The sequence below is a fragment of the uncultured Phyllobacterium sp. genome (assembly GCF_902479695.1).
Lineage (GTDB): Bacteria > Pseudomonadota > Alphaproteobacteria > Rhizobiales > Rhizobiaceae > Phyllobacterium > Phyllobacterium calauticae.
The window spans coordinates 1-105,714 of the sequence record NZ_CABSQF010000017.1 but is presented as its reverse complement, the minus strand read 5'-3'; the positions used below and the strand labels follow the sequence as shown (position 1 = coordinate 105,714).

The window sequence follows — 105,714 nt, the reverse complement described above, 5'->3', positions numbered from 1 at the left end:
TCAGATAAATAGATTTTACTTATCAAAGGGTGTTCCGCACTATCAACGTATGGACTGGGCGCGTTCTGGCAAGATGAGACATTTCTCGGTTGACGGCGGCGAACCTTTCCCAAGCAAAAAAGCGCATAAGCCGATCTTTAAAAAATGGGAACCAAGTCATGAACACGCACAAATCTGTGGCGCTTGCCGCCTTTGCCTTTACGCTTCTGTCATCGGCGGCCTATGCCGAGACTCAATTGACCGTTTACACCGCCTTCGAGGCGGTTGATCTGCAGCGTTATGCAGACACGTTCAATGCCGATCATCCGGATATCAAGATCAACTGGGTGCGCGATTCCACGGGTGTCATGACGGCCAAACTCCTTGCCGAAAAGAACAATCCGCAAGCTGACGTGGTCTGGGGTGTCGCGGCATCTTCGCTATTGATGCTGAAAAGCGAAGGCATGCTGGAGCCCTATGCCCCAGCCGGTGTCGAAAAGCTTGATCCGAAATTCGTCGATAATTCCACACCGCCGAGCTGGGTGGGGATGGATGCCTATGTGGCGGCGATTTGCTACAACACCGTTGAAGGTAAGAAGCTCGGCCTGACCCCGCCAAAAAGCTGGAAAGATCTGACCAAGCCCGAATACAAAGACCATGTCGTGATGCCAAATCCGGCCTCGTCCGGTACGGGTTTCCTTGATGTTTCGGCTTGGCTGCAGATGTTCGGCGAAAAGGATGCCTGGTCCTTTATGGACGGGCTGCACAAGAATATTTCGAGCTACACCCATTCCGGTTCGAAGCCTTGCAAGATGGCTGGCGCTGGAGAGACTGTCATTGGTGTCTCCTTTGAATTTCCCGGTGCCAAGGCAAAGTCTGCCGGAGCCCCCATCGATATCATTTTCCCGGAAGAAGGCTCAGGCTGGGAAGCAGAAGCTGGTGCTATCATGGCGGGCACATCGAAGCTTGAGGCGGCCAAGGTGCTGATGGATTGGTCGATCAGCAAGAAAGCCAATGAAATGTACAATGTTGGTTATGCCGTTCTGGCAATGCCGGGTATTGCCAAGCCGGTGGAGAATCTGCCGACGGATGTCGCCTCGAAGATGATCAAGAATGACTTTGAGTGGGCGGCTACGAACCGCAACGCGATCCTCAAGGAATGGAACACACGCTACGATTCCAAATCGGAACCGAAAAGCTGAGGGCATTCAGCATTTGAACCGGGTGCCGCTCAGGCGGCACCCTTTATCAATCCTTGCGAGGTGCCCCCATGAGACATGAAACTCTTGCTCGCTCTGCGGCAACGCCCACGGAGGTGCGCCCAATGACACCATCCAGTGACCCGGCGTATTTGCAGATCTCGAATTTGTGGAAAGCATTTGGCGAATTTCATGCGTTGAAAGACGTCTCGCTTGATATCAAGGAAGGTGAGTTCGTTTGTTTCCTTGGACCGTCCGGATGTGGGAAAACCACGCTTCTGCGGGCAATTGCCGGACTTGATTTGCAAAGCCGGGGAACTATTCAGCAGGGCGGCAAGGATATCTCCACGCTGCCTCCGTCAAAACGGGACTACGGCATTGTGTTTCAATCCTATGCCCTGTTTCCCAATCTGACCATTGCCAAGAATATTGCCTTCGGGCTTGAAAATGCCAGGCGGTCGCGGCGCGAAACCGAAGACCGGGTAAAAGAACTGCTCCTCTTGGTCGGCCTTCAGGATCAAGCCGGTAAATATCCGGCGCAGCTCTCCGGCGGTCAGCAGCAGCGCATCGCTCTCGCCCGGGCTATAGCCATTTCCCCCGGCCTATTGCTGCTTGACGAACCACTCTCGGCGCTGGACGCGAAGGTACGCGTGCATTTGCGCCACGAGATCAAGGAATTGCAGCGCAAGCTTGGCGTCACAACCATCATGGTCACTCACGACCAGGAAGAAGCGCTGTCGATGGCGGATCGCATCGTTGTCATGAATCATGGAATCCTCGAACAGGTTGGCACGCCAACCGAAGTTTATCGGCATCCTCGCACTTTGTTCGTTGCCGATTTTATTGGTGAGACCAACAAGTTGCGGGCACGCGCAACAGACAGGCATGAGGTGGCTTTCGGCAACGGTCACCTGAATTGTCGTCAGCATGCTTTCGGTGTGAATGAACCTGTCATTGTGGCGATACGCCCAGAAGATGTCATTCCATACGAGCCAGGATCCAAATCAGGCGACACGGCGAATCTCGTCGACGTCATCATTGGCAAGATGGAGTTTCTCGGTTCCTTCTGGCGCACCCGTTTGCGCGGTGAAAGGCTTGGTGACGAGGTTCTCATCGCGGACTTCTCGATCAATGCTGCCCGGCGTCTTGGCCTTGCTGAAGGTGGGGCTTTGACGGTGGAGCTGCCTGCCGACCGTCTTCTGGTGTTTCCGAGCGGAGGTCACCATGGCAGCAGTCACTGATTTGCTCATACCGCTTCCTCACAACACACCAAGACTGCAGTTGGACACAGATGATCTGGTCAAACGCGGCTTGATGATCGTTATTTCGCTCTATCTGATCGTTGCACTGGCTGCGCCGCTTTATGTAATGCTATCGAAATCGTTCTCCACTTATAGTTTTGACCTGACCCGGTACGAGTTTCAGGTGAGCGATGCGGCCGGTAATTTCAGTCAAGCCACCACCGCAGCTGTGCTGAACGACAGGCTTTCGGTTCTCCCGCCAGATAAACTTGCAACGAACGCCGATGGCAGGCTCGCCGCGACCAGCTTCTTTCCAGACTTCAGCTTCCGCAGCCCGGTAAAATACCGAATACGCGGCACCACGGATGATACGACCTATCTGATCGGCTCGGACCTGCATCGAGGCACTCAATGGCAGGAGATGGATTCCAACACCTTTCGCCGTGTTGCGCTGAGATCGTCACGGTCCACCGGTTTCGATAATTATGTCAGCTATTTTTCTACACCGACGCTGTTCCGGTCCATCCAGAATTCATTGTTCATAGCGGTTATCAGCACTGTTTTGACAGTTGGTATCGCCTTTGGCTTTGCCTATGCGATGAACCGCAGTTGCATGCGATACAAGGGTGTGTTCCGTATGATCGCAATGGCGCCAATCCTTGTGCCTTCGCTTTTGCCCGGCATTGCCTTGATCTATCTCTTCGGCAATCAGGGTATGATCCGGGATGTGCTGTTTGGCGCATCCATCTACGGACCGCTGGGCATCGTTGTCGGTTCCGTTTTCTTCACGTTTCCGCATGCGCTGATCATTATTTCGACGGCGCTCGCCATTTCCGACCAGCGCCATTACGAGGCTGCGGCGTCATTGCGTGCCAGCCGCTGGCGTACCTTCTGGACCGTCACCATACCGGGAGCACGTTATGGGCTCATCTCGGCAGCTTTCGTTGTGTTCACGCTGGCAATCACGGATTTTGGCCTGCCGAAGGTGATCGGTGGCCAGTACAATGTCCTGGCGGTCGATATCTACAAGCAGGTCATCGGCCAGCAGAATTTTGAAATGGGCGCCGTTGTCTCGGTGATCCTGCTTGTGCCTGCACTTGCCGCGTTTGTTGTCGATCGTCTGGTGCAGAAAAAGCAGGTGGCACTGCTTTCGGCACGATCCGTTCCCTATGAGCCGAAGCCGAACCGGCGGTTCGACCGCCTTTGCCTCGTCTGGTGTGCATTGGTGGCTGCCTTCATCATAGGAATATTGCTGGTCTGCCAACTGGCGGCACTGGTCAAGTTCTGGCCTTACGACCTCAGTCTCAGTCTGAAGAATTTTGCCTTTAACCATATGGATGGCGGCGGCTGGGGCTCCTATAAGAACTCCATCCAGCTGGCAGGGCTGACAGCGATATTCGGAACCATTATCGTTTTCACCGGCGCCTACATGGTGGAAAAGACCGAAGGGTTCTGGAAAGGCCGCGCCATTTTCCATTTCCTGGCAATGCTGCCCATGGCTGTGCCGGGTCTGGTGCTGGGACTTGCCTATATTTTCTTCTTCAACAATCCTGCCAACCCACTGCATTCGATCTATGGCACAATGACCATTCTGGTTGTCTGCACCATTACCCACTTCTACACGGTGGGGCATCTGACGGCTCTCACGGCCCTCAAGCAGATCGATCAGGAGTTTGAATCTGTTGCCGCTTCGTTGAAACAGCCTTTCTACAAGCTGTTCGCCCGGGTGACCGTTCCAGTTTGCCTGCCAGCTATTCTCGACATCTCGATCTATCTCTTCGTCAATGCGATGACCACCGTTTCAGCTGTGGTTTTCATCTATTCCGCGAATACGGCATTGGCCTCCGTTGCGGTGCTCAACATGGATGACGCCGGCGATATCGCACCAGCGGCAGCCATGGGCATGATGATCTTTTACACCAATGTGCTGGCACGTCTTGTTCACGCGGGATTGTCTCGTGCTGTGCTCGTCCGGACCCAGGCATGGCGCAGCCGAGGCTGAAAATGCCGAAGCGAGCGAGCTACAATTATAGTGCGGGCAGATTTGGTAATCGATTGGAGTTGGAACTCGGAAGAGGCTAGTCTGCCCCCTGCAAAGTGATCCTTTATGAAGTATGGCTTTTGAGCCGGTAAGGGATACTGAGAATGCCAAGCAAACGACACAAGCTGCCCCCGCATGCAACCCTCGGTCTCTCTTATCAGGGGCGGATCGCAGCCGACGTCCGTCAGCATGGCTTCAAGGCAGATTTCAACGTGAGGTTCTAACAGATGACGCATAAAGAGGCTGAATAAACGTCCAACAGCTCTTTTGAATCAATCAGGCACCATCGTTCAAATCGTCGATATGGGAACCGGTGCGAGCAACGCAACCGGCTATATGGCTTGAATGGCCCATCTCAGTCATTGGGCGCATTCGTCTTCCAAGCGATGTGCCAGCTTCCTGCCATGGCCCGCCATTGGGATGGCCGTCATTAGCCATTCTAGGTAGCAGTTTGAAACTGGGCGTCCGTGAATTCCGCCAACTAAGTCTATCATCCATCTACACGTGAAGAGCACGGATCGGTTGTACTGAATGCGCGTCCGGTTGGGCGTGTTGGGACGGATTGCGGCTCGGCATCTTGGGAGTCGCCGACTCTTATTATGTGATCGAGAATCTAGGTGAGGTTGCCCGCACATTCGGGCGGACGGGCAGGACATCGTGAAATAACCCCGTACTCGCCCAGTTGCGCTCGGTGTAAAACGAGGGGGAAATGACTGCCATGGCCCTGTATAAAGCGACATGTGCATCGACAGCGCTTACAATGGCACTGCTTGCTGGAACGGCCTACGCCGGCAATACGACGTATTCGGGCAACAATTCTGCCGGCAATACCGCAATAGTCAACAATTCTGGCGATCTCACAACGTTTCAGGACACAAGCCAAGGCGGCACGGCTACCATTGCAAACCTTACTGGCGGCGAAACGGACTTCACCAATGCCAGTACTGCCGAGAATGCAAATATTGCCAACCTTGGCGGGCTGACACTATTTTCCGGCGCTAGCAATGCGGGCAGCGCGACTATTACAAATGGCGATGGGGGACAGACCCTCTTCTTCGGTACGAGCACGGCAGCCAATGCCTCCATTATCAACAATGTCGATGGCCGCACTGATTTCTTCAGCAACAGCATCGCAGGGCATGCCATCATAACCAACAATGGCGGTGCATTGTTATTCGGTGACACCAGCACAGCAGACAATGCTGTCATAACGAACACCCTTGGTGGTACAACCGCTTTCATCAATTCAAGTACTGCAGGCACTGCCAATATTTCCAACAACGGAGGCAATACCGAATTCGATGACAGCAGCACCGCTGGTAGTGCGTCTCTGGTCAACGCCAACAATGGACGAGTGACATTCTTCGACGCCAGTACTGCCAGCAATGCCACGATCACCAATAACAATACCGGTCTGACACTTATTCGCGGAACCAGCTCAGCTGGAAGCGCTGTCATTACCAACAACAGCGGTGGTCGAACGCTCCTTGACGACAGTGGATCGGCTGGCAACGCAACAATTACTTCCAACGCTGGCGGCCAAACCGTTTTCTTTACGAACAGCACCGGTGGCAATGCGCGGTTGATTGCCAACGGTACCGGCCTCGTCGATTTTTCCAATGGTCCTGCCACAAACACAGCCGGTTCTCTTGAAGGTAGCGGCCGATTCTTCCTTGGCGGGACTACGTTAACAGTCGGCGCGAATAATCTATCGACGGACGTCTCCGGCACTATTCAGGATGGGGGTACCGGCGGCGGTACCGGAGCATCTCTGGTAAAGACGGGTACGGGCAAACTCACCCTGTCCGGAAACAATACTTATACCGGTGGGACAACCGTTCAGGCAGGTATTCTTTCTGTCGACGGGACTCTGATCGGAACAGTTCAGGTGCTGAATAGCGCTACGCTTTCAGGCACAGGAACAGTTGGGACCACAACAGTTGCCTCAGGTGGTGTGATTGCGCCCGGCAATTCGGTCGGCACGCTCAACATTGCTGGAGATGTAACCCTTGCCAACGGTTCGGTCTACAACGTGGAGATCACCTCAGCCGGCACTTCGGATCTCATCGCGGCAACGGGGATTGCAACGCTGCAGGGCGGAGCGGTTTCGGTTCGTGCGCTTGATCCCGCTACGAGCTATCACACAGGCCAGACCTATCGGATCCTCACCGCGCAAGGCGGCGTTGGCGGTACATTCGATCCAAATGTCTTGACGAATTCGGCCTTTCTAGACGCAACGCTCGCGAACACTGCAAAAGCTGTCGATCTCACAATAGCGGTCAAGCAATCCCCGACGGCGGGTGGTGGTCCGTTCCCCATAGCGGCCACCACTCCGCATCAAATAGCAACTGCTGGCGCTCTTAACACTCTACCGCAAAGCGGCAATGCACTTGCGCTGTACAATACACTGCTCGTCTTGGATGCAGCATCTGCGCGGAAAGCCTTTGATGCGCTGTCCGGCGAAGTTTATGCCTCTGCAACAACCGTTCTTTTGGAAGATAGCCGCTTCATCCGAGATGCGGCAATCAATAGAATCCGTGGTGCTTTTAGCGGTGTCGCAGCGGCAGCGGTCCCGATTATGGCCTATGGTGATGACGGACCCAAACTTGCACCCTCGGTGACGGATCAATTTAGCGTATGGGGCACAGGGTTCGGCAATTGGGGTTCAGGCGAAAGCAACGGACACGCCGCGAGTCTTGAGAGCACGACCGGTGGCTTTCTGATCGGAGCAGATACCCAAATCGCTGACAACTGGCGCCTTGGTCTGCTTGCTGGGTATAGTCACACCTCCTTTAAAGTGGATGATCGAAATTCCTCAGGTGACAGCGACAATTATCACCTCGGCGTATATGGCGGCTCGCAATGGGGTAATCTTGGTTTTAGGGCAGGTGCGAGCTATACGTGGCACGATATCAATATCCGCCGGTCGGTCGTTTTCCCCGGTTTCTCAGACGATACATCTGCCAAATACAATGCGCACACAGCACAGGTATTCGGCGAGCTCGGTTATCGAATTGATACCAATCGTGTTGCCTTTGAGCCTTTCGTCAATCTGGCCTATGTCAATTTCAAGCATGACGCCTTTGCTGAAACCGGCGGAGCAGCGGCTCTTATCGGCAGCAAGACGGATACGGATGACACATTCACGACGCTGGGCGTCAGGGTCTCTTCGGACTTCATGTTGGGCAATGTAACAACGGCTGCGCGTGGCATGCTGGGTTGGCGTCATGCGTTCGGTGACACCGTACCCCATTCGAATCTTGCGTTTACCGGTAGCGCTGCCTTTGATATTTCCGGCGTCGCCATTGCCAAAGACGCGCTGGTGCTTGAAGCGGGTCTCGATTTCAAGATTTCACCACAGGCAACGATTGGCATTTCTTATTCCGGTCAGTTTGCCAGCAAGGCGCAGGACAATGCGTTCAAGGCCGATATTTCGTTCAAGTTCTGACAGGGCGTTGTCCCGTTGTTTGAAGGGCTCGTGCTGACCGTTTCAGAAGGTCTGGCCACTGATTGCTGCCCGTTGTGCCATGGCATGCAGTCTGTGATTGCGCATTTAGCTGGCCGAATTGCCGCGTTGTTTGAAACGGGTGACAAAGGGTCGGCTCTTTTTAGGCGCTCATCCTAAGTTTCTATTATGTGGTCCCTTTCCAGCGATACAGAATTCCCATATAGTTGTATGGAGCAACTATATGGGGCGACGCGGTATGACTGCTTGCAACGATGAATCTCATATTGCCCGGATTCGCGATGCCTCTCGCCGACTTGTACGGGAGCTTGGCTTCCTGCGGCCAACACTGGCGGCAACTGATCTGCCGCCTTCTGCGGTGCATGCGTTGGTTGAAATCGGCGCACGCGGGTCCATGACGGCTTCCGATCTCAGTGCTGTCCTCATCCTGGAAAAATCCACGGTGAGCAGAATGGTGCGCAAGCTGGTCAAAGCCGGTGAACTAGCTGAGGAAATCAGCAATGACGATGCGCGTGTAAAGCCGTTGTCGCTCACCCCGCAAGGGGTATCGACGCTGCAGCGGGTCGATGCGTTTGCACGGCATCAGGTGATGGAGGCGCTGACGAGGATGGGCGTCGAAGCAGGTCGTAACTTGCCGGAAAGCTTGGATTCCTATGCCTGCGCCCTGCAGGCCAGCCGAACAGAAAATAAAACTGGAGACAAGGAGTATGGCGTTGGATGATGTCGATCCGGTAGTTCTGGCAGGACCCGTTCCACAATGGAGGCCGGGCGGCAAGCTGGCAGGCAAAGTATGCCTGGTCACGGGAGGTGCAACTGGCATCGGCCGCGCTACTGCGCTTCGAATGGCTCGCGAGGGTGCAACGGCAGTCGTCATAGCGGGTCGCAGGCAGGCTATCGGACAAAACGTTGCCGCCGAACTTGAGACCATCGGTGCTGAGGCACTCTTTGTTACGGCAGATGTTGCCTGTGAAGCGGAGGTCGAGCAACTGGTCGGAACACTCCTGCAACGCTTCGGGAGGCTGGACACGGTTTTCAACAATGCCGGGTTTCAGGAGAAGCGAGCTTCACTGGCTGATCAGACGGATGCTGTCTATAGTCAGGTATTTGACACCAATGTGCGGGCTATATTTCATTGTATGCGCCATCAAATACCCGCGCTTCTGGCCTCTGGTGGCGGGACGATTGTCAACAACACAAGCGTCAGCGGACTACGCAATCCCAATCCTGGACTGTCGCTATATTCTGCTTCGAAAGCAGCCGCCATTTCCATGACGCGTTCGGCGGCCATGGAATATGCACCGCAGGGTGTGCGGATCAATGGCGTCGCTCCGGGGCGCGTGGTGACAGATATGATGCTGGCGTCGGGTATTGCGGACATGCGTCAGGTCGCGGCCAGCCTGCCCCTGCGGCGCATGGGCCATCCCGAGGAAGTTGCGGCGGCGGTTTGCTGGCTGCTGTCAAGTGAGGCTGATTACGTTGTCGGCCATATCCTCTGCACGGATGGCGGTTTTCTCGCGGGTTAAGCCGGCGCCACAGACCCGCGATGCTGTCCGAAGGAGCGCCAGCCTCAACATAACCAAAGGTTCGGAGCACGATTTTGAAGACACAGGAATTGGTGCGTACCGGGTGTTATCCGAACTGCAACAGTTGCAGCTTGCCCATGTAATTCGTGAATTTGCAGATGCGGCGTGAGTGCCGCATCTGCAACCATTGCAACCTTGTTATGACTTGTGGTTGCTCTATCAACCACGCCCAGCAACAAAGATTAGCTGCGGGGCTGTAGCAGTGCCAGAACCACTGTCGATGCAGCAAGGATGGCCGTAAGGGTCAAGGGGCCTGTAGCGCCATAGGTGTCCACCACATAGCCGCCGACAACTGCACCAATCGTGATGGCGACCTGGAAAGAGGTGACCATCAGGCTTCCTGCTGCTTCCAGCGCGTCAGGCGCCGCGCGGGACAGATTTGTCGGCAGCACCACCGGCGCCATGCCGAAGGCGAAGCCCCACAGCGTAGCGAAGCCGAAGGCAATGCCAATATGCACGCCCCAAAGTACCAAAGCGAGCGCCGCAAATGCCATCAGTGCGGCGGTGGCAGCGAGGGCCATGCGGATGTTGGCGTCAGCCATGCGGCCGCCGGCGATATTACCGACTACTGCGGCGATGCCAAATCCGAGCAGCGCCAGGGCAATCGGCCCGGTTCCAAGGTGCGTAACCTGTTCGAGGAAAGGGCGTACATAGACCGAGCCGGCAAAATGCCCCGTCATGAGCAAAAGGATAGCCAGCATGCCGAGTTGAATGCCGCGCCGCCGTGTCAGCCGAAAGACGTCGGCAAGACTGTTGCTCGTGGTGGCAGGAAGGGTCGGCAGGCTGAGAAATTGCAACACCATGGCAACCGCGGCCAGTCCCGCTGTCATGGCCATGGCGCTGCGCCAGCCCAGCCAGTCGCTGATCAATGCACCCATCGACGGTGCGGCAATGGTGGCGAGCGAGACGCCAAGGGTGACGATCGCCATGCCCCGGCCCGTGGCGTTGGCGCCAACCAGCCGCGCTACGACGGCAACCGAAAGTGCCCAGAAAGCGCTGAGGGCGATGCCCAGCCCGGCCCGACCCAGTAATAATAGCCAGAAATCGGTCGCGACCGCCGCAAGAATATTGGAACCGATTGCCAAGGCGCTGAGACCAACCAGCACTGTCTTGCGGTTCAATCGGCCGATCAGGACATTGCTCAACATGGCCGTGACGGCGCCGACGGAAGCGGTCGCAGTGACGACCTGTCCGGCCGTTCCCTCGCTAATGCCGAGATCGCGCGCCATCGGCGTCAACAGGCCTGCCGGCAGAAATTCGGCTGACACCAGCGCAAAGCTGGCGGCCGCCATTGAAAGAACCGCGAACCAGGTGGCCGGGCTCCACGCGACTGGCGGAGCGGCATCAAGATCTATCGCGGTGCCTTCAAGATGTAATGTCGTGTCTGTCATTGAAGTATCTCCAAGGTTTGGAGATCTTCATAAACGAGTCCTTTCGGATGATATGTATCCTAAAATCCGAAATGCATGTCCGTTCGTCCGGAAATGGTGCGGCGCACAACGCCGGGCGAGACGCTGGTGATACGCTTGAATGCGCGTGCGAACGATGCCTCGGACTCATAACCCAAACGAGTCGCGACCTCGGCAACCGACATGCCGTTTTGCCCCAACAATTCGCGGGCAAGCTGCATACGAAGACGGGCGAGATAGCGTGCCGCGCCTTCCCCCAAAACAGCGCTGAAACGCTCGGCGAAAATCGAGCGCGATTGCCCTGCAAGGGCGGCGAGGCTTTCGAGGGTCCAGTTATGGCCGGGGTCCCGGTGCATGGCCGCCAGAACGCGGCCGATATGGGGGTCGCGGATGGCGGCGAGCCAGCCGGTGGTCGGGGCTCCGGTGCAATTGACCCAGCAGCGGATGAGCCGGGCGGTCAGCAGGTCCGCCATCCGCGACAGGATGGTGGCGCTGCCCATCTGCGGTTGCGCGGCCTCAACCGTCATTGCCGCCAGCAAGGGACCGACGATCGGGTCGTTGCCGGCCACGTCGCAGCCCTTGATGATCGGCGGCATCAAAGTGATCAAGGGGTTGAGCGCACAGGCGCCCAGGGCCATGGAGCCACAGAAAAGGGTGCTGGTCGCCCCCGTTCCCTCCCGCACCACTTCGCTGACGTTGCTTCCCAGCTTGGTCACGTGGCAACCCTTGAGCGAGTCGCCCACAACATCCGGCGCGCTGGCCAGCCGATGGGCGATGCCTTGCGGCAACAGCACCAGGTCACCATCGCGCAACTCCTGCCAGCCCTGCACTTCGGTATGGATCCAGCACGGGCCCTGGCTGACAAAGTGAAAACGAAGCAGCGGTTGTTGCGGAAAGGCGATGCTCCATGGATGCCGGAGCTCACAGCGGCCATAATTGACGCCACTCAAGCGAAAGTCCTGCAGGACTTCGCTTAGCGCATCCATCGGGATATGTGGCGGTGAAGATGGTCGGGACGAATTATCAGGCATTGGTCTAATATATATGCTGAACGTCCGGCAGGCAAGTGGGGTGGTTGTTCTAAACAACCGCCTTTCCAGTCACTATTCATAGGGCAAGGTTTACCCATAGCCTTTTCCCTATTTCCAGCGCGTAAACTTGTCATGCAGACAATTGGATGCTTGCAGCGTATGCGGCTGCAGCGGTAGTGAGCGCTTTCAAAACATGGGTAGCAGTGTACACTCTCAAAAGGTGACAAATGCCTGAAGTAACGAGTCTGCTTGCATTCGGATTAATTGCCTTTGGTATGGTTTGTACCCCTGGCCCCAATATGATTTACCTCATATCCCGATCAATCTGCCAGGGCCCGAAAGCGGGATTGATTTCCCTTGGGGGTGTAGCGCTGGGATTTGTTTTTTACATGCTTTCCGCTGCCCTTGGCATTACGGCACTCGTATTTGCGGTGCCGTTTGCTTACGAGCTTTTGAAATTTGGCGGAGCAATTTATCTCGGTTGGCTTGCTTGGAACGCCCTCAAGCCGGGTGGACGTTCGGCATTCGTTGTCCGAGAACTGCCAAAGGACACATCACAGAAACTGTTTGTCATGGGTTTTGTAACCAATCTCCTCAATCCCAAGGCGGCGGTTCTGTATCTCTCTCTCTTGCCGCAGTTCGTAAAGCCGGAGCTTGGAAGCGTGTTCTTGCAGTCAATCAGTTTCGGTTTTACGCAAATTGTCATAAGCTTGACTGTCAATGCCATGATTGCAGTTACTGCTGGTTCGATCGCAGCATTTCTTGCCAATCGTCCATTTTGGATGACGGTTCAGCGCTACCTTATGGGAACTGTTCTGGCTGGCTTGGCTATTCGAATGGCCACGGAAGCACAAAAATAGATCTGAAGGAACTGAACGCGCAGACCCAATGTTGCTTCAGATGTCTGCTGCAGAACACCTACTGGGTTGCGGACAGTGTCGGTGAGAGGCAACTCCAGTGGCCGTCAGCACCGAGCTTTGTGACAACCGCAAGCAGAATTTTTTGCACCTCGATGACGGCCCGCGTCGGCGGATGGTCGGCCGGCATGTCGAGAACGAGGCGGCGGGTGAGACCGGGGCGTGTGAGAGCGATGGCGGAGAGAGTTCCGTTTTCTTGCTCGGGATGGACCGCCCCGCGCCCGAGGATCGTCAGTCCGAGACCCGCGCGAATGGCCGCCTTCGTGCTCGCCACACCTTCGATTTCGCGCACGATATTAAGTTCCCGTCCGGACATCAGAGCCTGCCGTTCAAGCAATATGCGGATCCCGTGGCGACGCGTGGGCAGGATCAGCGGCAGGCCGAGGGCATATTCCACTGTCACTTCCGCATCGGGCGTGAACTGCCCTGACGGGCCAACGATGTAGAGCGTTTCTTCGAAGAGAGGTAAGGATGTCTGCTTGGCGACACTGTCGAGGGTCACCGCAAGATCGTGGACACGCGTATCCACCGCTGCCCGAAGCGTCTGGCTGTCACCTTCGCTGATCGTGAGGCGAATCTTCGGAAATCGCTGGGAGCATTCTTCGATCACGGGAATTGACAGCGTGGGGCATATCGAACTCAGAATGCCGAGTGAGACGTCGCCGGTTGGATATTCTGCCCGTTCTTTTGTCGCCGCTTCTGCCTGTTCCAAAGCACGGAGGATCGCTTGTGCATGGGACAGCAGCGTCTGTCCCGCCTCGGTGGCGACCACTCCGCGCGGCATCCGCTTCAAAAGCTGCACGTCCAACTGCTCTTCGAGCGCGCGCATATGCAAGCTGAGCGCAGGCTGCGCAACGCCGAGTTCGTTGGAGGCACGTGTAAAAGACCCCAGTTCGGCAATCTTGGCAAAGTAGCGCAATTTCAAAAGATCGAGCGTCATCCGGTGCTCCAAATTTCATATATCGTATCGATATACATTATATCTTCAATATATATTTGTTTGAATATCTTCTTCTGATTAAAACGGCCTGACAGCGAGAGGGTGCGCTGTGGAGGAGGAACAAAATGAACCTGAATCTATTTCTGGCTGCCGCGGTTTTTACCGGTGCTGCCATTCTTTCGACCATCGGCTCTGCTGAACAGCTCAATGATATCAAGACTGCCGGAATTCTGAACTGCGGCGTGCTGACGAACTCGCCGCCGCTCGGCTTTCAGGATGCCAAGACGCGCGAACCCGCTGGATATGAGATCGAGCTTTGCGGCATGTTTGCGAAGTACATCGGTGTCAAGCCCCGGCTCACCCCGGTCTCGCCACAGACCCGCATGGCCGAGCTGACGCAGGGTCGCGTGGACATTCTGGCTTCGCTTCTCAGCTACAGCAAGGAGCGCGCGGAACAGGTGGATTTCAGCGGTGCCTACATTGCGGAAGATTTCAGTTTCGTGGTGTTGGATGCTTCGCCGATCAAGGTGGTGGACGATTTGTCTGGCCAGCGCATCGGTCTTGTCAAAGGATCCGTACTCATTCCCTTGACTGAAAAGAGACTTCCCGACGCCCGCGTCCTTTCTTTCGAGACGAGCGCCGCGTCGTTCCTTGCGCTCCAGCAGGGCAAGGTCAAGGCGACGGTCTACCGCTATTCCGAGGGCAAGGCCGTTCAGCGGAATGCCGGTAACGAGATCAAGGCGCTGCGCTTCCTTGATGAGCCGCTGTTATCGATGCCGTCCGGTTTCGCCTTTCGCAAGGGCTCCACTGAGCTCGTGAAGACGGCCGACGAATTCCTGGCAAGCATCGAGAAAAGCGGTGAGGGGCAGAAATTGTACGACAAATGGCTTGGCAAGGACTCGGATCTGAAGGCGACGCGAAAGTTCGAGTTTGGCAAGCCACAGTCGACCTGGTTCGCGAACTGATCCTCAGACCAAAGTGAGCTTGCAGCATCATGGGATACCACCTCGATTTTGGTAAAGTCCTGCAGGGTGAGTATCTGGATCTCATCCTGCAGGGCATTCAGACAACGATGGTTCTATTCGTCCTGTCGTGGATTTTCGGGTTGGTGCTTGCAATCATCCTGACCGTCGTTCGGGCTGTCGAGTTCCGGCCGACACAATTGCTGGTTGCTGCTTTCGTGGAATATCACCGGAATGTTCCGATGCTGATCCAGTTGTTTGTCTGGTATTTCGGGTTTGCCGTCGTGCTGCCCGATGCCGTTAACGAGTATCTGAATGATATCGGGGCGGAGATCGGCTACGCGATCGTGGCGCTGGCGCTGAACAAGGCCGCCTATATGTCCGAAGATTTCCGCAGCGGTATGCGCTCGATCCATCCGGCGCAGATGGAGGCGGCCCGTTCGATCGGCTTGACCTATCTGGGCGCGATGCGCTGGGTCATTCTGCCCCAAGCCTGGCGCCTGGCGCTTCCAGCCCTTCTGGGGCAGACGCTCATCCTCTTCAAGGGCACCAGTCTTGCTGCAGGCATCGGCGTTGCGGAACTGAGCTATCAGGCGCGTTATATCGAAGAGCAATCGTTCCGGATTTTCGAGGCCTACGGGATAGCGACGGCAATCTATATGCTGATCTCCTTTGCCATCATGTGGCTCTCCGCTGTCTTGTCCGATCGGTTTCGGTTGAGGGTGAAGTAATGCTGGAAATCATTCGCGAATACGGTCTCATGCTGCTGATCGGCGAATATCCGCATGGGAAGCTGGGCGGTCTTGCCCTGACGCTATTCATTTCAATCGTGAGTCTTGCCGTCACTTTCCCCTGCGCCATTCTGATCGCGCTGGCAAGAACCGGCCAGTCGCGCCCGCTCAAGGCAATTGCAAGCGGCTTCGTGCACAGCGTGCGTGCTATTCCGCTGTTGATGTTGATCTTCTGGGCGTATTTCGCGCTGCCGATGGCTATCGGCTTTCCAATCGACGCGACCTATACGCTGATCATTGCGATCGTTGTCTATCAAGCCGCTTATCTCGGAGAGATCATCGCGGCCGGTATTCAAGGACTGCCCAATGGGCAGATGGAAGCAGCCAAAGCGCTCGGGCTGGGTTATGTCCCGACAACTTTCCGTGTGATCCTGCCGCAGGCGATTTTCAATGTCATTCCCGGCATCGTCAACCAGTTGACGACTATCATCAAGGAATCATCGCTTGGATCGATCATCGCCGTGTCCGAGCTTTCCTATGTGATGCTGCAGGTCAACTCGAACGAGGTGACCAAGCCGCTTCAGATCTTCGGGATTCTGGCTGCCACATATTTCATCCTCTGCTTTGCACTGAGCCAGGCAACGAACTTGCTGGAAAGGCGGATCGCGAACAGGCGAACGGGGCGTATGCTCGTGGAGGCGATGGTATGATCGAGTTTCAAGGTGTTTCCAGGTGGTTTGGATCCCTTAAGGTCATCAAGGAGATTTCCGCTACCGTCGACAAGGGAACGACCATCGTGTTGTGCGGGCCTTCGGGATCGGGAAAATCGACGCTGGTGCGGACAGTGAACAGGCTGGAGCCAATCCAGGAAGGGACGATCACCGTAGGCGGCATGGACATCAATGCCAAGTCGGTCAACGTGAATGCGCTGAGAACCGGCATCGGCTTCATCTTTCAGCAGTTCAACCTGTTCCCCCATCTGACCGTCGTCGACAACGTCATGCTGCCCTTGCGCCGAATCCACAAGCAATCGCGCAAGGAGGCGTTGCCTGCCGCACTCCTGATGCTCGAACGTGTGGGGCTGGCGGACAAGGCGAACTCACTTCCTGCCGACATTTCCGGTGGTCAGTCTCAACGTGTCGCGATCGCCCGGTCGCTGATCCTGAAGCCGGAGGTGCTCATCCTCGATGAGCCGACCAGTGCGCTCGATCCCGAGATGGTCAGCGAAGTGCTCAAACTGCTTCGCCAGCTATCCGGAGAAGGCATTACCATGATGTGCGTGACCCATGAAATGGGCTTTGCCCGTGAGGTCGCTGACCGCATCTGGTTCCTGAAGAACGGTGCGCTGACCTTCGATGCCAAACCGGAGCTGTTCTTCTCCTCGGGGACCCACCCGGATGTGCGGGGGTTCCTCTCCTCCATCCAGAAAAACCACTAGAACCAACACACCAAACAGAGGCTGTCATGATCCATATCAAACAGATACCCGAACGCCCGAGCCCGGATGCCATCGAGGCGATCGCTAAATTCTCGCCAGCGACATTGCATGAGGCGCAGGGGCGCAGGGGCGCACTTTCCTCGCGGTTGAAGCCTGTCGACTATCGGATGAAGTTGTGTGGCCCGGCCTTCACGGTGAAATGTGCGCCACGCGACAACATCATGCTCCAGCTTGCGATCAACTACGCCAAGCCGGGTGATATCATCGTGGTGTCCGCCGGCGACTATGAAGAGGCGGGATCTTTTGGCGATGTTCTTGCCAATGCCTGCCTTGCCAAGGGCATCGGTGGTCTGGTGACCGACACTGGCGTTCGCGACACTCTACAGCTTCGCGACCTCGGCTTTCCGGTGTTTTCCCTCAGTGTCTGCATCAAGGGGACGGTCAAGGAAACGCTTGCGGCCGTGAACGATCCGATCACGATTGGTGACGAACTGGTCTATCCCGGCGACATTATTGTTGGTGATGCTGACGGGCTTGTCGTTGTTCGACGGGATGAAGCCCTTGCCGTGGCCGAACTTGCCCAAGCGCGTGAGGATGCCGAAGCCGGATATATCGCTGCCTACAAGGCCGGCAAGTCCGTCATCGAGGTCAGCAACCTTGATCCTGTTCTTCAGGCAAAGGGCCTTGTGGTCGATCTTTAGTCTGCAGCCCCCGTTCGGGGATATCGTGAAGAAGAACCGTTGCAAAGTTCCGCCACGAAGAAAAGCGAACGCGTCGGTTCCGCATGTTGGCAGCGCGTTCCCGGCAAATAGCAAATCGCGTCTCAGCAGATCTCGTCACATATATGCGGCGTCGAGGTTCACCTGATCTGACATTTGCCTGTGTGGCTTGTATCAAGGGGGTGCAAATGTCAAAATCGGACCACGAGTGAGAGTGCGCCGGAATGAACCAGGTGGAATTGAGCGATAACGTCTCGGCCGATGCGAGTGACCCCTACGCCCGCAGGACACAAACTTTTCCGCAGCTCGACAAGGGCATGATGGAGCGCGTTTCCGCGTTCGGATCCGAGACCTCAGTCACCAAGGGCACGGTTCTGTTCAGTCGCGGCGAACGCCAGACGGATTTCTTTCTGATAAAGTCTGGCTCCATTGAGATACTTGATCTCGGCGGCGATGGCTCAAGCCGGGTCCTGGCGCTGCAGGGAGAGCGGGAATTCACCGGAGAACTCGACCTGTTCAATAGTCGGGAGAATTTGGTGACGGCGAGGGCGGCTGAGGATTCACATCTTATCCGCGTTGAGCGGGATTCGTTCCTGCGGATGATGTCGGCGGAGCCGGATATCGGTGAAATCATTACCCGCGCACTTATTTTGCGCCGCGTCGGCTTTATCAAGCACGGTCAGGCAGGTGTTGTGTTGATAGGGCCGAGCCACGCTGCTGACACGCTGAGATTGCAGCGCTTTCTGACGCGCAACGGTTATCCCCACCGGTTGGTCGATTCCGACGTCGATCCCGAGGCGAAGGAAATGGTCACTGCGTTGAAAATCTGTGCGTTGTCGCTGCCTGTTATCGTTCCGCCAGGGAAAGCGGTCCTGCAGAATCCGACAACGGGCCAACTGGCGGATGTGCTGGGGCTGACAGAAATCATTGATCCGGCCGAAGTCTACGACGTCATGGTTGTCGGTGCCGGACCGGCCGGCCTCGCCTCGGCAGTCTACGCCGCATCGGAAGGATTGAAAACGATCGTGATCGAAGGGGTAGCCCCAGGCGGGCAAGCAGGAACAAGCTCGAAGATCGAGAATTATCTCGGATTCCCGACTGGTATATCCGGGCAGGCTCTGGCAGGCCGTGCACAGGTTCAGGCCCAGAAGTTCGGGGCGCGCCTGGCCATTTCCCGCATGGCTGTCTCCGTCGATTGCGACAGGTCGCCTTACCGCGTCCTGCTCGATGACGGACAAACCGTCTCCGCGCGGGCAATGGTCGTTGCCACCGGAGCCCGTTACCGCAAGCCGGACCTGTTGAACCACGAGCGGTTTGAAGGGCAGGGCATTCACTACGCGGCCACGGCAATGGAAGCGCAGTTGTGCCGGGAACAGGAGGTCATTGTTGTCGGCGGCGGCAATTCGGCCGGTCAAGCGGCGATGTTCCTGTCGCAATGGGTCAAACATCTGCACATTCTGGTCCGGGGGCAGGGTTTGAAGGAGACAATGTCGGACTATCTGATTCAACGCATCGAAAAATCACAGCGCATCTCACTGCACGCGCACACTGAAATCACCGCTATCGACGGTGACAGATACCTGAACACGGTGACCTGGACCAATCGTATGACTGGACAGAGCGAAACCAAAAATATCTCGAATATCTTTATGATGATTGGAGCTGCACCAAACACGGAATGGCTCAATGGCTGTGTTAAGCTGGACAAGTCCGGGTTTATTGAGACTGGACTCATGGCCGGGGTTTTGACCAGCGGCTCTCCCTTTGAAACCTCGGCGCCTGGCGTATTCGCCGTTGGCGATGTTCGGGCGGGATCGGTAAAACGGGTGGCGTCAGGGGTAGGGGAAGGATCAGTCGTGGTGCAAGCCATTCACCAGTATCTCAAGCAGATTCCGGACGCCAAAAATCGGTAGGCAGAAATTTGCGATAAGCATATTGGCCTTGAACGGTTGGGTTCGCAGCAATTGATTGGCGCCTGTCGGCGTCAACCGCGCCGTGGAACTGCCGACGGGCCGGGCGCGCGTAACGGCGATCCGCTGCTCATGATCGTGGGTACCGAGGCGGTCACATCGCGGATAGTGAGTGAAGCGTTCTCTGAGTTTGCGTGACCTGAAAGAAATGATGGTTGCGCGTGGTATCTGGATGCCCTGTGTCAACGATGCCTGGCTGTGTCGGGTCATTGCAACTGGCGTTGCAAAACTCGGCAAGGCACGCTCCTTCGACATGATTTTCGAAAAATCTTCTGCGCCGCGATCCGTTTTAATCCTTCGGGTCGTCCTTGGTGTATCCGAAACAGAAGGAGATATGCCATGTCCGACGAATCCGTCATTTTGATCAATCTGCTGAAGGTCAAACCCGGGAAGCAGGAGGCGCTGATAGCGCTCTTGAAGCAGAACATCGATACGGTGGTCCGCATGCTCCCCGGATGGAAGACAACCCGGCTGATCGCGGCAAAGGACGGCGCCGGCGTCGTCATTTACTCCGAGTGGGAGAACCCGGCAGCCGTCGAGGCAATGCGCAGCGATCCGCACATGCAAGCCTATTTTCCGAAGATCATCGAGTTGGCGAGCTTGGACTCGATCATGGGCTCGGCGGTGTTGAGCGAAGTCCGGTGAGGGTGAACACACAGGTCAGTTTGTGCCACACAATTTACAAAGGAGAACCGCAATGGCCCGGATGGTCGTGATTTACCGGACACCGAAGGACGTAGAGGCATTTGATCGACATTACTTCGATATCCACGTGCCTCTCGCCAAGAAGATTCCGGGTCTCCGGAAATACGAGGTCAGCGACGGTCCCATCGCGACACCGCTGGGAACCCCTGATATCCATCGGATTGGAACCTTGTATTTCGACGACCTTGCGGCGATCGAAAGGGCGTTTGCAAGCGCGGAGGGACGGGCAGCCGGGGAGGATCGCCGGATTTTTGCGCCGGATGACTCGGGCGTTCAAATGTTCCTCTTTGACAACAGAGAGGTTTGAACCCAGCCGTGATATTGGTATCCAATCCCTGGCGGAACAGAGTGGAAGCACTATAGGTCTCGACACATGAATACGGACGAATTCGAGGATCGACTGAAAGCGCTGCGGCCGCGGCTTCACCGCTACTGCGCGCGTATGACCGGTTCGAGTGTGGACGGTGAGGATGTGCTGCAAGATACACTGATCAAGGCCCTGCGGGCGCGCGCGGAAGGCACGATTGTTGAAAATCTCGAAGCCTGGCTGTTCCGTATCGCCCACAATACGAGTTTGGATTTCCTGCGCCAACGCTCCCGCAGCAACGTTGTCTCGCTCACCGAAGATCTGGAAGATGCGACGATGCCCGAGGCGGATATCGTCGCGGTCGGCTTTCAAACGTTTCTGCGACTGCCCGAACTTCAGCGCTGCGCCGTGATTCTCAAGGACGTCCTTGGCCATTCGGTCGAAGAGATCGCGGCGATCGCCGGCAGCACGCCGGCCGCGGCCAAATCGGCGCTTCAGCGCGGGCGTGTAGCGCTGCGGCAACTCGCGCAGGCGCCTGAAGATACCCGGTTACCGCTGATGTCCGATCCGGACCGGCGGAAGATCACAGCGTATGTCCATCTGTTTCGAAGCGGTAATTTTGATGCAATCCGCGCCATGCTCGCCGATGACGTCAAGCTCGATCTCGTGAACCGGCTCGAATGGAAAGGGCGTGACAAGATTGGCCTTTATTTCACACGCTATGCGGAAGAGACGAAATGGCGGTTCGCCTTCGGTGCGGTTGAAGGGCAGCCAGCCATGCTCGTCTTCGACAGCACCGGCCCGATGGACAGACCTGCGCATTTTGTCCTGATCGGCTGGTCGGATAACCGGATTATCGAGATCCGCGACTTCCTGTTCGCGCCCTATGTACTCGAAGGCATAAATTGGGTGCAGTTGGGCTAAACGGTTATGGTCGAGTTCCAACCCCAACCGGCGAGGCTATCAGCGATCCGGCCATTTGCTGCACGATCTCGTGCCGGCGGGTTTACTTCAGGCTGCCCAGAAATAGCGAACGATGTGAAAGAAGACCGGTGCGGCGAAAATCAAGCTGTCCGCCCGGTCGAGCATGCCGCCGTGCCCCTCGATCATGTGGCCCCAATCCTTGACGCCGCGGTCGCGCTTGATCGCCGAAGCAACCAGCCCGCCGAAAAATCCCATAATGCAGGCAAGTCCCGCCATGAGCCCGGCTTGCAGGACGCTGAATGGTGTCAACCACGTCAGCGCTGCGCCGAGCAATGATGCGCTGACAATGCCGCCGATCAGACCCTCCCAGGTTTTGGAGGGGGAGATTTTCGGTGCAACCTTGTGTTTGCCGAAAAGCTTGCCGAACACATATTGCAGCACATCACTCCCCTGAACAGTCGCGATCAGGAATGCGATCAAAAGCAATCCCTTGCCCTGAAAACCGGGGATGGAAAGTGTGAGCAGGGCAGGGACATGGCTGATGCAATAGACCGACAGCATGATGCCCCATTGCTGTTCGCTGACGCGCTCGAGAAAGCGCTCCGTATCGCCAGAAATTGCCGTCAAGGCGGGCATGGCAAGGAAGCAGTAGACCGGGACAAAGATGGAATAGAGCCCATACCATTCAATCCAGAGAAGGTAATATTGGATAGGAATGACGACGAGGAACATGCCGATGAGAATACGATGATCGCCGCGCCGCGTATGGGTAAGGGTCACATATTCGCGCAGCGAAGCAAAGGAGACAAAAGCGAACAGGAAAATGACGCCATTTTTACCGAAAAGAAAAGCGACGGAAATGCCGCCGATCATGATCCACCACGCCTTTATGCGTGAATTGAGGTTCACGAGCGTTGATGGCAAGACCTCCGCCGTGCGCCGGCTTTTCCACGTAAGCATTGTTGCAATGGCACTGGCGAACGTGAGCACGCCGAGCAGGCCGAGAAAGAGCCAGACCGTTTCAGCCATGATTGAGTGCTTTCTGATGTTCCGGCGAAAGATCGAGCAGAGATTGGCGCGCCCTTTGAAGAAACTCTTTCCGGTCTTCATTTGGTTCAAGTGCGATTGGCGAGCCAAAGACAACGCGGCACAGGAGTGGGACTGGCAGGAAGGTGCCTTTCGGCAAGACGCGTGACATATTCTCGATCCAGCAGGGAATAAGCTCCACGTCCGGCCGGGCCAGGGCGAGATTGTAGAGACCGGAGCGGAAGCGCAGCAACGGTTCCTCGGTCATGTTGCGCGTGCCTTCGGGAAAGACAATGAGTGAGCTTCCTTCCTGCAATGCATCGAGCATGACGACCATCGGATCCTCCGAACGCTCGACCCAATTGCGGTCAACCAGCACGGTGTTCAGCAAGTCCTTGGCGAGAATGTTCCGCAATTTATTGCGCTTCCAATAATCGGCACCTGCAACGGCACGTGTGCGCTGCCGCTCGCGTGGCGGCAGGCTGGAGGAAAGCAGAATAAAATCGCCATGACTGCAATGGTTCGCAAAAAAAATGCGCTGCCGGTCCGAAGGCGCGCATCCCTGCCAGATCGGGCGCACGCCCGTAATGCCGCGAGCCAATCCGGCCAGCACCATGGCGGAAATTCGCCTTAACGTTTCTCTTGCATTCATATGCGCCCCCACAACCCATAGGTTGTAATTACAGCGAATAGAACAAGAAAAAATGTAAAAGCAAGATGCAGTTTCAACAAGAGGCGGTTTGTTGCAGCCATGACGTGATCGCTGCTACCTTGGCGTGCAATCGGTCGGCGAGTGCAGAGGCCTGTCCATTCATCTTTGTTTCGTCTCTTGAGCAAAAAGCAGCATGCCTTCCGTCAGATGAATACGCCTGCCCCCGGCTTCGATTTTTTCGATTGCTTCGGCTGCGGTTTTGACATCGCCATACTGCAAAAGCCAAACGGCGATTGCTGCCGCACTGCGCTGGAATCCCAGTGCACAGCAAACGAGAACGGGCCCCTTGCGCCGGGCAAGTTCGATGGCGTCGGCCGCGTTGCGCAATTCATCGTGTTGAGGCGAAACGAGATCAAGCGCCGGGAACGACAGCCATGCAATCTCCACGCCGGAAGGCTTTGCCAGTTCGGCGGTCAGGTCAATGACGGTCATGAATTTCGATAGTTCAGATACCCGCGGCAGCCGCCCCAAATGCACGTTCTTGCCAATGGCAACAGAGGGCGGGAGCTGGCGTGTCCAGATTCGGCTGTTGACAATGGCACCAAGGCGGCAAGGGGCCAACAGCCATGTGCTGGCGAGGGAAAGCGTGCCGTCAGTGCACTTCTGAAAGACGGCGGGGCCCGCACCGAAATAGCCGATTGATACAAGCAGGAGGGCCAGCGCCGGCCACAGGAAAAACAGGAATGCCGCCGATGTCGGCGTTCCGATAATTGTCGCAAGCAAGAAGATCAGACTGGCCATTGCATAATAGGCGCCAATGCGCCGTGCCTTGGGATCATCGGTCAAGCGGAATGCGGCCACGGGTGAGGGCATGTGTGCCGGGAAGAGCCAGAGAGCAAAAAGACCCAAAAGCAGACCGGTGGGGATGTCGATAAAATGATGCTGATAGGTCGTGAGAACGGAAATGCCGATTAATGCACACCAGAGATGCCAGATCCAAAGAACAATGCCTGACAGACGAACGCGCCAATGCGTCCAGATAATCGCCAGGAGAGCGATATGTAGGGAGGGCGCCTGGTTGAAGGGCTTGTCGAAGCCACCCAGCATATCGAACAGGAAGCCTGATGCGCCGCTGGTCGGCGGCTTGTGGAAGATGACGGTCAGGGGAAACGCGATGAAGCAGGTAACAGCGATGGTCTGTGCTGTCAGGTAACGCTTCGCCAGGCGATCGACCTCAGCAGTCGTATCGTTAAAGAACAAGGAAAGTCCGTAGAACAGGTTGATCGACCAATAGGGGAAAATGGTCCAGGCAATGAAGGGAATGGCTTGTTCCCAGGTAAAGGTAATATTTGGAACGTTCTCCCGCTGCGAGGCAAGCCAATTGGCTGTCCCATAGGTCGCGTAGAACAATGGTGCGAGGCAGATGAGCCAGATCAGTGCACGTTTTGCGACGGCCCGGTTCAAGCGCCATTGTTCAATCGGTGCGACGGTGTTTTCGGTCATGTGCGCTCAGCGATGGAAACAGTGAATATGCCCCATTCATCGACAAGCTGGTCGATCTTCCTGAAACCCGCTGCCGCAACCAGCTGATCCATTTCAGCCTGCGTCCGGCGGCGCATGACCCATGCTTCGCCGCCACGGTGCGAGGTGAGCGCACGTGCAATCATTTCCAGTTGCGGATGCCACGGCTGGTTGGTGTAGATCAGCAAGCTGCCGGATTGCATCGACGTTGCAAGACCGCCAAGCGAGCGCTTTATAAGCGCGTTGTCGGGAAAGAGTTCGTAAAGGCCGGATACAATCGCAAGATCGGGCGCGGGTTGGATTGCAGCCAGTTGTTCGGCATCGAAAGCATCCGCCTGATGAAAGCTCGCTATATCCTGGATGCCTCTCTCGGCGATGGATTTGCGCCCGGCATCGACATTGATCGGCGCATAGTCCTGCAGCCGGACGCTTGTCGGCTTGACTGCGGATTTGGCAATCGCATCGAGGACATAACGGCCATGACCGGCTGCGATATCGAGAATATGTGTCGTGCGGCCGGCATCCTGCAGTCTTGTCAGGGCGAAGCCGATAAGCTCTTGCAGATGCAGCTTGCGCTGACGAATGCCCCGCCAGCCGATCGCATTCAGGAATTGCTTGTCGATGAGCCTGCCGCCCGGTCCCATTCCCCTCGGTTCGTTCTCATAGACATAGTCGAGGGTTGAGCCGGAGTCGAAACCGGTCTCTACGCCTGTTTTCAGTCCCTTCGAGAACAATGCACTGAAGCGGATGGACGAGCGGTATATCGCCCAATAGAGACCTTTCAAGGAAAGCAGGTCGTGCGGGGATGACAGCCTGTCCTGTTCATCGCGGGTAAAGCCCGTTTGATGGGCGTTCGTTACATCCAGCGGCTCCGGTTCTGTGTCGAAGCATGCAAGAATGAACCGGCGCGCATGTGTCACGGCAATTGCGCGCTCCTTCTCGCCAAGAGTGTCGTGGTAAAATCCCCTGAGCACGTGGCGCTCTTTGAGGGGGTGGGCCAGATTTTCATAGAAGCGATGCTGGGGCCCGTGCCGGACGACCCAGTCACTGCCGGAGATAAGTAACTGCGTCGGTACGGTGATCGCGCGGGCATCCGCGACCACTCGTTCAGCGTTTGTATAAAGATCGAGCAGTATATTCGAGGCGATGGCCCGCGTGACCAACGGGTCATTGTCGAACGACGCGATGCGCGCGGGATCATGGGTAAGAAACTTGGCTTTGACGTAGGAATTGACGAAGAATTGTCCTTTCAATTTCTGCCAGAGCCAGATGCCTTCACGAGCGAATGGAACATAGAGTTTCACACTGAAAGCCGGAGAAGCCAGCACAAGCGCCCGGATACGCGGCGCATAGTCATGGACCCACGTTGCAGCGAGCACGGCACCTACCGACTGGGCGATAACAGCAATGTCCTCAATGGCAAAACCGCCGGTTCTGCATATGTGCTTTACGAAACTGTCGAGATCGCGCACCGATGCTGCAAACGATGGGGAGTAGCCGCGTTCGCCCGGTGAACGGCCATGGCCGCGGGCATCCCAGGCATAGAAAGTGAAATCGCCAAGGCCAAGTTCCTCAACCAGATGTGCAACGCGTCCACCATGTTCGTGGCCACGATGCAGAAGAATAATTGCACCCCTCGGCTTTCCCGATCTGGCCGGCCATTTCCGATAGAAAAGTTCGGTCCCGTCGTCGGTGGGAAAGGTACTTTCCTCTACTGCATCTGATGCCGCAGGATTGGAGGATGGATCTGTCGACATAGGCTTGCTCCGGAAGCAGAATTGATTTTCAGGAATTGGCGCGGCGTAGGCCCGCACGAACACGATTCACGGCGGTGACAACGGATAGCACGGCCATAAGGGGAAAAACCCAGCCGAACCATGAGGGCAGGATGACACCACTACCGATAAGCGCGGCTATGATGCCGAGAGCCAATGCGCGGTCGCTTTTTCCGAATGGTCCGGCATAACCACGCCCGCCGCCGGTCATGACCCCGAGCACGCCGGCATATTCGGCAATCATCGCTGTGACGGCAAAGGCAACCACCCCTGCAGTGGCAAACGGTGCAACAAGTGCGAATGGAAGGATCAAGGCCACATCCGAAACGATATCGCCAAGCTCATTCAGATACGCGCCGAGTTTGGATGCCTGTCCGAATTCACGAGCCATCATTCCATCAATGGCATTGAGTGCCATGCGGACAAAAAGCACCAACGGCAATAGCCAGAAAAGCAACGTATTCTGCGGGAAAAACGCAATCAACGCACCCGCTACAACCGAGATGATTGTTGCGGCGATGGTCACCTGATTTGCTGTGGCGCCAGCGGAAACAAGTCCAGCAGCCAGGGGACGGAGCAGGTTCTGAAAAGCTGGTTTGATGGAATAAAGCGTCGGCATGAAATCCCCCCATGGTTGTGCTTAATTTCACCACTCGACTGCTTGTAACAGAAAATCCACTTCGGACTGGTTTTCCTGCATGAGATATTTGTTTCGGAAATGAAATCACTTCCGAGTCTATCATAAAAGCCGCTGATTTAACTCCGAGAGCGGGCGCCTTTTCTGTCGCGATGATGTTACCGACTTCCTTTTTGGCACATCGAAGCTGCTGGTGAGGGTTTCAGCACATTGTTCCTCTCAGCCTTACGACCCAAAATCAGGCCCATTCTTCAATTTTTGTATTGATAATTGACATCCAAAACGTTTTGGAAAATTATACCGCACACTTCTGGGAGGGGGCATGTCCAATCTGAAACAACTTGCGCAATCGCTCGGCCTATCCATCACCACGGTATCGCGGGCGCTTGACGGTTATTCTGACGTCTCGGCCAAGACAAAGGCGCGCGTGCTCGAAGCTGTAGCCAAGACGGGATATCAGCCGAATGCTTCAGCGCGGCGTCTGCGGCGGCAACGCGCTGAACTTGTCGCAGTGACGCTTCCAACTGCCCCAGGTCATATCGGACCACCACATTTTCTCGATATCCTCTCCGCATGCGCGGAGCATCTGGCCATTTCAGGCCTCAACCTTGTCATTGCACCTGTCCCGCGCGGGCAGAGTGAACTCGAAATGTGTCGGCGCTTCGTCGACGGACAGCGGGTCGATGCCATGCTGCTTGTACGTACCAGGCGTCATGATGAGCGCGTGGAATTGCTTCAGTCACGGGGCGTCCCGTTTGTTACACATGGCCGGACGGAATCGGCGAAACCGCATGCATTTCTTGACGGTGACGGCTTCTCCGGCTTTCGGGATGCCACACTGCGTTTCATTGCCGATGGCCATACACATATCGGGCATGTGGCGGGGCCACAGGAATTTTCCTTTGCCCATCACCGGCGCTTGGGGTGGGAGGATGCCCTTCGCCGGGCCGGGCTTGCATCGGAACTCATGGCTGAAGGCGAACCCACTGAGCATGGCGGATATGCCGCTGCAAAGGCGCTGATGAGCGGTCCAGTCAAACCCACAGCCATTCTTTGCGCAACCGATGAAATGGCGGTCGGCGCATTGCGGGCATTGCGTGAAGTTGCTGGCGGCAACACCGTTTGTATTACCGGACATGACGACTTGCCTATGAGTGCTTTTACGGATCCGCCACTTTCGACCATGCGCGTGACTGGCGAAGACATTGGCGTTCGCATCGCTTCTCTGCTGTTGCGTGCCATCGATGGCGAGGCGCCGGAATCCCTCCAGGAAATACACCCCGTCGAATTCATACCGCGCGCCAGTCATTGCCGGTCGCAACGGCTGGCCGATAATGACGCAGGCATTCACGAATAATAATGGAGGAGAAGCAATGAAACGATCCCTGCTTATCGGGCTGCTCGCGGCCTCTGGCTTTTTGACTGCTACCGTCGCCAAGGCCGAAACAGTTTTTCTATCAACCCAGCTGCGTCCCATTGAAGAGGCAACGGCCGTGCGCAATGTGATCCTGAAGGGTCTGGCCGCCCCCGTGGAGTATGTCGTTGAAGAACCGCCACAATTTGCCGTACGCATGGAAGCCGAGCGCCAGGCGGGAAAACATACAATCAGTCTTGTCGGCGCACTTCATGGCGAGTTGTCCCCCATTGCATCGAAGGACGGCTTTGTGCCGCTTGACGACGTGGCTAAGCAACTTGCCGACAATGGCATGCCAAAGGCACTTCTTGATCTTGGAAAACTCGGTAAGGACAAACAGCAATATATCCCGTGGATGCAGGCCACCTATGTGATGGCGGCCAACAAACAGGCACTCCAGTATTTACCTGCGGGGGCTGACATCAACAAACTGACCTATGATCAGCTCATTGAATGGGGTCAGAAGATGCAAACCGAGACCGGACAACCGCGTATCGGCTTTCCCGCTGGACCCAAAGGTCTGATGGCGCGCTATTTCCAAGGATATTTCTATCCGTCCTTTACGGGCGGTGTCGTTCGCCCATTCAAATCCGCGGATGCGGCCAAGGGATGGGAAAGCTTCAAAAAGCTCTGGGCTGTCGTCAATCCCAATTCCACCAACTACAATTTTATGCAGGAGCCCTTGCTTGCCGATGAGGTATGGGTTGCCTGGGATCATATCGCCCGGCTGAAAGAAGCCGTCGCGTCACAGCCGGACCAGTACGTGATCTTCCCTGCTCCGGCTGGCCCGAAGGGGCGCGGCTACATGCCTGTCGTGGCTGGCTTGGCAATCCCGCAAGGGGCACCTGATGAAACGGGAGCCAAAGGCGTCATCGAACATTTGGTCAAACCGGAAACACAAATTCTTACGGCAAGGAATGTTGGCTTCTTTCCAACGGTCGACGCAAAACTTCCGGCGGATATTGAACCGGGCATTGCCATGCTGGCCGCCGGCGTGCAGGCAACGCAGCAGGCACCCGATGCTATCATTTCACTGTTGCCGGTGGGTCTTGGGGATCGCGGCGGCGAGTTCAACAAAGTCTATATGGATGCATTCCAGCGGATCGTCATTCGCGGGGAACCGGTAACCGATGTCTTGAGCCAGCAAGCCGCGAGCCTGAGCAAACTGATCGGTGATACGGGCGCCCCTTGCTGGGCACCGGATGCACCAAGCCAAGGTTCCTGTCCTGTCGAATAATATCATTGGACGTGCACACTCCCCGAGAAGTTGATCATGCAGAACGACAAGTCCTGGATTCCCTATGTACTGATCGCGCCCTGCGTGATCTTTCTCGCGTTGCTCTTTCTTTTGCCGCTGGTCCAGACAATCTGGCTCGCGATTTCCGAAGGCGGCATGCCCTCTCTTGCCAATCTGCAAACCATGGCGGGGGATTTGAACTTTCGCTCGGCCATCCGCAACACGTTCCTGCTGACACTTGCGGTTGTACCGATCCAGATCATGATTGCCCTGGCAATGGGTTCCATGGTCGCCAAAGTTGGTGCCGGCCGCGAAACCATTCTCTGGATATGGACAATTCCACTTGGCATTTCCGATCTGGCGGCGGGCCTCGTCTGGTTGTCGATCCTGCAGAACAGTGGCTACCTGAACAGCATGCTGTTCACTCTTGGTCTCATGGAGAGGCCGGCCAACTGGCTGTCCTATCAGACGCCGATAGCCTCGTTTTTTGCTATTGCTGTCGCCGAAATCTGGCGTGGCACCGCCATTGTCATGGTCATCATTGTGGCAGGTCTCAATCAGGTGCCAAAGGAATTTGGCGAAGCGGCGGAAGTCTTCGGCGCGGGCCGCTGGACGCGGTTTTTCCGCATCACACTGCCCTTGATCAAACCTGCTCTTCAATCCGCATTGATCCTCAGGACAGTTCTCGCCTTCGAGGTTTTCGCCGTGGTCTATGCATTGGGTGGAAGCAACATGCCTGTGCTTGTTGGCGAAGCCTACACCTGGCAAAACCAGAACCAGAATTATGGCGTAGCCGCAGCCTATGCGGTGCTGATCATGATCATCTCGCTGGCGGCCACGTTTGTATATCTCAAAGCCGTCAAGGTTGATCCGGAGCGCCTGCCATGAACACCAGCTCCCAACCGTCAAGCTTTGGTTCGGCCCGGTCTGTTCTTCTTTGGAGCGGCATCGCAGTGCTTTGTGCCTGGGTTCTCGTCCCGATCTACCTGGTAGCACTCGGCGCGTTTGGCGGGCGAGGCGGGGTCTATCAATGGCCGAAAACCGCTTTCCCGGCCGGTGTTTCTTTCGAGCCGTTTCTGCTCTTTTTGAAAACCGAAGGCGTGGCCGGCGCTTTCATGAACTCGCTTGGCGCAGCGGCGGTCACCGTTGTCCTGTCCGTTCTGATCGGAGCGCCTGCCGGTTATGCGCTCGCCCGCTACAATTTCAAGGGCAAGGACAGCTTTCGTCTGCTTGTGCTTCTGACCCGGGCTTTTCCACTCGCCATCCTAGCCCTGCCGTTGACCGTGTCCTTCATTCGGATCGGCCTTTACGACACCATCATCGGTGTCGGGCTGGTGCACACGGTTTTGGCCCTGCCCTTTGCCGCTCTCGTCACGCAGGGCATTTTCATGGGTGTACCACGAGAACTCGAAGAGGCTGCATGGGTGTTCGGTTGTTCGCGTCCCCAGGCCTTTTTCCGTATTGTTGCACCGCTGGCACTGCCGGGACTTGCCGCAACGGCGGTCTTTGCCTTTGTCATTTCCTGGAACGAGGTCTTTGCCGCCTCCGTTTTGACAGTCCGGCACCGTACACTGACGGCTTATCTTCTGACTGTTCTCGCTGAAAGCCCGCTGCACTACCGCTTTGCCGGTGGCCTGTTGCTTATCCTTCCCTCCGTCATCTTCATATTCGCGGTCCGGCGCTACCTGTTCGCAATATGGGGTATTTCCAGCAAATAAGGGAGCGACCATCGTGGCCAATATCGTCATCGATCGCATTAAAAAGACCTTTGGTACATTTGAGGCATTGAAGGAAATATCGCTCGAAATACGCGACGGCGAGTTTGTTTCTCTGTTGGGACCGTCGGGTTGCGGCAAAACCACATTGCTGAGGATCATTGCCGGGCTCGAAACCGAAACGTCAGGCAAGCTTTTGATTGGCGGCACTCCCATCAACGGGCTGGCACCGAAGGATCGTGGCCTGGCCATGGTTTTCCAGAACTATGCGGTCTTCCCCCACATGACAGTGTTCGAGAATGTAGCCTTCGGTCTGCGTATGCAAAGGGCCGATGAGCAGCGAGTGAAAAGACAGGTCGGCAAGGCTGCAGCGCTCCTGCATATCGAACCCTACCTTGATCGCTATCCGAACAAGCTCTCCGGCGGCCAGCGCCAGCGCGTAGCTGTTGCCCGCGCGCTGGCAGTCGAGCCGAAAGTGCTGCTGATGGACGAGCCGCTTTCAAACCTCGATGCTCTGCTTCGCCTTGAAATGCGCACGGAATTGAAAGCCGTTCTGCAGGCGTCGGGAACGACGACCATCTATGTGACCCACGACCAGACCGAGGCCATGGGCCTCTCCGATCGTATCGCCGTCATGTACAATGGCCGCATCGAGCAGGTCGGCGCGCCTGTCGATATTTACAGCCACCCGGCGAGCCGCTTCGTTGGTGGTTTCATGGGCAGTCCGCCGATGAATTTTATCCGGCTGCCAGTCACGAATGGCACTGTAAAGCTCGGCAATACCAGCCATGCTGTGCCTGCTCATTCGGGCAGCGACATTGTGCTTGGTCTTCGCGGAGAAAATGTTTCGATCACTCCGCTTGCTGAAGGTTTGCGCCTCGACGTGCGCGTGGCTGAACCAATGGGCTCGCATCTGCTCTTGACGGGTACCGTCGCGGAACAGCCCGTGCGCGTGATCCTGCCGCCGAGCGAAACGGTCAGGGCCGGTGACGCGATTGGCCTCAAGCTCGATGCAGACCGTTTGACATGGCTTTCGCCTGAAACTGGTCTTTCCCTCAATCACCCCATTGCATAACTCTACCTTCGAACGGGAAGCCATGACTGACTATCTTGAAGACGCGCGCCAAATTCTGGCCGCCAATGATCGTGGCGGTTACACAGTGCCGACCGATCGGCTCTATCCATTCCAGTGGAACTGGGATTCCGCATTCGTCGCAATGGGTTTTGCGACCTATGATGTTCCGCGCGCCTATCGTGAACTTGAGCGGTTGATCGAGGGCCAATGGGCCGATGGAATGATCCCGCATATAGTTTTCCACGCGCCAAGTGACACATATTTTCCGGGTCCGAATGTCTGGCGCACACACCACACCACTGCCACTTCAGGTATTACCCAACCTCCTGTCTTCGGAATGGCGCTGAAAAAAGTCCATGATGCTGCAAAACGTCAGGGACGAACGGGCACTGGGGAACGCAGCCGGTTCCTCTATGATGCGGCGTTGCGCTGGCACCGCTGGTGGTATGAAGCCCGCGATCCGGAGAGCACGGGACTGGTCGCGCTGCTGCATCCATGGGAAAGTGGCAGCGACAATTCACCAGCCTGGGATATTGCGCTGGCCCGCGTTCCCACAACGACGAAAACCGAAGTCATTCGCAAGGATACCGGCCATGTGGACGCTGCCATGCGGCCGCATGACGAGGATTATCGCCGCTTTATTCATCTGGTCGATACCTACGCCGCGTGCGGGTGGAATCCCGCGGAGCAATGGGCAGCCGCTCCCTTCAAAGTCGCAGAAATCCAGACGACGGCCATTCTTTTGGCATCCGGCGAAGCGCTGCTCGAACTCGCCCGCGAATTTGGCCAGGAGGCCGACGCGGAGGAGCTCGAGACAGTCAATGCTCGATCCCGCAAGGCGCTGCTGGCGCAATGGCGGCCCGAACTGCGGCGCTTCGTTTCGCGTGACCTGATTTCAGACACTGATATTGAAGCGCCGACGCAGGCCTGTTTCTGTCCGCTCCTGGCGCTTGATCTGGAACAGACCGCGCTGGAAGAAGTAATCGCTGAAATGAACGCTTGGTCTGATGGGCTGAAAGTACTGTTCCCATCGACACAACCATCTTACTCCGGTTTCGAGGCAAAGCGCTATTGGCGCGGTCCGGTCTGGGCGGTCATCAACTGGCTGCTGATTGATGGTCTGCAACGCAACGGCAAAGATACAATGGCCGAGAAATTGCGCCTTTCCACGGTAAGAGCCATCGAAGCAAATGGCTTTGCCGAGTATTTCGACCCTTTGACCGGTGAAGGTTGTGGCGGATTGGGTTTCTCCTGGACGGCAGCAGCCTATATCGAGCTTTTGCGTTTGAAGGTAGATGGCTCAATGAGGCGCGCGCGACCGGAGCTTACAAGCCCATCGTAGTAATGCGCTTGGCGAAGCGCCGTGCAGTGAAACTCGCCAACTTGGCTGTCCCCTTGCGTCAAGAACCGCCGAAATCCTGATTGTCGGGACAATTCTCACAGGCAGATGCAACGTGAATTTGCCCGAAAAAGACTACGGCCAAATAGCTATCCCTACGCCCAGATGGCTGTAGATGAATTGCAGGCTCTTCTTTTTGTTCATCTGACTGCACAATAGAGGTTGGTCGAACCATGCGTTCCGCAGAGCTTCGCGAGGCGGGTGGTTGCAACTGGGGTGGAGTAACGATGATGGCGGATAATCGTCCCATAGCGGAAGGGGTGCTCAACACGAGCACCAGCCAGAATGCGATTCCGGGTTCCGCTTCGGGGCATTTGGCGCTCGTCCCAACGTGGCTTCCCCTGGAGGTTGTGCCGAGCAGTTCAGCCGGAAGCGGCGGCGATGGCATCGCGATTGGCGTCATAAGCAGCACTCCCATGGCAATCTTCGCGCCTTCAAATGCCGCTATTGCTGGTCCTCACACTGTGGTTGAGGCACAGCAGGGCAACAATTCCTTGATGAATCAGCACTCCACCGAAATGGCTGGCATGGGCGGGAACGGGGGCAGTGGCAACGGTGTGCTCAGTGGCGGCGGTGGGGACACTCTCCATCATGCCGGCAGCGGCGGCAACGGGATTTTCTACGGCGGAATGGTAAGCTCGGATGTCGGGAGTTTCGTGCCGGTCAACGTTGCCGTAGCCGGAGGGCCGGGTTCACACGCGATTGCCGATCAATCGAATAATTCGGCCATGCTGCAGGGTACCACCCAGATTGGCGGGATCGGCGGCTCGGGCGGTGATCACAATACAACGATCCATGATTCCCCGAGTGGGTCCGGATCTGCGCTCACCTATAGCGGCGATCTGTATGCGGGTCATGGCGGCAACGGCTATTTCATCGGTAGCATGGTCGACCTGAACGTAGCCATTTTCTCGCCGATCAATATTGCGGTCGGTGCTGCAGGCGGCTCGGCTGAGGCCCATCAGACCAACAACGCAATCTTCGATCAGGGCGCCATTCAGATCGCGGGCATAGGAGGCAATGGCGGCGGTTTCAATCTGAGTTCCGATACGATTTTCACCGGCAACCATTCATCGGGAAGTGGCGGGTCGGGCTTTTCGAACGGCAGTATGGTGGATGTGAACATAGGATATTTCCATCCGATCAACATCGCGGTACCTGCGGGCGGCACGGCCGATGCGCAACAACTTGATCACGTCCTTTACGATCAGCATGCGTTGCAAATGGCAGGCATCGGCGGGCATGGCGGCGATATCTCGAATGCCCATTCAGCGCTGGTAGACGACATTCTTTCGTTCATTCATGTGTAAGCACATGATCCGCCGGATATGGCTGCGGATCTCCAGCCCCGCACGCTAACCTCCACCCATTTCCCTCTCAAATGCAATGAAATGCCTGAAGTGCAGGCATTACCTTGAGGGGTCGCGCACCAGCGCGCGGCTATAGCCAGTTGGATGTTTTGGCGATTGGCCCCTTATGCAGCCGCACCCTCCCCAAAAGAACGTCTCCGAATATCTAGCTAGCCCGCAATGCAAATGGCGAGCACTGTTCTAGGGCGATTATCTTGCTTGGCGATGACATCGCCGGGCACCAGGGCGTGGGAGAAACACTGACAAACCATGTAAAGGGAGTAAAGTTATGCCTATTCCACAATTATCTGACACGATCCAACTCAATCATTCCAACGCAGGCGACGCAAATGCCGGTAACGGCGGCGACGGCTACAGCTACGGAGATATCAACTACAATCCCAGTGCGTATGTCGCCAATTCACAGACGGTGTATGGCGCAGATACGGATTTGCACAATGGCGATCATGTTTGGCAAACTGCAGATTGGGGTGCGGGGCCTGGTGGCCACGGTGGCTCAGCTGAGGCTGAGAACGGAACCCTTTCCTCCATCACCAACAATGGTGCTGGCGGCGCTGGCGGCGCTTCCACCTCCAACGGGAGTGAGACGAACGGCAGTGGTGGTGATGTAGCAGCAGTTTCTGCAGCAACAACTGCTACCCAGAACACCCAATTCTTCGCAGATCAGCACGCCACTATTCTCGCCGGCGTCGGCGGTAATGGCGGTAACGGCAATATTGCACGCGGTGGCGATATCTCGGCTGCAGTGGTTCACACCGATCCCACAACGACGACTCAGTCCATATCAAATACTCTCGATCATTTCGACCATAGCCATGTCGATCTCGATCTGAGCCATTTGATCTGACGCTTCCGGCCCGTGAGGATCGTCGGGTCCAAACCGACGATCCTCATCGACGGCCAGGTGTTTGCCTTGTCAGTACCGCGAAAACCGAGATCTGATAATGACAACGAATATCATACAATCCGAGCGCCAACCGACGCATCTGGTAGTGGCCCTTCGCGCTTGCGCAGGAGCCTTTGGTTTGGTTTTCATTTACAGTTGCGGTTACAATATCTTTCTACTCGCACCGTCGATCTATCTCCTCCAGATTTATGACCGCGTCCTGTCGAGCCGGAGCACCGACACGCTGCTGATGTTGACCCTTGTCATCGCTGTCGCGGTTGTTGTTGGATCGGTGCTCGATATCGTGCGCCGTGCTGCGCTTACCCGTATCGGCAGTTGGCTCGATCATCGAATGCGGCCAGTTGTCCTTACCGCCGCATTCGAATATGCAGCCAGGGTCAATACGAATGTTGCCGCCGATTGCTATCGGGATCTTGCTTCGCTGCGCCAATTTCTCGATTCCCCGGCGAGCGCGCTGCTTTTCGACATCCCCTGGGCGCCCGTCTTCCTGCTTCTGCTTTTTCTCGTTCACCCCCTGCTTGGAGCAATTGGCCTCTTGAGCGCACTTGCGCTGCTGCTTCTGGCCCTTCTAACCGAGCTTGCCACACATGAACCGCTGACCCACGCAAGTGCGGCGCTGGCGCGGAGCTACTCCCGGTTCGGAATGGCGCTAAAATACATCCAGGTGGTCCGGGCAATGGGCATGCAGGACGGCGCCGCGCAGGTTGTTTACCGCGATGCGGAGTTTGCGAGAATAGCGCAGGACAACGCAATGCACCGGACAGAGATCATTCTTGGTTTCTCGAAATCCATCCGCACGCTGACGCAAATTCTGGTGATGGGTGCCGCCACGTGGCTGGTGCTGGCGGAGAGCAGCAGTCCTGGCATTATTTTCGTTGCCAGCCTGTTGCTGGGCCGTGGGCTTACACCGATCGAAGGTGCGATCGGCGCTTGGCGTTCCTTTGCGTATGCGCGCAACGCTTTCAACCGTCTCAATAGGATGTTGGTTGCTGTCGCATCGGATGCCGGCTCGCGCATGGTGCCGGTGCCCGAATCCAGCAGCCTCGTGCTTCAGAACGTGAGCTTCGCCGTGCCCTATGCCGACCGGCACATATTGAATGATGTTTCATTGCGCCTCGCACCCGGCGATTGCGTGGCGCTCATCGGCTCATCGGGATCTGGCAAATCGACGCTTGGGCGGATCATGGCCGGCGTGCTGCAGCCAACGAGCGGAAGCGCTCTGCTTGGTGGCGTGGATATATCAGCGCTGCGTCTTTGCGGCGGTACACGCCATATCGGATACCTGCCGCAGGACATCGAATTGTTCGGCGGCGCGATCAAGGAAGTAATCGGCCGTCTCGATGGCGCGGATTCCGCCAAGGCAATCGAAGCGGCCAAGCTCGTCGGCCTGCATGAAGCCATCATGCGCTTGCCGCAGGGCTACGAGACCGACATCGGCGAGGGCGGCAGCTTGCTCCTACGCGCACAACGACAGCAGCTCGGACTGGCAAGGGCGGCTTACGGCAATCCAGCCCTCGTTGTGCTTGACGATCCAAACTCAAGTCTGGACTATGATGGCGAGCGTGTCCTGTTCAATGCGATCCAACGCATGCGAGCCAAGCGGATGACGGTCGTCATTATCACGCACCGGTTGGGTGTTCTTCCGGTCACCAACAAAATTGCGATCATGCGAAACGGCACCATCGATGCCTTCGGAGATAGTGACGAAATTTACGACACGTACCTCCAACCGCCAGCGCGAACAGGGACATAGGAGGCAGCGAAATGGCCCTCGTTCAATTCGATATACCGCTCAAGTTTTCGGGTGTGCTCAACACATTGCGCCATGCCATCGTAAAGTCGGATCAAAACAAGAAGCACTTCGTCTATGTGCCAATCGCGGGACCAACCAGCGGGGCGCTGGCACCTGCTTCCCCGATGCCAAGGCTTCGAAATGTCGCCTTGTTAGGCAACCTGCTGATCGGTGTCTTCATTATTGGCCTTGGCACCTGGTCGATCTTTGCGCCACTCAAGAGCGCGGCCATTGCCGCAGGTGTTGTCGAGCCTGAAACGAGCCGCAAGGTTATCCAACATCTGGAAGGCGGTATCGTGCGGCAAATCCTTGTCAAGAACGGCGACGCTGTGAAAGCTGGCCAGGTTCTCTTCCAGCTTGACGACACGAAATCACGCTCGGAGCGCGACAGTCTCCAGGGACAGCTCTGGGATGCCAAGGCAAGTCACGCGCGCCTGAGTGCAGAACAGAAGGGCAGCGACCGCGTTATGTATGGCGCGGATCTCGAAATCCTCAGAGTCACCAATCCGGCAATCAACGGCATTCTCGACGGACAAGATCACATCTTCGAGACGCGCCGTCTGGTGATGAAATCCGAGATCGCCATCACGCAGAAGAAAATGGATCAGGTGCAGGAGGAAATCTCTGGTCTCATGGCGCAAAAAGCGGCGCTGACGCAGAGGGTGGAAATCGCGCGGCAGGAGCTCGATGCCGTCTCCCCGTTGGCCGCCAAGGGGCTTGAACGAAAGACCAGGCTCCTTGTCCTGGGACGGGAAATAGCGGATCTCGATGGCCAGCTCGGCGAAGTTGTCGCCCAGATATCACGCGCATACCAGGTCATCAGTGAAAGCCAGGCCTATCTTGTGAAAATCGAAAGTGACCGGCAAAACGAAGTCGCCCAAGGTATTCGCGACACGGAAAGCCAGACATTGCAACTGAGCGAAAGATTGCGGGCAATCGATGATCAACTCACGCGGACTGCAATCAGAGCGCCCGAGGATGGGGTGGTCATTGACCTGCGCATCCATACTGCAGGCGGTATCATTGGCGCGGGCGAGCCGCTCGTCGATCTCGTGCCGCGCAATGGCAGTCTTGTTGTGTCCGCGCATGTGCGGCCAGAAGATATCAACCGCGTGCATTCTGGACTCGAAGCGCAGATTCATCTGCTTCCCTACAATCAACGTCGCGTACCGTTGCTGAAAGGTGTGGTCGAATACGTCTCCGCCGATCGTCTCGTCGATAAGCAAAGCGGCCAAGCTTACTACGCCGCAACAATTCGCGTGACCGACGAACGGCTGGCGAAGATGCGCGATGTTAAGCTGATTCCGGGCATGCCTGCGCAGGCGTTGATCGAAACCGGGGAGAGCAGTGTGGCGTTTTACGCGGTCAGGCCGCTCCTTGACAGTTTCAACCGCGCGTTTCGCGAAGATTGACCGATAGCAAGTGGAGCGATCCGGATGGTGTTGCGCGGCGAGGGGTATCGTCGGGCATATTCTGGACTATTGAGTGCGCTTGAGGATGCTTGAGAAGACCTCACTCAAAATAGTCCAGGAGCTATTGTGCGGGAATGTCTGACGTTACCCTTTGACCGAGCCGTGCGACCACTTCGGTTCTGTTCTGCACCTGCAATTTTCGCATGATGTGCTGCAAATGCATTTTCACCGTATGATCCGAAAGATTTAGCTTGCACGCAATGACTTTGTTGGGATGTCCGCATTGCAGTTCTGCAAGAACATCCGCTTCGCGCGGGGTAAAATCTGCAATCGACATATAGTGTGCGTTGTTCTCGATTATCCTGCGCGGCTTGTCCTGGGGCTTGTTGCGCATCGCCGACGCGTTCGCGTGTGCGACAAACGGGTGCGGATAGAAAACACCACCGGCAAGGATGAGTCGCATACCCGCAAGGGCGACGTCGATCGGAACTGAGGTTGTGAAGTAGCCGCGAATGCCCATCTCAAGCGCCTGAGAGGCGACCAACGTATCATCCATGTTGGAGAGAAGGGCGATCGAAGCCTCAGGAAACATGTTTCTAATTACGTCAAGATCGTCGCAGAGACTTGCGCTGTCGAGAGTTCTTCCAGCCATGTCCAGTGCGATGAGATGCACATCCATCCCGAGAGCACTATCGAGAGTCTTGACGGAGACCATGTCGATGAAGTCCCAGCCCGCAAGTTCATCCTGGAGGAGCCGGATGATCGTTGTGCGCACGAGTGTATGTTGTTCTATAACGATTACCGTCGGCGTATTGTGTGCCTTGCGGCGTTTTGTATCTTGACCGATGGACACGTGTTGCTCCCTATTTGGATGTATTCCAATCCATTTTTGCAGAGCATACTATTCCCGTTCTTCATGCATGTCATGATTATAGTGGGATTAGATCCCGTTCTACATCGATATACATCAATTGGGCTATATACGCTTTCCATCCAACTCTCAGCGTTCGGAGAATTTCGCTGGACGCCGTCACCTCCATCCGAGCGCGGGCGCAACGTGCGTCAGGATTGCTTCGAGCACATGTACGTTGTAATCGACGCCCAGCTGGTTTGGCACCGTTAACAGCAAAGTATCCGCCTCCACGATGGCCTCATCCTGCGCAAGCTGTTTCACAAGCGCTTCGGGCTCAGCTGCATAACTGCGGCCGAAAATGGCTCTGGTGTTTTCATCAATGTAACCAAGCGAGTCTCCTTCCTTGCTGCCATTTCCGAAATAGGCGCGATCGCGGTCATTCATCAATGCAAAGATGCTTCGGCTGACGGAAACACGGGGTGTCCAATTGTGGCCTGCTTCCTTCCAGGCGTTGCGATAAGCACGTATTTGCGCCGCTTGCTGAATATGGAAGGGCTCACCGGACTCGTCATTCTTAAGGGTGGAGCTTTGGAGATTCATTCCTAGTTTGGCCGCCCAGACCGCCGTCGAATTCGAACCGGCGCCCCACCAGACACGCTTTCGCAGGCCTTCGGAATGCGGTTCGAGGCGCAGCAGACCGGGCGGATTCGGAAACATTGGTCGTGGGTTTGGCTCAGCAAAACCCTCGCCCCCGAGCAGGCTCAGAAAAACCTCGGCGTGTTGACGCCCCATGTCAGCATCGGTGGCGCCATCGTTTGGCTGATAACCGAAATAACGCCAGCCGTCGATGACCTGTTCCGGGGAGCCCCGGCTCAGCCCAAGCTGCAGCCGGCCGTTTGAGATCAGGTCCGCCGCACCGGCATCTTCGGCCATATAGAACGGGTTCTCGTAGCGCATATCGATGACAGCGGTGCCGATTTCGATATTTTTGGTTTTCGCTCCAATTGCCGCCAATAGCGGGAAGGGGGAGGCCAATTGCCGGGCAAAGTGATGCACACGGAAATAGGCGCCGTCCATGCCAAGCTCCTCAGCGGCGACAGATAAGTCGAGCGACTGAAGAAGAGCGTCTCCGGCTGAACGGGTTTGCGATTGGAGTGAAGGCGCCCAATGGCCGAACGAAAGAAAACCGATCTTCTTCATGATATCATCCCTGAAAAGGAGCAAACCCCGTCGCTCGGGGAGCGCTCAATATGGGGCCGGATACCAATGGTTGTAAGTGCGTTGAACACAGTGTTCGAAGAGTGGCACAAGAGGCGCGTGCGAAGGTACAGTTTTCGCCCGACAATGGATGGCAGACCACGCGGCAAGCAAGCTTGGTGTTCCGCTGTGTTACCCCATCGCTTTCGCGCGAACAGGCAATTTTGACATGATCACTTTCGCAGCGGGTTGCGGGACGTTTTTCTCCGCCAATTTTGACACGATCTCTTCCCGGATGACCTCGGCATTCATTGTGGGGCCAATAATGACCCGCGAGATCAGCTGAGGAAACTCCAATCCAGTGATGTTCTCCGTTGGCCGATTTTTGAGTGGCAGTTTATAGATCGTTCTGTTGCTGCCCTCGACAGCAGGGTTGTGTTTGATAAGCATGGGCGAAGGCCACAGAAGCGGGTTGGTCAAGACTCGCCATTCCCGCTCATCGCGAAGGCCAGGGTGTTTGGAACATACGGCCGCGAAAAGCAGCATCAAAAATATAACTTCGCGTAGTACGGGCCTGTTGGTCTGGGATATGAATTGCTGATTGTCCAATATGGACGCAGTGACAGTTTCGAACTCTCCAGCGAACTGCTGTCTTGTCCAGTACGCAACCGGGCTCGAATAAGCTTTCAGCGCCTGTGCCACTTGCATGAACGGGGAAGTGTCGACAACGACCGCAACACCGGTTGCATCCCCTTCAAAGGCTCGCCACAACGACAGGCGTCCGGTGTTGTTCTCGTTAGGATCGTGTTCGGCTACAGACAAGACATATGTCTCGTTTCTCAAACCCGGCAGCCAGTCCTGAAATTTCTTTATGCCTTCGTTCCAAACGCCCGGTACACATCGATCAAGCGCGTCAGCGAGTGCAGCACTGGCTGAATTGTTGATCCAATGCTGCAGTCTTTCCAAGCCGGTCTCGATGTCTTGGTGATCGTTCATATCCCGGGTGTTTCTGAACTCGATCTCTTCACTGTCAAGAATTTGGAGCAGATTTTTCGACGTGGTGTAATGGACGAACCGAGATTCCGGTTTGATTGCTGCACGGCTTTTAAAAGTGCTCGGCATGAAGATACTGAGCATTTTGATAACGGCCGGATCCCAATTTTCCATAAATATTTCCCTTGGATTCGGCGCGAAACCACCAACTCGCCTGCAACTCATCTGTACGTGTTTAGCGCGCATTCCCCTACGGGAGAAGGTATTTCAAAGCCGGGCTGGGCTTTAAATCGTGTATAGTCGAGCATCGCGAAACAGGAGCATTGGCGGCCATAACGCCGTGTCAAAAGCCCGATCTTGCAGTATGTATTCCCTCAACCTTGAGACAAGTGCGATTTTTTTCAATGCGGATGTCGATTTGGCAAGAGCTGGATCGTTGTCTTGATAAGTGAGCCAGTTCAGCGGCAATGGTGCCCGCAGCTCGCCGAAGGAGGAATTGTCAAATGCGATTCATGTCAATCGTCACATCCGCCCACTCCCAACCTCCCACGCCGGAACTCATCGAGGCGATGAACAAGCTCGCCGACCGGGAGATCAAGGCTGGCCGCATGCTCGACATGGGCGGACTCACGCCAGTCACCATGGGTGCGCAGGTGCGCATAGCAAACGGGCAGCTCAGTGTCATTGACGGCCCTTTTGTCGAAGCAAAGGAGGTCATCGGCGGCTATGCAATCATGGAGTTTGGCAACAAGGACGAGGCCGTAGCGTCGGCGGTCGAGTTCATGCAGCTGCACAAGGACTTCATGCCGGGATGGGAAGGCACGTGCGAGGTTCGTGCGTTCGCCGGCCCTTGAGACAAAAAAACCACTCATCCGGTCGGTGGCCATGACGGCCGCCGACGTTCATCGGGTGCTCTCGCCATTTGGCGGATTGGGCAACCCCGCCTGATTGCCAGCTTGGGGAGAATGCTGCGCGAACTGGCTTGCTCAAAGGAAAGCCGTCAGGCGCCACACGTCGTTTACGACCGTTGGCAACAGAGTTGCCTTTAATTGCTGTGACGGATCGAGGCAATATCAGCCGGCTTGACGTTGGTTTCCTGGCCACCCCATGTTGCCCGTGCCCAGTTGGCAAGATCCGCTACCTGCTGGTCCGTCAGCTGGTCCTTGAACGCTGGCATCGGCTGCATGCGTTCGAGACCCGGGAAACGTTGTGCGGGAATGCCATGCAGGACTGTGCGGACGAAATTGCGCGCATCATTGATGCGCAGCGACGTGTTGGTGGCCAGTGGAACCGCGACATGCGGAATACCTTCGCCCTGGGCGCCATGGCAGCCCGAGCAAAGGTTGAGATAAGTTCCCCGTGCCGACGCTGTAAGCTCGGGAGCCACATTGATCGGCTTGGGCGCTGGTGGCGGTGTGGATTGGTCCGGCACGGCATCGAGGTTGAACAGGTAGGCCGAGAGTGCCTTCATATCGTCGTCGGTCATGTACTGTGTCGAGAAATGGACAACCTCGAACATCTGGTTGGTCATCGCACCTCCGGCGAAAATGCCGGTCTTCATAAAGCTCGCCAGCAAGGGGACGTCAAATCCCATGCGTGTCAGCCCATCCTTCATGATGTCGGGCGCTGCGACGCCTTCAATGATCGTTCCCTGCAGATACCGCGTCTGCTCCATGCCTTGCATCAGGTTGCGCGGTGTGTGGCACTCGCCGCAATGGGCGAGGGCATCGGCCAGGTAACGGCCCCTGTTCCATAATGCGGATCGGGCCGGATCATTTGCCGGCACCGCGCCGGGCAGATTGACAAGATTCCAGAAGGTCAGCGTGCGGCGAATATTGAAGGGAAACGCCAGGTCGTTGCTTTTGTTTTTCACCGGCATGGGTTCGCGCGTCATCAGATAGCTATACACCGCATCGACGTCTTCCGCTGTCATCTGCCGGTAGGAGGCATAGGGCATTGCCGGATAGAGATGTTTCCCGTCCTTGCCGATGCCATCGCGAACAGCACGTTGGAACTCATACCGGGTCCAATTGCCGATACCATTCTCCTTGTCGGACGAAATATTGCTGGAATAGATCGTGCCGAACGGCGTTTGCATCGGCAGCCCGCCGGCCCAGGCAGCCCCGCCCTTTGCCGTGTGGCAGGCATAGCAATCCGCGGCAACCGCGATATAGGCGCCGCGTTGCGCCAATGCTTTCATCTGGTCCGCAGTCAGGGGCTGCTCGATGTCCTTGGCCACGGCGCTTTTCTCGAACAGACCGGCAAAAACGCTGCCCGCAACCAGACCGCCGCACACGATCAATATCGCCATGATCCAGAGTAGCCTACGCAACGTCATGGACTACTCCCTCAGGTTTTCAAGAGGCCGGGTGTCTTCAGCACCAGGTCGCGCACGGCTTGGTGATAGCGGACGTAACCGGTACAGCGGCAGATATGATTATCAAGCGCTTCAGTGATGGCCTGCTCCAGATCGGTCCTGGCAATCGGCTTTCGTTTCAACTGGTCGATGAAAACGGTTGCACCGGTGACAAAACCCGGCGTGCAGTAACCGCATTGGAACGAAAAATTCTCGATGAATGCCTGCTGAATTGGCGAGAGTTCGACAATGGCGCCAGAGGCATCGCGCCTGGCATGCCCCTCCACCGTGCGCACCTTTTTGTCCTTGAACCAATGCGCACCCGTAATGCAGGTGCGCACCTCATCGAGTGTACCATCATCCCTTTCCACGATCACCGTGCAGGCATGGCAGATGCCTTGCCCGCAGCCCATGCGCGAACCCGTGAGATTGAGATACTCGTAGAGAAAATCCTGCATCATCATGCCCTCGGGCACGTCGACGGGATCGATCGCCTTGTCGTTGACGGTCAGCGACAGCTTCTTTGTGACCAGGGTCATGCCAGCGCTCCCCGTATCTTTTCCGGTGTAATCGGCAAATCGTAAAAGCGCTTGCCAATGGCGTGCGATACGGCGTTGGCAAGCGCCGGCACCACCGCAATCATCACGACCTCGGCGATACCCTTGGGCGGGTCGGTCTCCGAAAGCGGCGCGAGGATTTCCACAGTCTGGGTCCAGACTGCCACGTCTTTGGAACGAGGCAGCTCGTAGCGGTTCCAGTTCCAGGTGCCGTCGCCGGGACCGTCCTCGTACAGCGGCAGATACTCCTTCAACGCATGGCCGATACCCATGGCGATGCCTCCCTGGATTTGCCCGGAGACCAGTTCCGGGACGACCTGGGTTCCGCACTCCATGATCGAGTGGTGCGCAAGCAGCGTCACTTCGCCTGTCGCCGTATCGACGCTGATTTCGGCCAGTGTCGCCATCGGCGCATAATAGGTGACGCCGGCATTGTTGCGCTGGGTGGGCGGATAGTGAACCGCTGCCCGGTTGACGAACTGCCAGCCGTCCAGCGTCATGAGCGTTCTGGTTTCGGCGGAGGCGCCATCGCCATATTTCACCGCAAGCGCATCGATTGGAAGCCGCACCCGTCCTGCATTCGGGATGTCGAATTCGGCTTCCGTCCATTGCCATCGGTTGAAGGTATGGACCGTCACGCCGGTGACGAAACCGAGCCGGTGCGCTTCGGCCGCAACCGCCTCGAAACTGAGCGGCGCCAGTCCGCCCGCGTTCACCTGGCCGTTTTCAAGCCGGATGTCCTCCCGCCGCACGGTGTAGGGGGTCATCGATCCGCCGCCAATGCCGCGCGACCACAGCGACTTCGCTGCCGGCCAAATAGCAAGGTCGACAAGCGCATGCGCCGCTTGCCGCGTGGCATGGCCGAGATAATAGACGCTGTTGGTCGCGCTCATCGGCGAGGTGAAACTTGGCGTCCAGCGCGGGCTTTGGCTGTGCTTGTCTTCGTCTTCCTGAGACATGGTGTATGGCTCTTCGGAGGTTTCAAGCGGCATCTGCGGCCAGCGCACCTTGCCGAACTCCGTCTCGTCGGGGACGCGGCCGAGAATGTCGCCAACCATGATCGCCTGCGACGTGGTCGTGCCTGTCCCGATCTCATGTGCCACATGCGCGAACCTGATCCGGCCCGATGCATCGAACTCAAGCGCGGCGAGTGCCGACTCCGCGCCAGTGCCATAGTCCTTCTGCACGTGACCGTAACCAACGCCGTAGCGCTTGCCGGGATTGGTGGCATCGAACGCGGCCTTCTTCTCGGCGCGCTTTGTCCACAGCGGATGGTCGCGCGCCTTGAGCAGGATTTCCTCGTTGCGCAGCGCGCCTGCGGGGATCGCTCCTTGTGTATTCTTCATTCCGGACTTGAAAACATTCTTCAACCGGAGGTCGATCGCATCCATTTTCAGGATTTCGGCGACCTCATCGACCATCATCTCGGTCGCCGACATCGACTGGAGGGTGCCATAGCCCCGCGTCGAACCCGCGTCGACAGCACGCGAGGCAATGGCTGCGGCCGAAAAATCGCTTTTCGGCAGATAGTAGATCGACTGCGCCGCCGTTGCCCCGACGAAGCCCACTGAAAACGAGAAGTTGGGGCGCCCGCCGCCGTCGTTCTTGAAATGGCCGGTCATGGCGCGGAACTGGCCGGTTTGACGGTCAACGACCAGCGTGTTGTCCATCCAGAACGCGTGCCGCTTCAGTCCCATCTGGAACTGTTCGTAGCGATCATTGGCAAGCCGTACCGGCCGGCCATCGCCATAGAGGCCCGCCAGAACGCAGAAAAACGGAAAGATGGAATGATCCTTGGTGCCGTAGCCGACGGTATAACCGACCTTGAGGTCGACTTCCTTGAGATGGAATTTCGATTTGGAGACGAGGCTGGCCGAGACCTCGGCCACTTCATAAGGCGACTGCGTCGCCATCATGATGTGAAGGACACCCGTCGATGCATCGTACCAGACATTGCCATTGTCCGCTTCCATGGCGGACGCGTCGACCGACTGCGAGAAGTATTTGTGTTTGAAGACCAGCAGGTCGTTGCCGGCTTCGCCGATTTCCTTCTCGATCTGCGCAGCGGCAGCCATGCCGCGCGCCATTGCATTGCCATCGCCCGCAGCCGGCCACGCCGGTTCATCACCGGCAAAACCGCCATAGATCACAGCATCCTTCAGCGACGAGTATCGGTCATCCGCATCAGGCGTGCCGCCGTCGATGCGCACATAACGCGCCGCGCCATAGTGGGCCGGATGGCTGTAAGGCGCCTTGCCGCCATAGCGAACCACCGTATCGTCAAAGCGAATCAGCCGCTTGGCCGCGTCGTAGCGGGCGAAGTCATGATAGACGAGGAGTGCGACCGGCTGCCCGAGCAGCCGGGCGGTTTGCCCTTTTGGCACGAAGAATACGTCACCATAAAAGCCGTCGCCCGGGATGGTGATGTTGTCGGCAACGAGATCTTCGTGAAGAACGAGGCGGTCAGGTTTCAAGTCGTCGCCGAGAAGGCTCAGGTCGATGCCTTCGAATATGCGATCCGCTTTGGTCGCATGCAGCATGAAGGCGTGCGCCTGCTCCTTCGGCCAGTTTTCAAGATCGCGGGCACGGTAATCGCGGGCAAAGGTCTTTTCGCCTGTGACCTTGGCGATGGCGTCGAGCCGGAATTTCGGCCGACCGTCGGCCTTAAGCCAGTCAGGCCCGGGTGAGGGGGGCGTTTGAATGAGTGCAGCCTGCGCCGGCGCTGAGAGAAAAGACACCTTGATGGCGATGCCTGCCGCGACGCTGCCTTTGATAAAGGTTCTACGCGAAACATTGGGCTTCATGTCTCCCCCTCCTCCAAACAATTGCAGGCAGTGTAGCGCGCAGCCTGATGTATAGATACAGCGGACGCAATTTCGGAGTCAAATAATACATGCAGTTGCTTCTGAAAGGAGGCCGCATGTGTTGCGAAGGATTAGCGGCTTTCCCCTATACCGGCGCCGAATAGGATTATCGCGCCGTGGGCAAACTTCAGATCATATTGGGATAACTTTCGAGGCAGCACTCACCCGATAAACGCGGTCGAGCGAGGCTCGGCTGCTTCCTTCGTGCATGGACCGGATTGCAGATTTTCACCTGTGTGAAATCGGGGGAAATTAACCATCTGTTAACCATTCGCCGCCTATACCGCCGGAACGAAAAATTAACTTAGATGAACAAAGTGCTAACAGATTCTCAACCAATACGCCTCAAAGGCCGGTCGTTTCTTGCCCTTGTGCTTTCGCCCGAAGCGCCGATCGATCGTTGGCTGCTCCAACTGGACGACCTTGCATCACGTTCTGCGGGGTTCTTCCTGGGTAAACCGATCGTTCTCGACGTTGAGAACCTGCAAACCGACCGCGTTGGGCTGACGCTGCTGATCGAAGAGCTTGCCAAGCGCGGGGTGTCGATCATGGGCATAGAAGGTGCCCGCCCGTCACTCCTTGCGCCCGGCATGCCACCGGCAATGCGGGGCGGGAAATCTGCGACGGATTTCCAGGCTCCCGCAGCAACGACGGCAATCGAACCACGCGGCGGAAATGCCAAGCCTCCTTTAACGTCGGCGAACGCTTCCGGTGGAGCTCAGGTCCGCGTGATGCCGTCGATTATCATCAAGGAGCCTGTGCGATCGGGGCAATCGGTGATTTTTCCGGAGGGCGATGTGACCATCATCGGGTCGGTCGCCTCGGGTGCTGAAGTCGTCGCGGGTGGCTCTATCCATGTCTATGGCACGCTGCGAGGCAGAGCTATGGCTGGCTCGGCCGGAAACGCATCGGCGCGCATTTTTTGCCGCAAACTTGAAGCAGAACTGTTGGCCATAGATGGCCTTTACAAGACAGCCGAGGATTTGGAACCTCGGCTTCGCGGGAAAGCCGTACAGTTGTGGCTCGAGGGAGACACCATACTGGCAGAGGCATTTGGTTGAATCAGGGCTCGAGGAAGGTAGGAAAAAATATGGGAAAAGTGGTGGTAGTTACCTCGGGCAAAGGAGGCGTTGGTAAAACAACGTCAACCGCCGCACTTGGCGCGGCACTTGCTCAGCGCAATGAGAGGACGGTTGTCATCGATTTCGACGTGGGATTGCGGAACCTCGATCTTGTCATGGGCGCGGAACGCCGTGTCGTCTTCGATCTGGTCAACGTCATCCAGGGCGACGCGAAATTGCCCCAGGCGCTCATTCGCGACAAGCGGCTTGATACGCTCTTCCTGCTGCCTGCATCTCAAACCCGCGACAAGGACAATCTCACGGCTGAGGGTGTGGAAAAGGTCATCGAAGATCTGAAGAAATCCTTTGACTGGATCATTTGCGACAGCCCGGCAGGCATTGAACGCGGGGCGACGCTGGCGATGCGCCACGCCGACATTGCAGTCGTCGTCACGAACCCGGAAGTCTCCTCGGTTCGGGATTCAGACCGGATTATTGGCCTTCTCGACTCAAAGACGCTCAAGGCCGAACGCGGTGAGAGAATGGAAAAACATCTCCTTTTAACTCGCTATGATGCGAACCGGGCGGAACGCGGCGATATGTTGAAGGTGGAAGACGTTCTCGAAATTCTATCCATTCCGCTGCTTGGCATCATTCCCGAAAGCCAGGACGTCCTGCGCGCATCCAACATCGGCTCGCCGGTAACTCTGGCTGACAAGGATAGCGCACCGGCTTTGGCCTATATGGATGCCGCACGGCGCCTCGCCGGCGAAACGATCCCTGTCACCATTCCCAGTGAAAAGCGTGGTCTGTTGGGCAAAATATTCCGGCGGAGGGCAGCATGAGCATTTTCCGTTTCTTCAATAAGCAGGCTTCGGCACCCAAGGCGCGCGAACGTCTGCAGATTCTGCTTGCCCATGAACGTGCATCGCAAGGGCATTCCGACCTGGTCATTCTGTTAAGGGAAGAAATCCTGGCAGTCGTCACACGGCACATACAAATCGATCGGGAAAAAGTTCGCGTGACAATGAACAGTGATGATCAGGTCTCGATGCTGGAGGTCGACATCGAGATTCCATTGAAAGCCGGAGTTCGGGCTGCTTGATGGATACATGAGAAGGGGGTCGGGGCAAACGCCAACCAGTGGATGAAGGAGACGAGTATGAACCGGTTTGCACTTCTTGAACGACTGAAGGAACTTCAGGGAATGCCAAAGTTCCAAAAGCGCGATATTTGCACGGTCAGTGCGTTCCTGCCAATCGATGCGCTGGCCAAACACGTGGCTCTTTGCGAACAGGCTGTTGGGATCGATCCCAAGCCCGGCAAAGCGCACGCTGCGTCTTGATGGCAGCTTCGAAGGTTCTGTACAGATAGGGTGAGGGATCAAACCCGGGCATGGGCCGGCTCCGGTTCCCTGTGTTCCTCAGCCGCGCCTCATCGCTCCGTTTGGGGCGATGATCCGATTGCTGGCCTGTGCCCTTTTTCCGCAAGCTGTGCGCATCATCTGAACAGCGCGGATTTCAAGCCGCAACATGACATTTTCATTTCTCATGATCTCATATTCAAATTGCAACAACTTTTGCGGGCGTTGCGCATAAAATGGCGGGCACAGTCTTGACTCCATAGGTCATTGACTATGAACTGCATTGTCTGACGTCTTACATAAGCATTGAAATGCAGGGGGCAGACGTCGCATTCAGGAGGATGGCATGGGTTATATATTCAAGAGTTTGGCGGCCGGGATATTGGCACTTTCGTTCGGACCGGCAGCGCAAGCGGGAACAACGCTTGAGCGGGTAATGCAGAAAAAGGCCATGGTGGTTGCAACCAACAGCAGTTGGCCGCCGCAAAGTTATCTCGATGACAACAACGAAATGGTCGGTTTCGATATCGACATGTCCAAGGAGATCGGCAAGCGACTTGGCGTCGAAGTCTCCTTCCAGACCCCGGACTGGGCTACGCTGACGGGCGGTCGCTGGCAAGGGCGGTATGACGTGGGCGTCGGTTCCGTAACGCCGACAAAAGCCCGTGCGCAAGTTATCGATTTCGCATCGGTGTATTACTACAGCCCTTATGTCTACGTCGTCCATAAGGCCAGCAAAGCCAAATCGAGCGCGGATTTGAACGGCAAGACCATCGGCGTCGAGACGGCAACGACGTCAGAAGATTTTATCCGTCGTCAGCTTGAGATCGATGCTCCGGGCCTGCCACCGGTCGAGTATAAAGTCGAACCAGGTGAAGTTCGTACCTTTGCCGATTCAATGCTGCCATTTGACGATCTTCGTCTTGGCGACGGGGTACGTCTGGATGCGGTCATCGCCCCGGAGCAGACAGCACAGAACGCAATCAAGAACGGATATCCCGTCCGAATTCTTGATGGCGGCTATGCCTTCCGTGAACCGCTTGTCGTTATCGCCGAAAAGGGTGATCCCGAGTGGACCGCCAAGATCGGTGAAATCATCGGGGCCATGCGATCGGACGGCACGCTCACGGCGTTGACCACCAAATGGTACGGCAAGGACTATAGCACCAACTGACAAAGAAGAGCGCTGGCGCCGACGATTGTGGCAATACCCGCGCTCTATCCTCCTGGTATTCGATCCTTCAAACGCATTCCCCCCGCGAGCAAGCAATGAGTTACATTGATACGTTCTATCGACGGACAATTGCCGAAGACAGACGATTTCCCCTTCTGTCGGGCACTGTCGAGTGCGACACCTGCGTTATTGGGGGTGGTCTCGCCGGAATTACCACTGCTCTTCAGTTGGCACGGGCCGGCCAGACGGTCGTTGTGCTGGAGGCCGAGCGTATCGGCTGGGGAGCGTCCGGGCGAAACGGCGGCTTCGTCGGTTCGGGTTTTGCCAATGACGGCGATGCCATAGCCCGCATGGTTGGGCCTGAAAGCGCGCACAAGCTTCATGCCCTGTCCATTGAAGGCATGCACTTTGTACGCGACACGATCAACGATCTGAACATTGCGTCGGCAGACCCTATCCACGGGATCATGTCTGTCTTGCGATATGACGATGGGGAGGCTCTGAAAGCCCGCGCTGCAGTCCTTCAACGGGATTTCGGCTATGGCGTGGACTATCTGAGCCGTGATGAAGTACAGGCGAAACTCCGGTCCAAGCGATATTTCCAGGCATTGCGCGATCCGCAGGCTTTTCACATGCATCCGTTGAATTATTTGCGCGGCGTTGCCGCGGAGATTGAACGGTTGGGTGGAAAGATCTTCGAAGCGAGCCCCGCGATTGCCAACGACTTTTCCCAACCTGAAAAGATTGTTCACACCGACGCGGGAAAGGTCAAGGCGCGTTGCATCGTTGTGACGACGGGCGGCTACACCACCGGTTTTCTGCCAAAACTGAAGCGAAGCTTTTTGCCGATCGCGACCTACGTCATGCTTTCAGAAGAAGCTCCCGAACTGATCCGGCAGGCCGTCGATACGACGCACGCCGTGGGTGACAACCGCAGGGCAGGGGACTATTACCGGGTCGTCGAGGGGGGCAAACGCCTGCTATGGGGCGGCCGGATTACCACAAGGGCAGCGTCACCGGCTGCGCTTGCCGCCGAGCTGCGGCGGGAAATGGTAAGCACATATCCTCAACTTGCCGATCTTAAGATCGAAACATCCTGGTCTGGATTGATGTCCTATGCCAGGCACCTCATGCCGCAGATCGGGCAACTGCAGTCGAATGTCTGGTATGGCACCGCATTTGGTGGACATGGTTTGAACACGACCGCCATTGGCGGCAAGCTCGTGGCCGAGGCCATCCTGGGACAATCCGACCGATACAATTTGTTCAAGCCGTTTGGCCTTGTCTGGGCTGGAGGCTTGGCCGGGCTGACGGTGGCGCAACTCACTTACTGGAAACTACAGGCTCAGGATTGGTGGCGAGAACGATCGTCCGTCTGACTATGGGGATCAAAATGATTGCAACTCTCGTTCTTTCCTACCCAAAGGCAACAAGACGCATCGGAGCCGTCATCGCTGTCGTGTTTGTTGCGGCCATGCTCTACTGGATGGGTGTGGGCGGAAACTGGATTACGACCCTGTTTCCTTCATTGGCTCCGGGAATTGCAGCCTCGCCCGAGATAACACGCGCTTTAGCGGCGATCTGCTTTGCCCTGCTGATTGCAGTTAACTGGAAACTTCTGGGGCTTTTACCCAGGACGTACCAGATCGGCGCCGTATGGGCGGAACTGTTCGGCCTGCTGTTGTTGTTCTTCTATTCATTCGATCTCAGTTTTACATTCATTGCAAAGAAGATTGGCTTCCTCATAACGCAAGGCGTCGTCACGACCCTTTATATATCGGTGATCTCAATTTTCATTGCCACGGTCATTGCCTTGATTGGCGCAATCGCCAAGCTCTCCAAGAACGGTGTCATCTACGGACTTGCGAGTTTCTACACATCGCTGTTCCGCGGTCTGCCGCTGCTCATGCAGATTTACATCATTTATCTGGGCTTGCCGCAGGTGGGCTATGTGATCGGTGCGATCCCGGCCGGCATTCTGGCGCTATCGCTTTGTTATGGCGCCTATATGACCGAGATTTTCCGGGCCGGCATTGAAAGCATACCGCGCGGCCAGAGTGAGGGCGCAACAGCGCTCGGTCTGCGGCCCAATCATACGATGTTTCTGGTTGTCCTCCCACAGGCCATGCGCGTCATCATTCCGCCGACCGGCAATCAATTCATCGCCATGCTCAAGGATTCCTCGCTGGTATCGGTCGTGGGGGTCTGGGAGATCATGTATCTGGCGCGCACCATGGGCCAGAAAGAATTCAGGCACATCGAAATGCTCATTACGGCATCAATGATCTACTGGCTCCTGTCCATCGGCCTCGAGATTGTGCAGGCCCGCATTGAAGAGCGGTTCGGCCGGTCGTTGAAACGCTAATGCTCGCTCCAAGGGAAATGCCATGACAAAATCCGCCGCTTCATCAGTCGAAATTGAACTGAACAGCGTCCATAAGTGGTTTGGGAGCTTCCATGCACTGGACGATATCAACCTTGTGATCGCTCCCAGGGAAAAGGTGGTGATCTGCGGACCGTCCGGTTCAGGTAAATCCACCCTTATACGGTGTATCAACCGGCTCGAGGCCCACCAGGAAGGCAAGATCGTCGTGGGCGGGATTGAGTTGACCGCTGATGAAGACCGGATCGATGAAGTGCGGCGGGAAGTCGGCATGGTGTTCCAGCATTTCAATCTGTTTCCTCACCTGACCATATTGCAGAACTGCATTTTGGCGCCCATGTGGGTGCGGAAAACGCCGAAGAAAAAAGCCGTCGAGATCGCCATGCATTATCTTGAGCGTGTGCGTATCCCCGAGCAGGCTAACAAATATCCGATCCAGCTTTCCGGCGGCCAGCAGCAACGTGTCGCCATTGCCCGCGCTCTTTGCATGAATCCAAAGATCATGCTGTTTGACGAGCCGACATCGGCGCTTGATCCGGAGATGGTCAAGGAAGTGCTCGACACAATGGTGTCTCTGGCCAAAGAGGGGATGACCATGATTTGCGTCACCCATGAGATGGGCTTTGCAAAACAGGTTGCCGATCGCGTCATTTTCATGGATCGCGGCAAGATCGTCGAGGAAGGCAAGCCGAATGACTTTTTCGACAATCCGCAGAACGAGCGCAGCCGGCATTTCTTGAGCCAAATACTGCATTGACCGGTATAGGCAAACGCGTCGGCGACCGGACGCTGCTATTGCACCGTTACCTGCGCGCCAGACTGAATGAAAAATGACTGCCCTTGTGGTAGTCCAGGGCATAGACCACCGGCGTTCCCGTTGCATTGAAACAGGTTTCAGTGATCAGCAGCGCGGGGCCAAAATTGCGCAAATCATTTCGATCCACGACATCCTGCGGTAGCATCACGGCGGAAACGGACGCGGCCGACATACGGGGCCTTTGCTTATACTGGTCCAGCAGGGCCAACAGCGATCCGCTCCAGTCGATGTCATAAAGGCGGGCGGTTATGATGCTGCGCGGCACATAATCCACGCAATACATTATCGGATCGTCATGCTCCAACCGCAATCGTTCGAGCCGGATCACGCGCGCGCCTTCGTCGAGGTGCAGTTGCTTTGCCAGGGCCGCATCCGGCGCTTCTTCGGAGATGGACAAGACCTTGTTGACGGTGTTGTAGCCGTAGTGTCCGGTCATTTCCGTCACACTTTCGAAGACCGTTATAGGACGGTCGATCTGGATGGCGGAAATTGCCGAGACAAAACGGCCGCGCCCGTGTTCGACGTAGATCAATCCGTCCTGTTCCAGCAGTTTCAACGCTTCCCTCAATGCCGGCCGGGAGATTTTGAAGCGCGCCGTCAGTTGCGCTTCCGTCGGGAGTTTATCGCCAGGCCGGAGGGCCTGCTCGCGAATGAGGTCAGCAATTCTTTCGCGAAGTTGAATGACCAATGTTCGCATGTCGCGAAGGGGCTCGTCCACGGATCACCTCGTCAGCAAGTGGTTTTGATCCTCCTTGTCTGACAAATATGATCCGGTCAAGAAGGCTTTTGCTGAACTTATCATTTAAATCGCTCTCTTTCATATGGGCATTATTGACAATGATGTCAGTTGTCTTACAACTATGAATGTATCTCCGATTAAGAACAATCCACACTTCTCTGCCAGAAAGACCAACATGCTGAATTTTGATGAACAGCGATATCTTCGCATCCAAACCGGCGCGCTCGCGCTGGAAAACCGCCTTGATCAGGTCATAGGAAGCTGTTTGGCTCGCGGAGCTGAAAACATATTTTTCCTCGGCACCGGCGGCGCGGCAATCCTCATGCAGCCCGCCGTGCAATTGCTGCAGCGGCAGTCGCGTTTTCCCGCCTTTATCGAATCGACGGCAGAGCTGCTGGTGACCGGTTCGCGCAATCTCACCGCGAAATCGATCGTCGTGATGCCCTCGCTATCCGGCACGACCAAAGAGAGCGTGGCACTGCTTGAGAAAATAAAAACGCTAGGGGCAACGGTTATCACCCTTGTCGGACATGAGCAGACACCTCTTGGAAAGGGTGGCGATCACGTGTTCGTTAATTTCGCAGAAGACGATACGTCCTGCGAATCTTTCTATCTGCAATCGCTGATTATTGCTCTGTCCGTTATGAAACATCGCGGTGAGATTGCCAATTATGACCAGCTGATTGGTGAACTCACACAGTTGCCGGGTCTTCTTCTCGACGTGAAGCGTTCCTTCGAAGATCAGGCAAATGGGCTGGCCATGCGGTTGGCGAATTCCAATTATCACATCATAACCGGGGCCGGGAATGTGTGGCCGGCGGCCTTTTACTACGGCATGTGTATTCTGGAGGAAATGCAATGGATACGGGCGCGTCCCGTGCATGCGTCGGATTTCTTTCATGGAACGCTGGAACTCGTCGAAAAGAATGTCAGCCTGTTCCTGCTAAAGGGGGAAGATGCTTGCCGTCCCTTGGCCGACCGTGTGGAGAGCTTCGCACAAAACTATACCGATCAGGTGTCGGTCATCGATACGGCGGCATTTGATCTACCAGGTGTTTCTGCCGAACTGCGCGGGCTTGTCTCGCCCATTCTGCTGGCAGCTGTTTTGGAGCGGATCAGCGCCCATTTGGAAGTGATACGGAACCATCCGCTGACCACCCGCCGTTACTATAAGCGGGTCGCATACTAGAGACGATCATGGTCCAAGCCATCCTTCGATTTGAAGAAAGGTTCAAGCACGTTGAAGACACCACTGCGCATTGCTGCCGTTGGCGATAATTGCATCGATTACTTTCAGGCGCCTCCGGCCTATTCGGTCGTTGGTGGAAATGCAGTCAATGTTGCGGTTCAACTCGCGCGGCTGGGATGCCAGTCGTTCTACTTCGGTGCCGTTGGTGAGGATGCTGCCGGGAAGCGCACGGTCGCGCTCCTGGCAGAAAATGGCGTGAACGTTCAATACATCCAGAGCAAAGCCGGCAAAACGGCGTCGACACAAATTTCGATAGCTTCATCAGGCGATCGGATAATAGTCGACGAAGATTTTGGCACCTGCTCTGGATATGCCCCATCGGCTCGCGATCTGGCAGTTCTCGAAACAATGGATCACGTGCATATCGGTTGGCTCGACGACGGGGGAACGCTGCGTCGTCACCTCACGGAGCGGGGTGTCAGCGTATCGCAGGATCTCGGCGTGAACAATGATCCAGCACACCTTGAACCCCATGGGCTGACAATCGCCTTCGGGTCGGCGGGGGAGAACGCCGCACGTGCAACACAATTGCTGACAGCCTATCTCGCCGCAGGTGCTCTCAACGCTGTTGTCACATGCGGCAGTGCCGGTGCAATCGCTCACGGTGGTGACGGTGAAATTCGAGTAGGCAGCAGGAAGACAGAGGTGGTGGATACGACCGGAGCGGGCGACAGCTTCATTGCCGGCTTTCTGGTGGCTTTCCTGCATCAAAAAGATTTCGACAGCTGTCTGGTTGCGGGGCGTGATTGTGCTGCCGTCACCTGCTCGCATTTGGGCGGATTTCTGCAGCCACTGGTAGCAACGGACCCATAAAGAGCGAAAGAATCTGGAAAGCGAGACTATGTTCCCAAAATGGAGGCCGTGGGAAAAGCGGTCTCGTCTGTAACCTCCACGACGGTTTTCAATCGCACCTTCAACGGACAGCCACCTTGCTGTTGCGTATATTGGACCCCGCCGTAGACAGGGGTCTCAGGCATTCTGGCGACAAATATAACACTGCGGGGCGGCGCCCTTATTGGACGGTCAACCCTTCCACCAAGCCTCGAGCTGCAAACGGCAGCGGTAAAGAGATTTCGGCATCCAGCTTCGGCGCAGCAGCTTGCGCGAACATGCTCAATGCAAAAAAAATGCCACGGCGTGGAATAAACCGGCGTTTGGCGTGTCTCACCATCAGAACACACACAATCCGATCGGAGTATGAAAGACATGTCCCATCGATATCTCAATGGTCAACGAGCACTTCTTCTCGCCGGAACACTTGCTGTCGCTTGGTCCGCCATTGCTGCGGCGCGCGATCCTTCCAGCGACGTGATATGCATGAGCGACGCGACGAAATCTGCAGTGCAGAACGAAACGCCATTTCTGACGCAAAATGATGCGGCCATGACAAAAATGATGGCGGACATGGAGGTCAAGCCAACCGGTGATGTTGATCGCGATTTTGTTGCGATGATGGTGCCGCATCATCAGGGCGCGATTGATATGGCACTGGCGGTTCTGCGCTATGGCAACAACGAGAACATAAAGCGTCTCGCCCAGGAAATCATCGTCACGCAGCAACAGGAAATTGCAGCGATGCGCCTGGCGATCGGCGATCCCCTGCCTCCATCCAAGCCATCTCCGACCCAAACCTCGTTCATACCTGATTTGGATACCCACTCGCCGTCAATGCAAGCAATGTCCATGTCACCAGCCATGAACATGAAATAGGGAGTTTGAAATGAGATTGAAGCTTTTTACAATAACATTGCTGATTGGCTCCGCGGTCGCAGGGTTGGTTCCTGCTTTGGCCGGGCAGGTACCCGGATTGGCCTCGGCACCCGACGTTCCGGTCAGTCATCGTGATCGCGTCTACGCTGCCGAACAGTTCTCCAATACAGTATCGGTTACCGATCCCTTCGATAACAAGCTGTTGGGCGTGATCCGGCTCGGAGATCCACAACCTGGCAATCTCAGTCCGCTCTATCGCGGCCAGGTGCTTGTGCACGGCATGGGTTTCTCCCCCGATCACAAAACGCTTGCGGTTGTCTCGATCGGCACCAATTCTGTTACGTTTATCGACACGGCCACCAACGCAATCAAACACGTCACCTACCTCGGGCGGGCCCCACATGAGGCATTTTTCACACTCGATGGCAAGGAAGTCTGGGTCACGGTTCGGGGTGAAGATTACATCGCTGTTCTGGATGGACATACATTTGCAGAAAAGACGCGGATCAAGGTTCCCGCTGGACCGGGCATGCAAATCTTCTCGCCCGACAACAAATACGGCTATGTCTGTTCGTCGTTCAATCCGGAAACCGTTGTCATCTCCATTGCCGATCACAAGATCGTCGGCCATGTGAAGCAGGAAAGTCCATTCTGCCCTGATCTTGCAGCAACGCCCGATGGCAAGCAGGTCTGGTTCACGCTGAAAGACGTGGGCAGGACACAGGTGTTTGACGCCAAGCCCCCTTTCAAACTCCTCAAAACGCTGGATACGGGGCCGATCACCAATCACGTGAATATCGTCCGCAATGCCAACGGCATGTTTGCCTATGTGACTGTTGGTGGATTGAACCAGATCAAGGTTTTCCGCACCGACACGTTTGAGCAAGTGGCTACGATCCCGGTCGGTAAGCTCCCGCATGGCCTGTGGCCCTCTGGCGATGGCACACGCATTTACGTTGGTCTGGAAAATGCCGATGCATTGGCGGCCATCGACACGCTGACCAATACGGTGATTGCAACCATTCCCATCGGACAGGCACCGCAAGCCTTGGCCTATGTTCCCAATGCCGTCCCGGAAGGTGACGGGATGCAGAACTTGCAACCTCTCGGTGTTGCTGGCCAAGCGGCCCACTTGACCCTCGGTTCGGTGACACCTGCTGCGTCTGCGGACGCGAAGCCGACCAGTGTGACCCTCTTCGATCAGGGGCTTACACAGGTCCTGCAAGCTGCGGTGACGGGCCTGGAGCCAAAGCAGCCTTATGTGCTGGCGTTGGCTTCTCAGGCGGATGGCGGTGGTATGCTCGAGCCGCTGGCAGCGTTCATGACCAACCCCGCAGGTTCGGCAATCGTCAATGCGGTTGGCCCCATTCGTCAATTGGCGCAGAGTGGACAGGATGCCCCGAGCCGTTATCTGGTGGTTGCGTCCGGCACGACCACCAAAATCGGTACGCCCGTGCAGGTGCAGACCAAATGATAACGCGCTGCCCGCATTCGGTTTGCCGCCGGACAGCGGAATGCGGGCAGCGGTTGCAGATCAGGACAGTGCGTCAAAATTTCATTGGCACACCGGCTACCGCCAAAGACGCAAGACAATGTCTTGAACCAGAAGGGGTGCGGTCATGACAGATATGGTCGTTTTGATTGAGCCCCTCATTCCGGCCTTGCGGCGATATGCGCGCAGCTTGATGGGGGATCGATCGGCTGCCGATGACCTGCTGCAGGATTGCCTGGAGCGGGCCGTCAGTCATTGGCATCAGCGGCGTGAGGATGGCAACGCCAGAACATGGATGTTTACGATCCTGCACAATCTGGCGATTAACAGCTTGAGGAAAACCGCACGGCGCGGGGTGCATCTGGACATTGATGACGTATCTGACCCGGCTCTCTCCGGACGGCCCGCGCAAGAGGACGTCTTACACCAGCAGGACGTTTTGCGTGCCTTGAAGACTTTGCCCGAGGAACAGAGAAGCGTCATTCTTCTCGTTTCGGTTGAAGATCTGTCCTACGCGGAGACCGCAAAGATTCTCGGGGTTCCCGTTGGCACGGTTATGTCGCGACTGGCACGCGGCCGTGAACGGTTGCGGCAGATTCTCGAGGGCGATGTGAGCAACAAAATTGAAAACGGTCCTCATTTGAGGAGGGTAAAATGAACAAGCGCCCGATTACGGAAGACGATCTGCATGCCTATGTCGACCAAGCTCTCAGCACGACCAGGCGGGATGAGGTAGCCGGATATCTCGAGCAGCACCCTGACGAAGCAAAAAGGATCGCAAGTTACCGAAGGCAGCGGGATGAACTGCGGTCCGCGCTCGCACCAATCAGCGAAGAACCGGTACCTCCGGAGCTCAATCTGGTGCGCATGCTTGATGGTGCGCGCCGTCCCAGATTCCCGGTTTGGCGCTCGGCGGCGGCCGCTGTTGTATTGCTTGCTGTTGGCATAACGGGCGGCTGGTCGCTTCATGATATGGGTCAACCGGCCGCCGGTGGGATCATCGCGCTGGCTGACGAGGCGACATACAGCTATCAGGTGTATGCTGGCGATAAAGGGCGACCAGTCGAAATCAAGGCATCCGATCAGGTTAGCCTGGTCAAATGGGTTTCGGACAGTTTGGGCCACAATATATCCGTGCCTGACCTGACGGGCTCCGGCTACCGGTTCATGGGGGGGCGGGTTGTCGCCACAGCGCACGGCCCCGCGGGCATGCTCATGTACGACGATGACCGTGGCACCCGGCTGGTGATGCTGACACGGGCGATGACAGCCGATAAAAACGCGCCCATGTCGTCGCAATCGACCGGTTCCGTGCAAAGAGTCAGTTGGTCCAAGGAGGGTATCGGCTACAGCCTGGTCGGGCCTCTTTCCACCCAGGCACTCAATCCGATTGCCCATGAAATGCGCCGGCAAATCGAAAAAAATGTGTAGATAGAGTGTGAGCAAAAGCATGCTGCTGCGACAGGGACTGTTCGCTCCAGCGCGGCACATTTTCATCACGGGCCGTGCGAATCCACGCCATACCCCTCGACAGTTCACCCGAGTGGCTTTGCGATGCTCGTAAAGGCCATACATTGCAGTGCCAAAGCGATTGCAATTGCCGAGTAAATAATTTCTACTTATCCGGGAAATATTGGGAGTTTGTTCTACGAACTTACTGCCGCGGATTGCTAGCATGCGAAATGAACAACGAAACCAGTAGGATATTCAAAGTCCTACGTCAGCTCGCAGGGTAAATCATGACTTTCAGAAACGTGGCCTCCATAGGGCTGGGGGTAATATTGGCATTGGCTGCTGCAACGCCGGGGTTTGCCCAGGTTGTGAAGATCGGCAGCAAGAACTTTACCGAACAGTTCGTGGTGGCCGAAATCTATGCGCAGGCTCTGGAGAAGGCTGGCGTGAAGGTTGAGCGGCGCACCAATCTTGGCGCGACGTTGATTGCTCATTCGGCGCTGCTGAACGGCGAAATCGATCTCTACCCCGAGTATACGGGTACGGCCCTTGCCGCCGTGGTAAAGGGAGATCTCTCGGGTTCGGCCGAAAAGATCTATGGGGAAGTCAAGGATTACTACGAGAAGAACCTACAGCTGACCCTGCTCCAGCCGACCAATATCAACAACGGCTATGCCATCATCACGCTTCCGGAAACTGCTGACAAATACAAGCTCAAGACGCTGACGGATCTTGGTCCCGTGTCGAAGGATCTGAGTTTCGGCGCGGAAGGTGGATTTGGTGAACGCAAGGACGGATTGCCCGGTCTCAAGCAGACCTACGGGATCGTTTTCAAGGACTTCCGTATTTTTGCCAAGCTCGGTATCCGCTACAGCGCTTTGACCAGCAAGAACATCGACGTTTCCTATGGCTTTGCCACCGACTGGCAGATCGCGGACAACAAGCTTGTTGTTCTGGCCGACGACAAGAACCTGTTTCCGCCCTATTACCTCGTGCCCGTCGTGCGCCAGGATACCCTGGCCAAAAATCCAAAGATCGCTGAAGTCCTGAACAAGGTCAGCCCTCTCTTGAACAACGAGAATATGCGCGAACTGAATGCCGCTGTCGAGCGTGACAAGAAGGAACCGAAGGAAGTGGCGGAAGCCTTTCTGAAGGAAAAAGGCATCTGAGACCTTTCTGGCGGCTGACGACTGACCGCCACGTGGACATCCCGGAAACAGCGGAGATAGGATTGTCTCCGCTGTTTCAATTCTGAGCGATATGGAACGACGCATTTGAACTGGGCTCCCAAAAACATTCCGGAAATCCTGGCGGCGACCTGGCAGCACCTTGTGCTGTCGGTTTCATCGGTTCTGATCGGGCTGGTCATCGCACTGATCCTCGGGATCATCTGCGCCCGGCGCCCCCGATTCTATGCCGTCGTCCTGACGATCACCGGCATCATCTTCGTCATCCCCAGCCTTGCTCTGTTCGCGCTGCTCATCCCGTGGCTGGGCCTTGGCACCAAACCGGCGCTGGTTGGCCTGTCCTCCTATTGCCTGCTCATCCTTCTGCGCAATGTGGTGACCGGCCTGCGCGGCGTCCCCGCCGATGTGCTCGATGCGGCCGATGGCATGGGCTACAGCGCCTGGCAGCGGCTCTTGCGCATCGAACTGCCATTGGCCTTGCCGCTTATCGTTTCCGGTATCCGCATCGCGCTGGTGACGGTCATCGGCATCGCCACCGTTGCAGCCTTTATCGACGGCGGCGGGCTCGGAACCATCATCCTCATGGGCATCGACCAGAGCTATACGGAGAAAATCCTCGTTGGCGGTATCCTGACGGCGCTGATGGCGACGTTCTTTGACCTCATTCTGAGCCAGGCTGAAAAAGCCCTGGTTCGCTGGCGTTGAGGGGTGGGCATGCTGATCACCGCCTTCAACTGGATCGTCAACAACCAGCCTGAATTCCTGCGGGCGCTCGGCCAGCATCTGGTCATGTCAGGCGTCTCGCTGGTGTTTGCGTTAGCCATCGGCTTGCCGCTTGCCGTTCTCATCATCAATCGCGGCGGGTTGGCCTTTGCGGTCATCAATTCCATCAATGCGCTGCGCACGATCCCGAGCCTTGCCATTCTTGCCATCATGATGCCGCTGCTCGGTATCGGCCTTTGGCCATCCATCGTCGCGCTGACCGTGCTCGCGCTGCCGCCCATCCTGCTCAATGCCTTTATCGGTCTGCGCGACGTCGATCCCGATGCGGTGGAAGCTGCAATCGGCATGGGCATGAGCCGCGGACAGGTGCTGCGCAAGATTCGCATTCCGCTGGCTGCGCCCGCCATGTTCGCCGGCGCACGCACCGCCGCCGTGCAGGTGCTCGCCGGTGCAACGCTCGCCCCGTTTATCGGCGGCGGCGGCCTTGGCGATTTCATCGCTGTCGGCATCAGCATGATGGACATGTCGCGCCTTCTGGTTGGTGCGGTTCCCATCGCCATCTTGGCGCTGGCAACGGAATTCATTCTCGGCCGGGCCGAAAAAATCTTCTTCGCAGAAAGAACATCCGCATGATCAATATGGAACACGTCACCAAACGCTATGGGGAAGGCAGCGTTGCTTCGGTGGACGATCTCAGCCTGATCGTTCCCGAGGGTTCGACAGTTGCGCTGATCGGACCATCGGGCTGCGGCAAGACCACGACCATGCGGATGATCAACCGGCTGATCGATCCGACCGAAGGCAAGATTATTGTCAACGGCGAAGACGTTACCAAGGTTGATCCGGTGATCCTGCGTCGCCATATCGGGTATGTGATCCAGCAGGTAGGTCTGTTTCCGCATATGACCATCGCCCAGAATATTGCCGCCGTACCTAAGCTGCTTGGCTGGGATGAAGCGCGGATCCGGAGCCGGACCGACGAGCTTCTGCATCTCGTCGGTCTTGATCCGGCCGAAATGCTCAAGCGCTATCCCCGGCAGCTCTCCGGCGGCCAGCGGCAGCGCATCGGCGTGGCGCGGGCGCTTGCGGCCGATCCGCCCGTGCTGCTGATGGATGAACCATTCGGCGCCATCGATCCGATTGCCCGAACCCGTCTGCAGGATGAGTTCCGCCAGATCTTGCAGCGGGTGCGCAAGACGGTGGTACTGGTGACCCATGATCTCGACGAAGCCATCCGTCTGGGTGACCGCATCGCCATCATGAAGAGCGGCCGGATTGTCCAGTATGATACGCCCGATGCGATCCTTTCCCACCCCGTTGACGCATTTGTCGAAAACTTCGTCGGCATAGACCGGGCGATCAAGCGCCTGAGCCTGTTTACTGTCAGCGATGCCATGACGGCGGACAAGCCGCGGGATGGAGCGCACCCCGTCGCTTCCACCAGCAACCTGCGCGATGCGCTGGCACTGATGGTCGCTGCAAACAGCGATGTCCTTGCTGTCATGGATGCTGCCGGTGCCCTCACCGGCCGGTTGACCCGCGATGCGATTTTTTCGGTCTGATCGCATCCCGTCTGATCAGGCCTGCCGATAGAAACTCACCTTTGGAGAGTGCTTATGTCCATCAGCTATCGTTCCCGGGAAGTGCCCGCTGTTTTGATTGAACCGACCTATCGCCGCATCCGCCTGAAGCTGGGTGAAGAGGTGATCGCCGACAGCACGCAGGCCATCGTCGTCTATGAAAATGGTGGTCACCCCGTTTATTACCTGCCGAAATCGGACTTCCGCGCTGATCTTCTCCAGCCGTCGGAAAAGACGGGGGCATCGCCGGTGCTCGGGGCAAGACGCTACTGGTCGCTCAAGGGCGCTGAGGGTAGCGGTTGGAGCTATGAAAACGTGCCGCAGGGCGTGCCTGAACTCGCCGGTTATGCAACGGTGGCGTGGAGCGCCGTGCGCTGGTTTGAGGAAGACGAGGAAATCTTCGGTCATCCACGCAATGTTCACTGGCGGGTCGATACGATCGACAGCAAGCGCCGTGTGGAGGTCTTTGTCGATGGCACGCTGGTTGCCCGCACGAACCGCGCGGTTTTCCTGTTCGAGACCAGTCTGATCCCGCGCTATTATTTTCCCGTGGAAGACCTGATTGCCGGCACGGTGGCGAATAGCGCGCTGCACACCTATTGCCCCTATAAGGGCAGGGCGTCCTACTATCATTTCGATCTCGACGGAAAGCGCCACGAGAACATCATCTGGTATTATCCGGAGCCGCTTCACGAAAGCGGACGGATCAAGGGATTGATCTCGTTCTACAATGAAAAGGTCGATGAAATCCGCGTCAGCGCCGGGGATGCGGAATGATGCATATCGGCCTGTCACTGACGCCATTCGGCCACTATCCGACCGCCTGGCGCGCAAAAGGCGGCCAGCTGGACGCGCTCGATTTCAGTCACATGGCGGCGCAGGTGAAGCAGGCGGAAGCAGGCGGACTGGATTTCGTCCTGCTGGCGGATAGCTTTGGCCAGCGGCCTCATGATGATCTGTCGCCGCTCGCCGTGCCGTTCGAGCCAACCATGCTGGTCTCGGCGCTGGCGACGGCTACGCGCAGGATCGGGTTGATTGCCACCGCAGCTACACACCAGCATGAACCCTATAATCTCGCCCGGCGTTTCGCGTCCCTCGATATGATCGGCGGCGGCCGTGCAGGCTGGAACGTGATCGGTTCCGGTGATCCCGAGCGTGATCGGGAATATCTTGCGGTGGTGTCGGGGCTTTGGGATAGCTGGGAGGATGACGCCTTTGTCTATGACAAGGCGCGGGGACGGTTTTTCGAACCGGACAAAATGCACGTTCTCAACCACAAGGGCGCGCATTTCGCCGTGCGCGGCCCGCTCAATGTCAATCCGTCACCGCAGGGCAGGCCGGTCATCAGCCATGTCCTGACCCCAGGCACGCTCGACATTGCCGCGCGGGCGGATGTGGTTTTCCTGCCGGAGACAACACCGGATACATGGAAAGCACTTGCCGCCAGTCTGGTTGAACACCTTGCGGCGCTTGGACGCCAACGGCAGGATGTCAGGCTTCTCGCGAACATCGTTCCGTCCATCAGCACGGCTGCCGACATTGCCGACCAGATGCAGGAGCAGGCGAAAGCAGCCGGCCTCGATGGATTTGTCCTTCTGCTGCCCAGTGCGCCCGAAGGTGTTGCCAGCTTTGTCGATGAGGTTGTTCCGGAACTTCGGCGGCGCGGCGTGTTCCGCCATGCTTATGACGCCACGACCCTGCGCGGCCATCTCGATCTTCCCCGTCCGGCCCGTCTGGAGCGTGCATCATGAGTGCGGATCAGATGAAACTCGGTGCCTTTCTCATGGCGGGCGGGCATCATATTGCCGCCTGGCGCCATCCCGATGCCCATGCCGATGCCGGGGTCGATATCAGCCATTTCATTCAGCTGGCGCAGACGGCCGAACGGGCAAAATTCGACATGATCTTCATCGAAGACGCTGCGGCCATTCGCGAGCGCAACCCGGAGATTGCCAGTCAGGCGGCGCGCTCGACCAGTTTCGAGCCGCTCAGTCTGCTGGCGTCGCTGGCGGTCAATACCTCCCATATCGGTCTCGTTGCCACGGCTTCCACCACCTATAACGAGCCGTACGGCCTGGCGCGGACATTCGCCGCGCTCGATCAGCTCAGCGGCGGCCGGGCCGGATGGAATCTGGTGACATCCGCCAGCGATCTTGAAGCGGAGAACTTTGTCTCGAGCGGCTTGCGGCCGCATGGCCAGCGTTACGAGCGGGCAGAGGAATTTACCGAAGCTGCCGCCGCCGTCTGGGACAGTGTGGACGATGGCGCCTATATTCTCGACGCGGAGCGGGGCATCTATGCCGATCCGGCTAAATTTCATCCGGTCGATCATCGTGGCACGCATTTCACCGTCACGGGCGTGCTGGACAGCCGGAGATCGCCGCAGGGCAGGCCGCTGATGGTGCAGGCCGGGGCGTCGGATGTCGGCAAGGACCTTGCCGCCCGCACCGCCGACGTGGTGTTTTCCGCAGCCCAGACCATGGGCGAGGCGCAGGCCTTCTATGCCGACGTCAAAGCCCGGCTGGCGAGATTTGGCCGGCAGGCAGACGATCTCAAGATCATGCCCGGTGTTTCGCCCATCGTCGGCGAAACCGCAAGCGAAGCACGGGCGAAATACGATGCGCTGCAGGAACTGATCCCCGATCAGGTCGGTGTGGCGCTGCTGGCGAGCTATCTCAGTCTCAAGGACCTGTCGGCCCATCCGCTCGACGGACCTCTGCCGGACATGCCGCAGACCGATGGCATCCAGAGCCGGCAGCAACTCATCATCGATCTCGGTCGGCGCGAAAATCTGTCCATCCGGCAATTGGCTCGGCATTTCGCCGGTGCGCGCGGCCATTGGCAATTGATCGGTACGCCCGTCCAGATTGCCGACGCGCTGGAAGAGCGGTTTCGCTGCAAGGCGGCGGACGGGTTCAATGTCATGCCGCCGCTCTTTCCCACGGGGCTTGATGATTTTGTGAGACTGGTCGTGCCGGAACTGCAGCGCCGGGGCCTCTTTCGTACGGAATATGAAGGGCGCACCCTGCGGGAAAATCTGGGCGTCAGAACACCGGCCCGTTCGTCATGAGCAGAGAGAACAGCATGAAACCGATCTATATCGACTATCTGAATGCACTCGACATCGAGGCGCTTGCGCTGACCGATGCGGAAATTCTGGCGGCCATCGAGACCTCGCTCGCCGCGCAGGGCAACGGCCAGACCGTGATCGAGCCGCGGGTGCATCTGGAGCCGGATGAATCGTTTCATGGTCATTTCAATGTGTTGCGCGGCTATGTGGCGCCGCTCAATCTGGCAGGCGTCAAGATCGTCGGCGACTTTGTTGATAATTATAAGCTGAACTATCCCTCGGAATTCGGCGTGCTCAATCTGTTCGATCCGCGCACTGGTGCGCCAAAAGCCATTCTGGATGCCACTGTCATTACGGATATGCGGACCGGTGCGATCACCGCTCTCGGTGCAAAACATCTGGCGCGCAGGAATTCCAAGGTGCTCGGCCATATCGGCGCGCGCGGCACCGCCTACTGGAACGTGCGGTTGCTTGATCACCTCTATGACTTCGATGAGATCCGCGTGCATTCGCGCCGCCGGGAAAGCCGCGACGCTTTCGCGAAAAAACTCGCCGATGATCTCGGCAAGCCGATAACCGTTACCGACAACTGGCAGGCATGCGTGGAGGGTGCCGATATCGTGGTCGAGGCATCGCGCCTACCTGAGCCGCAACCGATGCTCAAGACCGAATGGATCAAGCCCGGTGCCTTCGTGGTGCCCTATGGCACGATGAGCGCGGTGGAACTGTCGCTTACCGATATCATGGACAAGCTGGTGGTGGATGACTGGGGCCAGTGCAAAGGCGGCAAATTCGGCTCGCTGCGTGCCCATGTCGAGGCGGGCAAGCTGTCCGAACAGACATTGCATGCGGAACTTGGCCAGATTGTCGCCGGTCACAGGACGGGACGCGAGAACGACGGTGAAACCATCCTGTTCTGGCACAGGGGGCTCTCGCTCAGCGATATCGCGCTTGGCTATGCCATGCTTGAAAAAGCCAAGGCGAACAATATCGGCCAGAGGCTGCGGTTCGCATGAACACGCTCGTTCTCACGGGTTCAGGCGTCACCATCGCTGATATTGCTGCCGTTGCGCGCAAGGATGTTACCGTCAGTGCGACGTCCGATGTATTGACCCGGTTGGTCCGGGCCAGAGCCGTACTCGATGCGGCTGCTGCTTCCGGGCAGCATATCTATGGCCTGAACACGGGGCTTGGCGCCAATCTCCAGACAGCGGTTGTCGATGAAACGGGCCAGTTCCAGCAGCAGCTGGTGCGCGGACGGGGTGCGGGTGTCGGTCCAGTGCTGCCGCGCGACGAAACCCGTGCTGTCATGGCGGCGCGCCTGTCCATGCTGGCGGTCGGCGGTTCCGGCCTATCGCCTGAAGTCTTTGCCGATCTGCTGGCACTCATCAATCACAAGGTGCACCCGCTTGTTCCATCCATCGGGTCGATCGGTGCGGGTGATCTTGTCCTGCTGTCTCCCATTGCCCAGACCCTGATCGGCGAGGGGCAGGCCGAATATGAAGGCGCGGTATTCACCTCCGCCGAAGCCCTGTCAAAGGCCGGTCTGCGACCCTCCACACTTGGTCCGAAGGACGGGCTGTCGCTTCTCAACGCTTCGGCAGTCTCGGTGGGGAAGGGCGCGCTGGCCGTAGCCGATACCGATGTTTTGCTCGACTATCAGCGACAGGCTGCTGCGCTCAGTTTCGAGGGGCTTGGCGGCAACCCGTTGATTCTCCACCCGGCCATCCAGCAGGCACGCCCTGCGGCCGGACAAGTGCTGGAAGCGGAAAGGCTCCTTGCCCGTCTCGAAGGCTCGTCGCTGCATGAAGCGCGTGCGGCCATTCAGGACCCGCTCAGCCTGCGCTGTGCCGCATCGATCCACGGTGCACTGGCGTATGCGCTGGATGCAGCCAGGGAGGCTGTGGAGATTGAGCTGAACGCGGCAGCTGACAATCCGCTGGTGCTTGTCCATGAGAACAGGGTGCTCTCGACGGGCAATTTCCACACGCCGTCCCTGGCACTGGCGTTTGAAACCCTTGGACTTGCTATCGCCCAGACTGCGCTGGCCAGCGCGGCCCGGTTCATTCAATTGACCGGATCGGACCGCAATGGCCTGCCGCGTTACCTTTCATCAGTCGGCGGAGCATCCGCCGGTTTTGTCCCGCTGCAGAAGACGGTTGCGGCGCTTGTCGGCGCGATCCGCCATAAGGCAAATCCGGTGTTGCTGGATTTCCTGCCCGTATCCGAAGGGGTAGAAGATCACGCCACCCAGACACTTCTGGCGGTGGCCAAGTGCGCCGATATGCTCGATCTCTGGCGGCATCTTGTTGCCTGCGAGATGCTGGCCGGGGCGCAGGCAGTTGATCTGCGTGCAGGCCATCGCTGCGGCCGGGGTACGCAAGAGACCCATGATCTCGTACGATCCATTGCCGCGCTGCTCGTGGAAGATCGTCCGCTCGGACCTGACGTGTCCCGCCTTGCGGAGCGTCTGCGGGATATCGGCGCGTGAGGCAGCTGAAGCTGTTGGCCGCCGAGTTACCGCTGAACCTTGGAAGCCAACAGCATTGGCGCGTTTACACAACGCAGGCATTCATCAATGAACCATGATTTGAAAGCCGCAACAACGGAACGTTGTGCACTTCTGCGCGGGGTGGTGATGCAATAGGGGCTGGCTAGTTCGAGCACGTGATTGCAGGCAACGACCAGTTCGCCCGCTTCTACCTGGCGGGCACAGAACAACCCCTGCGCCAGCGTTATGCCCAGCCCGCCACGCGCCAGGTCAAGCGCCGCCATGGACGAGTTGGCTGTCATTCCATGCTGGATATGGCGGCCCGGCGTCACGCCGGCGGATGCGAACCAGTTCCGCCATGACGGAAAGGAAGCCCCGGCAGGACCCCAATCGGTGTGGATCAAGGGGACGGACAGCAAATTTTCCGGAGAGGCCATCGGGCCATGTCCGGTCAGGAAGCGCGGCGAGCACACCGGATAGACTGCATCGGTGCCGATCGCTTCGGTGACATGTTCCGGGTAATGAAAGGCGCCATAGGACAAGCGCATGTCGATAAGGTCGCGGTCGAATGGCGCCGGATCATCTTCACCCCTGAGGGAGATATCGACCGGACCATGGATATTGACGAATCCCGGCAGACGCGAGGAAAGCCAGCCCATGGCAACGGATGGTGCCACCGACACCACCAGAGAGGATCGCTGATTGCCGCTGCCGAGCTCACGCGCCACGCTCCGGAGTTCATTGAAGGCATTGGCAAGCCGCGGAAAAATCTCCACACCCGCCTCGGTCAGCACGACACGCCGATTAATACGATGAAACAACTGGCGCCCGACCTGATCCTCGAGCGTGCGAATGAGCTGACTGACTGCCGCGGCCGAAATCGCCAGTTCTTCGGACGCAGCGACAAAGCTTCCACAACGGGCGGCGGCTTCGACCGCCTGCAAGCCGCGCAAAGAGGGGATACCTGTCATCCTGACGCTCCAAAAAAGATAAGGTGAGCTTATCTTTTTTGCAGAAATCATCTCTTTTGGAAAGGGAAAGCCTCGCTTACTTTAACCGGCAGCGTAGGAGACAGCCATTCCGGGGCAAGCGCGATCAACGAAACACCTGCCAAAGGAAGGCCCGCCATGCCGCGCCGACAGATGATTTTAGCTGCCTTCTTCTTCAATCCCCAGGGAGATCATCGCTTGTCATGGCGGCATCCGCGTGCACCCGGCCGCGAGTTTCTCGATCTGGATTATTACCGCCGATTGGTCGAAGCAGCGGAGCGGGCCAAGCTTGATACGATCTTCATCGCCGACCATCTCGGCGTCTGGGATACCTATGGCAGCGGGCTGGCGCATTATGCCAATCCCAGACTGGAACCTTTATCGCTGGTATCGGCTCTATCTGCTGTCACCAAGGACATCGGCTTCATGGTGACAGCGTCGAGTTCCTATAACGAGCCATTCAACACCGCCCGCATGTTTGCTTCGATGGACCATATCAGCAGGGGCCGGGTCGCATGGAACGTGGTGACATCGGCGCTGGAAGAAGAGGCCGCCAACTTTGGCCTCGATGCCAATATCGAACATGCGGTTCGCTATGAGCGTGCCGCCGAGTTCCTTGATGTGGCCAAAGCCTTGTGGGACAGCTGGGAAGACGACGCGCTTGTCATCGACAAGGCAACCGGCCTCTTTGCCCATCGCGAATACGTCCATTATCTCGACCATCGGGGAAAGCATTTCAAGGTAAAAGGGCCGCTCAACGTGCCGCGACCGCCGCAGGGCCATCCGGTGATCGTCCAGGCCGGGTCGTCCGATGCGGGCAGGAACCTGGCCGCGGCGCATGCGGACGTGCATTTTGCCATCATTCGCAGCGAGGCGGAAGGACTAAGCTATCGCGCGGACATCAACAACCGCCTGGCGAAACACGGGCGCTCGCCGGAAAGCCTGAAGCTTCTGCCGGGTATCCTGCCAATCGTCGGCGCCTCAGCATCCGAGGCGCAGGAAAAACAGGACTATCTCGAGACATTGATGCTCGATGAAGTCGCCGTCGATCTCCTTTCCAGTTGGGCAGGGGTGGATTTGTCCCTCTATCCGCTCGATGGGCCAATACCGGATCTGCCTGACGAGGGCACGTTCAATGGCTGGCGCACCTGGCTCGCGCTCGTCAAGGACGACGCGAACAAGGGCCTTTCCATACGCCAGCTCGCCCGCAAGATCGCCAATACCGGCTCGGTTCCGCTCGTTGCGGGGACCCATTCGCAAGTCGCCGATCAGCTGGAGGCCTGGTTCGTCTCGGGAGCGGCCGACGGGTATAACCTGATGTTTCCGCTGCTGCCGGAGGATTGGCTGAATTTCATGCAGACCGTGGTGCCGGAATTGCAAAGGCGCGGCTTATTCAGAACCGAGTACGAGCCCGGCACCTTGCGCGACCGTCTGGGGCTCGCGCGTCCGCAGAATGCATTTGCTGCTCGTCGCGAAGCAATCGCAGGCGAGCCAGATCCCATTCGGGCCGCAAAAGGCGGAGTTCGACCATGAGCAGCCGGAAAGTTCTGGCGATATCCGCAAGCCTTTCCGCCACGTCCAAGACTGCAAGGGTCGTCGAGGCGGTCCTGGACGAATTGCGCGGACAGAAAATCGAGACGGAACACGTCGTTCTGCGGCATCTCGATCCCGGCGCTTTGCTGTCAGCCGACGTCCAGGCTCCGTCGGTGGCGTCTTTCCTGGAAAAGGTTGCCGCTGCGCATGGTCTGATCATCGCTACGCCAATCTACAAGGCATCGTTTTCGGGTCTGTTGAAAGCGGGCCTGGACGTGCTCCCGCAGTTTGCACTGGCTGGAAAGGTTATCCTGCCGCTTGGCACCGGCGGCAGCCTCGCCCATGTCCTGGCGCTTGATTACGGTCTGCGCCCGGTGTTTCAGTCGATGGGCGCGCGCCATGTCGTCCAGTCGCATTACGTGTGTGAGAGCGATTTTCCCAAAGCCGGTGAAATGATATCGCTGCTCGACCCGCTTTGGGCCGCACTTCGTCACGCCTGCGATAACTTCATTTATTCCCTGACAGATGATGAAAGGGCTGCAATGCTTGGACATCCGCGCGGCCGTACCGTTGCGTAACTGGCAAAGAATTCAGACCACGCTGTCGCGGGAAGATATCGAAACTGACTATCAACGTGTCGGCCAGCCGCTTTGCGGCTATGTGTTGCCGCGCGAACAGAAAGGTGTGCCGATCATCGGCTCGACCGATCTGGCATGCCAAGCGTTTTGGTCCGGTTATCTGGCTATGAAGCGAACCTTGTGATCGTCCCCAACCGTGAGGAATTCCGTGGGGGGCGGTGACTGATAGACGTCATGTGTGCCGATTTCCTCGGGGTAATAGGAAAAGCCTGACAGGGGCGGCGGCTGCATGTCCTTGCGGGTCATGTCCTCCTGGCGGATGATCGTGAACGGATCCGGAATGGCTGCGAGCAGGCGGCGCGTATAGGGATGGACCGGATTGGCGAAAATGCTTTGCCACGGACCTTCCTCAACGATCTGGCCAAAATACATCACGGCGACCCGGTCACTCATATGTTCAACAACACTCAGGTCATGACTGATCATGATGTAAGACAGGTCCAGCCGTTCTTTAAGGTCCAAAAGCAGATTGATAATCTGCGCCCTGATGGACACGTCAAGCGCGGAAACCGGCTCATCCAGAACAATGACTTTCGGGTCGAGGATCAATGCGCGGGCAATCCCGATGCGCTGACGTTGACCGCCCGAAAATTCATGCGGATAGCGCTTCGCCTGCTCCGGTTTCAATCCCACCATTTTCAGGGTCGTCGCAATACGGTCTTCGACTTCACCTTTGTTGCGCAACCCATGCAGCCTCAGCGGCCCAGCAAGGGCTGCGTGAATTGTCTGGCGTGGATTGAGCGACGCATAGGGGTCTTGAAACACCATTTGAGCCATGCGTGCGCGTTGCATGCGTCCCGGCTGGGCAGCGCCGGTGATAGGCTTTCCATCAAAGGAAATGCTGCCATGCGTGGGGTGCTGCAAACCCAGTATTGTCAGTGCCAGGGTAGATTTGCCGCAGCCCGATTCACCGACAATGGACAGGCATTGGTTCTTGTGAAGGCTGAGGCTGAGATTATTGATTGCCCGCACAGCTTGATGCGAATGACGGAACAATCCCGCTGAAACCGGGAAGCACACGCTCAGATTTTCAATTTGCAACAGAGGTTGGGTTTGATCAGCCATGATGGTAACACCTCACAAAGCTATCGTCCCCGAGAACGGATGGGCCCGGCACTGCGTCGCGGCAGATTGGCGAGGCGCGCGTACAGCGTGGTTCAAAACGGCAACCGGTTGGAAAAGCGGCAATCGATGGCACGATTCCTTCGATTTCCTGCAAAGGTTTGCGCTCGTTCAGTTTGCGCTGCCCCAACACCGGTAGTGAAGCGAGCAGGCCATGCGTGTAAGGGTGAGCCGGATGGCGGAAGAGATCGGCGACTGCCCGTTCTTCAACGAGATGGCCCGCATACATGATGCCAACACGCTGGCACATTTTCGCGATAACGCCCAGGTCGTGACTGATCATCAGAACTGATGTACCGCGTTGATCGCAGAGTTCCTGCATCAGTTTGAGAATTTCCGCCTGAACGGTGACGTCGAGCGCGGTCGTGGGTTCGTCGGCAATCAGCAGGTCGGGATGGCAGGCCAATGCAATTGCAATCATCACGCGCTGGCGCATGCCGCCTGACATCTGGTGCGGATAGTTCTTGATGCGCTTGTCAGGAGCTGGCACTTGAACCTGTGCCAGTGCGGCGATCGCCTTGCGTTCTGCCTCGTGCCAGGTCGAACCCTGATGCAAGACGAACATTTCGGCAATCTGCCGTCCGACGGTCGCCAGTGGATTGAGCGCGGTCATCGGCTCCTGAAAAATCATGGAGATTCGATTGCCGCGCAGTCTGCGCAGCTCGCTGCCGTTCATCTTCAGAAGGTTCTGGCCCTTGAACAGGATTTCACCCTGTCCAACTGCAAGCGGCCTGTTGAGAAGACCTATCAGCGACAAAGCGGTTATACTCTTGCCACATCCGCTTTCGCCGACAAGTCCGAATGTCTCGCCGGCACCGATCGAAAAAGAAACGTTTTCAACGACATTCAGTCGTTCTTGTCCAGAACGCATATCAATATGCAGATTCCTGACCTCAAGCAAAGGGGGAGCGCTCATGCCTTGCGTGTCCTCATATGCGGATCGAGGTAGTCGCGCAGACCATCTCCAAACAGATTGAGGCCGAGCACGGTCAAAAATATAGCGATCCCCGGGAATATGGCTGCCCAGGGTGCGACGGCGATCAATTCGCGTGCATCCGTCAGCATGCTGCCCCAACTGGGGAAGGGCGGTCTGATGCCGAGTCCCAGATAGGAAAGCGCTGCTTCGGCAAGAATGGCATCACCCATGCCAAGCGTCCCGATCACGAGGATGGGGCCGATCATATTGGGCAGGATCTGTGTGATCATGATGCGGATATCACTATAGCCAAGCGTTTTGGCAGCTTGCACATAGCCCTGGCTCTTCAGCGACAGCGCTGACGAGCGTGCAATCCGGCAGGTCCATGACCAGTTGGTCAGTCCAAGTGCGATCAGCAAACTGCCGAGGCCAGGACCGAGAATGGCCATAATCGCCAGCGCAAAAATCAGTGAGGGGATCGACAGCATCACATTGGTAAGCCCGCTGACGAATTCATCCCATCTGCCGCCGATATAGCCAGCGGATATGCCAAACAGCAGGCCTATGCAGCTGTTGATCAGCTGCGAAACGACACCGACCGTCAGCGATACACGGGACCCATAAAGAACCCTGCTGAACACATCGCGGCCTTGCGAGTCGGTTCCGAACCAGAAATCGGCATTCGGGGGCAATTCCGCATTCATCAAATTGGCATCAAGGATCGGATCGTGATGCACGAACAAAGGTGCAAACACGCCCAGCGTCAGGATAATCAGGCAGATGGCGCCACCGAAGAGGAGGTTGAAACGCAGTCGCATATCCGTCACCCGTGGCTGATACGCGGGTCGATGACCGCGTAAAGAACATCGACAACCGTATTGATGATCAAAAACCACAATACAATCATGAGGATGGCACCCTGCACCACGGGTATATCCCGCATGGAAACACTGTCGACGAGAAGGGAACCAAGGCCAGGCCATGAGAAAAGTTTCTCGATCACCACGGCCTGTCCCATCAAAGAGCCGAATTGCAGTCCAACCGTGGTGATGATCAACACGAGCGCATTGCGCATCAGATGCCATGTGACGAGACGATAGGCATTCATGCCCTTCGAGCGGGCGGTGCGAATGAAGTCCGCGCTCATCACGTCGAGAACCGCCGCCCGCGTGGTCCGGGCAAGCAGCGCCAGGGGCGCCACGCTGAGCGTCACGGCCGGCAGGATCAGATTGCGTATTCCACCATCGCCATAACCGAAACTCGGCAGCCAGCCCAATGTGAGTGCAAAGACATACATAGCCAGCAGCCCCAACCAGAACTGCGGTAGCGACAGGCCCGAAACGGCTGCAATCATCGTGGCCGTGTCCAGAAGGCTCCCGGGTTTGAGCGCCGCGACGAACCCAAGCGGCACGCCAATGAGGATGGCGATCGCCATTGCAGCGATGGCCAGTTTCATGGTTGGCCATGCCCGTTCCAGCAACATATGCGTGACGGGTTGGCGCGTTCGGAAAGACTGTCCGAGATCGAGTTGCACGAGATTGACGACGTAGCTACCGAACCGCTGATAGACGGGCTTGTCCAGTCCGAATTCCTTGTTCATCTGTTCGACGACTTTCGGATCATTGCGCCCCTTGCCATCAGCGATCAGGCTTGATGTGAAGCTGCCCGGTATCACGCTGAAAATCACAAAGATCAGCAAAGATACCGCCAGAATGGTCGGTATCATCTGCAGAACTCGCCGAATGATAAATCGAAGCAACGGATACATGTCCTTTCGTTCGGATGGCGGTCGCGTCTGCCTTGGCCGGTATAGTGGCCCCGATACGCCCCTCACGCCGCTTGATGTTGGGAGATGAGGATGCGTGCACAGCGCTTCACGCGAGATGAAAAGGCTGACCCGCCGTCATGTCGTTGACGGCGGGCAGGTACCGTTGCTTCAGCGGCCCGATGGGGCGCCGTCGTCTACCCAGAGTTGTTCATAAGACTGGATGGCAAGCTCCGCCGAGTTTGGCTGCAAACCATGCAGCCAGGGCTGATAGGCCATTACCGCCTTGTTGTAATTGAAGAACCAGCCGGGGGCCTCATCCTGCAGCAGATTATTCGCCTGGCGCAAAAGATCATTCTTCTGCTCTTCCGTCGGCGCGCTCAATGCTGCCTCATACAGTTTGTCAAAGTCCTTGTTGTTGAACTTGTAATAATTGCAGGCTGACTGTGAGGTCTTTGAATAGAAGCACTGCATTGCCGTCATTGGATCAGGACCGCTTTCCAGGGACCACATGAAGGACTGGAAATCACCGGCTGGGACCACCTCGGACAAAACAGCTGCTTCAACCGGTTTGGCTTTGACTTTGATGCCGACTTTGTCGAGCATCGGAATAATCGCTTCGACGATGGTCAAACCCCAGCTTTCATTCTGGGTGGCTGTCAGTTCAAACTCAAATCCATCGGGATAGCCGGCTTCCTTCAAAAGCGCCTTGGCTTTCTCGGGATCATAAGGATAGGGTTTGGCGGCTTTATCGAAGGCGGGTGAGGAAAGCGGCAACCAGCTCACTGCGCGATAGGCCTTATCCTTACCCAGACGCTTGATGATCAGATCGGAATCGATCGCATAGTTGATCGCCTGGCGGACCCGCTTATCCTGAAACGGCTTGAAATCCACGTTGAAGCCGACGAGGCGCGTATAGACCTCGGCCACTTCCAAGATATTCTTCGACAGTTCCGGATCATTCTTATAGGCAACATACTGCGCCGGTCCGAGCACGGAGACATCGACCTCCTTGTTGCGGAAAGCGACGTCGCGCGCCGAGGCTTCGCCCATGATCATGATGTTGATCCTATCGGCATGAGGCTTGTCAGTTCCGTAGAACTTGTCCCATTTTTCAACGGTCAGACGTGAGCCCGGAATATATTCGGCGAACTTATAAGGTCCAAGGCCGATCGGATGGCTCTTGAAACTGTCCTTGTCGGCTTCACCTGACGGATAGATCACCGTGCTTGGCTGCATGAGCTGGAACGCCGGATTGACGGGTTCATTGAAGGTGATTTCCAGCGTGAAATCGTCGATCTTCTTCAAGCCGGCAATATCCTTTGCCTTGCCGTCGGAATAGTCACTTGCACCCTTGATTGCGCCGATGTACCGCGCGCCCGTATAGGCCTTGCCGGGCGTCATGATGCGCTTGTAGCTGTCGATGATATCATCGGCAGTCATCTTCTTGTCATTGTGGAAAAATGCGTCCTGACGCAGCTTGAACGTGTAAGTCAGACGATCAGCCGAAGCACTGACATCGGTTGCCAGATCCAGCACCGGCTTGTTGGCATTGCCGTCCCATGCATAAAGTCGTCTGTGAATGGCCTTGGTGACAAACTCATCCTGTGTTGCCGGGCTCGCCTGGTTATCAAGCGTGCCAAAGCTTGAACCATAGGGAGCAACGAAATTAATCGTGCCGCCTTTGCGTGGTTCTTCCGCGGATGCTGACATCGCCACACCGGCAAGCAGCACGGCAGCCAGAGTTGATTGGAGCACGAACCGTTTGTACATTGAGTGTTTCCCCCTGTTATGATTATGCACGGCATTGGTAGGTTCTAATCTCGCGTGAAAACGATTTCCCCGCCTCTCAAGGTCATATTGCACTGGGTTTCGTGCAGGATTTCTTCCGGTGTCGCGGTCAACAGATTGCGTGAGAAGATCGCGATATCAGCAACCTGCCCGGGTACCAAACGACCCTTGATGTGTTCCTGTTTTTGGGAGAAAGCCCCATATTCGGTATAAACGCGCAGCGCATCTTCGATGGAAACGGATTGTGCTGCATCCATCACCGTCCCTTTCCAGGTTTTGCGCGTCAGCATCGTGTACAAATTCGGAAACGGGTCGGGATGACAGACCGGGCTGTCGCTGCCTGTGGCAGGCTTGAAACCGAGATTGGCCCACGTCTTCAACGGATAGCTGGAGTGGCTGCGTTCAACACCCAGAACCGAAATATAGGCATCACCGAAATCATAGATGAAAACCTGCTGGGGGCAGGGATAGATGCCTGCGTTCTGCATGCGATCATGCTGTGAGGAGGTTGAAAATCCGCAATGTTCGATCCGATGTCGACGGTTTGGATCAGGTGTGGCAGCAAGCGCCTTTTCATAAGCTGTAATCAGCTGTTCTATGGCCTGATCGCCGATGGCATGGCAGGCAAGTTGGTAACCCTTGTTGTGGGTATCCATGACAAGATCCTGTAGTTCAGCATCTGGCAGCATCTGAATGCCGATATTGTTATCGTCCCCGAGATAGGGTTTGGACATCCAGGCCGTACGCCCGCCCGCGGAACCGTCCAGGAAAATCTTGACGGCGCCAATGGTCAGCATGTCATCGCCAACCCCCGAGACAAGCCCGGCGCGATAACAGTCGGGCACGATCGATTTGCCGGGGTCGCCAAGCAAAACCAGCCAGCTGCGAACCGGTAGCCGATCATCGCGCCGCGCAATCTGATAGGCGCGAATTTCGTTGAAGCCGGCAACGTGCCCCACCGCAGCATCCATGACCGATGTGATGCCATAGGAGAGCAGCATTTTCCCGGCTGTTTCGATCGCTTCGATCAATTGGTTTTCATCGGGATCTGGAATGGCAGCACGCAGAACGTCCTGGGCATTTTCAGCGACCATACCGGTCAAGGCACCATTTTTCTGTTCGATCATGCCTCCCGACGGAGCGGCATAGGCTTCGTCGACACCCGCCTTGGCGAAAGCTACGGAATTGAAGATTGAAACATGACCACAGGCCCGCGTCAGCATGACCGGATGGTCGGGCGCCACCTGATCCAGCTCCGATTTCAAGGGGTGGCGGCCCGTATCCAGCTTGGTCTGGTCATAGCCGCGCGCCAGAATCCATTCGCCCTTGGGAAGGCTGGCAGCTTTGGCTCCGATTGCGCCAAGCAGAGCGTCAAGTGTCGGAAGCTTAGCCGGCGTTGCATCGATCCATTGGAGTGTCAAGCCGGTAGAAATCAAATGCAGATGCGCATCGTTAAGGCCGGGCGTTGCGAATGCTCCGTGGAGATCGACGAGCTTCGTGTGCGTGCCTTGCAGTTCCAGCATTTCAGCGGATGAGCCTGTTGCAAGGATCTTGCCTTGCCATATGGCCAGCGCTTCAACGGCGCCTTCTTCGTATCCGCACCAGATGTTACCATTGTGCAAAATGCTGTCTGCAGCGACCAGTTTTGGTGGAGTCATGAAGCACGGTTCCCGTCATGCTTGTGTTTTTTTAAAGACTTCCATCATCTCAAATGGATTGCAAGCTACGGAAACCACATTATTTTTCATCGAATTGATATGCTGGCTGTTGATTGATAAACAGATCGACGACATGGGCGTCGATCTGCCGAAACAGTTGTATCAAGGCCAAAGTCTAACTCACGCAACGTCATTGGGTTTGGGAATGTTGCTCGTTAGGATTACTCTTCCAATCAACGGGGTATTTTGCTCATGACACCTGACGAACTGAAGATAGTACGGCGCGCCTATGCGATGCAGATCGCAGCTGCTGCAGGGATCGCGGACGAACCCGTAGAGGACGCATTTGCGACCGTGCCGCGAGAGGATTATCTGGGGCCGGGACCGTGGCCCGTCCTACGTTGGCAGGAAGCCTATACTCCAACGCCCACCGCCGATCCGGTTTATCTCTACACCGACAGTCTTGTTGGAATTCTGCCTGAACGGCATATCAACAACGGGCAACCCTCGCTGCATGCTTTCCTTCTTTCACAGAGCGCGTCGCGGGAAGGCGAACACATCGTGCATGTGGGCGCGGGCGTTGGCTATTATTCTGCGATTATGGCGCAACTCGTTGGTCCATCCGGCAAGGTGACCGCGATTGAATATGACCCGGAACTTGCTGAAAGGGCCCGCGCAAACCTTGCCGGGTATTCGAACGTTTGCGTGATACAGGGCGATGGAGGCAAAGTTGACTTCGAATCCGCCGACCTGATCTATGTCAACGCGGGCGCTACCAAACCCGCAGATATCTGGCTCGACCGCCTCAAGGAAGGCGGAAGGCTGATCCTTCCGCTCACGACCGAAAAGGGTTTCAGTAGCGATTGGAGCAAAATACAACTCCACGGTGCCGTCTTTCTGATAACGCGCGAAGCAGAGACGTTTTGGGCCAGGTGGATATCACCGGTGGCGATCTTCCCATGCGAGGGGATGCGCGATGCAGCATCAGAAAAAGCGCTCGCGAGAGCCTTTGAGAGCGGCGACTATAAGCGGGTCGCTCGCCTCTATCGCACCGACGACATACCAACTGAACTCTGCTGGCTGCGGGCTCCAGGCTGGTCGCTTACCTACGGTTGAGAGCCGGTTTCGAGCAAGAATGCATTTTCCAATAGCCCATTGCGCCGGACAAGTCAGAGGATCGTTGCTCCCAGCAACCACAACCCAGTCAGGCACAACCCGACGCCGGATAGGCGGGAAAACCATCGTCCCCTTGCCACAAGCTTTTCGGCAAGGACAAAGATTGCGACGGCCGCAATCCACAGGACATTCATCACCCCGCCGATGAAGAGCAAGCCCATCAGCGCCCAGCAGCATCCAATGCAATAGATGCCGTGGCGAAATCCAAGGGCAATGGAGCCCAACGGATCACGCCGGAACCCGCCGTGCAGATGAATGAACATGACGGGTGCCTGGCACTGTCGGAGGCAAACATCCTTCAGGGGCGTCCATTGAAACAGCCCGACTGCGATGAGCGTAACTCCGCTGAAAATTCCGCTCGCGCTCGTCATCATGGGGGTGAGCAGCAAAGTGCTCTCCAGTGCCCATTGACCAAGGGTCGCCGCACAGGCGAAAGCCGTCCAAGCCAGAAAATAGCCGGCAACGAAAAATCCCGTTGCAGCCAATGGCTTGCCCTGCACCTCGCCGTGACGGCCAACCCGCGCATAGAGCAAAATCATCGGTGCGGCGGAGGGGGTCATCATGCCGATCATCATGACCACCCACATCAACATCGTGACGGCAAATTCGGTCGTAGTCCACGACCGAAACCCGGACATCATCATCACATCGAAGGAAGCGTCGTCCATGCCCTGCATTGCCATGCCATCACTGTTCATGCTGCGCGCGAGCCAGAGAATATAGGCCCAGGCGATCATCGTGAGCACGGCAAGGGATGCGGCGACGATCAATCGATCGCGTCGAAGTACCGCTTCGAGCGCTGTGGCGCCCGTGGCATTCAATGTACGACACCACTCTGGGTCAGGTGCAGTCTGGCGAACTGCGCATGAGAGTTGGGAATGGACAGCTTCAGGGGACCTTGCGTCTCTGCCCATCCGCGCCCGACTTCGCATGTGTCATACTCAAAACCGTTTGGCAGATTGATGCGCGCCCGATGGGTCTGGCCCGTGACAGGGTTGAGGATCGGCTCGCCGCGAGCCTCGATCCATCCCGGAACGTTCAAGTGCGCCGCACGGCCATTCACATCCACTTCAAAATCTATTTTTGCAAAAACCGGGTCGTGGACTTTCTCGAACGTCGTCGAAAACACCTGGAAGAAAGTCGCGCCGGGATCGGTATCCAATCCGCTCATGATGCGCAACAGCGCTTCCCGTTGCTCCGCCGAAGCGCGCTCGTCGACGATCGGCACGGCTTGGCCCTTACCCTCATGGATCGCTCCTGGCCAGGCCACGATCATGGCGCATTTCAACCCGTCCAGTTTGGTGGTTCCGTGATGGCCTTCTTCGATCGCAAGGGCTGCAACCGCGCAGCAATCTCCCTGGGTAGGCAAAGCGTTGAACTGACAGGGGCAACCATAGGCGCAGTTGCAGTGTACGAATTCACGGCCCACGAGAGTCCATTTAACGTCCGTCATTTTCTCCTCCTGTTTATTGTCTTATTTTGTTCTTTGTTCTCCAACGGATATTTGACAGTTCATCCGGCGCTGGGCCTGCCTTGCAGGCAGAACTGCGTCGCTCTACCCAGCGATCTGCGAAGCGGCGGACATGAGTTCCTGCGGTGCCGGCACCCCAAACATGTAACGGCCACCTTCGGGTACTTCGGTAAAGCTCCAGCGCACGATACCGTCACGATCGAGCAGAAATTCTCCCACGAGCTGACCCTCACCGGTAGCGATCATCTGGCGGTCGGCTTCGGAAAATTCGTATCCATCCAATTTGTCGAGAAACTCGACCGCTGCCATCGCATTCATCGGTTCGGGTAATTCGCCGGGCATCTCAATGCGCATATTCGTGACGGCCTCTGTGCTGATCTTGTGTGGCCAATCGCTTTCAGCCTCGGTGAATTCAACATTGGGCAGGCCGAATGCCCGGTGCGAGATCCGTTCCGGGTCGGATGCGGCCAGCAGGTTGGGCAATGGGTGGTATCTGAAATAGAGCCGGGCGCGGTCGATTGGCGTATTCACCACAGTCAGACTGTCAATGCCTTTCTCACGCAGGGCGCCTTCAAGTTGCGACATGGCTGTGATTTGGCGCCGGCAGAACGGGCAATGCAAACCGCGAAACAGGCCCACCAATACCGGTTTGCGGCCACGAAAATCATCGATTGCGACTTTGCCCTGACGGGTAATCGCGTCAAGCACAACATTGGGTGCCCGGTCGCCCGGCTGTAACGGTCCTTTGATATGAGGCTCCGACATAGGCGTCATCCCCTTCCACTCGGCTAATCGAGAAATGGCAATACGACAAGCGCTTCGGGGTCGAGCCCATGCTGTGCGCAGACCTCTTGCGCCATGGCGAAATATCGCTCCGCCTCGGCCAAATCATCGAGGTCGAGATTGAGCGTCGCCAACCCATCATAACACGGAAACAGCAATTGTGGTTCACCGATTTCGCGTGCCACGTCGAGGGCCTCATTGTAACACTCACGCGCCAGTTCCGGTTGATCGTGGCACTGATGAATTTGTCCGAGCACGATGAGGGGAACCGAGAGATGGTCGCGCTGATCCAGCGCCCGATCGATCTCGATCGCTTTTTCGGCCGCGGGCACGCCCTCGCTGATACACCGGTCGGTAAAGGTGCAGTAGGCCACGGCAAGATTGGCAAGGAGACGCGCCTGAAAGCCCAGATCGCCGATGCGGCGCGCCACCCCGAGCCCGCGTCGGCACACCCGGATCGCGCGTTCCGGATTGACCATGGTATAGAGCACCGACAGATTGGTGTAGCCGCGACAGGCGGCACTTAGAAGGCCTGCATCTTCAGCGACCTTGACACTGCGCTCCACCTCGCTCACCGCTTCCTGGCTCCGGCCAAGTCGTGCAAGCGCCACCCCTTTGGTGTTCAGCGCTTCGGCCGTGACCCGAGCAGTTTCGATGTCACTTTCGGCGCCGGCTTCGGGCGCCATGGTTTGAACAAAACGCAGTGCTTCGTCCGCCCACCGCACGGCGGCCGTGTGGTCGCCAGTGCGAAATGCAAGGCGGCCGCGTTCCTGCGAGAGATGCGCATGCTCGATCAGCGGATCTATCCCTTCAAGCAGCGCTGCTGCTTCGGCATAGCGTGTCTCTGCTTGATCGCGTTTGCCGGAGTCCCAAAGCAATCGCCCAAGCTTGCGCAATATTCTTGCGGTAGCGGCGAGGTCACCCTTGGCGCGATGAATGTTAAGGACGGTCTGGTATTGTTCATCGGCGACATCGCGCCGACCTGCGGGTCCGCAGAGATCGGCAATGCGTTCGCGCAAGAGCAGCGATTCCGGCCCATGGTCGCCAGTATTCGACAGGGCATCCAGCGCCTGCCGATAGAGACGGACCGCGTCATCGTTGGCGTATGTCTTGCGTGCCCGATCGCCCGCTGCCATCAGGTAGTGCGCACCTTTCGTCGTGGCTGCGGTTTGGCTGAAATGGTGACCCAACATTGCCAGATCTTCGAGACGTTCTGGATCGTCTCCATACAATCGTTCCAATGTATCACCGATGAGCTCATGCATCTCAATGCGCCGTTGCAACAGGAGATTGTGGTAAATCACATCGTGAAGCAGCGTCTGGATGAAGCGGTAGCCTGGCGCCGATACCGGGTTTGCACCCGGGATTTCCTCAATGATTTCAGCATCACAAAGGAGATCGAGCCCCGCTTCGACGTTTGTCGGGGCCGCCGAAATGGTCTTCAATAATTCTGCATCGAAACGCGGCCCGATAACTGCGGCCTCCTGGGCCAATCTGCGCACTTCCGGCGGCAGCCTGTCCATTCGGGCGAGCAACATTGCCTGTATGCCGACGGGAATGTCGGCAGCTGCCTCCCTGTTTGCCACCCGCCAATGCCGGTTGTCCCTTTGCACGGCCCCAACCTCAATGAAATGACGCACAATTTCCTCGATGAACAGAGGATTGCCGTTGGCGCGATCGACAATGCCGTTGCACAGATCGGCTGGCAATCCGCCGGGGCCATGACCGAAGAATGCACTGAGCATTTTTCGACCGTCATTGGCGTGCAAAGGGGGGAGGCGCAGCGCCGTCAAGCTGATACGGCTAGAATCCAGCATATCCGTATCAAATGCAGGCCGATGGGTTGTCAGCAGCATGAAGCGGCTGCGCTCCAGACGATCCATCAAAAAGCGCAATGCCTCGAGCGATGCGGTATCAGCCCAATGGAGATCTTCGACGACAAGCAGCAGGGGTGAACGCGCCAGGCGCTGCTCGAAAATAGTGCGGATTGCATAGAATATCTGTCGGCGCAATTGCTCGGGTTCAACCTGATGCAGCACATCATCGGATTCGCCAAGACCGATAACGTAAAGCAGGAGCGGCATCAATTGCTTCACTTCGCCGGCAGCAAGGCCAAGTTCGCTCAGCCCGGCGGCGAGCAAATCCTTTGTTTTCTCCGGTGAATCATTGGCGTTGATTTCATAGGCACTGCGCAACACAGCAGCGAGCGTGCCATATGACGGCTCACCGAGCGGTGAACAGATGGCTCGCCGGACGACGACATTGGTGAAACGAGGATCATCACGCGTGTTTGCCAGGAATTCCTCGGTCAGGCGTGATTTCCCAATGCCTGCCTCGCCGATCAGCCGTACCAATTGGGCTCGACCAGCGGCTGCCAGATCAAGACAGCCAAGCATACGGGCAAGTTCCTTTTCACGCCCGACCAGTGGCGCACTCAGGCCAAGTGTTTCAAGGCCCCGTGCGGTGCGGGGCTCCTCGAGTGCTCCCACCAGCCGATGTACGAGAACGCTGCCAACCTTGCCACGCAGGGCCTGGTCACCAAGCGAATCATAAGAGAATGCATGTCGCGTGAGGCGATAGGTCAGCGGCCCAACGAGGATCTCGCCCGGTTTCGCCATCGATTGCAGCCGTTGCGCGCTGTTCACCGTATCGCCCGTCACTGAATAGGATTTGGCGGTGCCCGCACCAAAGCCGCCGGCAACGACCGGACCTGTATTGATACCAACATGCAGAATCAGAGGCGAATGCGAGCGTGTTTGCCAGCGTTTTCCCACCATTGCGGCCCGGCTGACCATGTCCAGCGCCGCGTGGAGCGCTCGCTCAGGGTCGTCTTCATGTGCGACCGGTGCCCCGAACAATGCGAGCAGCGCATCGCCGATGAATTTGTCGACAAAGCCCCCGAAGCCCTGTACCGCCGCCGTCAGCTCTTCAAAAAGTTCGTTTTGGAGCGTTTGCATGACTTCCGGATCGAGTTGTTCGCTCAATGTGGTGAAACCGCAGAGATCGGCAAACAACACGGTAACGGTACGGCGATCCGCACCGGTTTCGGATTTTACCAGCGTGGGCCGGAGGGCTTGTCGGGACGATTCTTGCGGCCTTTGCAGGCCGCTGATTGTCGGCGGATCGGCGATCTGGGCTCCGCATTTTGGGCAGAACACGAAGTCTGGTGGGCACAGATATTCGCAGTTGGGGCACGCGCTGGCTTGTTTCGCGCCACATTTTGGGCAAAACGCAAAACCGCTTTGAACGTCAAAACCGCAACCCGTGCAGTTCATCGATATGACCTCACAGGAACCCGGATGTACGATCCTGCCGCGCTTTATCCCACGGGCTGGATTCCCCATTAAATAATGAACCTGCGGCGAGGGACTGGCAAGCGGCCCATAATGTGAGAATGCTGGAGACAATCGGGTTGCAAGTGCTTCAGCAGGGCATTACTGAAGACATGTCGGCACCACTCCTCTTGGGTGCTGACATCCCCCACCCCAGGGAGAAGGTCTTGGGCCTTCACAACTTGGCCGGACCCAATGGTCCGGCCCTTTTCAAGAGACGTCCGAGCTGGGCCGCACGCCCGCGCTATTTGCCAGCGCTCAGGAGATCGTTTCTCCACCATCCACCACGAGCGCTTGCCCGGTAATGTAGGACGAACGATCTGAAACCAGAAATAGGATCGATTCGGCTATCTCCTCGACATCTGCCCAACGCCCCAATGGAACCTGCTCTTGGACATAGGCTTCTATTGCACTGCGTCCGCCCATTTGGCCGATGAAAGGTTCGTTGAAGGGGGTGTCAACCCAACCGGGGCAAAGCGCGTTTACGCGGATTCCAAATCGCGCGTAATCGCCGGCCATTTGGCGGGTCATCGCGATGACAGCGTGTTTGGTGGTCGTGTATGCAATCATCTCGCGATCATAGAGGACGCCGGACGATGATGATGTGTTGAGTATGACGCCTTTGCCCGCGGCTTTCATCACCGGCATGACAAGACGGGAGGCCATGAAATGCGCCCGAACATTCAGGCTCCAGGACCGGTCGAACCCTTCAACCGGCACCTGCTCGAGGTTGCCGGCAATCTGTGCTCCGGCATGATTGTGCAAAATATCGATGCGCCCGTGCCTGGCGGCCACTGAAGATATACTTGCCGCAAGCGCCTGATCATCGGTCACGTCGACAACAGCAATTTCCGCGTGTCCGCCCGCCTTGCAAATGCGGTCCACAACGATTTCCGCATTATCTGCATTGATATCAATGACGACCACATGAGCGCCTTCGCGCGCCAGAATGGCGGCACCGGCCTCACCGATTCCGGAGCCGGCTCCGGTGACTATAGCAACGCGATCTCTGAGGATCATGGGGTTTCCTGTGTGTCAGTTTGTTGTTTTTTTCTCACGCATCAGAATGCGGGCTATCAGGATCATCATCAGTGAGGCGACCAGAACCAGCGTGGCAATGGCATTTATCTCCGGGGTAACACCCCGCCGAATGGACGCGAAGACATAGATGGGCAAAGTCGTTTTGGAACCGGCGACGAAAAAGGCGATGATGAAATCGTCGAAGGAAAATGTGAACGAGAGCAGAAAGCCCGCCAGCACCGACGGCAGGATTTGCGGCAGCACCACCAATCGAAAAGTGGTCAGCGGCGTTGCGTAGAGATCGCTTGAGGCCTCAACGATGTCGCGGCCAAGACTGGCGATACGCGCCTTCACGATCATGGTCACCAATGCCATCGAAAAGAGCCCGTGCGCGGCGACAATCGATCCGTAGCCAAGGCCAAGCTGCGGCGGATTGGCACCAGGCCAAATGGCGTTGAGCAGCGGATTGAGAAAGGAGAAAACTTCCACCAATGCGACGAGTGTCGCAATGCCGATCACCACGCCCGGCACGACGATAGCTGCTGCAAACAGACCATCAAGTACAGCCCGCGCGCGGGTGCCCAACCGCTCCATCCCGATGGCTGCCATTGTGCCGAATATGGCGGCCAGTGTCGCGCTTGTCAGGGCAATGATGAGGCTGTTCTGCAGTGCGGCAACGAGAAACGTGTTGCCCAGAGCCTTGCCATACCACATCGTTGAGAAGCCGGTGAATTCACTGGCATTGCGACCGGCATTGAAGGAAAACAGCACCACAAGCGCGATCGGTGCGTAGAGGAACACATAGACTGCCGAAATAAATGCACGCATCAAACGAGGTCCACTTGTCTGGTTCCCGCGATCTTCCAGGCAATGCGCATGGCAATGAGCAGCACGAAAACCACTGAAATCACCAGTGTGACGGCGATTGCCGATCCGAATGGCCAGTTGCGCGACTGCAGGAAGAGATCGACGAGGGCATTGCCGATGAAAAACACCTTGCCGCCGCCAAGAAGCTGCGGGATCAAATACTCGCCAAGCAGCAGGATCGTGACGAGCGACAATCCTGTCATCACCCCGGGCAGGGAGAGTGGCAGTGTGATGCTGAAAAAAGTGGAGACCGGTTTGGCACCCAGATCAGCGGACGCTTCGAGAAGGCGACGATCAAGCTTTTCCAGACTGACATAGATGGGCATGATCATCAGCGGGAGATAGCCGTAAACGATACCAAGAAGGACGGCGCCATGGGTGTTGAGGATGCGCACGTCGTCGAAACCGACCATGCTCAGAAGATTGGGAATGCCGCGGGAGCCGAGGAGATACATCCAGGCGTAGGTGCGCACCAAAAGGCTGGTCCAGAATGGGACAATGACCAGTGAAACAAGCAGGAGCCGATACCGGGGATTGGCCTTGACTGCGAGATAGTAGGCAACCGGATAAGCGACAATCAGGCAGATGAAGGCGCCGACAGGCGCGAGAAAGAGCGTATTCCAGAAAGCGGCGGCGCGCGATGGCAGATTGGCAAATTGTGCGAATGTGAAGGCCGGTTGATATCCGCCTTCAGGTGCGCGCTCTCCCACGGAAAAAACCAGCATGGCAATGAAGGGCAGCACGAGGAAAATGAAAAGCCAAGCCACAGCTGGTGCGACAAGCGATGCGGTCACCATCCTTCGTTTCGTGTTTGTAGCCAGTGCCATCGGATATCTCTTGTATGGATGATGTGCCTGTCCTTCTCTCGACTACGGAGTGCCGAGAGAAGGGCAAGATGTGTTGTCAGGCTGACTTGAAGCGCGCCATGACCTCGGCACGGGCGGGATCGGTGAGCGTGACCGCCGCGCCGAACTCCAGTGGGGTCAGTTGTCCATCCGGGGGATAGACAATGGTGTTGGAGGTAATTTCCTTCGGAAGAAGCGAAAGCACGCGGCTGTCAGTTGTCGGAGCGCCATTGGCGATATGCTCCTTGACGGCGTTGGCTGGATCCATGAGGTAGTTCAACAGAGCGTAACCCGCCGGTTTGTTCGCGGCGCTTTTGGGGATGGCATAGAAGTCCGACCAGATCTCGCCGCCATCTTTGCCAAGAACAAACTTGATTTCCGGTACATCGCGGTTGAGCTGCGCCCCATCATTGGTCCAGCACATGGTCATCCATGCATCTCCTGCGCGCATGGCCGGCTGATAATCGCTGTTGATGGCATAGAGGTGCGGTTTGACCTTCACCAGAAGTGCTTCTGCCTTGGCGAGTTCGTCAGGTTTGACGGAGTTGAAGGAGTAACCGAGCGAAACCAGAGCACTGCCGATTGTCGTGAGCTGATAGTCATGCACGATGGTGCGCGTGTCGGCCTCATTTTGTGCAACCTCGAAGAAATCCTTCCAGCTCGCTACGGGTGTTTTGATTTTCTTTGAGTTGAGGGCAATTCCGGTCGTGCCCCAGTTCTTTGGCACCGCATAGGTCGTGCCGCTGATGGTCCCCTCGGCGGTGAAGCGCGCAGTTTCTGTGGCAGGGCTGTAATTGGTCAGCTTCGACATATCGAGAGGATCGATCAGGCCAAGCTTTACATAGGTGGAGATGGTGTAGTTGGTTGGCACAAACAGGTCCCAGCCGGTGCCTCCGGCCTGCAATTTCGCCAGCATTTCCTCATTCGAACCAAAAACATTGACTTCGACCGCAACGCCGGTTTTCGCCGTGAAAGCTTCAAAGGTTGCAGGATCATGATAGTTCGGCCAGGTGGCGATCGACATCTGCTTGCCAAGGTCCTCGGCGAAGGCCGGAGACGAGAGCAAGCCGGTCTGGCCTGCCAGCACTGCGGAGGCCAGACCAAGTCCGGTAACGCCCAGGAAGTGCCGGCGGGAGACGGACCCGCGTTTGAGTCGCATCAACTCATCCATGAACTGTGCAGCTGTTATTGGGGCATTCTCTCTATAGTGTTTAGGCATGAAGATGTTCCCTTTTTTGATATTGTTCAGGCCGGAAAGATATGCGCAGCGTCGGGGTTGAAGCTCAGCACAACCCTTTCATTGGGCTCCACCAGGCTGCTCTCCGAGAGAACATGCCGATCGGCAGTGATCAGGAAATTGCCAAGCCCGTTGACGGAAACCGAGTATTCAACCGATGATCCAAGGAAGATGCGATGGGTTACAACGCCCGAAAGCCTGCCCGAGATCGATTGGTTTTGTCGATGCAAGGTGATGGCCTCAGGGCGCAGCGCCAGGGTCACCGCGCCGGGGGGCAGGGCGCTCCTTTCCCCTATCGATAGGGCACTCCCATCTGCAAGGCGCAGCGTGGCACCATCTGCTTCGACTGTTGCAGCTATTCGATTGGTCTTGCCGACAAAGTCGGCAACAAAGAGATCCCGCGGTTTGTCATAGACTTCCTGCGGGGCTGCAAGCTGTACGATGCGTCCCGCATTCATCACACAGACAAGGTCGCTCATGGAGAGGGCCTCTTCCTGGTCATGGGTTACCAGAACGAAGGTGATGCCCAGTTCGCGCTGCAATGTTTGCAGTTCGATCTGCATGGCCGTGCGCAATTTCTTGTCGAGTGCCGCAAGCGGTTCGTCCAGAAGCAGCACGGACGGCTTATTGACCAATGCGCGCGCCAAGGCCACGCGCTGTTGCTGCCCACCGGACATTTCGTGGATACGGCGCTTGCCGAACCCGCCAAGCCGCACCATTTCCAGCGCCTCGCCGACGCGGCGGGATATCTCGGGCGCACTGATCTTCGGGCGGGCCTGCCTTAGCCCGTAGGAGACATTCTGTTCGACATTGAAGTGCGGAAAGAGTGCGTATTGCTGAAACACCATGTTCACGGGCCGCTGGTGGGCCGGGACACCGTTCATGGGTTTGCCGTTGATCAGGACGTCGCCCGTCGTGGGCTGTTCGAAACCGCCAATCATACGCAGGCACGTCGTCTTGCCGCAACCGGAAGGGCCGAGCAAAGCGACAAATGCGCCCTTTGGGACCTGGAGATTAATATCGGAGACAGCGGTCACGGCGCCATAGGATTTGCTGACCGACCGAAACTCGATGTCGTTCACTGAATGAGATGTCACATTAGTCCCCTGCGGCTTTAAGTTACATTGGTCAGTCTGCGCTGCCTTTGCCACCGTCATGACCAGCAAGGTAGCCAATCCGTGACTGTGCGGTATATACCCCAAAAGAGGTATTTCATCAGGCGAATGCCAATGTAAGGTGTATATGCAATTGCAGTTATGAAAAGATGAGGAGCCGGCACGATGAGCGTCGATATTGAAACGCTATTCGATGTGTTTCGCCGGTTGATAGGCAGATCGACAATGCCATCGCATGAGTTTGGCGATCTTTTTCGCCAGATGATGCGTTCGCTGGTCAAGTTCGATCACGTGGTGATGTTTGCTTATCGCGGGAATGAACGCCCCATTGATCTCTACAGCACTTTTGATCCGGCGGAGCAGGTCATTTTCGTCAATCTGTATCAAATGGGGCCCTATCTCCTCGATCCCTTCTATCACAACACCCGCGAGGCGAGGTCCGGAGTCTGGCGCATGCGCGAGCTTGCGCCAGACCGCTTTTTTTCCAGCGAGTACTATCGCACCTATTATGTTCAGACAGGACTTGCCGAGGAAATTGGCTTCTTCGTTCCCATCGCACAGGACCTTACAATTGTGCTCTCGCTGATGCGGCGCGAAGAAACAGGTCCCTTTGCAACGCAAGATCTTTCGCTATTGCGCAAGGCTGAGCCACTGATCGCAAGACTGGTGAAACACTATTATCAGGATATCGGCCTTCTCTTTGACGCCGCCGTTGCAAAGCAAAGGAAAGGGCGTCGCAAGGACAAGTTAAATGCCGCTGACACAGTGTGGCGTGATCTCAACCTGACGGATCGCGAGGCGGCGATCATCGAACTTGTGCTGCAAGGGCACTCGTCAGAATCTATCGGATTACGGCTTTCGATCACCATGGGCACTGTAAAGGTTCACCGGCGCAATGTTTACCGCAAGCTCGGCATATCGTCCCAGACCCAACTTCTTTCCATCTACTTGAAAAAGTTGGGCGAGCATTAGATTTGGGGGCGTCGGGGCATTGGCCGATGCTCGGTGCCTCGCGGGGCGCGGACGGGTTTTATGCCAGAATGTTTATCCGCAAGTGTGTTGCCTGCCCGGAATCCCTGTCGGTCATCTTGTGATGGTGATACGGTTCGCCGGGATATCATTCCGACACTCATGACCGGAGGCCACCGTTGAACAGCGAACAGGGCATTCTTCGCATATCCATAGCTGTTACAATCTGCGTCGCGGGCTTTGGCGTGATATTCGGCTTGCTGGCAGGGTCTTTCTCCATCGTATTTGACGGTGTCTACATGCTGGCCGATGCCGCGATGAGCGGGCTGGCTCTGGGGGTTGCGCGGCTGATCGCACTATCCGCTGTTCCGACCGGAAAACTCCGGGAACGGTTCACAATGGGTTTTTGGCATCTTGAACCCATGGTGCTTGGCCTCAACGGCATTATGCTATCGGGCGTTGCGATTTACGCATTGATCAATGCGATCGGCAGCCTGATGAGCGGCGGCCGCGATCTCGAGTTCAGCTTCGCGATTTTCTATGCCGCCGTTGCTCTCATTGCCTGCACGGTCATGGCAGTCGTTGAAATGAAAATGAATAAACGTCTGCATTCCGACTTTGTTGCTTTGGACGCCAAGGCCTGGATTATGTCCGGGGGCATTACCGCTGCACTATTGGTGGCATTTTCCGTTGGCTATGCAATAGAGGGAACGCGGCTCGACTGGATCACCCCCTATATTGATCCTGCAGTCCTTGCCCTTGTCTGCGTCGTTATCATTCCACTTCCCATCGGCACGATCAGGCAGGCACTGGCCGATATCTTTCTGATCACGCCCCCGGCGCTGAAATTGCACGTCGACACCGTCGCGCAACATTTTGTTGAGCGATATGGCTTCGTTTCCTACCGCGCTTATGTGGCAAAGGTCGGACGCGGAAAGCAGATTGAGCTGTACTTCATTGTCCCTATGGGGTGGCCGTCAAGGCGCCTTGAGGAATGGGATGCTATCCGGGACGAGATCGGCGAAGCCATAGGCGACGAAAGTACAGACCGGTGGCTGACAATTGCATTCACCACTGATCTGGAATGGGCGGTCTGACCGCAGGCTGGGACATCATGCCCAATCCGGTGTCAAGACGTGTGTTCCCTATTGACTATAACGAGTATGTTATATAACAAGCATGTTATGAGTATTTCAACTGACGCGACAAATCTCGATGCTGCATTTTTAGCGCTGGCCGACCCCACACGCCGGGCAATTCTTGCGCGCCTGGCGCATGGCGAGGAGACGGTGATGCAGTTGGCGGAGCCCTTCGCGATGACCCAGCCAGCAATTTCTCGGCACTTGAAGGTGCTCGAAAATGCCGGGCTGATTGTCCGGCGTATCCAGGGCGCGAAGCGGCCCTGCCGGTTATCGAGCGCCGGGATCGAAACCGTCGATCGATGGCTTGCAATGCTGAGGGATGCGCTGGCTCAGGACTACGACAGGCTCGATGGAGTCCTGGCGGACGTGGTTGAGAATGGAGAGGAATTGAAATGAGTAAACTAACGATCAAGACCGAGGGCGATCTGCATGTTGTGGTGACGAGGCATTTCAATGCGCCGCCTCAAGCCGTTTACCGTGCACACATAGAGCCAACGCTGATTCAAAGATGGATGCTTGGGCCGGACGGATGGACGATGCCCGTCTGTACCAACGAGGCGCGCCCTGGCGGGAAGATCCGATTTGAATGGAAAGGCCCTGACGGCAGTGGCTTTTATCTGACAGGCGAATATCTGGAACTGGAGCCCTACAGCCGCATTGTTCATATTGAGCGGATGCATCTTCCAGACACGACGCCGGACAACCATGTGGAAACGCGGTTCGATCCGGACGGATCCGGTACGCTGATGACCATGCGTATGACGTTGCCTGACGCTGAAACGCGGTCCATGATGCTGGCAAGCGGCATGGAGCACGGCATGGAAGCGAGTTATGTCCGGCTGGAGGGATTGATCTAGGCTGTTTCTACAGGGCGCTGGCAGAAGCGCCGCTCACCCTCCCGCAAATCCAGGGCACGCGGTGCCATCCGCTCTGCGGTGGTTGGTGCCGGATCAGGATGGCGTCGCCTTCAAGCGGCGCCTATCTGATTTACAGGGCAAAGCTTGAGGTCTAGGATCAAAGCAGCAGAGAAAATGTTACCTAGTATCGGAGTGTGATCCATGACCGAGGTTTCATCTGTCAAAGAATCTCCCTCAGACCAACCCGTTCTCGATACCACGCCTTACGGCGCAGGGCCTGATGATTCCATCGCAAACGCGGCGGAGAATGCAGCCATTACCCGCCATGTGGCAATGATTGGCGGCAAGACAATTCCCTATACAGCGCGTGCCGGCCATCTGGTTACCGTTAATCCATCCAGTGCGCAGCCGGCAGCGGCGTTCTTCTACGTCAGTTTTGCCGCTGATGGCGTCGATCCGTCGACGCGCCCGGTCACTTTTTTCTACAATGGCGGGCCGGGGTCCTCGTCGGTGTTCCTGCTGCTCGGGTCGTTTGCGCCGCGCCGTATCAAGACCAATATGCCCGATTTTACGCCGCCCGCTCCCTACACCATCGAAGACAATCCGGACAGTCTGCTGGATCGCAGCGATCTGGTGTTCATCAATCCCGTTGGCACCGGCTACTCAAGCGCAATTGCGCCGAACCGGAACCGGGATTTTTGGGGCGTCGATCAGGATGCGCGCTCGATTGCCCAATTCATCAAGCGTTATTTGACCGCCTTTGATCGATGGAATTCACCCAAATTCCTCTTTGGTGAATCCTATGGCACGCCCCGCACCTGTGTATTGGCATGGATGCTGCATGAAGACGGTGTCGATATCAACGGTCTGACGCTGCAGTCGTCGATCCTCGATTATACGCAAACCGGCAATCCGGTTGGACTGTTGCCGACATTGGCGGCAGACGCCTGGTATCATAATAAAGCCAATGTGGGGGTGCGCCCGCCGCTGCCTGCCTTCATGGATACGGTGAAGGCCTTCGCACAGGGTCCTTATGCAAAGGCTTTGACGGATTTTCCCAAGTTTGACGCGGCGACATTGCAGACTCTGAGTGATTATCTCGGCATTTCGCCCGTCGTCCTCACGTCCTGGAGCTTGAATGTCGAGGCGAACAATGGTGCCAATCTCCTCTTCCTGACGACCCTCCTGCAGGATCGGGGGCTGGCGCTTGGGGCCTATGATGGAAGGGTGACCGCCATCGATACGGGAATTGCCGGTCAGATTGACCCTAATTCCGGTGGCAATGATCCGACGATGACCGCCGTGAGCGGCGTCTATACCGCCATGTGGAATACCTATCTGAACGATGAGTTGAAATTCACGGCTCTGTCACCCTTCGCCGATCTCAACGATCAGGCATTTCAAAATTGGGATTTCGGCCACATCGATCCAACGGGCGCGCAGAGAGGTGGCAAGGATGCCAATGGCAACCCGGTTCTCTATACGGCCGGCGATCTGGCGGCGGTGATGGCGCTCAATCCCAGCCTCAAGGTGTTTTCAGCCAATGGCTATTATGATTCCGTTACGCCATTCTTCCAGACCGCGCTGACGTTGGCGGATATGCCGCTCACCAATCCGTCGGTGCGCGCTAATCTGACTATTCGCAACTATCCGTCGGGGCACATGATTTATCTTGATGGCGAGTCCCGGACCGCGTTGAAAGCTGATCTCAGTGTTTTCTACGACAGCACAAGGGCCCGGTTCATTGCGCAGGCGCTGCGCAGCGAACAGTCTGCCATTTGCAGGCCTTATTTCAAGCTTCGAAATCCTGTCGAGGCGCAGAGGACCGGCCGTGGCCAGGCGGTACCGGCAAGTTGGAGCGTTCCTGATCTTTGCAAGGCCTATGACTGGCCGCAAAACCTTCTCGGTGGCGGTGTGATTGCCATTGTTGAGCTCGGTGGCGGCTGGGTTGCGAGCGACATGGACGCGTATTTTGCAGCGCTGGGGCAGCCTGTGCCTCAGATCGTTGATGTGCCGGTTGCCGGTGCCGGGAACAATCCCAATAGGAACAATGGCCGGTCTGGTGATGCCGATGTCGAGGTTGCACTCGACATTCAAATCGCGGCCGCATCCTATTATGCGGCAACCGGCCGGCCCGCCTCGATCCGGGTTTACTGGGCGTCGCCTCAGCCCAGTGGAATTGCAGCGGCGGTGCGGGCGGCGGCAGCGGATGGCTGCGATGTCTGCTCGCTTTCCTGGGGTGCCGATGAGGCACTTTGGGTCAAGGCCGGACAGGGCACCGGCCAGGATCTGGTTGCCCAGATGCAAAGCGCAGCTCAGGCGGCGACAACAGCGGGCATGGTGGTTTTCGCCGCGGCTGGCGACAATAATTCAAGTGATGGTGGCAGCAGTCCCGCCAATGTCGACATGCCTGCGTCCTGCCCGAATGTGATTGGCTGCGGTGGAACCTCCAAATCGGCTGCAGGTGAAGTGGTCTGGAATGAAGATCCGGGCAATCCGGACGGCAATGGGACGGGCGGCGGCTTCTCGACATTGTTTGCGCCGCAACCGTGGGAGGCCGGTGCGCCGCACGGGCCGGGCCGGATGGTGCCTGATGTTGCGGCGCATGCCGATCCGCGCGCCGGTTATGAGATTTGCGTGCACGGGCAGACGATGGTCGTCGGCGGCACCAGCGCGGTGGCACCTCTCTATGCAGGCCTGTTTGCCGCTTTTGGCCGCAAACTTGGTTTTATCACACCCAAACTCTGGCTGAACCATATGTGCTTCAACGATATCACTGTGGGTGACAATGGCTATTACCGGGCACGCATTGGTCCCGACCCATGTACGGGCATCGGTTCGCCTATCGGCTCGAAACTCGCCGCCTTGTTCGATGCCCCGGCTGCCGGGATGCTCCATCTGGAACTGTCGGCACTGCCGAGGATCGTTCCTGACGGTTGGAGCGGCTCCGTTTATCTCACCTTTGTCGAGGGGAAGCTCACCGGCAAGCCGCGCATGGAACCGTCACCGGACAAACGTGTTCCGCAGGCTCGAACTGTCCGCAAACGGGCGCCCGCGAAATAGGTATTGCCGGCACTGCCATCTGCGGTGAATTCACTACGTGCCGGAATCCTTGGCCTGGCCCCATTCGGGCTCGACGGCCGGAATATCGTCGAAGGATGAATAGTTGAGATTGTAGAGCTGCGCGTAGAGTTTGCCATTCTCCATAAGGGCATCATGGTCTCCCATCTCGATCATCTGTCCATTTTGCAGGACGATGATGCGATCAGCTTCGCGAATGGTGGCGAGGCGGTGGGCGATCACAAGCCCGGTGCGGTTCTCCAGCAGCTTTACGAGGGCTTTCTGGATGAGCATCTCGGTGTAGCTGTCGATATTTGCCGTGGCCTCGTCAAGAACGAGGATTTTGGCATCGGCCACCAGTGCGCGGGCAAAGCTGATCAACTGGCGCTGGCCAAGCGAAAGATTTCCACCACGCTCGCCCAGTTCAGTCTGGTATCCCTCGGCAAGATTCATGATGAACTCGTGCGCGCCGACGGCCTTTGCCGCCTTGATGACATCGTCGAGTGATGCGCTGTCCTTGTGGTAGCAGATGTTTTCGAAAACCGTTCCGGTGAACAGAAACGGCTCCTGCAGCACCATCGCAATCTGCTGACCGAGGGAATCCTGGGTCAGATTCCGTACGTCATGGCCACCCACGAGGACCTGTCCCTGCTGGACATCATAGAAGCGGTGAATGAGCGCCATCGCGCTCGACTTGCCGGAACCGGTGGGGCCAACGAGCGCCACGGTCTCGCCCGGGTTGACCTTGAAGCTGACATTTTTCAGAACGGGATGCTTCGGATTATAGCCGAAAACGACATTACGGAACTCGACCGATCCATCGGTGTCCCGCGTCAGAACGCGCGCATCCGGAGCATCGGTGATGCTGATCGGCACATCCAGAACTTCGGTTAGCCGCTGTCCAGACGCCATAGCGCGCTGCATCACCGAATATTGCAGGGTCAGTGAACGGATCGGATCGAAGAAGCGCTGGATATAAAACAGGAACGCGACCATGACACCCACGTCAAGCGCCTGATTGAGCACGCGCGCGCCGCCGACGACGATGACGAGTGCCATGGCAACGCCGGTGAGTGAATCCACGATTGGCACCATGACCTGAGCGTACTTTGCTGCTCTGAGATGCGTCATCAGATTGGCATGGGCTTTGTCATTGTAGAGCATGAAATTGACCCTCTGGCGTCCCATGCTTTGAACGGCGCGCACGCCGTGGATGGTTTCAGCCAGAGCACCGTTGGTGACTGAATTGGTTTCATGTGCCGCCATGAAAGCGATCCGGGCGCGGGGCAGCCAGAAAATGCGCACGACGAACAAAATGGGAAGCACGGCAAGGGTCAAAAGACCAAGGCGAAAATCCAGATACAGCATGACGAAGACAATGCCGAAGAGCAGGGTGATATCGCCAACCGACAGAACAGAGGTTTCGAGAAACTCCTGCATTGAGTTCACGTCGCCCTGCAGCCGCGACATCAGCCGTCCAACCTCCGTCTTGTCCATGAAGGAAAGGGAAACGCGCTGGAGATGCGAGAACATCGCCCGGCGAATGTCAAACAGGACGTCTTCCGCGACACGTCCGACTACGGTTTCCTGGATATAGCTGGCAACGAAATTGACAAGTATCGCCAGAGCAAATGCAACGATCGCATAGACAAGTGCGGCGTGATTGCCGCCTGGCGCAATACCATGGTCGATTGCGTAGCGAATGATGAGCGGGATCATCAATTGCGTGGCTGTAAAGGTCAGCACTGCACCAACGGCAATGAGCATCTGCATCTTGTAAGGTGCCACGAACGTCCAGATCCGCCTGGCTATGTTGCCATCGAAAACCTTGCCGAACATTTCCTCTTCGATCCGGTGCGATCCCACAACGGCGCGGGGCGGTCGGCGTCCATCGTCGCGAACGTCGTTGCGCTCCGTCTCATTCTCGTCGCTCACGATCCCATCTCCGTTTTTTCCATCGCGGCGAGACCGTCACCGGGGCGAACCTGCAAATCGTAAAGTGCCTTGTAGCGGCCGCCTGCCGCGAGCAGGCTTTCATGGGTCCCGCGTTCGACGATCTGGCCATCCTCGATGAACAGAATCTGATCGGCATGCATCAATGAACTCAGGCGGTGCGCCACAACGATTGTCACCCGGTCCTTGGCGTAGCGGCGCATGGCGATGCGGATGCGCTGTTCCGTACCGGCATCGATCGCGGCCGTTGAATCGTCGAACACCATGACCGCCGGCTTGAGCATGAGGGTGCGCGCGATCGAAAGGCGCTGCCGCTGTCCGCCTGACAATGAAACGCCGCGTTCACCGACGATTGTGCCATAGCCCATGGGCAGGCCGAGGACGTAATTATGCAGCTGCGCGGACTCGCTCGCCCGTTCGATTCTCGGCTCTTCCGCCCATGGATCGCCATAGGCGATGTTGTTTTCGATTGTCGTCGTAAACAGAAATGCATCCTGCTGAATGACCGCGACCGCGCGGCGCAGCGATTCCAGCGTCACGCTCCTAATATCCTGCCCGTCGATAGTGATCCTGCCGCTGGTCGCATCATAAAAGCGTGGAATGAGGTGCGCCAACGTGCTCTTTCCGCTGCCTGGCTTGCCGACAATGCCAACGGTTTCACCGCGCCGGGCTTCGAAACTCAGATGCTGCAACACCGGCCGGTTGCTGAGCTGTGGATAGGAGAAGCCAACATCTTCAAAACGCAACAGCCCATCCGATATGGCAAGCTCCCTGGCATTTACGGGGTCCTTGATCGCGACATCAAGGTCGAGAAGGGCAAAGATGCGTGTTCCGCATGTGGAGGCACGGGCATAGGAGTTGACCATCAGGCCAAGCTGGCGCACGGGCATTTGCAGGATCGTCATGAATGTCAGGAACGATGTCAGTGTTCCCACGGTGATTTCACCTACAACGACCTTGTTGCCACCAACCCACAGCACGAGGCCCATGGCCGCAAAGAAGGAAAGCGTCATGGCGCTGGTGTTTCTGACGCGGATGCCGACACGTTCGTGGGCAAGATCGAGTGCGGTTTGCGAAGCCTTGTCAAACTTTGCCAGCTCATGATCCTTTGCTGCAAATGCGCGCACCACGCGAATGCCGCCGAGATTTTCCTCCATGACCCTTGTGAGCACCGACAAACGCTCTTGCAGATCGAGCCATGTCGCCCGCAAGCGCAACTGTGTAACCGACGAGCGCCATGCGACGAAGGGTACAAAGCTCAACGCAACAAGCCCCAAAGTGAAATCCGTCGACAAGAGCATATAGGCGCCGATGCCGATCAGAATGGACAGGAGAACTGTGCGTATCAGCGCCGTGGAGAAATACATGCGCACCCCCTCGAGATCGAGCATGCCGACCGTGATGAGATCGCCTGAGTGAACGCTGTCATGAAAACTGAAGCTGAGCCGCTGGATTTTCTCATAGCAGGCCAGGCGCAACTCGTAACCCATATGGTGGCCCACGGCCTCTCCATAGTAATTCTGGATCATGGTGAAGATGCCGCGCAGAATGCTGACTGCCAAAAGGACGAAAGCGGTCACGAGCAGGGCATCCTGCGCAATCGTGCCAGCGGTTCCTCCAGCCATGGCCGTTTGGGTCTCGTCGATGGCACGCCCCAGGAGCTTGGGGATCATCAGTTGGAGACTGGCCGCAATCACAGTGGCTCCGATGGCAAATGTCGTCTGCCAGGGATGGCGAAGCGTCATATGGGTAATTCGGACAAGGGTGGAGAAGCCTTGACCCCACCCCGCTGCATTTGCGTGCGCCAACGAATCCGAATGACTCGCCGCCCGCTTGAATGCGTTGCTGCTCACAGTGTTTTCCAAACCATTTGATTATATGAATACAGGCCGCAGAAACGGGGCTGTTCAATACAGTGCGGCTATGATTCTTTGCTGATTCCCAGGCAGGGTTCAAGGGCCATGTTGTTGGCCCGAACCTCATCCCCCGTTAAGCGCACTTAAGCCTGGATCGGATCGTGTGCCGAATGCTGAAGAAATTGCCGCGCTGAAGCGGAACATGAACGGCGCGCGGGGCCGTCGGCGTTTCTGGCAACTGCGTTCTGGGTGGGTCGCCCGGCTGTCAATTGATCCGCTTTCCTCTGTCGATATCGAACAGATGGATGTGGGAACCATCACCCTTGACGGAGATCCGCTCGCCGACGCGAATGTCCGCGGTTCTTGGAAATTCGACGGTGATCAATTTCTCCGTTCCGGCATCGAGGTAACCGAAGGTCTGACTCCCAAGCCGTTCGACCACCACCAGTTCGCCGCTGAACCATGCTTCCGCGGCGTTGCAGATCGCAAGATCTTCCGGACGGATGCCGAAGGTAACCATTTTTGCTGTTTCATCTGAACTGTTCAAGATTTCGACCGAGGCCTTGCCTGCCGGCAACTGCACGGCCAGGCGGTTACCACCGGATTCGATGACCTGGGCAGGGAAGGTATTCATCGTCGGGCTGCCGATGAAGCGTGCAACGAACAGGCTTGCCGGTTTGCGATAAAGGTCAAGCGGCTGGCCGATCTGCTCAATATGACCGGCGTTCATCACCACGATCCGATCCGCCAATGTCATCGCTTCGACCTGATCGTGCGTGACATAGACGGTCGTCGCCTGCATCCGGCGATGCAGCTTGGCGATCTCCAGCCGCATCTCGACGCGCAGCGCCGCGTCAAGGTTCGATAGCGGCTCGTCAAACAGGAAGGCCTTTGGCCGGCGGACGATGGCGCGCCCCATGGCGACACGCTGGCGCTGTCCGCCCGAAAGTTGTGCTGGACGCCGTTCGAGATAATCCTGGAGTTTGAGGATGTCTGCGGCGCCTGCGACGCGCTTGTCAATTTCGGTGGCAGGTTCACTGCGCATCTTCAGTCCAAATGCCATGTTCTCCTCAACGCTCATATGCGGGTAGAGCGCGTAATCCTGAAAGACCATGGCTATGTCACGATCCGATGGCGGCAGGGTGTTAACCGTCGTGTCACCAATCTTCAATTCGCCTGAACTGATTTCCTCCAATCCGGCGATCATGCGCAGCAGGGTGGATTTTCCGCAACCGGATGGACCAACCAGAACCAGAAATTCGCCGCTCGCAATGTCAATGTCGACACCGTGGATCACGGGAACCGTGCCATAGAGCTTTTTGATCTGCTTCAGACTGATCGCTGTCATGTGTTGTTCCTCCTCCGCCAATACGTTATTGACTTCCATTATCGATATCAATATCAATAATGATAATTTGTGCAGTCCGCAACTTGACAGGAGAGCCAGCAGTGTCCGACCCCATCGCTTCGCGGCCAATCCGTCCGTCGCGCAATCCGGCCGTCTCCAAAGCATCCGCCGTGTTCGACTCGCTTAAGCGCGATATCATGCTTGGTGAATTGCGTGCCGGAGAGCCACTAACGGAACTCGACCTTGCAGCCCGCTTCCAGTGCAGCCAGGGCAAGGTTCGGGAAGCGCTGTTGCAATTGCAGGAAGAGGGGCTCGTGCGGCGTCAGGGGCACCGCGGTACGCTGGTGTCAGCCTGCACCGTCGATGAAGCGGTCGAGATGTTCCGGGTGAGGCAGCAGATCGAGTGCAACGGCATCATCCGGGTTCTGCGCCACAAGAGCCGCACGCTGATCTCCGACCTGAACGAAATCGCAAACGATATGGTTGACGCGGCGAAGGTCGATGACGAGTTGCAACTGGCGGCATTTGATCGGGATTTTCATCGAAGAATCTTTCGTGATGCCGATCTTCCAGCGCTCGATCCGATCCTTCATCGCTGCCTCGTTCACAATCACCGGTTCAAGATATCGAGAAGTATCGGTTCGCGCGATCTTATGGCCACAGCGTTGCGCCATCGCGTCATAATAGAGGCCATCGAGCAGGGCGATGTTTCTGCTGCAACGCAGACGTTGCGTCACCATATCGTGACAATCGTCGACTTCGGGCCGACCGTACTCCCGGACGCGGATCAATGAGCGTCGCGCCCGGTTTCAGCGATGAGCTTTCGGCGGATATGCGTGAAGCTCTGCTTCGCGCGGAACGCGCGTTGGGACCGCAATCCGATCCTACATTGCTGACGCCCACCGAGGGCAGGGCGCAATCCGAACGCGCGAATGAGCGGAACAACGTCGATCTGCCGCCGCTTGCCGGGGCAACGGAAGTCGTCATTGCCGCTGACGCAGAGCTTGGTTCCTCGGCCTGCCACCTGCGTGTTCTGGTGCCGCACGGGGCGGGTGCTGGAGCTGTCATGTTCGTTCATGGTGGCGGCTTTGCCTTTTGCAGCCCCGAGACGCATGAACGATGTGCCCGCGTTCTTGCCAATGAGACCAGGATGCCCGTGCTGGTTCCCGATTACCGTCTTGCTCCGGAACATCCGTTTCCAGCGGGTTTGCACGATGTTATCGCCTGCCTGCGTGCTGCATTCACTGCAACATCTCCGGCAGGCGTATCGGCGGGGCCCCCGGAACTCTCACGGGGGTCAGCCGGGGGCAAATTCTCCCCCCCCGCGGACAAGCCACAAACAAAAGCGGGGCGGGTCGCGCCCACCGGGGGCGGTCCTGTTTTTTGGCCCGGTTGCTGCCGCTTCTCATGCGGAGCCCTTACGCGTTTTCGACGTTGGTCAGGCGTGTGGCGTGGGGTACATCAGC

96 protein-coding genes are annotated in these 105,714 nt (G+C 56.9%); 62 read left to right on the top strand and 34 right to left on the bottom strand.

Annotated elements, in window-relative coordinates; genetic code table 11:
- Window positions 1–158 precede the first annotated feature (158 nt).
- The 6 genes from RDL77_RS12640 (at window position 159) to RDL77_RS12615 (ending at window position 9,449) form a co-directional block, all read left to right on the top strand.
- Window positions 159–1,181: a putative 2-aminoethylphosphonate ABC transporter substrate-binding protein gene (locus tag RDL77_RS12640; protein WP_223614506.1), complete on the top strand. Its 1,023-nt coding sequence runs from the start codon at window positions 159–161 to the stop codon at window positions 1,179–1,181.
- Window positions 1,182–1,303: 122 nt separating this feature from the next.
- A complete protein-coding gene (locus tag RDL77_RS12635) occupies window positions 1,304–2,419 on the top strand; it encodes a putative 2-aminoethylphosphonate ABC transporter ATP-binding protein (protein ID WP_288193112.1) in 1,116 nt (371 codons plus the stop codon).
- Window positions 2,403–4,421 carry a putative 2-aminoethylphosphonate ABC transporter permease subunit gene (locus RDL77_RS12630; protein WP_288193105.1) on the top strand — a complete coding sequence of 673 codons (2,019 nt, stop codon included), beginning with the start codon at window positions 2,403–2,405 and terminating at the stop codon, window positions 4,419–4,421. The genes RDL77_RS12635 and RDL77_RS12630 overlap by 17 nt, the downstream gene beginning before the upstream one ends.
- A gap of 748 nt (window positions 4,422–5,169) precedes the next feature.
- Window positions 5,170–7,908: an autotransporter domain-containing protein gene (locus RDL77_RS12625; RefSeq protein ID WP_288193103.1), complete on the top strand. Its 2,739-nt coding sequence runs from the start codon at window positions 5,170–5,172 to the stop codon at window positions 7,906–7,908.
- A 256-nt stretch (window positions 7,909–8,164) separates the two neighbouring features.
- Complete coding sequence (locus RDL77_RS12620) at window positions 8,165–8,647, top strand: MarR family winged helix-turn-helix transcriptional regulator (RefSeq protein WP_288193101.1); 483 nt, start codon at window positions 8,165–8,167, stop codon at window positions 8,645–8,647.
- Window positions 8,634–9,449, top strand: coding sequence for an SDR family NAD(P)-dependent oxidoreductase (locus RDL77_RS12615; protein ID WP_288193099.1), 816 nt, complete (start codon window positions 8,634–8,636; stop codon window positions 9,447–9,449). The genes RDL77_RS12620 and RDL77_RS12615 overlap by 14 nt, the downstream gene beginning before the upstream one ends.
- 242 nt (window positions 9,450–9,691) lie before the next feature.
- On the opposite strand, the gene RDL77_RS12610 is transcribed toward RDL77_RS12615, so the two are convergent.
- Together RDL77_RS12610 and RDL77_RS12605 are read right to left on the bottom strand one after the other, a co-directional pair.
- A complete protein-coding gene (locus RDL77_RS12610; RefSeq protein WP_288193098.1) occupies window positions 9,692–10,900 on the bottom strand; it encodes an MFS transporter in 1,209 nt (402 codons plus the stop codon).
- A 59-nt stretch (window positions 10,901–10,959) separates the two neighbouring features.
- Window positions 10,960–11,949 carry an AraC family transcriptional regulator gene (locus RDL77_RS12605; protein WP_223614499.1) on the bottom strand — a complete coding sequence of 330 codons (990 nt, stop codon included), beginning with the start codon at window positions 11,947–11,949 and terminating at the stop codon, window positions 10,960–10,962.
- Window positions 11,950–12,176: 227 nt separating this feature from the next.
- Here RDL77_RS12605 and RDL77_RS12600 point away from each other — a divergent pair, with 227 nt between their 5' ends.
- Window positions 12,177–12,809 (top strand): LysE family translocator, encoded by a 633-nt coding sequence (locus RDL77_RS12600; RefSeq protein ID WP_288193096.1) that lies wholly within the window; start codon window positions 12,177–12,179, stop codon window positions 12,807–12,809.
- A gap of 58 nt (window positions 12,810–12,867) precedes the next feature.
- On the opposite strand, the gene RDL77_RS12595 is transcribed toward RDL77_RS12600, so the two are convergent.
- Window positions 12,868–13,806, bottom strand: coding sequence for a LysR family transcriptional regulator (locus RDL77_RS12595; RefSeq protein ID WP_288193095.1), 939 nt, complete (start codon window positions 13,804–13,806; stop codon window positions 12,868–12,870).
- A 125-nt stretch (window positions 13,807–13,931) separates the two neighbouring features.
- On the opposite strand from RDL77_RS12595, the gene RDL77_RS12590 reads away from it, so the two are divergent.
- From RDL77_RS12590 to RDL77_RS12545, 10 genes are all read left to right on the top strand, one after another.
- A complete protein-coding gene (locus RDL77_RS12590; RefSeq protein ID WP_288193093.1) occupies window positions 13,932–14,771 on the top strand; it encodes a transporter substrate-binding domain-containing protein in 840 nt (279 codons plus the stop codon).
- A 29-nt stretch (window positions 14,772–14,800) separates the two neighbouring features.
- On the top strand, window positions 14,801–15,499 hold the full coding sequence (locus RDL77_RS12585; protein ID WP_288193091.1) for an amino acid ABC transporter permease: 699 nt from the start codon (window positions 14,801–14,803) through the stop codon (window positions 15,497–15,499).
- Complete coding sequence (locus RDL77_RS12580; RefSeq protein ID WP_288193090.1) at window positions 15,499–16,209, top strand: amino acid ABC transporter permease; 711 nt, start codon at window positions 15,499–15,501, stop codon at window positions 16,207–16,209. The genes RDL77_RS12585 and RDL77_RS12580 overlap by 1 nt, the downstream gene beginning before the upstream one ends.
- The gene (locus RDL77_RS12575) at window positions 16,206–16,937 is read left to right on the top strand and encodes an amino acid ABC transporter ATP-binding protein (protein WP_288193088.1); all 732 of its coding nucleotides are present in this window, start codon (window positions 16,206–16,208) and stop codon (window positions 16,935–16,937) included. The genes RDL77_RS12580 and RDL77_RS12575 overlap by 4 nt, the downstream gene beginning before the upstream one ends.
- 26 nt (window positions 16,938–16,963) lie before the next feature.
- The gene (locus RDL77_RS12570; RefSeq protein WP_223614492.1) at window positions 16,964–17,638 is read left to right on the top strand and encodes a 4-carboxy-4-hydroxy-2-oxoadipate aldolase/oxaloacetate decarboxylase; all 675 of its coding nucleotides are present in this window, start codon (window positions 16,964–16,966) and stop codon (window positions 17,636–17,638) included.
- Window positions 17,639–17,880: 242 nt separating this feature from the next.
- A complete protein-coding gene (locus RDL77_RS12565; RefSeq protein ID WP_288193086.1) occupies window positions 17,881–19,569 on the top strand; it encodes an FAD-dependent oxidoreductase in 1,689 nt (562 codons plus the stop codon).
- Window positions 19,570–19,738: 169 nt separating this feature from the next.
- Window positions 19,739–19,990, top strand: a complete 252-nt coding sequence (locus RDL77_RS12560) for a hypothetical protein (protein ID WP_288193084.1) — start codon at window positions 19,739–19,741, stop codon at window positions 19,988–19,990.
- Complete coding sequence (locus RDL77_RS12555) at window positions 19,966–20,271, top strand: putative quinol monooxygenase (RefSeq protein WP_288193083.1); 306 nt, start codon at window positions 19,966–19,968, stop codon at window positions 20,269–20,271. Before RDL77_RS12560 ends, RDL77_RS12555 begins: the two co-directional genes overlap by 25 nt.
- A 52-nt stretch (window positions 20,272–20,323) precedes the next feature.
- Complete coding sequence (locus RDL77_RS12550; protein ID WP_223614489.1) at window positions 20,324–20,638, top strand: EthD family reductase; 315 nt, start codon at window positions 20,324–20,326, stop codon at window positions 20,636–20,638.
- Window positions 20,639–20,704: 66 nt separating this feature from the next.
- Window positions 20,705–21,562 (top strand): sigma-70 family RNA polymerase sigma factor, encoded by an 858-nt coding sequence (locus RDL77_RS12545; protein WP_288193081.1) that lies wholly within the window; start codon window positions 20,705–20,707, stop codon window positions 21,560–21,562.
- Window positions 21,563–21,649: 87 nt separating this feature from the next.
- Here the strand turns inward: RDL77_RS12545 and RDL77_RS12540 are convergent, their stop codons facing one another.
- From RDL77_RS12540 to RDL77_RS12520, 5 genes are all read right to left on the bottom strand, one after another.
- The gene (locus RDL77_RS12540) at window positions 21,650–22,591 is read right to left on the bottom strand and encodes a phosphatidate cytidylyltransferase (protein WP_288193080.1); all 942 of its coding nucleotides are present in this window, start codon (window positions 22,589–22,591) and stop codon (window positions 21,650–21,652) included.
- Window positions 22,584–23,240 (bottom strand): 1-acyl-sn-glycerol-3-phosphate acyltransferase, encoded by a 657-nt coding sequence (locus RDL77_RS12535; protein ID WP_288193079.1) that lies wholly within the window; start codon window positions 23,238–23,240, stop codon window positions 22,584–22,586. Before RDL77_RS12535 ends, RDL77_RS12540 begins: the two co-directional genes overlap by 8 nt.
- 159 nt (window positions 23,241–23,399) lie before the next feature.
- The gene (locus tag RDL77_RS12530; RefSeq protein WP_288193078.1) at window positions 23,400–24,743 is read right to left on the bottom strand and encodes a phosphatase PAP2/dual specificity phosphatase family protein; all 1,344 of its coding nucleotides are present in this window, start codon (window positions 24,741–24,743) and stop codon (window positions 23,400–23,402) included.
- On the bottom strand, window positions 24,740–26,518 hold the full coding sequence (locus RDL77_RS12525) for a bifunctional alpha/beta hydrolase/class I SAM-dependent methyltransferase (protein ID WP_288193077.1): 1,779 nt from the start codon (window positions 26,516–26,518) through the stop codon (window positions 24,740–24,742). Before RDL77_RS12525 ends, RDL77_RS12530 begins: the two co-directional genes overlap by 4 nt.
- Before the next feature lie 28 nt (window positions 26,519–26,546).
- Window positions 26,547–27,155, bottom strand: a complete 609-nt coding sequence (locus tag RDL77_RS12520) for a CDP-alcohol phosphatidyltransferase family protein (protein WP_288193075.1) — start codon at window positions 27,153–27,155, stop codon at window positions 26,547–26,549.
- Between the two features lie 340 nt (window positions 27,156–27,495).
- Here RDL77_RS12520 and RDL77_RS12515 point away from each other — a divergent pair, with 340 nt between their 5' ends.
- The 10 genes from RDL77_RS12515 (at window position 27,496) to RDL77_RS12470 (ending at window position 39,494) form a co-directional block, all read left to right on the top strand.
- On the top strand, window positions 27,496–28,530 hold the full coding sequence (locus RDL77_RS12515) for a LacI family DNA-binding transcriptional regulator (protein WP_288193073.1): 1,035 nt from the start codon (window positions 27,496–27,498) through the stop codon (window positions 28,528–28,530).
- Window positions 28,531–28,546: 16 nt separating this feature from the next.
- On the top strand, window positions 28,547–29,824 hold the full coding sequence (locus RDL77_RS12510; RefSeq protein ID WP_288193111.1) for an ABC transporter substrate-binding protein: 1,278 nt from the start codon (window positions 28,547–28,549) through the stop codon (window positions 29,822–29,824).
- Between the two features lie 36 nt (window positions 29,825–29,860).
- Entirely contained in the window at window positions 29,861–30,712 is an 852-nt protein-coding gene (locus RDL77_RS12505; RefSeq protein WP_288193071.1) for a carbohydrate ABC transporter permease, read from the top strand.
- Window positions 30,709–31,542, top strand: coding sequence for a carbohydrate ABC transporter permease (locus RDL77_RS12500; protein WP_288193070.1), 834 nt, complete (start codon window positions 30,709–30,711; stop codon window positions 31,540–31,542). The genes RDL77_RS12505 and RDL77_RS12500 overlap by 4 nt, the downstream gene beginning before the upstream one ends.
- Window positions 31,543–31,555: 13 nt before the next feature.
- Window positions 31,556–32,614 (top strand): ABC transporter ATP-binding protein, encoded by a 1,059-nt coding sequence (locus tag RDL77_RS12495; RefSeq protein ID WP_288193068.1) that lies wholly within the window; start codon window positions 31,556–31,558, stop codon window positions 32,612–32,614.
- 22 nt (window positions 32,615–32,636) lie between these two features.
- A complete protein-coding gene (locus RDL77_RS12490) occupies window positions 32,637–33,956 on the top strand; it encodes a trehalase family glycosidase (RefSeq protein WP_288193066.1) in 1,320 nt (439 codons plus the stop codon).
- A 287-nt stretch (window positions 33,957–34,243) separates the two neighbouring features.
- On the top strand, window positions 34,244–35,323 hold the full coding sequence (locus tag RDL77_RS12485; protein WP_288193110.1) for a hypothetical protein: 1,080 nt from the start codon (window positions 34,244–34,246) through the stop codon (window positions 35,321–35,323).
- 328 nt (window positions 35,324–35,651) lie between these two features.
- Window positions 35,652–36,230, top strand: a complete 579-nt coding sequence (locus RDL77_RS12480; RefSeq protein ID WP_223614476.1) for a PE-PGRS family protein — start codon at window positions 35,652–35,654, stop codon at window positions 36,228–36,230.
- A gap of 97 nt (window positions 36,231–36,327) precedes the next feature.
- The gene (locus RDL77_RS12475; RefSeq protein WP_288193064.1) at window positions 36,328–38,043 is read left to right on the top strand and encodes a type I secretion system permease/ATPase; all 1,716 of its coding nucleotides are present in this window, start codon (window positions 36,328–36,330) and stop codon (window positions 38,041–38,043) included.
- A gap of 11 nt (window positions 38,044–38,054) precedes the next feature.
- On the top strand, window positions 38,055–39,494 hold the full coding sequence (locus tag RDL77_RS12470; RefSeq protein WP_288193062.1) for an HlyD family type I secretion periplasmic adaptor subunit: 1,440 nt from the start codon (window positions 38,055–38,057) through the stop codon (window positions 39,492–39,494).
- Window positions 39,495–39,615: 121 nt separating this feature from the next.
- On the opposite strand, the gene RDL77_RS12465 is transcribed toward RDL77_RS12470, so the two are convergent.
- From RDL77_RS12465 to RDL77_RS12455, 3 genes are all read right to left on the bottom strand, one after another.
- A complete protein-coding gene (locus RDL77_RS12465) occupies window positions 39,616–40,347 on the bottom strand; it encodes a response regulator transcription factor (RefSeq protein WP_288193060.1) in 732 nt (243 codons plus the stop codon).
- A gap of 177 nt (window positions 40,348–40,524) precedes the next feature.
- The gene (locus tag RDL77_RS12460; protein WP_288193059.1) at window positions 40,525–41,547 is read right to left on the bottom strand and encodes an LLM class flavin-dependent oxidoreductase; all 1,023 of its coding nucleotides are present in this window, start codon (window positions 41,545–41,547) and stop codon (window positions 40,525–40,527) included.
- 189 nt (window positions 41,548–41,736) lie between these two features.
- Entirely contained in the window at window positions 41,737–42,711 is a 975-nt protein-coding gene (locus tag RDL77_RS12455) for a DUF2971 domain-containing protein (RefSeq protein WP_288193058.1), read from the bottom strand.
- Window positions 42,712–43,040: 329 nt separating this feature from the next.
- On the opposite strand from RDL77_RS12455, the gene RDL77_RS12450 reads away from it, so the two are divergent.
- Window positions 43,041–43,391, top strand: coding sequence for a YciI family protein (locus RDL77_RS12450; RefSeq protein WP_223614470.1), 351 nt, complete (start codon window positions 43,041–43,043; stop codon window positions 43,389–43,391).
- A gap of 191 nt (window positions 43,392–43,582) precedes the next feature.
- Here the strand turns inward: RDL77_RS12450 and RDL77_RS12445 are convergent, their stop codons facing one another.
- From RDL77_RS12445 to RDL77_RS12435, 3 genes are read right to left on the bottom strand one after another with little or no spacing between them, the layout of a single operon-like run.
- Entirely contained in the window at window positions 43,583–44,875 is a 1,293-nt protein-coding gene (locus tag RDL77_RS12445; protein WP_288193056.1) for a cytochrome c, read from the bottom strand.
- An 11-nt stretch (window positions 44,876–44,886) separates the two neighbouring features.
- The gene (locus RDL77_RS12440) at window positions 44,887–45,432 is read right to left on the bottom strand and encodes a (2Fe-2S)-binding protein (RefSeq protein ID WP_288193055.1); all 546 of its coding nucleotides are present in this window, start codon (window positions 45,430–45,432) and stop codon (window positions 44,887–44,889) included.
- Window positions 45,429–48,254, bottom strand: a complete 2,826-nt coding sequence (locus tag RDL77_RS12435; protein WP_288193053.1) for a xanthine dehydrogenase family protein molybdopterin-binding subunit — start codon at window positions 48,252–48,254, stop codon at window positions 45,429–45,431. The genes RDL77_RS12440 and RDL77_RS12435 overlap by 4 nt, the downstream gene beginning before the upstream one ends.
- A gap of 368 nt (window positions 48,255–48,622) precedes the next feature.
- Between RDL77_RS12435 and minC the strand changes: the two genes are divergently transcribed.
- The 8 genes from minC (at window position 48,623) to RDL77_RS12395 (ending at window position 55,052) form a co-directional block, all read left to right on the top strand.
- A complete protein-coding gene (gene minC, locus RDL77_RS12430; protein WP_288193052.1) occupies window positions 48,623–49,375 on the top strand; it encodes a septum site-determining protein MinC in 753 nt (250 codons plus the stop codon).
- Window positions 49,376–49,404: 29 nt separating this feature from the next.
- Window positions 49,405–50,220 (top strand): septum site-determining protein MinD, encoded by an 816-nt coding sequence (gene minD / locus RDL77_RS12425; protein WP_223614465.1) that lies wholly within the window; start codon window positions 49,405–49,407, stop codon window positions 50,218–50,220.
- On the top strand, window positions 50,217–50,480 hold the full coding sequence (gene minE, locus RDL77_RS12420) for a cell division topological specificity factor MinE (protein ID WP_223614464.1): 264 nt from the start codon (window positions 50,217–50,219) through the stop codon (window positions 50,478–50,480). Before minD ends, minE begins: the two co-directional genes overlap by 4 nt.
- Before the next feature lie 57 nt (window positions 50,481–50,537).
- Window positions 50,538–50,720: a hypothetical protein gene (locus RDL77_RS12415; protein ID WP_223614463.1), complete on the top strand. Its 183-nt coding sequence runs from the start codon at window positions 50,538–50,540 to the stop codon at window positions 50,718–50,720.
- A 364-nt stretch (window positions 50,721–51,084) separates the two neighbouring features.
- Complete coding sequence (locus tag RDL77_RS12410) at window positions 51,085–51,912, top strand: transporter substrate-binding domain-containing protein (protein ID WP_288193051.1); 828 nt, start codon at window positions 51,085–51,087, stop codon at window positions 51,910–51,912.
- 95 nt (window positions 51,913–52,007) lie between these two features.
- Window positions 52,008–53,291 (top strand): FAD-binding oxidoreductase, encoded by a 1,284-nt coding sequence (locus RDL77_RS12405; RefSeq protein WP_288193050.1) that lies wholly within the window; start codon window positions 52,008–52,010, stop codon window positions 53,289–53,291.
- A gap of 14 nt (window positions 53,292–53,305) precedes the next feature.
- Window positions 53,306–54,277, top strand: a complete 972-nt coding sequence (locus tag RDL77_RS12400) for an amino acid ABC transporter permease (protein WP_288193048.1) — start codon at window positions 53,306–53,308, stop codon at window positions 54,275–54,277.
- Between the two features lie 22 nt (window positions 54,278–54,299).
- A complete protein-coding gene (locus RDL77_RS12395) occupies window positions 54,300–55,052 on the top strand; it encodes an amino acid ABC transporter ATP-binding protein (protein ID WP_223614459.1) in 753 nt (250 codons plus the stop codon).
- 46 nt (window positions 55,053–55,098) lie between these two features.
- Here the strand turns inward: RDL77_RS12395 and RDL77_RS12390 are convergent, their stop codons facing one another.
- Window positions 55,099–55,830 (bottom strand): GntR family transcriptional regulator, encoded by a 732-nt coding sequence (locus RDL77_RS12390; RefSeq protein ID WP_288193047.1) that lies wholly within the window; start codon window positions 55,828–55,830, stop codon window positions 55,099–55,101.
- A 196-nt stretch (window positions 55,831–56,026) separates the two neighbouring features.
- Between RDL77_RS12390 and RDL77_RS12385 the strand changes: the two genes are divergently transcribed.
- From RDL77_RS12385 to hutH, 15 genes are all read left to right on the top strand, one after another.
- Window positions 56,027–57,040 carry an SIS domain-containing protein gene (locus RDL77_RS12385; RefSeq protein WP_223614457.1) on the top strand — a complete coding sequence of 338 codons (1,014 nt, stop codon included), beginning with the start codon at window positions 56,027–56,029 and terminating at the stop codon, window positions 57,038–57,040.
- A 51-nt stretch (window positions 57,041–57,091) separates the two neighbouring features.
- Window positions 57,092–57,913 carry a PfkB family carbohydrate kinase gene (locus tag RDL77_RS12380; RefSeq protein WP_288193046.1) on the top strand — a complete coding sequence of 274 codons (822 nt, stop codon included), beginning with the start codon at window positions 57,092–57,094 and terminating at the stop codon, window positions 57,911–57,913.
- A 384-nt stretch (window positions 57,914–58,297) separates the two neighbouring features.
- Window positions 58,298–58,810: a DUF305 domain-containing protein gene (locus tag RDL77_RS12375; RefSeq protein ID WP_288193045.1), complete on the top strand. Its 513-nt coding sequence runs from the start codon at window positions 58,298–58,300 to the stop codon at window positions 58,808–58,810.
- Between the two features lie 10 nt (window positions 58,811–58,820).
- The gene (locus RDL77_RS12370) at window positions 58,821–60,284 is read left to right on the top strand and encodes a YncE family protein (protein WP_288193044.1); all 1,464 of its coding nucleotides are present in this window, start codon (window positions 58,821–58,823) and stop codon (window positions 60,282–60,284) included.
- Window positions 60,285–60,429: 145 nt separating this feature from the next.
- A complete protein-coding gene (locus RDL77_RS12365; protein WP_288193043.1) occupies window positions 60,430–60,960 on the top strand; it encodes an RNA polymerase sigma factor in 531 nt (176 codons plus the stop codon).
- Window positions 60,957–61,733: an anti-sigma factor gene (locus RDL77_RS12360; RefSeq protein ID WP_288193042.1), complete on the top strand. Its 777-nt coding sequence runs from the start codon at window positions 60,957–60,959 to the stop codon at window positions 61,731–61,733. The genes RDL77_RS12365 and RDL77_RS12360 overlap by 4 nt, the downstream gene beginning before the upstream one ends.
- A 308-nt stretch (window positions 61,734–62,041) precedes the next feature.
- Window positions 62,042–62,923: a glycine betaine ABC transporter substrate-binding protein gene (locus RDL77_RS12355; protein ID WP_223614449.1), complete on the top strand. Its 882-nt coding sequence runs from the start codon at window positions 62,042–62,044 to the stop codon at window positions 62,921–62,923.
- A 105-nt stretch (window positions 62,924–63,028) separates the two neighbouring features.
- Window positions 63,029–63,646 (top strand): ABC transporter permease, encoded by a 618-nt coding sequence (locus tag RDL77_RS12350; protein WP_288193040.1) that lies wholly within the window; start codon window positions 63,029–63,031, stop codon window positions 63,644–63,646.
- A gap of 9 nt (window positions 63,647–63,655) precedes the next feature.
- Window positions 63,656–64,297 carry an ABC transporter permease gene (locus tag RDL77_RS12345; protein ID WP_223614445.1) on the top strand — a complete coding sequence of 214 codons (642 nt, stop codon included), beginning with the start codon at window positions 63,656–63,658 and terminating at the stop codon, window positions 64,295–64,297.
- Window positions 64,294–65,226, top strand: coding sequence for an ABC transporter ATP-binding protein (locus tag RDL77_RS12340; protein WP_288193039.1), 933 nt, complete (start codon window positions 64,294–64,296; stop codon window positions 65,224–65,226). The genes RDL77_RS12345 and RDL77_RS12340 overlap by 4 nt, the downstream gene beginning before the upstream one ends.
- Window positions 65,227–65,280: 54 nt before the next feature.
- Entirely contained in the window at window positions 65,281–66,021 is a 741-nt protein-coding gene (locus RDL77_RS12335; protein WP_288193037.1) for a DUF427 domain-containing protein, read from the top strand.
- The gene (locus RDL77_RS12330; protein ID WP_288193036.1) at window positions 66,018–66,995 is read left to right on the top strand and encodes an LLM class flavin-dependent oxidoreductase; all 978 of its coding nucleotides are present in this window, start codon (window positions 66,018–66,020) and stop codon (window positions 66,993–66,995) included. Before RDL77_RS12335 ends, RDL77_RS12330 begins: the two co-directional genes overlap by 4 nt.
- A complete protein-coding gene (locus tag RDL77_RS12325; RefSeq protein ID WP_288193034.1) occupies window positions 66,992–68,314 on the top strand; it encodes an LLM class flavin-dependent oxidoreductase in 1,323 nt (440 codons plus the stop codon). Before RDL77_RS12330 ends, RDL77_RS12325 begins: the two co-directional genes overlap by 4 nt.
- Window positions 68,315–68,328: 14 nt before the next feature.
- Window positions 68,329–69,330, top strand: a complete 1,002-nt coding sequence (locus RDL77_RS12320) for an ornithine cyclodeaminase family protein (protein WP_288193033.1) — start codon at window positions 68,329–68,331, stop codon at window positions 69,328–69,330.
- A complete protein-coding gene (gene hutH / locus RDL77_RS12315) occupies window positions 69,327–70,805 on the top strand; it encodes a histidine ammonia-lyase (protein ID WP_288193032.1) in 1,479 nt (492 codons plus the stop codon). Before RDL77_RS12320 ends, hutH begins: the two co-directional genes overlap by 4 nt.
- A 26-nt stretch (window positions 70,806–70,831) precedes the next feature.
- Here hutH and RDL77_RS12310 read toward each other — a convergent pair whose 3' ends face one another.
- Window positions 70,832–71,827, bottom strand: coding sequence for a LysR substrate-binding domain-containing protein (locus RDL77_RS12310; RefSeq protein ID WP_308526400.1), 996 nt, complete (start codon window positions 71,825–71,827; stop codon window positions 70,832–70,834).
- A gap of 105 nt (window positions 71,828–71,932) precedes the next feature.
- On the opposite strand from RDL77_RS12310, the gene RDL77_RS12305 reads away from it, so the two are divergent.
- Genes RDL77_RS12305 through RDL77_RS12295 form a run of 3 tightly spaced genes read left to right on the top strand, consistent with a single transcriptional unit; the run spans window position 71,933 to window position 74,089 of the window.
- Window positions 71,933–73,327 (top strand): LLM class flavin-dependent oxidoreductase, encoded by a 1,395-nt coding sequence (locus tag RDL77_RS12305; RefSeq protein WP_288193031.1) that lies wholly within the window; start codon window positions 71,933–71,935, stop codon window positions 73,325–73,327.
- Window positions 73,324–73,905 (top strand): NADPH-dependent FMN reductase, encoded by a 582-nt coding sequence (gene ssuE / locus RDL77_RS12300; RefSeq protein WP_288193030.1) that lies wholly within the window; start codon window positions 73,324–73,326, stop codon window positions 73,903–73,905. Before RDL77_RS12305 ends, ssuE begins: the two co-directional genes overlap by 4 nt.
- Window positions 73,874–74,089, top strand: coding sequence for a hypothetical protein (locus tag RDL77_RS12295; RefSeq protein ID WP_288193029.1), 216 nt, complete (start codon window positions 73,874–73,876; stop codon window positions 74,087–74,089). Before ssuE ends, RDL77_RS12295 begins: the two co-directional genes overlap by 32 nt.
- Here the strand turns inward: RDL77_RS12295 and RDL77_RS12290 are convergent.
- From RDL77_RS12290 to RDL77_RS12265, 6 genes are all read right to left on the bottom strand, one after another.
- The gene (locus RDL77_RS12290) at window positions 74,062–75,030 is read right to left on the bottom strand and encodes an ABC transporter ATP-binding protein (protein WP_288193028.1); all 969 of its coding nucleotides are present in this window, start codon (window positions 75,028–75,030) and stop codon (window positions 74,062–74,064) included. The two genes, RDL77_RS12295 and RDL77_RS12290, sit on opposite strands and share 28 nt — an antisense overlap.
- Window positions 75,023–76,003: an ABC transporter ATP-binding protein gene (locus RDL77_RS12285; protein WP_288193026.1), complete on the bottom strand. Its 981-nt coding sequence runs from the start codon at window positions 76,001–76,003 to the stop codon at window positions 75,023–75,025. The genes RDL77_RS12290 and RDL77_RS12285 overlap by 8 nt, the downstream gene beginning before the upstream one ends.
- Complete coding sequence (locus tag RDL77_RS12280; RefSeq protein WP_288193025.1) at window positions 76,000–76,821, bottom strand: ABC transporter permease; 822 nt, start codon at window positions 76,819–76,821, stop codon at window positions 76,000–76,002. The genes RDL77_RS12285 and RDL77_RS12280 overlap by 4 nt, the downstream gene beginning before the upstream one ends.
- A 5-nt stretch (window positions 76,822–76,826) precedes the next feature.
- Window positions 76,827–77,762, bottom strand: coding sequence for an ABC transporter permease (locus tag RDL77_RS12275; RefSeq protein WP_288193024.1), 936 nt, complete (start codon window positions 77,760–77,762; stop codon window positions 76,827–76,829).
- Window positions 77,763–77,939: 177 nt separating this feature from the next.
- A complete protein-coding gene (locus tag RDL77_RS12270; RefSeq protein ID WP_288193023.1) occupies window positions 77,940–79,541 on the bottom strand; it encodes an ABC transporter substrate-binding protein in 1,602 nt (533 codons plus the stop codon).
- A gap of 44 nt (window positions 79,542–79,585) precedes the next feature.
- On the bottom strand, window positions 79,586–81,217 hold the full coding sequence (locus RDL77_RS12265; RefSeq protein WP_288193021.1) for an amidohydrolase: 1,632 nt from the start codon (window positions 81,215–81,217) through the stop codon (window positions 79,586–79,588).
- A gap of 252 nt (window positions 81,218–81,469) precedes the next feature.
- On the opposite strand from RDL77_RS12265, the gene RDL77_RS12260 reads away from it, so the two are divergent.
- The gene (locus RDL77_RS12260) at window positions 81,470–82,333 is read left to right on the top strand and encodes a protein-L-isoaspartate O-methyltransferase (protein ID WP_288193020.1); all 864 of its coding nucleotides are present in this window, start codon (window positions 81,470–81,472) and stop codon (window positions 82,331–82,333) included.
- A 53-nt stretch (window positions 82,334–82,386) separates the two neighbouring features.
- Here RDL77_RS12260 and RDL77_RS12255 read toward each other — a convergent pair whose 3' ends face one another.
- The 9 genes from RDL77_RS12255 to RDL77_RS12215 all read right to left on the bottom strand — a co-directional run bounded on the left by RDL77_RS12255 (window position 82,387) and on the right by RDL77_RS12215 (window position 93,045).
- Window positions 82,387–83,214 (bottom strand): DUF2182 domain-containing protein, encoded by an 828-nt coding sequence (locus RDL77_RS12255; protein ID WP_288193019.1) that lies wholly within the window; start codon window positions 83,212–83,214, stop codon window positions 82,387–82,389.
- Complete coding sequence (locus RDL77_RS12250) at window positions 83,211–83,846, bottom strand: DUF1326 domain-containing protein (protein WP_223614422.1); 636 nt, start codon at window positions 83,844–83,846, stop codon at window positions 83,211–83,213. Before RDL77_RS12250 ends, RDL77_RS12255 begins: the two co-directional genes overlap by 4 nt.
- Before the next feature lie 102 nt (window positions 83,847–83,948).
- A complete protein-coding gene (locus RDL77_RS12245; RefSeq protein ID WP_223614420.1) occupies window positions 83,949–84,629 on the bottom strand; it encodes a peroxiredoxin-like family protein in 681 nt (226 codons plus the stop codon).
- Window positions 84,630–84,652: 23 nt separating this feature from the next.
- Entirely contained in the window at window positions 84,653–87,922 is a 3,270-nt protein-coding gene (locus RDL77_RS12240) for an adenylate/guanylate cyclase domain-containing protein (RefSeq protein ID WP_288193108.1), read from the bottom strand.
- A gap of 315 nt (window positions 87,923–88,237) precedes the next feature.
- Window positions 88,238–88,999 carry an SDR family NAD(P)-dependent oxidoreductase gene (locus RDL77_RS12235; protein ID WP_288193015.1) on the bottom strand — a complete coding sequence of 254 codons (762 nt, stop codon included), beginning with the start codon at window positions 88,997–88,999 and terminating at the stop codon, window positions 88,238–88,240.
- 15 nt (window positions 89,000–89,014) lie between these two features.
- On the bottom strand, window positions 89,015–89,827 hold the full coding sequence (locus RDL77_RS12230) for an ABC transporter permease (protein WP_288193013.1): 813 nt from the start codon (window positions 89,825–89,827) through the stop codon (window positions 89,015–89,017).
- Entirely contained in the window at window positions 89,827–90,693 is an 867-nt protein-coding gene (locus RDL77_RS12225; RefSeq protein WP_223614415.1) for an ABC transporter permease, read from the bottom strand. The genes RDL77_RS12230 and RDL77_RS12225 overlap by 1 nt, the downstream gene beginning before the upstream one ends.
- Window positions 90,694–90,769: 76 nt before the next feature.
- A complete protein-coding gene (locus RDL77_RS12220) occupies window positions 90,770–91,930 on the bottom strand; it encodes a spermidine/putrescine ABC transporter substrate-binding protein (protein WP_223614414.1) in 1,161 nt (386 codons plus the stop codon).
- A 26-nt stretch (window positions 91,931–91,956) separates the two neighbouring features.
- Window positions 91,957–93,045 (bottom strand): ABC transporter ATP-binding protein, encoded by a 1,089-nt coding sequence (locus RDL77_RS12215; protein WP_288193012.1) that lies wholly within the window; start codon window positions 93,043–93,045, stop codon window positions 91,957–91,959.
- A 183-nt stretch (window positions 93,046–93,228) separates the two neighbouring features.
- Here RDL77_RS12215 and RDL77_RS12210 point away from each other — a divergent pair, with 183 nt between their 5' ends.
- The 5 genes from RDL77_RS12210 to RDL77_RS12190 all read left to right on the top strand — a co-directional run bounded on the left by RDL77_RS12210 (window position 93,229) and on the right by RDL77_RS12190 (window position 99,094).
- Window positions 93,229–94,035 carry a helix-turn-helix transcriptional regulator gene (locus RDL77_RS12210; protein WP_288193011.1) on the top strand — a complete coding sequence of 269 codons (807 nt, stop codon included), beginning with the start codon at window positions 93,229–93,231 and terminating at the stop codon, window positions 94,033–94,035.
- A 176-nt stretch (window positions 94,036–94,211) separates the two neighbouring features.
- A complete protein-coding gene (locus RDL77_RS12205; protein WP_223614410.1) occupies window positions 94,212–95,129 on the top strand; it encodes a cation diffusion facilitator family transporter in 918 nt (305 codons plus the stop codon).
- 87 nt (window positions 95,130–95,216) lie between these two features.
- Window positions 95,217–95,570: a helix-turn-helix transcriptional regulator gene (locus RDL77_RS12200; RefSeq protein WP_288193009.1), complete on the top strand. Its 354-nt coding sequence runs from the start codon at window positions 95,217–95,219 to the stop codon at window positions 95,568–95,570.
- Window positions 95,567–96,031, top strand: coding sequence for an SRPBCC domain-containing protein (locus RDL77_RS12195; protein ID WP_288193008.1), 465 nt, complete (start codon window positions 95,567–95,569; stop codon window positions 96,029–96,031). Before RDL77_RS12200 ends, RDL77_RS12195 begins: the two co-directional genes overlap by 4 nt.
- A gap of 201 nt (window positions 96,032–96,232) precedes the next feature.
- Window positions 96,233–99,094 carry a S8 family serine peptidase gene (locus tag RDL77_RS12190; RefSeq protein WP_288193007.1) on the top strand — a complete coding sequence of 954 codons (2,862 nt, stop codon included), beginning with the start codon at window positions 96,233–96,235 and terminating at the stop codon, window positions 99,092–99,094.
- Between the two features lie 33 nt (window positions 99,095–99,127).
- Here the strand turns inward: RDL77_RS12190 and RDL77_RS12185 are convergent, their stop codons facing one another.
- From RDL77_RS12185 to RDL77_RS12175, 3 genes are all read right to left on the bottom strand, one after another.
- Entirely contained in the window at window positions 99,128–101,026 is a 1,899-nt protein-coding gene (locus tag RDL77_RS12185; protein ID WP_288193006.1) for an ABC transporter ATP-binding protein, read from the bottom strand.
- A complete protein-coding gene (locus RDL77_RS12180) occupies window positions 101,023–102,897 on the bottom strand; it encodes an ABC transporter ATP-binding protein (RefSeq protein ID WP_288193005.1) in 1,875 nt (624 codons plus the stop codon). The genes RDL77_RS12185 and RDL77_RS12180 overlap by 4 nt, the downstream gene beginning before the upstream one ends.
- A gap of 268 nt (window positions 102,898–103,165) precedes the next feature.
- Window positions 103,166–104,248 (bottom strand): ABC transporter ATP-binding protein, encoded by a 1,083-nt coding sequence (locus tag RDL77_RS12175; protein WP_288193004.1) that lies wholly within the window; start codon window positions 104,246–104,248, stop codon window positions 103,166–103,168.
- 101 nt (window positions 104,249–104,349) lie between these two features.
- Between RDL77_RS12175 and RDL77_RS12170 the strand changes: the two genes are divergently transcribed.
- Complete coding sequence (locus RDL77_RS12170) at window positions 104,350–105,042, top strand: GntR family transcriptional regulator (RefSeq protein ID WP_288193002.1); 693 nt, start codon at window positions 104,350–104,352, stop codon at window positions 105,040–105,042.
- Window positions 105,039–105,714: alpha/beta hydrolase fold domain-containing protein (locus RDL77_RS12165; protein ID WP_308526399.1), on the top strand; the 676-nt coding region annotated here is incomplete at its 3' end. The genes RDL77_RS12170 and RDL77_RS12165, both read left to right, overlap by 4 nt.

Coding starts and splice junctions, on each gene's coding strand:
- RDL77_RS12220 (WP_223614414.1), bottom strand. CDS start 91,930: ATGCCTAAACACTATAGAGAGAATGCCCCAATAACAGCTGCACAGTTC.
- RDL77_RS12525 (WP_288193077.1), bottom strand. CDS start 26,518: ATGTCGACAGATCCATCCTCCAATCCTGCGGCATCAGATGCAGTAGAG.
- RDL77_RS12385 (WP_223614457.1), top strand. CDS start 56,027: ATGCTGAATTTTGATGAACAGCGATATCTTCGCATCCAAACCGGCGCG.
- RDL77_RS12625 (WP_288193103.1), top strand. CDS start 5,170: ATGACTGCCATGGCCCTGTATAAAGCGACATGTGCATCGACAGCGCTT.
- RDL77_RS12335 (WP_288193037.1), top strand. CDS start 65,281: ATGTCCATCAGCTATCGTTCCCGGGAAGTGCCCGCTGTTTTGATTGAA.
- RDL77_RS12615 (WP_288193099.1), top strand. CDS start 8,634: ATGGCGTTGGATGATGTCGATCCGGTAGTTCTGGCAGGACCCGTTCCA.
- RDL77_RS12305 (WP_288193031.1), top strand. CDS start 71,933: ATGCCGCGCCGACAGATGATTTTAGCTGCCTTCTTCTTCAATCCCCAG.
- RDL77_RS12630 (WP_288193105.1), top strand. CDS start 2,403: ATGGCAGCAGTCACTGATTTGCTCATACCGCTTCCTCACAACACACCA.
- RDL77_RS12375 (WP_288193045.1), top strand. CDS start 58,298: ATGAAAGACATGTCCCATCGATATCTCAATGGTCAACGAGCACTTCTT.
- RDL77_RS12505 (WP_288193071.1), top strand. CDS start 29,861: ATGCAGAACGACAAGTCCTGGATTCCCTATGTACTGATCGCGCCCTGC.
- RDL77_RS12585 (WP_288193091.1), top strand. CDS start 14,801: ATGGGATACCACCTCGATTTTGGTAAAGTCCTGCAGGGTGAGTATCTG.
- RDL77_RS12565 (WP_288193086.1), top strand. CDS start 17,881: ATGAACCAGGTGGAATTGAGCGATAACGTCTCGGCCGATGCGAGTGAC.
- RDL77_RS12340 (WP_288193039.1), top strand. CDS start 64,294: ATGATCAATATGGAACACGTCACCAAACGCTATGGGGAAGGCAGCGTT.
- RDL77_RS12535 (WP_288193079.1), bottom strand. CDS start 23,240: ATGAATGCAAGAGAAACGTTAAGGCGAATTTCCGCCATGGTGCTGGCC.
- RDL77_RS12310 (WP_308526400.1), bottom strand. CDS start 71,827: ATGATTTCTGCAAAAAAGATAAGCTCACCTTATCTTTTTTGGAGCGTC.
- RDL77_RS12595 (WP_288193095.1), bottom strand. CDS start 13,806: ATGACGCTCGATCTTTTGAAATTGCGCTACTTTGCCAAGATTGCCGAA.
- RDL77_RS12225 (WP_223614415.1), bottom strand. CDS start 90,693: ATGGCACTGGCTACAAACACGAAACGAAGGATGGTGACCGCATCGCTT.
- RDL77_RS12290 (WP_288193028.1), bottom strand. CDS start 75,030: ATGGCTGATCAAACCCAACCTCTGTTGCAAATTGAAAATCTGAGCGTG.
- RDL77_RS12515 (WP_288193073.1), top strand. CDS start 27,496: ATGTCCAATCTGAAACAACTTGCGCAATCGCTCGGCCTATCCATCACC.
- RDL77_RS12230 (WP_288193013.1), bottom strand. CDS start 89,827: ATGCGTGCATTTATTTCGGCAGTCTATGTGTTCCTCTACGCACCGATC.
- RDL77_RS12620 (WP_288193101.1), top strand. CDS start 8,165: ATGACTGCTTGCAACGATGAATCTCATATTGCCCGGATTCGCGATGCC.
- RDL77_RS12395 (WP_223614459.1), top strand. CDS start 54,300: ATGACAAAATCCGCCGCTTCATCAGTCGAAATTGAACTGAACAGCGTC.
- RDL77_RS12475 (WP_288193064.1), top strand. CDS start 36,328: ATGACAACGAATATCATACAATCCGAGCGCCAACCGACGCATCTGGTA.
- RDL77_RS12415 (WP_223614463.1), top strand. CDS start 50,538: ATGAACCGGTTTGCACTTCTTGAACGACTGAAGGAACTTCAGGGAATG.
- RDL77_RS12195 (WP_288193008.1), top strand. CDS start 95,567: ATGAGTAAACTAACGATCAAGACCGAGGGCGATCTGCATGTTGTGGTG.
- RDL77_RS12450 (WP_223614470.1), top strand. CDS start 43,041: ATGCGATTCATGTCAATCGTCACATCCGCCCACTCCCAACCTCCCACG.
- RDL77_RS12540 (WP_288193080.1), bottom strand. CDS start 22,591: ATGGCTGAAACGGTCTGGCTCTTTCTCGGCCTGCTCGGCGTGCTCACG.
- RDL77_RS12190 (WP_288193007.1), top strand. CDS start 96,233: ATGACCGAGGTTTCATCTGTCAAAGAATCTCCCTCAGACCAACCCGTT.
- RDL77_RS12480 (WP_223614476.1), top strand. CDS start 35,652: ATGCCTATTCCACAATTATCTGACACGATCCAACTCAATCATTCCAAC.
- RDL77_RS12605 (WP_223614499.1), bottom strand. CDS start 11,949: ATGCCTGATAATTCGTCCCGACCATCTTCACCGCCACATATCCCGATG.
- RDL77_RS12250 (WP_223614422.1), bottom strand. CDS start 83,846: ATGACGGACGTTAAATGGACTCTCGTGGGCCGTGAATTCGTACACTGC.
- RDL77_RS12325 (WP_288193034.1), top strand. CDS start 66,992: ATGAGTGCGGATCAGATGAAACTCGGTGCCTTTCTCATGGCGGGCGGG.
- RDL77_RS12455 (WP_288193058.1), bottom strand. CDS start 42,711: ATGGAAAATTGGGATCCGGCCGTTATCAAAATGCTCAGTATCTTCATG.
- RDL77_RS12355 (WP_223614449.1), top strand. CDS start 62,042: ATGACTTTCAGAAACGTGGCCTCCATAGGGCTGGGGGTAATATTGGCA.
- RDL77_RS12600 (WP_288193096.1), top strand. CDS start 12,177: ATGCCTGAAGTAACGAGTCTGCTTGCATTCGGATTAATTGCCTTTGGT.
- RDL77_RS12485 (WP_288193110.1), top strand. CDS start 34,244: ATGGCGGATAATCGTCCCATAGCGGAAGGGGTGCTCAACACGAGCACC.
- RDL77_RS12530 (WP_288193078.1), bottom strand. CDS start 24,743: ATGACCGAAAACACCGTCGCACCGATTGAACAATGGCGCTTGAACCGG.
- RDL77_RS12200 (WP_288193009.1), top strand. CDS start 95,217: ATGAGTATTTCAACTGACGCGACAAATCTCGATGCTGCATTTTTAGCG.
- RDL77_RS12320 (WP_288193033.1), top strand. CDS start 68,329: ATGAAACCGATCTATATCGACTATCTGAATGCACTCGACATCGAGGCG.
- RDL77_RS12490 (WP_288193066.1), top strand. CDS start 32,637: ATGACTGACTATCTTGAAGACGCGCGCCAAATTCTGGCCGCCAATGAT.
- RDL77_RS12365 (WP_288193043.1), top strand. CDS start 60,430: ATGACAGATATGGTCGTTTTGATTGAGCCCCTCATTCCGGCCTTGCGG.
- RDL77_RS12590 (WP_288193093.1), top strand. CDS start 13,932: ATGAACCTGAATCTATTTCTGGCTGCCGCGGTTTTTACCGGTGCTGCC.
- RDL77_RS12210 (WP_288193011.1), top strand. CDS start 93,229: ATGAGCGTCGATATTGAAACGCTATTCGATGTGTTTCGCCGGTTGATA.
- minD (WP_223614465.1), top strand. CDS start 49,405: ATGGGAAAAGTGGTGGTAGTTACCTCGGGCAAAGGAGGCGTTGGTAAA.
- hutH (WP_288193032.1), top strand. CDS start 69,327: ATGAACACGCTCGTTCTCACGGGTTCAGGCGTCACCATCGCTGATATT.
- RDL77_RS12470 (WP_288193062.1), top strand. CDS start 38,055: ATGGCCCTCGTTCAATTCGATATACCGCTCAAGTTTTCGGGTGTGCTC.
- RDL77_RS12410 (WP_288193051.1), top strand. CDS start 51,085: ATGGGTTATATATTCAAGAGTTTGGCGGCCGGGATATTGGCACTTTCG.
- RDL77_RS12175 (WP_288193004.1), bottom strand. CDS start 104,248: ATGACAGCGATCAGTCTGAAGCAGATCAAAAAGCTCTATGGCACGGTT.
- RDL77_RS12460 (WP_288193059.1), bottom strand. CDS start 41,547: ATGAAGAAGATCGGTTTTCTTTCGTTCGGCCATTGGGCGCCTTCACTC.
- RDL77_RS12260 (WP_288193020.1), top strand. CDS start 81,470: ATGACACCTGACGAACTGAAGATAGTACGGCGCGCCTATGCGATGCAG.
- RDL77_RS12330 (WP_288193036.1), top strand. CDS start 66,018: ATGATGCATATCGGCCTGTCACTGACGCCATTCGGCCACTATCCGACC.
- RDL77_RS12370 (WP_288193044.1), top strand. CDS start 58,821: ATGAGATTGAAGCTTTTTACAATAACATTGCTGATTGGCTCCGCGGTC.
- RDL77_RS12235 (WP_288193015.1), bottom strand. CDS start 88,999: ATGATCCTCAGAGATCGCGTTGCTATAGTCACCGGAGCCGGCTCCGGA.
- minC (WP_288193052.1), top strand. CDS start 48,623: ATGAACAAAGTGCTAACAGATTCTCAACCAATACGCCTCAAAGGCCGG.
- minE (WP_223614464.1), top strand. CDS start 50,217: ATGAGCATTTTCCGTTTCTTCAATAAGCAGGCTTCGGCACCCAAGGCG.
- RDL77_RS12285 (WP_288193026.1), bottom strand. CDS start 76,003: ATGAGCGCTCCCCCTTTGCTTGAGGTCAGGAATCTGCATATTGATATG.
- RDL77_RS12510 (WP_288193111.1), top strand. CDS start 28,547: ATGAAACGATCCCTGCTTATCGGGCTGCTCGCGGCCTCTGGCTTTTTG.
- RDL77_RS12635 (WP_288193112.1), top strand. CDS start 1,304: ATGACACCATCCAGTGACCCGGCGTATTTGCAGATCTCGAATTTGTGG.
- RDL77_RS12445 (WP_288193056.1), bottom strand. CDS start 44,875: ATGACGTTGCGTAGGCTACTCTGGATCATGGCGATATTGATCGTGTGC.
- RDL77_RS12555 (WP_288193083.1), top strand. CDS start 19,966: ATGTCCGACGAATCCGTCATTTTGATCAATCTGCTGAAGGTCAAACCC.
- ssuE (WP_288193030.1), top strand. CDS start 73,324: ATGAGCAGCCGGAAAGTTCTGGCGATATCCGCAAGCCTTTCCGCCACG.
- RDL77_RS12435 (WP_288193053.1), bottom strand. CDS start 48,254: ATGAAGCCCAATGTTTCGCGTAGAACCTTTATCAAAGGCAGCGTCGCG.
- RDL77_RS12570 (WP_223614492.1), top strand. CDS start 16,964: ATGATCCATATCAAACAGATACCCGAACGCCCGAGCCCGGATGCCATC.
- RDL77_RS12240 (WP_288193108.1), bottom strand. CDS start 87,922: ATGAACTGCACGGGTTGCGGTTTTGACGTTCAAAGCGGTTTTGCGTTT.
- RDL77_RS12580 (WP_288193090.1), top strand. CDS start 15,499: ATGCTGGAAATCATTCGCGAATACGGTCTCATGCTGCTGATCGGCGAA.
- RDL77_RS12545 (WP_288193081.1), top strand. CDS start 20,705: ATGAATACGGACGAATTCGAGGATCGACTGAAAGCGCTGCGGCCGCGG.
- RDL77_RS12500 (WP_288193070.1), top strand. CDS start 30,709: ATGAACACCAGCTCCCAACCGTCAAGCTTTGGTTCGGCCCGGTCTGTT.
- RDL77_RS12245 (WP_223614420.1), bottom strand. CDS start 84,629: ATGTCGGAGCCTCATATCAAAGGACCGTTACAGCCGGGCGACCGGGCA.
- RDL77_RS12640 (WP_223614506.1), top strand. CDS start 159: ATGAACACGCACAAATCTGTGGCGCTTGCCGCCTTTGCCTTTACGCTT.
- RDL77_RS12610 (WP_288193098.1), bottom strand. CDS start 10,900: ATGACAGACACGACATTACATCTTGAAGGCACCGCGATAGATCTTGAT.
- RDL77_RS12280 (WP_288193025.1), bottom strand. CDS start 76,821: ATGCGACTGCGTTTCAACCTCCTCTTCGGTGGCGCCATCTGCCTGATT.
- RDL77_RS12405 (WP_288193050.1), top strand. CDS start 52,008: ATGAGTTACATTGATACGTTCTATCGACGGACAATTGCCGAAGACAGA.
- RDL77_RS12550 (WP_223614489.1), top strand. CDS start 20,324: ATGGCCCGGATGGTCGTGATTTACCGGACACCGAAGGACGTAGAGGCA.
- RDL77_RS12520 (WP_288193075.1), bottom strand. CDS start 27,155: ATGCCGACGCTTTATTCCATCAAACCAGCTTTTCAGAACCTGCTCCGT.
- RDL77_RS12440 (WP_288193055.1), bottom strand. CDS start 45,432: ATGACCCTGGTCACAAAGAAGCTGTCGCTGACCGTCAACGACAAGGCG.
- RDL77_RS12265 (WP_288193021.1), bottom strand. CDS start 81,217: ATGACTCCACCAAAACTGGTCGCTGCAGACAGCATTTTGCACAATGGT.
- RDL77_RS12270 (WP_288193023.1), bottom strand. CDS start 79,541: ATGTACAAACGGTTCGTGCTCCAATCAACTCTGGCTGCCGTGCTGCTT.
- RDL77_RS12360 (WP_288193042.1), top strand. CDS start 60,957: ATGAACAAGCGCCCGATTACGGAAGACGATCTGCATGCCTATGTCGAC.
- RDL77_RS12400 (WP_288193048.1), top strand. CDS start 53,306: ATGATTGCAACTCTCGTTCTTTCCTACCCAAAGGCAACAAGACGCATC.
- RDL77_RS12345 (WP_223614445.1), top strand. CDS start 63,656: ATGCTGATCACCGCCTTCAACTGGATCGTCAACAACCAGCCTGAATTC.
- RDL77_RS12575 (WP_288193088.1), top strand. CDS start 16,206: ATGATCGAGTTTCAAGGTGTTTCCAGGTGGTTTGGATCCCTTAAGGTC.